At 41.8% G+C, this 105,946-nt stretch carries 87 protein-coding genes, 4 tRNA genes, 1 rRNA gene and 1 riboswitch (1 of these 93 only partly in view); of the genes, 18 read left to right on the plus strand and 74 right to left on the minus strand.

The genetic code is table 11. The features are described from left to right. Both M3234_RS04145 and M3234_RS04150 read left to right on the plus strand, forming a co-directional pair. Positions 1-583 carry the 3' portion of an ABC transporter ATP-binding protein gene (locus M3234_RS04145; RefSeq protein WP_262303455.1) on the plus strand. Its footprint begins 182 nt before the window's first position, so 583 of the gene's 765 nt are visible here — the last part of the coding sequence; its start codon lies off the left edge, out of view; the stop codon is at positions 581-583. Beyond that, positions 573-2,519, plus strand: coding sequence for an FtsX-like permease family protein (locus tag M3234_RS04150; RefSeq protein ID WP_262303456.1), 1,947 nt, complete (start codon positions 573-575; stop codon positions 2,517-2,519). Before M3234_RS04145 ends, M3234_RS04150 begins: the two co-directional genes overlap by 11 nt. 155 nt (positions 2,520-2,674) lie before the next feature. Here the strand turns inward: M3234_RS04150 and M3234_RS04155 are convergent, their stop codons facing one another. Then, positions 2,675-3,388, minus strand: a complete 714-nt coding sequence (locus tag M3234_RS04155; protein ID WP_262303457.1) for a DUF2238 domain-containing protein — start codon at positions 3,386-3,388, stop codon at positions 2,675-2,677. A gap of 292 nt (positions 3,389-3,680) precedes the next feature. On the opposite strand from M3234_RS04155, the gene M3234_RS04160 reads away from it, so the two are divergent. Then, complete coding sequence (locus tag M3234_RS04160; RefSeq protein WP_262303458.1) at positions 3,681-5,123, plus strand: L,D-transpeptidase; 1,443 nt, start codon at positions 3,681-3,683, stop codon at positions 5,121-5,123. Between the two features lie 156 nt (positions 5,124-5,279). Here the strand turns inward: M3234_RS04160 and M3234_RS04165 are convergent, their stop codons facing one another. From M3234_RS04165 to uidA, 23 genes are all read right to left on the minus strand, one after another. Continuing rightward, on the minus strand, positions 5,280-8,435 hold the full coding sequence (locus M3234_RS04165; RefSeq protein WP_262303459.1) for a fibronectin type III domain-containing protein: 3,156 nt from the start codon (positions 8,433-8,435) through the stop codon (positions 5,280-5,282). Between the two features lie 203 nt (positions 8,436-8,638). Next, positions 8,639-10,018 (minus strand): MATE family efflux transporter, encoded by a 1,380-nt coding sequence (locus M3234_RS04170; protein WP_285858258.1) that lies wholly within the window; start codon positions 10,016-10,018, stop codon positions 8,639-8,641. Positions 10,019-10,119: 101 nt separating this feature from the next. Further along, positions 10,120-11,478: a glycoside hydrolase family 28 protein gene (locus M3234_RS04175; RefSeq protein WP_262303461.1), complete on the minus strand. Its 1,359-nt coding sequence runs from the start codon at positions 11,476-11,478 to the stop codon at positions 10,120-10,122. A gap of 83 nt (positions 11,479-11,561) precedes the next feature. Next, the gene (locus M3234_RS04180; RefSeq protein WP_262303462.1) at positions 11,562-13,049 is read right to left on the minus strand and encodes a UxaA family hydrolase; all 1,488 of its coding nucleotides are present in this window, start codon (positions 13,047-13,049) and stop codon (positions 11,562-11,564) included. Positions 13,050-13,063: 14 nt separating this feature from the next. Beyond that, entirely contained in the window at positions 13,064-14,533 is a 1,470-nt protein-coding gene (locus tag M3234_RS04185) for a tagaturonate reductase (protein ID WP_262303463.1), read from the minus strand. Positions 14,534-14,604: 71 nt separating this feature from the next. Next, positions 14,605-15,612, minus strand: a complete 1,008-nt coding sequence (locus M3234_RS04190) for a LacI family DNA-binding transcriptional regulator (RefSeq protein ID WP_262303464.1) — start codon at positions 15,610-15,612, stop codon at positions 14,605-14,607. Between the two features lie 88 nt (positions 15,613-15,700). Further along, on the minus strand, positions 15,701-17,125 hold the full coding sequence (gene uxaC, locus M3234_RS04195; protein WP_262303465.1) for a glucuronate isomerase: 1,425 nt from the start codon (positions 17,123-17,125) through the stop codon (positions 15,701-15,703). Positions 17,126-17,205: 80 nt separating this feature from the next. Next, positions 17,206-18,051 carry a sugar phosphate isomerase/epimerase family protein gene (locus tag M3234_RS04200; RefSeq protein ID WP_262303466.1) on the minus strand — a complete coding sequence of 282 codons (846 nt, stop codon included), beginning with the start codon at positions 18,049-18,051 and terminating at the stop codon, positions 17,206-17,208. Between the two features lie 81 nt (positions 18,052-18,132). Further along, entirely contained in the window at positions 18,133-18,915 is a 783-nt protein-coding gene (kduD, locus tag M3234_RS04205) for a 2-dehydro-3-deoxy-D-gluconate 5-dehydrogenase KduD (protein ID WP_262303467.1), read from the minus strand. 38 nt (positions 18,916-18,953) lie between these two features. Further along, positions 18,954-19,784: a 5-dehydro-4-deoxy-D-glucuronate isomerase gene (gene kduI / locus M3234_RS04210; protein ID WP_262303468.1), complete on the minus strand. Its 831-nt coding sequence runs from the start codon at positions 19,782-19,784 to the stop codon at positions 18,954-18,956. A gap of 38 nt (positions 19,785-19,822) precedes the next feature. Next, positions 19,823-20,839, minus strand: a complete 1,017-nt coding sequence (locus tag M3234_RS04215; protein WP_311315622.1) for a sugar kinase — start codon at positions 20,837-20,839, stop codon at positions 19,823-19,825. 1 nt (position 20,840) lies between these two features. Continuing rightward, complete coding sequence (locus M3234_RS04220) at positions 20,841-21,485, minus strand: bifunctional 4-hydroxy-2-oxoglutarate aldolase/2-dehydro-3-deoxy-phosphogluconate aldolase (protein ID WP_262303469.1); 645 nt, start codon at positions 21,483-21,485, stop codon at positions 20,841-20,843. A 140-nt stretch (positions 21,486-21,625) separates the two neighbouring features. After that, positions 21,626-23,173, minus strand: coding sequence for a response regulator (locus M3234_RS04225; RefSeq protein WP_262303470.1), 1,548 nt, complete (start codon positions 23,171-23,173; stop codon positions 21,626-21,628). After that, positions 23,166-24,965 (minus strand): sensor histidine kinase, encoded by a 1,800-nt coding sequence (locus M3234_RS04230; RefSeq protein ID WP_262303471.1) that lies wholly within the window; start codon positions 24,963-24,965, stop codon positions 23,166-23,168. The genes M3234_RS04225 and M3234_RS04230 overlap by 8 nt, the downstream gene beginning before the upstream one ends. Positions 24,966-25,227: 262 nt before the next feature. Next, positions 25,228-26,334, minus strand: a complete 1,107-nt coding sequence (locus M3234_RS04235) for a glycoside hydrolase family 88/105 protein (RefSeq protein WP_262303472.1) — start codon at positions 26,332-26,334, stop codon at positions 25,228-25,230. A gap of 84 nt (positions 26,335-26,418) precedes the next feature. After that, a complete protein-coding gene (locus tag M3234_RS04240) occupies positions 26,419-27,765 on the minus strand; it encodes an ABC transporter substrate-binding protein (RefSeq protein ID WP_262303473.1) in 1,347 nt (448 codons plus the stop codon). 29 nt (positions 27,766-27,794) lie between these two features. Further along, positions 27,795-28,631 (minus strand): carbohydrate ABC transporter permease, encoded by an 837-nt coding sequence (locus M3234_RS04245; RefSeq protein ID WP_262303474.1) that lies wholly within the window; start codon positions 28,629-28,631, stop codon positions 27,795-27,797. Positions 28,632-28,639: 8 nt separating this feature from the next. Beyond that, positions 28,640-29,581, minus strand: a complete 942-nt coding sequence (locus M3234_RS04250) for a carbohydrate ABC transporter permease (RefSeq protein ID WP_262303475.1) — start codon at positions 29,579-29,581, stop codon at positions 28,640-28,642. A gap of 137 nt (positions 29,582-29,718) precedes the next feature. Continuing rightward, complete coding sequence (locus tag M3234_RS04255; protein WP_262303476.1) at positions 29,719-30,825, minus strand: type I phosphomannose isomerase catalytic subunit; 1,107 nt, start codon at positions 30,823-30,825, stop codon at positions 29,719-29,721. Between the two features lie 238 nt (positions 30,826-31,063). Next, the gene (locus tag M3234_RS04260; protein WP_262303477.1) at positions 31,064-32,248 is read right to left on the minus strand and encodes an amidohydrolase; all 1,185 of its coding nucleotides are present in this window, start codon (positions 32,246-32,248) and stop codon (positions 31,064-31,066) included. Positions 32,249-32,318: 70 nt separating this feature from the next. Continuing rightward, a complete protein-coding gene (locus tag M3234_RS04265; RefSeq protein WP_262303478.1) occupies positions 32,319-33,737 on the minus strand; it encodes an MFS transporter in 1,419 nt (472 codons plus the stop codon). A gap of 149 nt (positions 33,738-33,886) precedes the next feature. Continuing rightward, positions 33,887-35,485, minus strand: coding sequence for a glucose PTS transporter subunit IIA (locus tag M3234_RS04270; protein ID WP_262303479.1), 1,599 nt, complete (start codon positions 35,483-35,485; stop codon positions 33,887-33,889). A 157-nt stretch (positions 35,486-35,642) separates the two neighbouring features. Then, positions 35,643-37,457 carry a beta-glucuronidase gene (gene uidA, locus M3234_RS04275; protein WP_262303480.1) on the minus strand — a complete coding sequence of 605 codons (1,815 nt, stop codon included), beginning with the start codon at positions 37,455-37,457 and terminating at the stop codon, positions 35,643-35,645. 204 nt (positions 37,458-37,661) lie between these two features. On the opposite strand from uidA, the gene M3234_RS04280 reads away from it, so the two are divergent. Next, positions 37,662-38,912, plus strand: a complete 1,251-nt coding sequence (locus M3234_RS04280; RefSeq protein WP_262303481.1) for a helix-turn-helix transcriptional regulator — start codon at positions 37,662-37,664, stop codon at positions 38,910-38,912. A gap of 66 nt (positions 38,913-38,978) precedes the next feature. Here the strand turns inward: M3234_RS04280 and M3234_RS04285 are convergent, their stop codons facing one another. Continuing rightward, positions 38,979-39,872: a LysR family transcriptional regulator gene (locus M3234_RS04285; RefSeq protein WP_262303482.1), complete on the minus strand. Its 894-nt coding sequence runs from the start codon at positions 39,870-39,872 to the stop codon at positions 38,979-38,981. Positions 39,873-40,306: 434 nt separating this feature from the next. Continuing rightward, positions 40,307-41,107: an MBL fold metallo-hydrolase gene (locus tag M3234_RS04290; protein ID WP_262303483.1), complete on the minus strand. Its 801-nt coding sequence runs from the start codon at positions 41,105-41,107 to the stop codon at positions 40,307-40,309. Positions 41,108-41,226: 119 nt separating this feature from the next. Between M3234_RS04290 and M3234_RS04295 the strand changes: the two genes are divergently transcribed. Then, positions 41,227-42,336, plus strand: coding sequence for an ArsR/SmtB family transcription factor (locus tag M3234_RS04295; protein WP_262303484.1), 1,110 nt, complete (start codon positions 41,227-41,229; stop codon positions 42,334-42,336). Between the two features lie 163 nt (positions 42,337-42,499). Here M3234_RS04295 and M3234_RS04300 read toward each other — a convergent pair whose 3' ends face one another. The 8 genes from M3234_RS04300 to M3234_RS04335 form a co-directional block, all read right to left on the minus strand. Beyond that, entirely contained in the window at positions 42,500-43,732 is a 1,233-nt protein-coding gene (locus M3234_RS04300; RefSeq protein WP_262303485.1) for an MFS transporter, read from the minus strand. Positions 43,733-43,832: 100 nt separating this feature from the next. Then, the gene (locus tag M3234_RS04305; RefSeq protein ID WP_262303486.1) at positions 43,833-45,434 is read right to left on the minus strand and encodes an acyl CoA:acetate/3-ketoacid CoA transferase; all 1,602 of its coding nucleotides are present in this window, start codon (positions 45,432-45,434) and stop codon (positions 43,833-43,835) included. A gap of 39 nt (positions 45,435-45,473) precedes the next feature. After that, positions 45,474-46,697, minus strand: a complete 1,224-nt coding sequence (gene fabV / locus M3234_RS04310; protein ID WP_262303487.1) for an enoyl-ACP reductase FabV — start codon at positions 46,695-46,697, stop codon at positions 45,474-45,476. A 48-nt stretch (positions 46,698-46,745) separates the two neighbouring features. After that, complete coding sequence (locus tag M3234_RS04315; RefSeq protein ID WP_285858222.1) at positions 46,746-47,186, minus strand: MaoC family dehydratase; 441 nt, start codon at positions 47,184-47,186, stop codon at positions 46,746-46,748. Positions 47,187-47,495: 309 nt separating this feature from the next. Next, entirely contained in the window at positions 47,496-48,704 is a 1,209-nt protein-coding gene (locus M3234_RS04320) for an acetyl-CoA C-acetyltransferase (protein WP_262303488.1), read from the minus strand. Positions 48,705-48,746: 42 nt separating this feature from the next. Then, a complete protein-coding gene (locus M3234_RS04325) occupies positions 48,747-49,472 on the minus strand; it encodes a beta-ketoacyl-ACP reductase (protein WP_262303489.1) in 726 nt (241 codons plus the stop codon). 274 nt (positions 49,473-49,746) lie between these two features. Next, entirely contained in the window at positions 49,747-50,631 is an 885-nt protein-coding gene (locus M3234_RS04330) for a LysR family transcriptional regulator (RefSeq protein ID WP_262303490.1), read from the minus strand. A 97-nt stretch (positions 50,632-50,728) separates the two neighbouring features. Next, positions 50,729-51,124 (minus strand): cobalamin B12-binding domain-containing protein, encoded by a 396-nt coding sequence (locus M3234_RS04335; RefSeq protein WP_262303491.1) that lies wholly within the window; start codon positions 51,122-51,124, stop codon positions 50,729-50,731. 497 nt (positions 51,125-51,621) lie between these two features. Between M3234_RS04335 and M3234_RS04345 the strand changes: the two genes are divergently transcribed. Both M3234_RS04345 and rluF read left to right on the plus strand, forming a co-directional pair. Continuing rightward, on the plus strand, positions 51,622-52,848 hold the full coding sequence (locus tag M3234_RS04345) for an NAD(P)/FAD-dependent oxidoreductase (RefSeq protein WP_262303493.1): 1,227 nt from the start codon (positions 51,622-51,624) through the stop codon (positions 52,846-52,848). A 140-nt stretch (positions 52,849-52,988) separates the two neighbouring features. Continuing rightward, the gene (rluF, locus tag M3234_RS04350) at positions 52,989-53,705 is read left to right on the plus strand and encodes a 23S rRNA pseudouridine(2604) synthase RluF (RefSeq protein WP_262303494.1); all 717 of its coding nucleotides are present in this window, start codon (positions 52,989-52,991) and stop codon (positions 53,703-53,705) included. A 582-nt stretch (positions 53,706-54,287) separates the two neighbouring features. On the opposite strand, the gene M3234_RS04355 is transcribed toward rluF, so the two are convergent. Next, on the minus strand, positions 54,288-54,644 hold the full coding sequence (locus M3234_RS04355; RefSeq protein WP_262303495.1) for a nucleotide excision repair endonuclease: 357 nt from the start codon (positions 54,642-54,644) through the stop codon (positions 54,288-54,290). Between the two features lie 327 nt (positions 54,645-54,971). Here M3234_RS04355 and M3234_RS04360 point away from each other — a divergent pair, with 327 nt between their 5' ends. Beyond that, complete coding sequence (locus tag M3234_RS04360; RefSeq protein WP_262303496.1) at positions 54,972-55,604, plus strand: hypothetical protein; 633 nt, start codon at positions 54,972-54,974, stop codon at positions 55,602-55,604. A gap of 308 nt (positions 55,605-55,912) precedes the next feature. On the opposite strand, the gene M3234_RS04365 is transcribed toward M3234_RS04360, so the two are convergent. The 25 genes from M3234_RS04365 to ychF form a co-directional block, all read right to left on the minus strand. Then, positions 55,913-56,782: a GGDEF domain-containing protein gene (locus tag M3234_RS04365; RefSeq protein WP_262303497.1), complete on the minus strand. Its 870-nt coding sequence runs from the start codon at positions 56,780-56,782 to the stop codon at positions 55,913-55,915. Between the two features lie 211 nt (positions 56,783-56,993). Then, complete coding sequence (locus tag M3234_RS04370; protein WP_262303498.1) at positions 56,994-57,905, minus strand: HD domain-containing phosphohydrolase; 912 nt, start codon at positions 57,903-57,905, stop codon at positions 56,994-56,996. Positions 57,906-57,990: 85 nt separating this feature from the next. After that, the gene (locus M3234_RS04375) at positions 57,991-58,680 is read right to left on the minus strand and encodes a hypothetical protein (protein ID WP_262303499.1); all 690 of its coding nucleotides are present in this window, start codon (positions 58,678-58,680) and stop codon (positions 57,991-57,993) included. Between the two features lie 73 nt (positions 58,681-58,753). Next, a riboswitch (cyclic di-GMP riboswitch) is annotated at positions 58,754-58,842 on the minus strand. Between the two features lie 319 nt (positions 58,843-59,161). Then, complete coding sequence (gene rlmH, locus M3234_RS04380) at positions 59,162-59,641, minus strand: 23S rRNA (pseudouridine(1915)-N(3))-methyltransferase RlmH (protein ID WP_262303500.1); 480 nt, start codon at positions 59,639-59,641, stop codon at positions 59,162-59,164. A 101-nt stretch (positions 59,642-59,742) separates the two neighbouring features. Further along, on the minus strand, positions 59,743-59,901 hold the full coding sequence (locus M3234_RS04385) for a CxxH/CxxC protein (RefSeq protein WP_262303501.1): 159 nt from the start codon (positions 59,899-59,901) through the stop codon (positions 59,743-59,745). Between the two features lie 112 nt (positions 59,902-60,013). Next, the gene (locus M3234_RS04390; protein ID WP_262303502.1) at positions 60,014-61,249 is read right to left on the minus strand and encodes a S1C family serine protease; all 1,236 of its coding nucleotides are present in this window, start codon (positions 61,247-61,249) and stop codon (positions 60,014-60,016) included. A gap of 188 nt (positions 61,250-61,437) precedes the next feature. Beyond that, the gene (locus tag M3234_RS04395) at positions 61,438-62,232 is read right to left on the minus strand and encodes an MBL fold metallo-hydrolase (protein ID WP_262303503.1); all 795 of its coding nucleotides are present in this window, start codon (positions 62,230-62,232) and stop codon (positions 61,438-61,440) included. Between the two features lie 8 nt (positions 62,233-62,240). After that, the gene (locus M3234_RS04400; protein ID WP_262303504.1) at positions 62,241-63,041 is read right to left on the minus strand and encodes a two-component system regulatory protein YycI; all 801 of its coding nucleotides are present in this window, start codon (positions 63,039-63,041) and stop codon (positions 62,241-62,243) included. After that, complete coding sequence (locus tag M3234_RS04405; protein ID WP_262303505.1) at positions 63,028-64,353, minus strand: YycH family regulatory protein; 1,326 nt, start codon at positions 64,351-64,353, stop codon at positions 63,028-63,030. The genes M3234_RS04400 and M3234_RS04405 overlap by 14 nt, the downstream gene beginning before the upstream one ends. Further along, on the minus strand, positions 64,350-66,179 hold the full coding sequence (walK, locus tag M3234_RS04410; protein ID WP_262303506.1) for a cell wall metabolism sensor histidine kinase WalK: 1,830 nt from the start codon (positions 66,177-66,179) through the stop codon (positions 64,350-64,352). Before walK ends, M3234_RS04405 begins: the two co-directional genes overlap by 4 nt. A 6-nt stretch (positions 66,180-66,185) precedes the next feature. Further along, positions 66,186-66,896 (minus strand): response regulator YycF, encoded by a 711-nt coding sequence (yycF, locus tag M3234_RS04415; protein ID WP_066310616.1) that lies wholly within the window; start codon positions 66,894-66,896, stop codon positions 66,186-66,188. Positions 66,897-67,086: 190 nt separating this feature from the next. Then, positions 67,087-68,535 carry a peptidoglycan DD-metalloendopeptidase family protein gene (locus M3234_RS04420; protein WP_262303507.1) on the minus strand — a complete coding sequence of 483 codons (1,449 nt, stop codon included), beginning with the start codon at positions 68,533-68,535 and terminating at the stop codon, positions 67,087-67,089. A 376-nt stretch (positions 68,536-68,911) separates the two neighbouring features. Next, positions 68,912-68,984 (minus strand) — tRNA-Phe (locus M3234_RS04425). Positions 68,985-69,001: 17 nt separating this feature from the next. Then, positions 69,002-69,078: transfer RNA gene (locus tag M3234_RS04430), tRNA-Asp, on the minus strand. Between the two features lie 68 nt (positions 69,079-69,146). Continuing rightward, positions 69,147-69,218 (minus strand) — tRNA-Glu (locus M3234_RS04435). A gap of 12 nt (positions 69,219-69,230) precedes the next feature. Continuing rightward, positions 69,231-69,306: transfer RNA gene (locus tag M3234_RS04440), tRNA-Lys, on the minus strand. A gap of 413 nt (positions 69,307-69,719) precedes the next feature. Further along, positions 69,720-71,012 (minus strand): adenylosuccinate synthase, encoded by a 1,293-nt coding sequence (locus M3234_RS04445; RefSeq protein WP_262303508.1) that lies wholly within the window; start codon positions 71,010-71,012, stop codon positions 69,720-69,722. A gap of 174 nt (positions 71,013-71,186) precedes the next feature. Then, on the minus strand, positions 71,187-72,539 hold the full coding sequence (gene dnaB / locus M3234_RS04450; RefSeq protein ID WP_262303509.1) for a replicative DNA helicase: 1,353 nt from the start codon (positions 72,537-72,539) through the stop codon (positions 71,187-71,189). 138 nt (positions 72,540-72,677) lie between these two features. Then, on the minus strand, positions 72,678-73,127 hold the full coding sequence (gene rplI, locus M3234_RS04455) for a 50S ribosomal protein L9 (RefSeq protein WP_262303510.1): 450 nt from the start codon (positions 73,125-73,127) through the stop codon (positions 72,678-72,680). After that, positions 73,124-75,097 carry a DHH family phosphoesterase gene (locus M3234_RS04460; RefSeq protein ID WP_262303511.1) on the minus strand — a complete coding sequence of 658 codons (1,974 nt, stop codon included), beginning with the start codon at positions 75,095-75,097 and terminating at the stop codon, positions 73,124-73,126. The genes rplI and M3234_RS04460 overlap by 4 nt, the downstream gene beginning before the upstream one ends. A gap of 25 nt (positions 75,098-75,122) precedes the next feature. Further along, entirely contained in the window at positions 75,123-76,067 is a 945-nt protein-coding gene (locus M3234_RS04465; protein WP_262303512.1) for a YybS family protein, read from the minus strand. A gap of 115 nt (positions 76,068-76,182) precedes the next feature. Continuing rightward, positions 76,183-76,422, minus strand: coding sequence for a 30S ribosomal protein S18 (gene rpsR / locus M3234_RS04470; RefSeq protein WP_262303513.1), 240 nt, complete (start codon positions 76,420-76,422; stop codon positions 76,183-76,185). A gap of 47 nt (positions 76,423-76,469) precedes the next feature. Next, positions 76,470-76,976 carry a single-stranded DNA-binding protein gene (gene ssb, locus M3234_RS04475; protein WP_262303514.1) on the minus strand — a complete coding sequence of 169 codons (507 nt, stop codon included), beginning with the start codon at positions 76,974-76,976 and terminating at the stop codon, positions 76,470-76,472. Between the two features lie 64 nt (positions 76,977-77,040). Next, on the minus strand, positions 77,041-77,328 hold the full coding sequence (gene rpsF, locus M3234_RS04480; RefSeq protein WP_262303515.1) for a 30S ribosomal protein S6: 288 nt from the start codon (positions 77,326-77,328) through the stop codon (positions 77,041-77,043). Between the two features lie 170 nt (positions 77,329-77,498). Next, positions 77,499-78,599 carry a redox-regulated ATPase YchF gene (gene ychF / locus M3234_RS04485; protein WP_262303516.1) on the minus strand — a complete coding sequence of 367 codons (1,101 nt, stop codon included), beginning with the start codon at positions 78,597-78,599 and terminating at the stop codon, positions 77,499-77,501. A 308-nt stretch (positions 78,600-78,907) separates the two neighbouring features. Here ychF and M3234_RS04490 point away from each other — a divergent pair, with 308 nt between their 5' ends. After that, positions 78,908-81,454 carry an SH3 domain-containing protein gene (locus tag M3234_RS04490; protein ID WP_262303517.1) on the plus strand — a complete coding sequence of 849 codons (2,547 nt, stop codon included), beginning with the start codon at positions 78,908-78,910 and terminating at the stop codon, positions 81,452-81,454. Positions 81,455-81,502: 48 nt separating this feature from the next. On the opposite strand, the gene M3234_RS04495 is transcribed toward M3234_RS04490, so the two are convergent. The 3 genes from M3234_RS04495 to M3234_RS04505 all read right to left on the minus strand — a co-directional run bounded on the left by M3234_RS04495 (position 81,503) and on the right by M3234_RS04505 (position 84,677). Beyond that, complete coding sequence (locus M3234_RS04495; protein ID WP_262303518.1) at positions 81,503-83,506, minus strand: molybdopterin-dependent oxidoreductase; 2,004 nt, start codon at positions 83,504-83,506, stop codon at positions 81,503-81,505. A 71-nt stretch (positions 83,507-83,577) separates the two neighbouring features. Further along, entirely contained in the window at positions 83,578-83,778 is a 201-nt protein-coding gene (locus tag M3234_RS04500) for a DUF951 domain-containing protein (RefSeq protein WP_262303519.1), read from the minus strand. Positions 83,779-83,789: 11 nt separating this feature from the next. Further along, complete coding sequence (locus M3234_RS04505) at positions 83,790-84,677, minus strand: mechanosensitive ion channel family protein (RefSeq protein WP_262303520.1); 888 nt, start codon at positions 84,675-84,677, stop codon at positions 83,790-83,792. 163 nt (positions 84,678-84,840) lie between these two features. Between M3234_RS04505 and yyaC the strand changes: the two genes are divergently transcribed. Continuing rightward, positions 84,841-85,455, plus strand: a complete 615-nt coding sequence (gene yyaC / locus M3234_RS04510; protein ID WP_262303521.1) for a spore protease YyaC — start codon at positions 84,841-84,843, stop codon at positions 85,453-85,455. A 34-nt stretch (positions 85,456-85,489) separates the two neighbouring features. Here yyaC and M3234_RS04515 read toward each other — a convergent pair whose 3' ends face one another. The 11 genes from M3234_RS04515 to rpmH all read right to left on the minus strand — a co-directional run bounded on the left by M3234_RS04515 (position 85,490) and on the right by rpmH (position 95,608). Further along, on the minus strand, positions 85,490-86,194 hold the full coding sequence (locus M3234_RS04515) for a DUF554 domain-containing protein (protein WP_262303522.1): 705 nt from the start codon (positions 86,192-86,194) through the stop codon (positions 85,490-85,492). Positions 86,195-86,290: 96 nt separating this feature from the next. After that, on the minus strand, positions 86,291-87,142 hold the full coding sequence (locus M3234_RS04520) for a ParB/RepB/Spo0J family partition protein (protein WP_262303523.1): 852 nt from the start codon (positions 87,140-87,142) through the stop codon (positions 86,291-86,293). After that, positions 87,135-87,896, minus strand: a complete 762-nt coding sequence (locus tag M3234_RS04525) for a ParA family protein (protein ID WP_262303524.1) — start codon at positions 87,894-87,896, stop codon at positions 87,135-87,137. Before M3234_RS04525 ends, M3234_RS04520 begins: the two co-directional genes overlap by 8 nt. A gap of 264 nt (positions 87,897-88,160) precedes the next feature. Beyond that, on the minus strand, positions 88,161-89,024 hold the full coding sequence (gene noc / locus M3234_RS04530; RefSeq protein WP_262303525.1) for a nucleoid occlusion protein: 864 nt from the start codon (positions 89,022-89,024) through the stop codon (positions 88,161-88,163). 139 nt (positions 89,025-89,163) lie between these two features. Further along, entirely contained in the window at positions 89,164-89,880 is a 717-nt protein-coding gene (gene rsmG, locus M3234_RS04535; protein ID WP_262303526.1) for a 16S rRNA (guanine(527)-N(7))-methyltransferase RsmG, read from the minus strand. Between the two features lie 54 nt (positions 89,881-89,934). After that, the gene (gene mnmG / locus M3234_RS04540) at positions 89,935-91,821 is read right to left on the minus strand and encodes a tRNA uridine-5-carboxymethylaminomethyl(34) synthesis enzyme MnmG (RefSeq protein WP_262303527.1); all 1,887 of its coding nucleotides are present in this window, start codon (positions 91,819-91,821) and stop codon (positions 89,935-89,937) included. A 76-nt stretch (positions 91,822-91,897) separates the two neighbouring features. Beyond that, positions 91,898-93,283 (minus strand): tRNA uridine-5-carboxymethylaminomethyl(34) synthesis GTPase MnmE, encoded by a 1,386-nt coding sequence (gene mnmE / locus M3234_RS04545; protein ID WP_262303528.1) that lies wholly within the window; start codon positions 93,281-93,283, stop codon positions 91,898-91,900. Positions 93,284-93,500: 217 nt separating this feature from the next. Then, positions 93,501-94,124 carry an RNA-binding cell elongation regulator Jag/EloR gene (jag, locus tag M3234_RS04550; protein WP_066310694.1) on the minus strand — a complete coding sequence of 208 codons (624 nt, stop codon included), beginning with the start codon at positions 94,122-94,124 and terminating at the stop codon, positions 93,501-93,503. Continuing rightward, positions 94,121-94,894 (minus strand): YidC family membrane integrase SpoIIIJ, encoded by a 774-nt coding sequence (spoIIIJ, locus tag M3234_RS04555; RefSeq protein WP_262303529.1) that lies wholly within the window; start codon positions 94,892-94,894, stop codon positions 94,121-94,123. Before spoIIIJ ends, jag begins: the two co-directional genes overlap by 4 nt. A 139-nt stretch (positions 94,895-95,033) precedes the next feature. Continuing rightward, the gene (gene rnpA / locus M3234_RS04560; protein ID WP_262303530.1) at positions 95,034-95,381 is read right to left on the minus strand and encodes a ribonuclease P protein component; all 348 of its coding nucleotides are present in this window, start codon (positions 95,379-95,381) and stop codon (positions 95,034-95,036) included. A gap of 92 nt (positions 95,382-95,473) precedes the next feature. Then, a complete protein-coding gene (gene rpmH, locus M3234_RS04565; protein ID WP_262303531.1) occupies positions 95,474-95,608 on the minus strand; it encodes a 50S ribosomal protein L34 in 135 nt (44 codons plus the stop codon). 676 nt (positions 95,609-96,284) lie between these two features. Between rpmH and dnaA the strand changes: the two genes are divergently transcribed. From dnaA to M3234_RS04605, 8 genes are all read left to right on the plus strand, one after another. Then, complete coding sequence (gene dnaA, locus M3234_RS04570; protein WP_066310698.1) at positions 96,285-97,631, plus strand: chromosomal replication initiator protein DnaA; 1,347 nt, start codon at positions 96,285-96,287, stop codon at positions 97,629-97,631. A 196-nt stretch (positions 97,632-97,827) separates the two neighbouring features. Next, positions 97,828-98,964, plus strand: a complete 1,137-nt coding sequence (gene dnaN, locus M3234_RS04575; protein WP_066310701.1) for a DNA polymerase III subunit beta — start codon at positions 97,828-97,830, stop codon at positions 98,962-98,964. A 124-nt stretch (positions 98,965-99,088) separates the two neighbouring features. Then, positions 99,089-99,304: a S4 domain-containing protein YaaA gene (gene yaaA, locus M3234_RS04580; RefSeq protein ID WP_262303532.1), complete on the plus strand. Its 216-nt coding sequence runs from the start codon at positions 99,089-99,091 to the stop codon at positions 99,302-99,304. Positions 99,305-99,316: 12 nt separating this feature from the next. Next, positions 99,317-100,435, plus strand: a complete 1,119-nt coding sequence (gene recF, locus M3234_RS04585; protein ID WP_262303533.1) for a DNA replication/repair protein RecF — start codon at positions 99,317-99,319, stop codon at positions 100,433-100,435. Between the two features lie 8 nt (positions 100,436-100,443). After that, a complete protein-coding gene (gene remB, locus M3234_RS04590) occupies positions 100,444-100,692 on the plus strand; it encodes an extracellular matrix regulator RemB (RefSeq protein WP_262303534.1) in 249 nt (82 codons plus the stop codon). 72 nt (positions 100,693-100,764) lie between these two features. Then, complete coding sequence (gyrB, locus tag M3234_RS04595; protein WP_262303579.1) at positions 100,765-102,687, plus strand: DNA topoisomerase (ATP-hydrolyzing) subunit B; 1,923 nt, start codon at positions 100,765-100,767, stop codon at positions 102,685-102,687. A 79-nt stretch (positions 102,688-102,766) separates the two neighbouring features. After that, positions 102,767-105,379 (plus strand): DNA gyrase subunit A, encoded by a 2,613-nt coding sequence (gyrA, locus tag M3234_RS04600; protein ID WP_262303535.1) that lies wholly within the window; start codon positions 102,767-102,769, stop codon positions 105,377-105,379. Between the two features lie 243 nt (positions 105,380-105,622). Further along, positions 105,623-105,946 (plus strand): 16S ribosomal RNA (locus tag M3234_RS04605); the annotation flags it as partial.

A 105,946-nucleotide genomic window follows, 5' to 3' on the forward strand; every position in this document is an offset into this window, starting at 1 on the left:
TGGAACGATTAAAATCGATGGAAAAGAAATCACCAGGATGAGGGAAAAGCAGCTGGCGGAATTCCGCAAGCATCATTTGGGGTTTATTTTTCAAGAATATAATTTATTGGATACCTTGACCGTCAAAGAAAATATTTTACTGCCGTTATCGATTAACAACGTTTCAAAGAAGGCAGCAGAGCAAAAGTTTACCGAGGTTGCCGCCGAACTGGGTATTTTGGAGATCAAGGACAAATATCCGAATGAAATCTCCGGTGGCCAGAAACAGCGGACCTCGGCAGCACGGGCATTTATCCATGAACCGAGCATTATTTTCGCCGATGAGCCAACCGGGGCACTCGATTCCAAGTCGGCGTCCGACTTGCTGAACAAACTGAGCCAATTAAATAAAAAGCTCAACGCCACGATTGTAATGGTAACGCACGATCCAGTGGCCGCAAGCTTCAGCAGCAGAGTCATTTTCATTAAAGACGGGCAAATCTACACCCAGTTAAATAAGGGTGACCAATCACGGCAGGCGTTCTTCCAGGATGTCATGAAAACGCAAGGTGTATTGGGCGGGGTGAACCAGTATGAGCATTAATCAACTCATCCTTCGCAATCTGAAAAAGAATCTTAAAAATTACTTTCTCTATGTATTTGCGTTAATCTTCAGTGTTGCCCTGTATTTCGCCTTTGTGACACTGCAATTCGACCCGGCGATGGACGAGGCAAAAGGTTCGATCAAAGGGGCGGCAGCACTTAAGGCCGGAACGGTCATGCTGGTGGCGATCGTTTCCATTTTCCTGCTCTATGCCAACAATATTTTTATCAAGCGGCGCGGCAAGGAAATTGGTTTATTCCAGTTAATCGGCATGACAAAGTCCAAGATTTTCAGAATCTTGACGATTGAAAACTTTATTCTTTATTTTGGTTCTCTCATAATCGGGATCTTTATCGGGTTTTCCGCCTCAAAACTGTTGGTGATGATTTTATTTAAAGTCACTAAGGTTGATGCTGTTGCGACGCTGCATTTTTCTGAGCAGGCGCTGACCCAAACGCTGATTGTGTTTGGTGTCATCTACTTGCTGATTATGCTGATGAACTATGTATTTATTAAAAGGCAAAGTATTTTAGCCCTGTTCAGGGTCATCTCCTCCACGGAGGGGAAGGTAAAGAAACTGTCAGCCTTCGAGATCATTATCGGAATCGTTGGACTGATTTTAATCGTAACCGGATACTATATTTCTTCGAAGCTATTTAGCGGCGATTTTACAACGATGATTGAGCTGTTTCTGGCAATGGCGGGGATTCTGGCGTCTGTGATTATTGGAACCTATCTGTTTTATAAAGGTTCAGTCAGCTTTATTTTTCATTTGATTCGGAAAAAGAAGGACGGTTACCTGAATATTAACCAGGTCCTCTCTCTTTCGTCGATTATGTTCAGGATGAAATCAAATGCTTTATTATTAACAGTCATTACCACAGTGTCTGCACTGGCAATCGGATTATTGTCGTTAGCCTATATTTCTTACTATTCTGCTGAAAAAACAGCGCTTAATTATGTGGCGGCGGATTTCGCGTTTACCAATCCCGAAGAGGCTGAGCAATTCACCGACAAATTAACAAAAAATGGAATTGAGTATCGTGAAAAAAGAATGGATGTCGTCCAGATTGAAGCGAATCTGAAACATATCATGGATGCAAATATGGATGGGTTGATGATGGACCCAACCAAAATGCAGCTTGCAGTTGTAAGCGACCAGGTCATTAAAAATATTGATGTTGAGCCAGGCGAAACGGTTTTTACCGGCTATAACGATTTACTGCAAAAGTTTATGACGTTGAAGGATTCCGGAGACATAGAATTAAAAGGACAAACTGAAGTGATTCCGTTAACGTATTTAGGGCTGAATAAGGATTTTGTCGTATCCTGGTATTTCACCGGCGGCGGCTCGCCAACCGCCATTGTCGACCAGACGGTTTTCGAGCGATTACGAAATAATCTCAATCCCGAAATTCAGCGGGAATCCTCCCAATATATCGGAATTAATTTAAAAAATGAAGCCCAGCTGGAGAAAGCTAATACACTATTTACAGGAATGACGTTCAAAAATGAGCGTGCCAATGACTCCCGTCTGGAAATCAGCAACGTGCAGAAGCAAACTATGGGCATTGCCCTGTTTATCGTCGGATTCCTCGGACTCACGTTCCTGATTACCTCCGGCTGCATCCTTTATTTCAAGCAAATGGGGGAAGGCGAAGAGGAAAAGCCAAACTACACGATTTTACGAAAACTTGGCTTCACTCAGGGAGATTTATTAAAAGGCATTCGTGGAAAACAATTATTCAGTTTTGGCATTCCGTTAGTCGTCGGCTTATCCCACAGCTATTTTGCTGTCCAATCCGGCTGGTTCCTGTTCGGAGCCGAGGTCTGGACCCCGATGATCATCGTCATGCTGCTATATACAGCCCTGTACTCCAGCTTCGGATTCCTATCTGTCGTTTATTATAAAAAAGTAATTAAAGAAGCGTTATAGATGAACGGGTAGTGCGTGCACTACCCGTTTCCTTTGTCCCTCTTTATCTCCTGATTTTCGGTTTACCGAATAGTACGAATCATAGTTGCCGCCATTTGCTGTAGTCCCCTTATTGAAAATAAATAATTGTCCAATACTATTACAGATTCCATTCATCATGCTTGTTTTCCAACAACAGCAGTATGACTAGTTTTCCGTTGCTGATTGCGCAGCTTAAAATAGCCAAGGGTCGATACTACAATGGCCCCCAACGTATCGACAATCATATCCTCCATCGTGTCTGCAACCGCGTCCCGCCCAATTAACACCGTCCCTTCGGCAGTGATAAATTTTTGCATATTGGTGCCAAGCAGACCGTCTGCAGCAAATTCATAAATCTCCCAGACAGCCCCGCAGGCGAGGGCGAAACAAAACGCAAATAATGCCACAAAAAACGGGCTTAATTGGATTTTTATTTTTTCCGTATCATTAAAATATTGGACAATAACAAAGCCCAGTGCCCCTAACATTCCCGCGCTAAAGCAATGGAGAATCAGGTCCCAATAGGGGATTCGAAAATAAAAATTGCGGACCTCCCCAAGGTAGATGGCACAAAATAAAAAGATAAAATAAATAATTTCCATGATGTCGGGGATATCGATGCGGAACCGTTGCTCCACCTTTGACGGCAGGAAAATAATAATACTGCCGAACACACATTGTAAAATCATCAGCACATAATCGCTTTTTACCCGTTCATATTCATTTTCGGAAGGCTCTGATGGGGCATTGAAAAACATATAAATGGCATAAACAATTGAAATAATCAATAAAGCAAAGACAATTCTAAAAATCCATGTCTTTCTTTTAGGGTACTTTTTCTCTACCAAAGTTTCTCCCCCTTTTATTCTATGGGCGGTAACTGTAACTATTATTATATCTTTTACGTCTATGAATTGGAAAAAGATTCACAAACATCCCAAAATCTAAAAGCTTCATTATTTTAATAAAATTTGTAGAAAAATGAATGACATCTGTTTGTCATGATATTGTAAATTCCAGTTAAATATTCGTGATAATTTAAGAATAATAAGGTAAACTAAATCAAGAGTTTCATATAAAGATTAGATTAATCGGTGGACAATGCTACCGAGGATAGCAGGCAGTCGGGGGTAAGGATTTATGAGCAGTACAAAGAAAAAACCAGTTGAAGAAATAGGAAAATCACGGGTGAAGTCAAAGCAAAAGTACAAAGGCTGGAAGATGGCCGTAATCGGCAGTATGACAGTTCTTGCACTCATCGTTGCCGGAATCAGTTATTATCAGGCAACCCGATTCAACTCGAAGGTTACGATAAATGAAATAAAAGTGGGTGGGCTGACTGCTGATCAAACCGTTAAAAAGTTAAAAACAGCCTCATTAAAAAACAGGGTCTTTGTCGGGGAGCAGCAAATCCTGGATGAAGAAGATACAAAATTGGGCTTTACCGAAAAGGATTTGCCTGAAGTGAAGAAATTGCTGAAAAACCAGTGGACATTTTTCCCTTCTTTCAAGAAAAAAGATTATCAGCTGATTCCAGATGAGGCAAGTCAGTATCGCACTCAGACAATGAAAAAGCTTGTCGAAGAAAAGCTTCTGTCCATGAATGAAACATTGAAAGCACCAGTCGATGCTTTTGTTAAGCTCGAACAGGGCAAAATATCCATCTCCAAAAGCAAAGATGGGGAACAATTTGATGTCGCCAGCCTTTTGAAGGATTACGACAAGCAGTATTATAAAAGCGATATTCGTTTAGAGCCTGTATACCTACAGCCTGTCAGAGAAGACAGCGAAATCGTAAAGAACGAAGAGAAAAAGCTCAAAGAACTTCTTGGCCAATCGATTGAATACAAGGTACAGGATCAAGTCCATTCTTTAAAAGCCAGTGAGCTAATTAAAAGTGCCACCGTATCAAAGGATTTACAGATTGCCATAGACCCTAGTGATATTAAAAGAAAAATTACGGAAATTAATGATACCCAATGTACATTAAATAAAAATTTCACCTTTAAGACCCATTCTGGCAAAGTCATAACTGTCAAAGGTCAGGGCTATGGCTGGGCTTTGGACGTAAAAAAAGAAACGGCAATGATTCAGAAGGCTTTTGAAACGGGAGAGACATCGGTTTCTGCTGCAAACATCATCGGTAAAGGCTGGAAAGGTGAAGGCTATGGGTATGAAACAACTGCGAACAATGGAATCGGCAACACATATGCGGAAGTTTCGATTGACGAACAGCGGATTTGGATTTATAAAAATGGACAATTGGCCGTCACAACGAATGTCGTAACTGGCAAACATAGTACTGGAAAGGATACGTCACCGGGCGTGTGGTATATCCTTTATAAACGCCAACAATACACGCTTACCGGTGATACAGCGGGCACAGCTTATGCGATCAAGGTCAATTACTGGTTACCGTTCACCAACAGCGGCCAAGGCTTCCACGATGCCAGCTGGCGGACAAACTGGGCAAGCAATGCCTATCTCAATGCCGGATCAAATGGCTGCGTCAATGTACAGCCTAATGTTATGAAAGCTGTGTATGACAACCTCAGCACGTACGACCCGGTCATTGTTTACTAACGAAGAACAATAGGGATGATGGTAGCGGCACAAAAGTCGCCACTATCATCCCTGTTTTTTTGTTTCACGTGGAACCGAAAAGACCTTTCTCTTTCATGAAGCTTAAAAAATTCGCTCAGGGATGACTCTGAGCGATTCATTTTCTTCAACAAACGATTATGCCCTTTTTCTTTTACTCATGTATAAGGTAGCAGCACCAATAATCAACAGAATCGAACCAATTAGGAGAATATTGTAGGATTGTCCTGCTGTATGAGGCAATTGTTCCCCATTTGGCGATTGTTTGCCGTTGTCGATAGCATTCTTTGCCGCTGCCGCTTCCTTGATACCCCCATTATTGGCATCTGTCGGTCTTGCTTCTGGTTGTTCAGCTTCTGGTTTATTCGGAATGTCCTCTTTATTAACTAGTGAAACGGTGGCGCTTGGACCAAATCCACTCCATCTATAGGTTTTCATTTCTTCAAGGCCATTTGGAATAACATCGGAAAGTCTTTCCCTGATTGTATATTTAGTTCCTTGCCCGACTGCTTCCACTTTAAAGGTATAGTCTTTGCCTTTTTCCAATCCAGTCACAGTAAAGGTTGTATCCTTAGTTGTCATGGAATCATTTATTGGTGTAAATTTAGTGCCATCCGGCATAATCGGCTGTCCATTTACATAAATCCGGTAACCAATTACGTCTTGGTTGACTGCAGTCGCTTTAGTCCAGGAAAGAATTACACTTGTTCCATCCTTTTCAACCTTAGCTGTTAAATCACCTTTAAATGATGGTGCCCCAATAGGATAGGGGACTTGCGTCTGAATTTCTACAGAGCTGCCATAAGGTGTTTTATTGCCTGCAATGTCTACGGCTTCAACGGTAACTTGATACTTTGTACCAGGCTCAAGCTGCGTTAACGTATATTTGTTTGATGTGGCAAACCCATTTAATTTTCCGTTTGCATACACATTATATCCTGCAATGCCTGTCTCATCACTCGCCGCATCCCAGGTGACAGACCCCCAGGTAAATCCCGGATAGACAACTTCAACGCTCTTGCCACTGAAAGTATCACTGGCTGGAATCGTGGTTGTAGCTTGTTTAATTTGTGGATTCTGCGGAAGAACCGGTGCCGTCGTATCAGCTTCACCCAAAGTTGTTACTTTCATTTCCGGCCCATTGGAAGTTCGGTTGCCTGTTGCATCCGTGGCTTCAACTTTAAAGGTATATTCGGTTGCTGGCGTTAATCCGGTTACAGTAAAAGTTGTTTGTCCTGTTGTCGTATAGGCAGACCCGACCTTTTCTCCATTTTTATAGACTGTGTATCCCGTTACAGCCTTATTATCCAAGGCTGGATCCCATGTTAATGTTACACTTTTTCCATCAGCGGAGGATTGTGCCTGGACGCTGGAACCGACAGGCCAAATTGGTTTCTGGGCTGCATCCTCAGATATAACGCTAGAAGTTGTCGTTCCTTCAAACTGAATACCAGTAGAATTTGTGATTCTCCAAGGATTTCCGTTGTTATCTTTAACATTCGTAAAGACAACATGGTTAAATTTGAAATCTTTTGCGTAATCCAGGTTTGCTGAAAATACATTATCGAATTTAACATTCGTAAAAGTAATATTTTCGTGGTAGACTTCCCCTACATCACTATTGCCTTTTACCATTATTGCTTGCTTCTTGCTGCCGCCTTGATTACGAACAGTGACATTTTTTATTTCCATATCCTTAAATTGAGAAATTTCTTTTGCCGGTTCATAGGAAATGGCCGCATTTGGATCACTATAATCTGACGTAAATACAAATGGGGCATCGCCATCAATACCTTCTAAGGCATTGTCCCTAAAAAGGACATTTTTTGCTCCGCCGCCCATTGGTGTGTTTGTTTTAGCCCGTAAGCCAACGTCCGTTTTATACATGATGTTATCCTCAACAACAAAATCCTGGAACCAACTTCCCGTATGGCTTCCTGTTACAACACCACCATGGCCTTCTCGTATATAGTTGTCAAAAATCCACGCTTTTCCTGTTGGCTCCTCGCCAGCGGCAGCCTGTCCCATACCTGCTGCAAAGTTAATCGCATCATCACCAGTATCAACGAAGTTGTTGAATACCATTATATTTTGTGAGTCGCCAAATTCAAATCCGTCAGCATTATTTCCATCGTAAGTAGTAGCGACCGTACCATTTACAACAATGTTTTTACTATGAAGATTGACAATGCCGTGGAAGGCAGGATTAAGTTGCGTGATCCCTTCATAGTACATACCGTCGACACCGCGCACCGTAATCAAATTGGAACGAGTGGAATAAGCGGACTTGGCATTCATGCCTTTCTGCTGGGAGGCATAGGATTGGATTGCTGCCAAAATTCCATATGTTTTATCAGAAGCAAGGTTTAATGGGCTCATCTGCCCATTTTCAACTTTTACTCCACCTGTTACTAAAGAGTTGCTGCCTGCTAATAAACGTGGAAGTTGGTTTCCTAATTCGTCAATTGTCTTGTTTGCAGGGTCTTCTTTCCATCCGCTACCATCAATAATCCCTTTTCCAACAATCCTGATATTCTTAAGACTGCCATAATCATATGTATGGGCATTGATTAATGAATAGGAACGCTCATCGGTCGAATAATCATATACCCAAAAATTTTGGCTATAATCATTAGCATCTAATGACGCCTGCAAATGACCGTCCACTTGCAATGTTATATCCGATTTAAGCCAAATTTCTCCTGAAATAAATTTGCCTTCAGGGATTAACACTTTGGAGCCAGCTGTAGCCGCATCGATAGCTGCTTGAATTGCTTCCGTATCTTTTACATGATCATCAGCTTTTGCTCCAAAATCGACAATGTTAAACACCTCTGGCTCCATTGTCGTTTTTGCCGTTATTTTATTGGAAGGTTGAGATTCTATCCCGGCCGCGGTTACCGAGGTTACGTAAAATTCATAGGATGTATCCGGTTTCAAATTCTTGACCTTGAAATTGTGGATTAAAATTTTTGTATGGAAATTATCTTTATCAATATTTTTATAAAAATTATCAATATAGGCTTTTGCAGGACCGCTGTTATCCTTTAGTGCACTGCCAATTTTTTTGCCATCCATATAAATATTGAAATCTGCAATATTACTATACTCTTTAGGCTTTTCCCAAACTAATGTCATGCTGTTTTCATCATAAGCTAATCTCGGAACCTGCAGATTTACAGGAGCTGCAACCGATCCGGAGGATGCTGCATTCGCAAACGATACCGCTCCGAAATTGCCAGTTGCCATAAAGAAGACAAGAACTAGTGCTACAACCTTGATCCATTTCTTCAACTCTTATCCCACCTTAAGTTTTTTTAGGTCCTGCGGTCAAACCATTTTTTTATTTTGCCACATCACCTCCTTTATGATTGTTAACGTTTTCATTTCTAGAATCACTTTGCAAAATGCCGAAAGAATTGGCTGTGGGGCTTTCCAGATAATCAGGTTATTAACAGCTGGAAAGCCCTCTCTTTTAAAATTTATCCTTTTTAATATTAAACCAGTTTATGAGTATACCAAGTCTTCCCTTTAAATCTCCACGAGAAAATCAGCCCGCGGACACCCCATTCAATCGCCATCGCCGTCCAAATGCCGATGATTCCAAATCCAAGGGTAATTCCCAAAATATAACCGAGAACAACCCTCACAAGCCACATTGACAGGAGCGAGGCTACCGAGGTAAAGGTTGAATCTCCTGCAGCGCGCAACGCGGATGGCATAATGAAACTATGCGGCCACAAAATCGGCTGAGCAAATGCTGAAATTAGCACAAGTATGAACACGGTCCCGGCAATTTCATCAGGCGGGCTGAATATTTTTATCAATAATGGATACAACGGAACAATCATTGCACCAGAAACGATAAACAGGAGCGAGGAGAGCCCCGCCATTGATTTGGTGAATTTTCTGGCATCAGCGATATTTCTGTGCCCGATGCATTGGCCCACAATGGTGATCGCTGCGATGGTCAAGGCATTAGGCCCAATCTGAAATAATAGAAGGAAAGAATTGCCGATGGCATAGGACGTCAATGCGAACGTCCCCAATTGAACAATAAATGTCTGAGTTAACAGTTTCCCGCCGCTGAAAAACATCTGTTCCGCGGCAAACGGAAGGCCAATATACATGATTTTTTTTATAATCGAAAAATCAATTTGCAAAGCCTTCTTAAATTGAAAGTGGATTGTTTCATTGTACTTTATGATATAAATCAAAGAAGCCGCCATACCAACGATTCTGGAAAGAAGAATCGAAATCACCAGGCCCAGAACACCCATTTTTAAAATCAGGATGAACAATACATTTAAAGCTGTGTTCGTCAGATTCAAAATGATCGATAATTTTAAAGTAGGTTTCGTATCGCCAATTCCGCGCAGTGCGCCGCATACCGCTTGAAAGATTCCCATGAACGGGTAGGACAGGCAACTGCCAATTAGATAGAGTTTCGCATTATGGAAGACGTCCTCATCCGCTTTGCCAAACAGAATCTGTAAGGCTTGGGTGTGAAAAATAATGACAAGTGCGCCAATCAGAACTGAAAACAGCAATACCGCAGAAATAGCCTGTATTGCTGTTTTGCTCGCCATCTTCATGTTCCCGGCTCCCGTATATTGGGCCACGATCACGGTTCCGCCAGTGGCTACAGCGATAAACACATTAACGAGGAAAATATTTAATGAATCTATCATACTAACGGCACTGACTGCAGCGACACCGGCTGAACTCACCATCGCCGTGTTTAAAAAGCTCATCAGAACAAGAAAAGCCTGGTCAACGATGATGGGAATCATAATGGCAATGATTTCTTTGAAATGAATTGTTTCCCCGGATAAATATTTATCAAGCAGCGGAGCCGTCTTCCTCGTCAGTTTCATTTTAAAATTTTCCACTGAACACACTTCTTTATCATTTTTATATTCGACTATGACAGCTTACCTGCAAGTTACTAATAATCTCACAAATTGCGAAACCAGAACTATTTTGAAACAACCGCATTTTTGAAAACAACCAATGGGTCACTCGTGCGGGCATGCTTGGCCCGACAGCCAGTAATCTCAATATCCTCTCCATTTTCGACGATGAATGCAGGGCCTTCATGATTAGAAATCGTTACTTGATTAAACACGATATCCCTGACATTACTACAGAAAAATCCTCGCTGTTTCATCGGTTCAAGCTCTGCCATCATCGCTGGCAGTCCCGGTTCGGCATCATCAGCCATATGAACGGATACCCGGTCAAACGTAATATCCTCGACATACCTTTCAGCCAATCCGTATAAAAATCCGGCAGCCGCACTCACTTCACGAGCCGTAATATTGGAAAAATGAATTCGGCGGAATGCAGGTGTTTCCTCTGTAATCGGGTAAGGATTTTTATCCCAAACATATTTGTCATTTCCACGTGGTCCCCAATAATAATAGAGGTTGGCAATAAACGGGCAAATAACGCCCTTCATCACAATATTGGTTACCCGGACATCCTCAATAATCCCGCCGCGGCCGCGTCTTGACTTAAAGCGGATGCCCCGGTCGGTTCCCTCAAATACGCAATTGCTGACTGTAACATTGCGGATATCCCCGCTCATCTCACTGCCAAACACAACACCGCCATGGCCGTGGATCATTGTACAATTCGTAATCGTTATATTCTCACACGGAACCCGTTCCGCAGTATCCTCTGTACCTGCTTTGATGGCAATGCAATCATCGCCAACATCGATATGGCAGTTGGAAATTCGGATGTTTTGGCAGGATTCCGGGTCAATGCCATCCGTATTTGGAGAATCGGCTGGATTCATTATGCTGATACTATCAATTGTGACATCTTCACAGCAAATCGGATTGACCGTCCAGCTAGGCGAATTGACCATTTTCACACCAGAAATAAGAACATGTTTGCAACCGTCAAAGCTAACCAGCTTTGGTCTTGGATAGTCATTTTTCTCCCGCCAATACAAGTCCCACCAAAATTGACCGTTTCCGTCCAATGTACCGCGCCCGGTTACCGAAACATTTTCTGCATTTTCCGCATAGACACAGGAGGCATAAACCTGTCGTTTCACACCTTCCCAGCGTGATTCGACAACAGGATATTCCGTCACCTCGTTACTGAACATTAGGGTGGCACCTGCGTCCAAGTAGAGATTGATATTACTTTTTAAAATAATCGCCCCTGTAAGAAAAGTGCCTGAGGGTACATAAACAGTACCGCCGCCTTGCGCTGAGCAGGTATCAATCGCATTTGATATGGCTGAAGTATTCAAGGTTTTTCCGTCATTCATGGCTCCAAAATCCCTAATATTATAGAGGCTGGAGGCTGCAGTCAGTTCCATGGTTTTCCTCCCGGTTTATGAATTTCCTTCCTATTCGCGATCCAATGACGGGCAGCAGCATTGCTGCCCGTCAGCCTATAAGCCTATAGGGTGACTCCGGTTTTAAAAATCGCAATCTCCCTAAAGTCATTTTTCTCGTTATTGACAAGTTCACCGCTTGCAACTTGGATGATATAATCAATAAACTCTCGTAAAACGAACTCCGACTCCTTCTCAAGCAATACTCCTGCATTAAAGTCAATCCAATGCGGTTTTGTCTCATAAAGCGGCGTATTGGTTGAAATCTTCATGGTTGGCACGAAAGACCCGAATGGCGTTCCGCGGCCTGTTGTAAACAGCACCAATTGACAGCCTGCCGCTGCCAAAGCTGAAGCGGCGATCAAATCGTTACCAGGAGCACTTAGCAGGTTAAGCCCTTTTTCCTGCAGGCGGTCACCGTATTTAAGAACATCGGTTACCGTGGAGGTGCCTGCTTTTTGCGTACAGCCAAGCGATTTATCTTCTAATGTAGTAATCCCGCCGGCTTTGTTCCCTGGCGATGGATTTTCATAAACAGGCTGTTTGTTTTCAATGAAGTATTCCTTGAAGTCATTAATTAAATGAACCGTTTTTTCAAAGACTTCATTATTGGCTGCTCGTTCCATAAGAATGGTTTCAGCACCAAACATTTCCGGCACTTCCGTTAAAACAGTTGTTCCGCCTTGAGCGACAAGGAAATCAGAGAATCTGCCCAGAAGCGGGTTGGCAGTAATTCCTGAGAAGCCGTCAGAACCGCCACATTTTAAACCAACTTTTAATTGTGATAATGGCACTGTTTCACGCTTATCATGTTTTGCCGCTTCATAGATTTCTTTTAAAAGCTCGACGCCTGCTTCAATTTCATTGGTCACTTCTTGAGAAACAAGGAACTTTACGCGCTCTTCGTCATATTCACCCAAGCTTTCCTTGAACTCATAAAGATTGTTATTCTCGCAGCCAAGCCCCATTACCAGGACACCGCCGGCATTTGGATGAAGGACAGCGTCACGCAAAATTTTGCGTGTATTCTCATGGTCATCCCCTAATTGGGAGCAGCCAAGATTATGCTTCAGCACAAGAACGCTTTCAAACGGAGTGATATCGCCAACTTCCTTTTCAAACAGCTTGAGCATGCGCTCTGCCATGCCATTGACACAGCCCACTGTCGGCACAATCCAAAGCTCATTGCGGATGCCGACCTCACCGTTTTTCCGGCGATAGCCCTCGAAGGTTAAGTTTTCCAGTTTATATGGGTTGGAATTGAGCTTTTGGTTAAATTGGTACTCTTTGATTCCATCCAAGTTTGTTTTTGTATTGTGGGTATGAACGTGTTCCCCTGCGGATATTTCTGCAATGGCATGGCCGATTGGATAGCCATATTTGATGACGTATTCATTGACAGCAATTGGCCTAAGCGCTATCTTGTGGCCTTTGGCTACATCCTGCTTTAGTTCAATCGATTTCTCTTTTACCGTAATGACATGGCCAGCCGGTAAATCCTTGAGTGAAACAACGACATTGTCAGTATCATTAATTTGTGTAAAGTCCAACATGGTCCTTCTCTCCCCTAATTCGCAGTTTTTTGTCCTAAAACAGCTTTCACCGCTTGGTTCATACCCTTTGTCAAAATTTCAAAAAGATCGTTCGTAACAGCTGCCGTTAATCCCGATATTTCGTTTAAATCGGTCTCCCAATTTTTCTCGTATCCCAATACGTTCTTGACAATGGATTCAACACTGTCAAACGTTCCATCGTACTTGCCCCATTGCTCAGCAAATAATTCAAGAATATCCTGGTCATCGGCAAGTTTAATATCCTCATCGCCGCGCTTGCCTTTATAGAAGGCAATTAATGCTGCCAGCGAGAACACAAGCTTTCTTGGTAATTCTTGTTTGCGGTTGATGTACTCAAGCAGGGATGGCAAGTCTCTTGTTTTAAATTTGGACATCGAGTTTAAGGAAATGCTCATTAAAAAGTGTTGAATAAACGGATTTCTAAATCTTTCTACTACTGCATCGGCAAAGGAGTTTAATTCATCCAGCGGCAGGTCCAGCGTTGGAATAATTTCCTCGTAAACCAATCCCTTGATAAACTCTCCCACCACTTCATGGTCAACAGCTTGGGCCACAGTATCCAAACCATATAAGTAAGATACAGGCGTCATCGCGGTATGGGCACCGTTTAGGATCCGAACCTTTCTTGTCCTGTAAGGAGTCATATCATCTACAAATAAGGTGTTTAGCCCTGCTTTATGGGCCGGAAACTCTTCGCGAATCCATTGTGGACCTTCGATTACCCATAAATGAAACTGCTCGCCGACAACGACAAGATCATCTTTATAGCCAAGTTCAGCAGTGATTTCATCCATGTTATCCCGCGGGAAGCCAGGGACAATCCGGTCAACCAGGCTGCAGCAGAACGTGTTTGCTTCTTCAAGCCATTGAACAAACTCTTCACCAAGATTCCACAATTCGGCGTATTGAAGGACAATTTGCTTTAGCTTTTCACCATTGCGGTCGATCAGCTCACACGGAACGATAATAAAGCCTTTTTCTCTATCCCCGTTAAAAACTTGATACCGTTGATAGAGGAATGCTGCCAATTTTCCAGGGTAGCTGCTTTGCGGACGGTCCTCCAGACGGTCGTTTTCATCGAAGGCAATACCGGCTTCTGTTGTATTGGAAAAAATAAACCTTAGTTCTGGATTGGCGGCCAGCTCCAAATACTGGTCGTACTGAGTAAAAAGATTTAAGCCCCGGCTAATGCTGGTAATAGCGGAATGCTTGCGGACGGCTTTTCCGTCTTTCATTCCTTGCAGGAAGAGCGTGTAAAGTCCATCCTGCTCATTTAGCTTTTCAACCATGCCTTGGCCGAGCGGCTGGACAACAACAACACTGCCATTAAAATCCGCTTCCTTGTTTAATACATCAATTTGCCAATCCACAAATGCCCGCAGGAAATTTCCTTCCCCAAATTGCAACACTTTTTCCGGAAAGCGCGGGGCATCTTTGACTAAATTTCTCGTTAATTTTTTCATATCTAATCCCTCCAAAATAAATGCACACGTTAACAAAATGATGTGTGCCAGTCAATTGACCAGCAGTTTTTTTACAATAATGGTTTAACCGACTTTCGGATCACCAGTTCCGTTTCCACAAAGATTTTTTCGCCGTTCATTTCACTAGGGTTGTCTGAGCTCATCATCTGCAAAATTTTGTTGGCGCCCAAGGTACTGATTTTTTCGATTGGTCTTTTGACAGTAGTAAGTGATGGATTCGTGTAACGGGCAAATTCAATGTCGTCAAAGCCGACAATTGAAATATCGTTCGGTACATTGACGCCGCGTGCGAACGCCGCATTGATCGCGCCAATGGCCATGTCGTCATTGGAGCAAAAAACGGCTGTCGGCGGCTGATCAAGTGAAAGCAGTCGTTCTATCGCTCGATAACCGCTTTCCATATCATAATTACCTTGAATGATGTATTCAGTCTTAATCGGTATATTATAATCAATCAGTGCTTTTAAATATCCTTCTCTCCGCTCCATCGACGATTTAAATCCACTAATCCCTTCCACTAGCCCAATCGTGCGATGACCATTTTGCAGCAAATGCTTGACGGCCTGCGTCGATCCTTCCCGGTCATTGGAGAGAATATTGATGATCGACGGGTCGCCTATATCGCGGTTTAATACGACACAAGGAATCTGTTTTTCTTTCAGGTAGGCAATAAAGTCATTATCCTCTTCACTTTGACTCATTAAAATAATGCCATCGAACCGTTTGTTGTGAATCGTTGAATAATACCGAATGTCATCAATTCCTCTGACAAACAAGTTATAGTCCTGGTTAATAATTTGATTAACCCCTTTGACGGTTTCAACAAAAAAGCTTGATGATGTACCGTGGGTAATACTTGTCAGAAACAGCCCAATTGTATAAGACCGTTGGGTCACCAGGCTTTTGGCATTATAGTTCGGTGTATAGTTAAGCTGAGAGGCTATCTCAATGATTTTCTTTTTTGTCCCCGGTTTAATCAGCGGGCTGTCATTCAATGCCCGTGACACGGTTGTATGGGAAACATTTGCGATTTTGGCAATGTCTTTAATCGTAACCATGTTTTCACCCTTTATCTAGTAACTTTCCAATTATTTTACCATAATAGGAAAAATCAAACTTCATAGCCCCTCAGCCGCTCTCTGCTCGTTAATGGACAGCCAGTCCCTTTTCTTGAAACTGAAAGTACTTTTTTGCATTGTGATAGGAAATGCCCTGAACCACTTTACCCAAGAAGTCAAGATCATTCGGCACTTCTCCGTTTTCCACCCATTCGCCAATTAACGAGCAAACGAGTCTTCTGAAGTATTCATGTCTTGTATAAGACAGGAAACTCCGCGAATCTGTCAGCATTCCGATAAAGCGGGTGAACAATCCAAGGTTGGAGAGGGCTTGCATTTGCTCGAGCATGCCGGATTTATTATCGTTAAACCACCATGCCGTACCGAACTGGATTTTCCCCGGAATGCCGTTGCCCTGGAACGAACCGATCACCGCTGCGATCACAGTATTGTCACTCGGGTTTAATGAATAAATAATGGTTCTTGGCAGGCCGCTTTCCTCTTCAATACCATCCAGTAACCTGACAAGCGGTTTGGCAATTTGATCATCATTAATCGAGTCATAGCCTGTGTCCGGACCAAGCTGTTTAAACCTTCTGGTGTTGTTATTGCGCAGTGCATTTATATGCAGCTGCATCGCCCATCCCAATTCGGAATATAAGCCGCCAAGGAATTTCAGTGTATAGGTTTTGTACTTTTTCTCGTCTTCAAGGGATACCTTATTCCCCTTTAGGGCTTCAGCAAAAATAGCCGCAGCGTCTTCTTTCGTTGTTTCGGCAAACATCATCGTATCGATGGCATGGTCAGACACTCTGCCGCCCACCGAATGGAAGAAACGGACCCGTGCTTCAAGCGCTTGCAAAAACTGCTCATAAGTCGCGATTTCCATGCCTGATACCTCTTGCAGCTTCTGTACCCATTCGAGGTAGCCGTCACGATTGATTTCCAGGCCCTTATCCGGACGGAAACTCGGCAATACTTGAACATCAAAGTCTCCATCCTGCTTTAATTTCAAGTGGTATTCCAGACTGTCGACTGGATCATCGGTTGTGCAAACGACTTCCACGTTGGATTTCTTAATCAAATCTCTTGCCCCAAAGCCTTCACTGTTCAAGAGTGCATTGACTTTTTCCCAGATTTGCGGTGCGCTTTCCTCGTTCAGAATTTCATCCATTCCGAAGAAACGCTGCAATTCCAAATGTGTCCAGTTATATAAGGGGTTTCCGATTGTCATTGGCACCGTTCTTGCCCACGCCAGGAACTTATCATAGTCATCGGCATTGCCAGTTATATATTCTTCATCAATGCCATTAGCCCGCATCGCCCGCCATTTATAATGGTCGCCATATAACCAGATTTCGGTGATATTTTTGAAGGTTTTGTTTTCATAGATCTCTTTTGGACTTAAGTGGCAATGATAGTCGATAATCGGCATATCCTTTGCGTAATCGTGGTAAAGACGGATGGCCGTTTCATTGTTCAAAAGGAAATTCTCATCCATGAATTTCTTCATTATTAAAGCACCAGCTTTCGATATTTTAGGGATATATTTCATAAAATGTTCACGTTAACAATTTAGATTAAAAAAATATGTTAACGTGCCTCTTCAAACCTTTTCTGCAGGTACGCAATACTGTCATTAATATGTGGTTCCCTCGTACTTTCTAATAAAATAGTAATGTACGGCTTTTGCTGCTTGATATATTTAAAGACGGCGTGATAGTTTAACAACCCGGTGCCGACAGGGACCATTTTGATCCAATGATCGTCAATGATAAAATCTTTGGCATGAACGATGGCGATTCGATTTCCGAACAGCTCAAACGCCTCTTCGAAAACCTGTTCTTGATGCAGATAATTTTCAGGCGATAAAAAATTCGCTGGGTCAAAAATCACTTGAAGGTTATTGGACGGAATATCATCGAGCAGCCGCCTCATCCGCTGGGGTGTATGAATCGGATGGTTAATTCCGCCTTCAATTCCGACCATTACCCCAAATTTCTCCGCCTCGTTGACAAGTTCACGGACACTCTCGACCACTTCCTGATACGCCTGCTCTGTAAAATTCTCCTCAGTATAATCAATCTCTGGATAGACATTTCCGGTTTCCGTCCCGACAATGCTGCAGCCAAAATCACGGGCATAACGAATATGTTCTTTAAACCGATCCAGCACTTTCCGTCTTTCCGAAAGATCGGGATGAATCATATTAATATAGCAGCCCAATACGGCAATGTGCAGGTTCTCTTTGCGGAAGGCGTCCCCGATATGGCGGGCAAGCCCTGGAGTTAAGCTTCCCGCTCCGGTATGAAGGTCGGGAAATGACTTAGCCAATGCCAGCTGCACGCTCGTGAGACCAAAGCCTGCGATTTCCTTCGTTAATTTTTCCAATGGCAGATGAGGAATATCATGGGCCCTAATTCCAATATTCGCTTTCATACGATTCCTCCATCAAATATATGTTTGTTAAAAATAAGCCGTACCAAATCCGGATGCAGTACGGCTTATCCTTTCCACTGCTTATCTGGCCAGCCAGCCTCCGTCAACGGCAAGGATGTGTCCATTCATATAGTCGGATGCCCTGCTTGCCAGAAACACAGCTACTCCCATTAAATCTGTCGGGGTTGCCCAACGGCCTGCCGGGATGCGTGCCGTAATTTCCCGCTTCCGTTCTTGATCTTCTCGTATCGGCGCGGTGTTGGCCGTTTCCACATATCCCGGAGCAATCGCATTAATCTGAACACCGTACTGAGCCAGTTCATTGGCAAACGCTCTGGTCAATCCCGCTACCGCATGCTTGCTCGCCGTGTATGGCGGAACGAATTTCCCGCCCTGGAAAGACAGCATTGAGGCAATGTTGATGATTTTTCCGCTCTTTTGCTCCACCATGACCTTAGCCACTTCCTGACTAAGGAAATAGACGGAATTTAGATTTAAATCCATCACCGCATCCCAATCTTCCTGCTTATATTCAAGCAGCGGTGCGCGACGGATGGTCCCGGCATTGTTAACAAGAATATCAATCCGGCCATAAGCCTGTTTGCAGGCAGCCACCAAGTCGCCAATCACCTCACGCTTGGATAAATCAGCTTGGAAAAACTCGGCACGGCGGCCTTCCTTTTCAATCAGCCCGCGGGTTTCATCCCAGTCACGGCCATGAGTGACGATAAATAGGTCGGCACCTGCTTTGGCGAGCGCCACAGCTAACCCTTGGCCGATTCCTTTATTGCCTCCTGTGACAATGGCCACTTTGTCGGTTAATGCGAAGAAATCCAATGAAAAGTTGTCCAACTGTGTTGTCATCTGCTTTAGCCTCCAAATATCTATTTATCAATTTAGAATTAACGCAATTCTTCCATTTTGACATGGTCCATGTCATCGTACGTAATGTTTTCGCCGCACATGCCCCAAATGAAGGTATAGTTGCTAGTAGCAGTTCCTGTATGAATCGACCAGCTAGGGGAAATGGCAGCCTGCTCGTTTTTCATGACCAGATGTCTTGTTTCATTCGGCTGTCCCATGAAGTGGAACACGCGCGTTTCTGGTTCCATATCAAAATACAAGTACACTTCCATGCGGCGCTCATGTGTATGGCAAGGCATTGTGTTCCAGACACTTCCTGGCGCAAGCATGGTTAAGCCCATTTGCAGTTGGCAGCTTTCGCACACATTTGGATGAACATATTGGTAAATTTTCCTGACATTTAATGTTCCTGGCTCCCCGGCCTCCAGCGGTTTGATATTATTGATGTCAATTTTCACCGTTGGATAGGTGTGATGGGCCGGAGTGGAATTGATATAGAACTTGGCTGGGTTGGCAGCATCGTTGGAACGGAACAGCACCTCTTTTGTGCCTCTGCCGACATATAGCCCGTCACGGCGCTGCATGTCATATTCGACACCATCAAGAATAACGGAACCATCGCCGCCAATATTAATAATTCCTAACTCACGACGCTCAAGAAAATAAGAAACTCCCAATTGCTTATCCAGCTTGATTGTTAATTCTTCCTCGGCAGGTGTAACGCCGCCAAAGATCATCCTGTCGACATGTGTATAGGTTAAATGCACCTTTCCAGGTTCGAAAAGTGTTTCTACAAGGAAATGCTTCCTTAATTCATCTGTTGTATAACGTTTCATTTCATCGGGATGGTTTGCATAACGTGTTTCCATAATGGACATCCTCCTTGACTAATTGTTTACTAATCTAGTTATCTAATAATTTTTCCAGGCGTATTATTGGCAAACGAAAGAATTTCATTTGCTGTGAAAATATTGCAGTCGCCATAGACCGTATGCTTTAACACCGAGGCAGCGGTTGCAAAGCTGATCAGCTCATCGGGGGCCATGCCTGTCAAGATTCCATGCAGGAGACCTGCAGCAAAGGCATCCCCGCCACCGACACGGTCAACAATATTGTCAACCTGATAAACCTTCGATTGATACAGGATACCGTCTTTATAGAAATTCCCCTGCAGTGTATTTGTCGAGGCAGAAACAACACCACGGAAAGTAGAACTGATATATTGGATATTTGGATAAAGATCGGTTAATTTTTGGTAATAATAGGCCAGTTTTTCGTCAGGGCTCAAAGCTTCAGGCGCCCTCTCGATTCCCAATAGATAAATCGCATCCAGCTCACCACAGGAACAGATATCGACATATGGCAGGAATAAATGGATTGCCGCCGCCGCTTCCTGCTGGCTCCACAGCTTGGCCCGATAGTTAAAGTCAAAGCTTATGGCCACTCCATGTTCTTTCGCTTTTTGCAGGGAGTACAAGACGACTTCACGCATATTTGGCGATAGGGCTGCCGTGATACCGGTTACATGAAAGAGTGCGGCATCTTTAAAAATTTGGTCCCAGTCGAGTTCTGCCGACTCAAGCAGTGAAACACTAGAGTATTTACGGTCATAGGTGACTTGAGCACTTCTTGGACCCACTCCTGTTTCTACATAGTAGGTACCAAGGCGGTCACCGCCTCTTACTAAATAATCGGTATGAACCCCATAGGATTTCAAATGATTTTCTGCCGCCATCCCTAGCACGTTATTAGGAACTTTGCTGACAAAATGAACTTCATGGCCAAACAGCGCCAATGACATGGCGACATTTGCTTCTGCGCCACCATAGTGCATATTGATTTGACCTGCCCGGCTTAGCCGCTCGCCAATATTGGTTGATAGCCTAAGCAGGACTTCTCCGAAAGTTACTACTTTTTTCATCATCTTATTTCCCTCTGGCTGCTTGGACTTTATTTATATATTGTTGTGCTATCTCAGTAATCTTGTTGTAATCGCCTGTTTTCGCCGGCTCCACCAGATTTCCGCCAACCCCGACAGCAACGCAGCCATTTTTAATCCATTTCTCCACATTCTCAAGGTTGACACCGCCAGTAGGCATAATATTAACCTGTGGCAGCGGCGCCTTAACCGCCTTTACAAAATCAGGACCGAAAGCACTTCCAGGGAAAAGTTTTATGATGTCTACTCCTGCAGTTAATGCCTGTTTCATTTCGGTAATGGTCATGCAGCCGGGCATATAAGGAATTTGATATAGATTGCATAGTTTGGCAGTTTCCTCATCAAAGCTCGGACTGACAATATATTGGGCACCGGCCAATATCGCAAATCTTGCAGTCGCTGCATCAAGAACCGTTCCTGCACCGATGACGACATCGTTATTACCGTAATAGGAGGATAGTTCTTTGATGACTAGATCGGCATCTTTCACAGTAAACGTCACTTCAATCCCAGTGATGCCGCCTTTTACGCAGGCGTCCGAGATTTTTATTGCTTCTTCCTTGGTGTCCGCTCTAACAACGGCAACCACGCCACAATCAAGGAGTTTTGAAAGGGTTATCAATTTCTTCAATTGGATCACCAACCAGAATGAATTTCTTATATTGAAATAATTTATTATTGTATTTACAATTCAATTATATATAATGGAATATACGAATATCCACCAATCCTAAAAAGCCCTTAAAAATTTAACTATTAATCTTAAAAAAATTATCCTTTCCGGTATTCTGCAGGGGTGTAACCCGTATATTTTTTAAAGCAGATGCTGAAATACTGCGGGTTGCTATAGCCGACCTGCTCACTGACTTCACTCGTTTTCAATTTGCCTTCCCGCAATAAATCCATTGCTTTCTTCATCCGCAGTTCCAGTAAATAGTCACCAAAATTAAACCCTTTCTCCAGCTTAAACAGGTTGCTGAGGTAAGGTGTACTAACATGAATGACATCAGCCAATTTTTGCAAGGTTAGGCCTTGATCATAATAATGTTCTTTCATATATTTAATCGCTTGGTCAACATGACTGAAATGATTTTTTTCTTTTCGCTTTTTCATCGTCTGTGACCATTGTTGAATGATTCTATTGAGAATTTCTATCATTTCCGTAAGCGTTTGCATTTTCATGATGTCGTGATACATCTCGGAAGAGTTAAAGCTCCCTGTTTGTTCTTCGTTCCACTTTTCCGATTCAAAAAAGAGCATGGCCCCAAGTTTTAAAGCAAGGACCTGCAAATCAGGCAAGGAAACGGTTCTGCTTTCAAGAATGGCAGCATGCAATTGTTCAAGGGCATTTTTCACCTTCTCCGGCATACCCAATTTGATTTGGTTTTCGATTTTTATTTCCAAATCGGCTAGGTTATTTCCATGCTGTTCGGTTTCTGAAACTGTATCCTCGAAGGAAATCACTCGTCCAGTTCCCATGATATGCCGCAAATCCATGGCAAGACAGGATTCAAGGAATGCATTTCGAATTTCAAACAAATTAGCATAGGTTCTCCCATAGGAAATAGTGACAGATTGCCCGACCTTTTGATGTACAAACTCCAATAACTCCTGGGCAAGCCGTCCCTTGGCTGGGTCATCATTGCGGTCTAGTGATAAAAGGATGGCCAGCCGGTCAGGACTAGCTTCCATTGCAGCTGAATCCATGCCGCCTATTAACGATTCGATGATTGGCATGACCTGTTCTTTACAATCTAAACCATCCTCCTCTTTGACGTACTGAACGAGTATCGCTGAATAGTATGGTCCTGTCAGTTGAACGCCCAAATCGGCAAGCTCTGTCTCGATATCAATCTGCTGCTCTCTATCTCTATTTAGCTTTTGAAAAAAGGCTTGCTGAAGCAGGGGAATAGATTCGCTGATTTGCTTTTCTTTCCTTACTGATTTCTGCCATTCCTCAGCCGCTTCTTTTACCTTTTCAAGCAGTTGCTCTCCGTTTACCGGCTTTAATAGATAGTCAAATGCTTTTAATTTAATGGCTTCCTGGGCGTATTTAAAATCTTCATACCCAGTCAGGAAAATGATTTTTGTGTCCGGACTTCCCTCTTTTACATATTTGGCCATTTCCAGACCGCTCATAAACGGCATATTGATATCTGAAACCACTACATGCGGCTGTTCCTTTTTAATTAAATCAAGAGCAACCGCCCCATCCGCAGCTTCTCCTGCCACGATAAATCCATTCTCTTCCCACGGTATTGCCTGGCAAAGCCCACGGCGTATAATGCGATCATCCTCTACAATGATTATTTTATGCATCTTTCACACTCTCCCCTTTTGTTTTGGGAATCTTAATACCGACAGTTGTTCCAAAGCCGGGTTCACTTGATATAGTCAAGCCATACTCTTGTCCAAAGTGGATCTTGATTCGTTCATTGACACTTTTAATACCAATCCCGATAGAAGCCTTTTTATCTCGGTAAGCTGAGTCCATTTCTCTCATGATTTCCTGCAGCTTCTCTTTTTCAATTCCATTGCCATCATCAGCCACTTCCAAATAAATAAGATCGTCCGCTTGATCGCCCCTGATGGTGATTTTACCCTTGCCTCGCTTTTGCTTGACACCATGGTAAATGGCATTTTCAATCAGCGGCTGTAAAGAGAGTTTAATAATATTATTGGAAAGAATGTCTTCTTCGACATCTATTTCATAAACAAAGTCATCGCCATAGCGCATTTCCTGGATGTACAGGTAATGCTCAATATGTTCCAGTTCTTCCCTGATCGAGATGATTTCCTGTCCCTTGCTGATACTGATTCTGAAGAAGCTCGACAGTGCACTGATCATTTGGCTGGCATCTTTATTCAGCCCCATATCACACAGCCCTTTAATGGAATAAAGCGTATTGTATAAAAAATGGGGATTGATTTGGGCATGCATAATGGCAAATTCCAATTGCCGTTTTGCCTCTTGTTCCATTTGAACCTGTTCCATCAGCGTGTTAATCCGGGCAATTAATTCCTTAAAACCGTTATGGAGGATTTTCATTTCTTCAGGACCGGATAATTCATAATTCATGTCAAGATCCTTCTGATTAAATCCCGCCATTTGGTAGGCCATCTTTTTAAAGGGATTCGTAATAAACTTACTCATGATATTGGTTAGCACGACAGTACAAACAGCCAGAAGCAAGATCAATAATATGTTAAAATGCTTGATATAATTAACTTTGGTTAGAATTTCACTTTCAGGAACAACCGCCGCCAATTTCCATTTATTCGTCTTTATCGTGTCGTAAATGACAATCATATTTTCACCCGAAAGACTTTTGTAGGTGAATTCGCCTTTTTCCCTGTCTAACTGCTGCAGGGAATGCAATGTTTCTTGGTCAAGTCTGTACTCCTTCTTAACCGTCTTCGATTCGTAGCTTCCATCTGGACTGACTAAAGTCAGGTACCCATTTTTCCCGATTAATGATTTATTTACAACTTCTTCAAAAAAATCAGTTCGTAGGTTAAATAACACGATCCCTCTCGACTTTTCACTTTTCATTAACCTAAAGACAGAGATTACCTTATCATTTTGATTTAGACTTTCATCATTGTGGAGATTTTCCCAGTAATATCCCTCTGTATTTCCCTCATACCTGTTGAAATAATCATCATAGTTGATAGTAGGATAGGAAATATAGGGGGTCCGATAAAAAGAATGACCTTTTTGTTCATAGTCAATGATGACTGAATCCAGAATAGTGTTATATCGCGTATAGATCATTTGTACATTTCGGTCAACCTCAATTCGTGTTTCCGGTTTTATTTCGGAATCATCAAGAGCCAGCATATATTTCACCTTTGGGTCGTTTGCCAGCGAAACGAACTGCTGAAACACATCCAATAACATGTAATCCAAATAATTCTTTGTTTGAAAAATGGTATCATTGACATTTTTATATGCATTTTCTTCAATCTGCGATGTCGCCAAAGCCGATGAAATCCATCCAGAAATGAATATAAAAATAATAATGATTGGAAGGAAAAGCGAGTTAATTGTTGATTTAAAAGAATAAAAGAAATACCGACGAAACAGGTTTTTTAGCTTAACAGCCATCATTACCAGACTCCCTATTAGCAGATAAAGAAAACGTTTCCACACCTAAACAATAAACAATATTTATTGCTTGGTAAACAGGTATATTTTATCTAAAATTCTAGGAAGATGAAGTGACTTTTCTCGTACCGAGGAAAATATTATGCCAGAATAATATATCTCCGACTTTCACATAAGTATAAACCTTTTCCTATGCCGACATTCGCAGCATAGAAAAAGGTTTTTATGCTCTAGTCACATGACTGCAGACGATTAAAGCAGTGGTTTACACTTTATTAATCAGGTCATAATACGCCATGCTTCCTAAAAGAAACGCGCCCATTCCATGCAAATCATTTTTGGATGTAGGTCGAGAAACATAATAATCATATACCCCGGCAGAAGTGCCGATGCAGATGCCCTTAAGGTCCGCAGTTTCTTCGTATTCCTCAACCATGTGCTCCAACAGCCCCTTATAAGCCTTTTCCACTACTGCACGGTAGGTTTCATCGACATAGCCATGTTGAATCGCTTTGGAAATAAAATAAATAAACAATGCCGAGCAGGAAGATTCAAGCCAATTATCAGCAAGCTCTCCTTTATCAACAATTTGATACCATAAACCCGTCTGATCGTCCTGGAACTTTACGATAGCCGGAATAAAGTTTTGCAGCGCTTGAATTAATTCCTCTTGGCCGCGTTTCCGCTCTCCTAGGATTTCTAGTAAATCGATAAGTGCAGTGCCATACCAGCCTACAGAACGGCCCCAAAATTCAGGTGAGCACCCTGTTTCAGGACTTGCCCATGGCTGTACCCTTTTTTCGTCCCACGCATGGTAAAGCAGGCCGGTTTTTTCGTCTGTCATATGTTTTCTCATCAGCTTTTCCTGTAGAAGAACCATCTGAATCAATTCCTCTTCATGAAATTGCTGGCTGTAAAGAAGCATGAACGGCCCGCCCATAAACAAGCCGTCAAGCCACATTTGGTATGGGTATTTTTCCTTGTGCCAGAAACCATTCTCGGAAGTTCTATTGATGGTATCTAAAGCACTTCTTAGGCGTTTTGCCGCAATCATATATCTCGGGTCTTTTGTTTTTTCATAAAGCGGGAACAAAAGAATCCCTGTCATCGTAGAATCGAGTTGGTCACGCTCAAAGCGTACATTTCCATATTCATCAATTAAGTGGTCGTAATAGGCTTTAATATAATTGAAATATTCTTCCTTGCCTGTGGCCTGATATACCCGATACATGCCAAAAAGAAAAACTCCTTGATGGTAATGGAATTCGCCCACAGGCGGAAGCTCTTCTGGACGGAACGTTCTCATAAGCGCTTGGCAAGCTTTTTCCGCCATCCGTAATGGAGTTTCTGTTGTCATCTGTTTTGTTTGCATCTTTGATTCTCCTATCTCCTTTATTCATCCACTCTAATAGAGAAACTGGGTGTTAAAGTATCAACACCCAGTAAGACAGCTTTTTTATTTTTTGAAAGTGGCATCATATTTTGCTTTAGAGTCCTCGATTGCTTTTGCCCATTGATCAAGGAATTCCTTAGCAGTCATCTTTCCACTCATTACCGATTGAACGCCTGGGTCTACAATTGTGTCAAGGATGGTACGGTAGTCTGGTAAATAGAATGGCGGCATATAAATCTTTGTTTTGGAATTATTGTACACTTCAAAGGCAACCTTAATATGCTGCGCATCTTGTACCCATTGATCATCTAATACATCTTTGTTGGTCGGAATTTGACCAGTTTGTTGGTTCCAGTAGCTTTGCGCATCTTCAGAGTTGACAAATTCGATAAATTTCCAAGCTGCATCAGGGTTTTTACTAGCTTTAAACATGGCTAGGTTAACTGCGTTTCCACCTTCGGCAACATATTGGCCATCTTTCGTTGTTGGAAGCGGGATCATCTTGAATGAACCTGCTGGCAATGCTTTGCTGTGCTCACCAAAAGAACCTGGATTGTGGTGTACCATTCCAACTACACCAGTATCAAAAGCGGCAATCATTTCTTTATAGCCATTTGTAATATCGCTCTTAGGAGTAGATTTGTCATAGAAGGAGTAATATTTTTCGACAAACTCTACATGTTTTGGATCATTGATGTTCGACTTGCCGTTTTTATCAAAGTAATCCAAGCCGCTGTATGCAAACATTGCTCTTTGGATCGTGAATGATGCTCCTGCACCGCCGCGGATGGTAAAGCCATAACGGTTTTGTGCCGGATCTTTCATTTTTTCGATTACAGTAAAGAACTCGTCCCAAGTTTTTGGCTCTTTAACGCCTGCTTGCTCAAACCAGTCTGTGCGAATCCATAAGGCATCCAAATTTTGTGCGTAAGGAATGCCATAAAGCTTTTTGTCTCTGGTAATTTCCTTGTTAACATCAACTGCTGCTTTGTTAAGTTTCTTGCTGATATCGGACTTGTCATAATACGAATCAAGAGGCTTTAGTGCACCGCGAATTGAGAATTCCGGAAGCCAGGTTGTTTGAACAGAGCCAATATCAGGCGTATCCTCGGCCGCAATGGCTGCATCATATTTCGATTTTGCGGAACTGTTCGGAATACCAACATACTCTACAGTAATGTTAGGATACTTAGCTTCAAATCGCTTAATGACTTCCTCCCAAACAGGGGTACGGGCAGGACCAGCGTTTTCATCCCAGAATGTAATCGTAACTGGTTCTTCGGGTTTTGCTGCTGTTTTTTTGTTATTTTCCACTTTTTTCTCATCGCCGCCACCGCCACAGGCAGTCAGGAACATGCTTGATGCCACGGTTAAAGCCAGAGCAGAAGTTGCCAATTTTCTCTTTAACATACGAAACTTTCCTCCTTGATATTTTTATATCAACCTTTCACAGCTCCACCCATACCATTTACAAGGTGCTTCTGTGCATAGGCAAATAACAGAATTGCTGGAATTAAAGCGATTACACTTCCCGCCGCCAAGGCCCCGTAGTTTACGTTAAACTCACCCATCATGGAGGCTAATCCAACAGGGAGCGTAAACTTGTTTTGCTGGTTGGTCAGCATCAATGCGATTAAGAATTCATTCCATGTATAAATGAAGGTAAATACTCCTGTTGCTACAATACCCGGCAGCAACAAAGGAAAGACTACATACCTTAATGATTGCAGTTTCGTACAGCCATCCATCATCGCTGCTTCTTCCAACTCTTTTGGAACGCCTGAAATAAACCCGCTCATCAAAATCGTGGTAAATGGAATTTCAACTGCTGAATACGTAATAATCAACGATAACGGATTACTGATCAATCCAAGATTTTTAAAAATGATGAACAGCGGGATAATCATCATAGCCCTTGGTATAAACTGGGTACACAAAAGCATAAGCATGAATCCACGTTTTCCTTTAAACTGGTATCTAGCCAATGCATAGCCCGACAGTGTCGAGCAGATTAGAACAACGATTACAGTGGCAACCCCTACGATTAAGCTATTTTTAAAGAAGGTGGCAAATCCGATATTGGTCCAAGCATTGACAAAGTTATCAATTGTCGGGTTAGCAGGAAGATACTGCAAAGGGCGCTTGATAATATCTCCCTCCGGCTTAAACGCTGTATTAATCGTCCAGTATAACGGAAAGATGGTGAAACATAGCATCATCGATAATGGAAGATATAAAGTTATCAATTTATCAGCTTTTTTATTATTGAATATCATCCCAAACGTCACTCCTTTTCATAACGGGATAGCTTCAGATAAACGATCGCGAATAGTAACAGAATCGCAAAGGTAATGACTGTTAATGCTGAACCATATCCGAAGTTGCTTCCATGGACAGCCAAGTCGGCGATGTACATGGTCAGTGTGGTTGTGGAATGAGCCGGACCTCCGCCCGTTAGGTTAAACAATAGATCGACGTTGTTAAATTCCCAAACTACCCTTAATAATGTTGTTAATACAATCGTGTTTTTTAATTGTGGCAGGATGACATAAATAAATGTCTTCCATCTGCTTGCACCATCAACCTTGGCCGCTTCATATAAATCAACCGGAATACTTTGTAAAGAAGCTAACAGGGTAATCGCAAAAAATGGAATCCCTCTCCATAATTCAGCGAGAATGACTGATGTAAACGCTGTTGTAGTACTTGCCAAGAAAGCCTGGGGTTCATTAATCAAACCCAATTTCATTAACAAGTCGTTAAGCACACCCATATGTTCGTTAAAAATTAATGACCACATCGAGGAGGCAAGTACGCCGGAGATTGCCCATGGGATAAAGGCAACCGCGCGAGCCATTCCTCTAAGCTTAAATGTTTGATTTAACAATAAAGCTAAAATCATACCAAAGATCAATTGAAGTCCTACTTCTGTTACAACCCATTTCAAGCTGTTTAGCAAACTCGGCAGAAACATTTTATCTTGTGTAAAGATCGTAACAAAGTTATCCAAACCGGCAAAACCATTATAAAACGGCGCTGCCACATCATAATGTTGGAGGCTGTAATAAAAAACGGTTCCTATCGGGTAAAAGAGAAATCCTACTATTAAGATAAAAGAGGGTAATATAAAAAGATAAGGAGTCATATTTCCCTTTGTTATTTTCTGTTTTTTCACCGTCTTTTTGCTTTTAATCGTTGTTTCTGTAACTCCACTTGAAATATCCATCTTGTATCCTCCTTTCTTGATTTCATTCTAAATGAAAACGGTTTCTTCAATAAATTAAAGATTTTAATATGTTTTATAAAAATTTTAAGATATAATTGGAGAATTTTTGTCGTTCTTGTCGAATTTTCATAAATTATCTAAACTTCTGGTCCGAAAAATCTGAGTGCTTTAACAGGTTCTGTACCATTGTTGGTAATGATACAGCTTCCTACCTGGGCAGGTATAAACAACTGATCGCCTCGCTTAACTTCCTGGCGGCTATCGCCAGTACTGATAATCGCACTGCCGGACAGAAGATAAAGCCCCGAAAACACCCCGTTCCCGTAAAGTTCCATTTGTTGCTGAACCTCCACTTGCGTCATCCGAAAATAAGGAGTCCTCATGTAGCCGATTAGTTCCGATTCTCGATTTCCGCCCCAATCTGTTAACAAACGGGGGGGTGTCTGCCATTTTTTTAGCGTTTCTTCCCAAGAAAAGGATTCATATTTAAAAACATCAAACATTTTCTCGAATCCAATCCCTTGATGGATTAAGTAATCTTCAATATGTAACCCTGAAGGCGATGTCCGTTCCATTCGAATGGTGTAGTCCGTCGGCTCCTGAATCTCAACCAAAAGGCAGCCCGGTCCAATGGCGTGGGGTACACCCGCCTCAATTAAGAACGTATCTCCGGGGGAAATATAGTATTTATGCAGGCAGGCGAGCATACCTTCGATATCCTGTTCATAAAACAACGCTTCCCACTGCTGTTTGGTTACACCGGATTTAAAGCCGACATACACATGCGGGGGTTCGCCATTCATGTTCCTCCCGCCAACAAAATGCCAGCATTCTGTTTTTCCGTATTTCGAGCCAAAGAATTGCTGTGCTTTTTCCTTATCAGGATGAACCTGTACAATCAACCGTTCAGCCGAGTCAATCAGTTTGACGAGAACCCCCGTCTGGTCTCCAAATCGTTCGACATGTTTTTTCCCAAGGAATTCGCTCGGATTCTCTTGGATGATCTCTTTCAATGTAATATCCGCATTGGGGATATCCAGCTTGCTCAAACCGTCATCTTCACGGCCAATCGTCCTGCTCGAAACGACAGAAATCATCCATTCCTCGGGGAAATGGCTATCTAGCGGATTTTCGGCGCCATGGAGTTCATCAATGAGTTTCCCTCCCAAGTAGGTTCGCCAAGACTTGGCAGGCGTTAACTTTATCGGTCTTGACGCATCAATTTTTGTTTGACTGCCATTCAAAGAACTCTACCTCCTACATTAATCCTTCTTCCTTCTTGATATTAATTGAAAACGATTTCAGATATAATTGAAGATTTTTGGGACTTTGTTTAAAATTTTTAGATAATTTATAGGTTCATCTTTAATAAATAAAAAGAAAAAAGCCCGGACCCTGTAATAATTAGGTCTGAGCATTTTAATTAGAAAAAGAATAATGTAAATGCTTTCTATAAAAAGCAGATAATGATTCTTATCGATCTTACATTCCATAATACCCGCACACTACACACCCAACTGCTTTGGCCGCTACTATCAAGGCATCTTCATCAATATCAAATTTCGGATGATGATTGAAGTATGGTTGTTCAACGCCTTTTGGCGTACAGCCAATATAAAAATAACAGCCCGGTATTTTTTCTAAATAGTAGGCAAAGTCATCAGAAGGCGACATCATCGGGTACTCGGTCACTTTTTTAATATCGGGGTCATCTGCGCCTTCAAGACTTTTTCTTACTAATTCCGTCATTTCCGGGTCATTATAAAGCGGCGGATAATCAGGGGTAAAGGTTAACTCGCACTGAACCCCAAACTCTGCTTCCATCCCGCCAGCAATCCGGCGCAGTTCCTTCCCAATAATCTCCTTTGTTTCATCCGACATATAGCGGATATCCCCTTCAAGCTCAACATGATCCCTAATCACATTAAAGGTTCCCTTTCCATCAAAAGAGCCAATCGTAATGACGCCCATATCAAATGGATTCAACCGGCGGCTAATAATCGTCTGGACAGCCGTGACAAAATAAGCGCCGGCCACAATGGCATCGTTTGCCTTATGGGGAGAGGAGCCGTGACCGCCGACCCCCTGAATCCTTAGCTTTAAATAAGACCTGCCAGCCATGGAATAACCGCTGTGATAGCCTACGAAACCGGCCGGATCCGTCGGCAGCAAATGAATACCAAATATATTTTCAACATCATCAAGCGTTCCGGATTCGACAATACTTTTTGCTCCGCCCGGCGGTACTTCTTCAGCATGCTGATGAATAATTTTGATGGTGCCCGGAATTTCGTCTTTTAATTGAATAAGACAATCGGCCAGAACGAGCAAATAAGCCGTATGTCCATCATGTGCGCATGCATGCATGACACCTTCATTCTTTGATTTGAACGGTAATTCTGTTTCTTCAAAAATGGGGAGAGCATCGAAATCGGCGCGAAGGGCAATTGTTTTCCCTGGTTTTCCTCCCTTAATGGTGACGACAATCCCATAACCGTTCCCCACATTGGATTGAACTTCCACACCCTTGCCTTTATAAAAATCTAAAATATATTGGGCTGTTTTTTCTTCTTTAAAGGAAAGCTCTGGATTTTCATGTAGATGACGGCGAATTTGAATTATCTCATCTTTACGTTCTGCCAACATTTCCATTAACTGTTGCTTCATGTTTTATTCCTCCTTGGATTTTTCTAATCCATCGAAATTGTCTGTCATTGCTGTAGGTTCAAGTACCTTCCTATTCCGTGATAGGTGTTGGCGTTGGTGATGATCTTTTTGTTCCTTTGCTTCCGGCACTCCCCGGGACCATCATCATGATTGAAAGTAATGAAAGGATACCAAAAACTACATTTGTGATGATTCCTCCAGCTGCAGCTGCATTAATATTTCCTGTCGCTTCAATCGCCCCATAAACAGCGGCAGAAATGGCCACACCAAATGAACCACCGAGGGAGCTTGCCATTTTATACAGTCCCGATGCTTCCCCGACTTTGTTTGAAGGCGCATTTGATACTGCTGTATCCGTTGAAGGTGTCGCATAAATGCCAAGCCCAAGCCCGAATAAGGCAAACCCAATAAATACGCCAACGGTATAAGCTAAGCCTGGCAAAAAGGTCAAGCCCATGATTCCGACTCCAACCGTTGTAATGATTGTCCCCCAAATCATCGGAGCTTTTGCCCCTACTTTTTGCAGGATCTTCTCACCGACACGAATCATCGCCAATACAGCAACTAAATAACCAATTGACAACATTCCCGACTGAAAAGAGGTAAATCCTCTGCCTACCTGAACATACGTATTCGCAACGACGAGCGTTCCGGCAATGGCATTTAATAAGAAGTTGGAAATGGTTGCCCCTGTGTATGGCATATTTTTAAAAAGGGAGAAATCAATCAGGGCATGTTCCTTTTTCCTTTCCACCTTTATGAAAACCAGTAAGCCAATTAGCGTAAGTGCAGCAAGACCTAAAGATAACGGGCTTGTCCAGCCAAAATCTTTTCCGCGTGTGATGACAAGGTTTAAAGCTAGCATAGATATGGCGAAAATAGCCAGCCCTGTAAAATCAAACTTGAAAGCACCTGATTGCTCCGCTTTGCTTTCCGGTGTATCTTTGATTAGCCACATGGCCAAAAGGGCAAAAATAATCGAAAAAATAAAGATCCATTTCCAACCCATGTAAGTGGCAATGGCCCCCCCTGCGAAAGAACAGACACCTGAACCGCCCCACGAGCCAATGGACCAATAACTTAAGGCCCGTTGCCGCTCAGCGCCTTCAAAATACTCCTTCATTAACGCAATCGTTGCTGGCATAATACACGCGCCTGAAAGACCTTGAATGACACGACCGATGATTAATAAAACAGACCCGGTTGCAAGAACTAAACAAAGAGAACCAATGATACTTAAAATTAAACCAAGATAGGTAATCTTCTTACGCCCAATCTTATCGGCGAATCCACCGGCAGCCACAATAAACATCCCTGAAAATAAAGCGGTTAAACTAATCCCAACATTTAATGTGCCCAATGAAATGCCCAAATCCTTTTGAACGGCCGGGACAATGTTCACCATCGCCTGCGCGAACAGCCAAAATGTAAGAACGCCAAACACAATCCCTGTAATTAATTTATTTGTACCTTTATAGCCTGCTTCCATATTCTAGCCCCCAAATAAGTTTCGTTTAATAAAAAGCTTGTTTTTATTATTCCTCTCGCTATATATTTTTTATTTACAAGTTTTGTCACTCCCCGATTAAAATTAAAATTAATGGATTAAAACTCAGGTGGTGACCCCAGGCACGTTACCTATACGGAAAGCTTGAGTAATTCAGCTTTTGCTTCGACTTTCCCTTCTATGACTGGGACAACATCAACATATTGATTGGTATTAGTGACCACTACAGGCGTTTTTACATCAAAGCCGGCGGCTTTAATTTTTTCAATATTAAATTCAATGAGAGAGTCTCCCGCCTTCACTTGATCCCATTGTTTCACATGAGTGGTGAAACATTGACCGTTTAATTTAATCGTATCAACCCCAATATAAATTAAAATTTCCGCTCCATTCACAGATGTAATGCCAATGGCATGTCCGGTCGGAAATAGAGTGGTAACCGTTCCGTCAACGGGAGATATCACTTCACCGTTTGTCGGTTCAATCGCAATTCCTTTACCTACCGTTTCAGTAGAAAACAATGGATCACAAATTTCGCTTAAGGGAACAGTTTCACCTCTTAAAGGACTGAAAATGGTTTCTCCCTTTACAATGGCCAGGCCAAACTCCTTCACTGTTTTGGCCGAAACTACGTCATTTTTTCCTTCATATCCAAAGACGAGTGTCAAAACCATTCCGATCACTAACGCGGTTAAAGTGCCTATTAAATATTGACCGATTGGTGTGAATACTGGAATAGATAAAAAACTTGGAAGAGCAAATGCCGTCCCTTCTATGCCAAACGCCCCATTAATCGCTCCGCCAATGGCTCCGGCTAATGCCACATACACCATTGTCCGTTTGAAACGTACCAGGATTCCATATGTGATGATTTCTGTCGTACCTGCCAAGGCACCGGGGACAAGCCCGGACCCGGCCAGAGTTTTCAAATCTTTATCCCTCGTTTTAAAGAAAACCCCCAATCCCATCCCAATTTGGGCAAACGGGGCAGCAGCTACCATCGGGCTTATTGGATCACCGCCAGTTGCCAGGTTGGCAATCATGATGGGAACAACCGCCCAGTGGAGACCCAATATTGTCAGGAATGACCATGCCGCTCCCAGAACCGCTCCTGTTAAAATACCGCTTTTTGCACTTAAAAATTTGATGATGACGGCTAAGCCCCCGCCAACGTATGTACCGAATGGACCAAAGATCAGTACAGTCAAAGGAACAATAATAGCTAATGAAATAAGGGGATTCACGAACATTTGCAATTCTTTATAAATAACTTTTTTCAGATATTTATCCAATAGTGAATAAATCGTAACGGCAATCAAAATAGGAAAGACGGTCGAAGAATAATTTGCCAATATAACCGGAATCCCTAAAAATTCTACGTTTTGCGCTTTTGATGTCACTAAATCCGTATAATGCGGCTCTAAAAGCGCAGCACCGATTGCACCGCCAACATAGCCGTTGGCCCCCAGTTTTATTGCTAAAGTGATCCCGAGGAAAACTGGAAAGAAGTAGAAAATAGCATGTCCAGCTGCAGCTAAAATCGCATAGGTGGCACTTTTAGGAGATAACCATCCTACTGTCGTCAAAATCGATAATAAAGCTGAAATCAATCCTGACCCGGCAAGTACCCCTAAAATAGGCGCAAAACTTCCACTGATTACCCCCAAAATTTTATTCATGACCGTTTCTTTTTGTTCTATTGAAGCATCGCTTGTATTAATCGTATTCACTTTTTTGTTCTCCTTGGTTGAAATTTTTTAAAATGCAGAAACTTGCTTTTATGATTTCCATTTTCTTGTTCCGATATTTGATAACTTAAAAAATCAATGAAAAAAGCCCTATCCGATTTTTAGATAGGGCCAAGTTATATATTAGGATTCAAATCCTTTATTTTTTGTATCCTAGGTTTGGAATGTCATTCCAGCGCTGGCTTAGATAGCGCACGACCATTTTTGGTTCTCTTGCACGGGTAAATACACCTTTTTTGTTGCCTTGAACGCGCATGATGCCAAATTTGGTTTGGAAATCGGCGAAGTTCCATAATTGTTCGCCTACAAAGTTAGGAATCTCATCGAATACCTTGCTGTTCATGCGGTAGTAATCTTCTTGGTATTCTTCACTGAACGGCTCGCCAAGTGCACTATGGAATCCGGCAACCGTATCGGCACCATATTCGGTGTACATAATTGGTTTATCCGGGTATTTTTCCTGCCATTCTAACAGCTCTTGGCGTGTCTTTTCTTCAGCCGTCTTCAAGTCGCCATGTTGTACATACCAGCCATAGTAACGATTTAAGGCAATCACATCAACCAGGTCTGTACATTTGTCAGCCTTTGGCGTTGCCATCATGATGCCGACATACGTACATGGACGCTTTTGTGGATCTAATTCGCGAGCCAGATTAAATAACGGTTCAAAATACTCGTGGGCACCTTTTGAATAAGTGGCTGCCTCGTTGGCAATCGACCACATCACCACACAAGCATGATTTTTATCGCGGTCAATCAGCTCGCGAATCACCTGTTGATGAGCCTCGGCTGTCTTCAACTTTTCCCAAGTATCGTCTTCAAACTCTCCGCCTTTTTCCAAAATCGATACGTCAAAAGTGAAGGATAACATCAATCCAACTGCCGGTGTTTCGTCAATCACGACAATTCCTTCACGGTCGCAAAGGCGCATCATTTCTTCGGAATATGGATAATGCGACGTCCGGAATGAGTTGGCACCCATTGCTTTCATCAAGTTAATATCATGCACATTGTAGACTTCGTCAAGTCCACGGCCGCGGACATGCGTATCTTCATGCTTCCCAAAGCCTTTGAAATAGAAAGGTTCGCCATTGATTAAGAACTTGCCGCCCTTTACTTCTATCTTACGGACGCCAAACGGTTCTTCATACACATCTTCCACTTCGCCATTCGTGATTCCTTCGACCTTTGCTGTATAAAGATAAGCATTAAGCGGCTGCCATAAATGAACGTTCTCAAGCGTAACATTTACATCTGTTCCCCTAGTTTGAGCGACTGTATTGCCTTGTTCATCAAGAATGGTTACCCGCACTTCTTCAAAATGTCCGCCAGTTTTAACGGAAACTTGGACATCTGCTTGCTGATTGGCCAAATCGACATTTGGTACAATCACAATATCGTCAATATAATTCTTTGGTGTTGAATAAATTTTGACAGGGCGATGCAATCCCGCATAGTTAAAGAAGTCAAAGTTCTCATCAACTTTACGGATGACTTTACCGTTTTCATCATTCGTTTCGCTATAATTTCCAACTGGCAATGTCGTATAATCCAAAAGATTGCTCACACGAACCGTTAAACGGTTTGCCCCAGGAACTAAGAATTCATTGATTTCCGCTTCAAATGGCATAAATCCGCCCTTATGATGAACAACAAACTCGCCGTTCACATACACCCATGCTTCGTGAGTCGCAGAACCAAAGCGCAATACCAATCTTTCATCACGCAAGGCTTTGGCAATGGTAAATTCTCTTTCATACCATACATAGCCGCAGTGCTGGCGAATTTCTTGCGATACCGCTTGATCATTAAACGATGCCGGAACTGCCATCGACTCACCCGTTGGCAGGGGTTGGTTCACATCTATTTCTTTCACTTCATCATCAATCATAAATTTCCAAACACCATTTAGGTCCAATACAACACGGCTATCCGTTGCAATAGGATATAACATTTGCTTTCTCCTCCAGTCATGTACAGAAAATACTAAGGTCTACCCATAGGCTTTGAGGAAATCATTTTGCCTATTCGCTATTATGTAAAGGCTTTAATTTTATTATAGGGAATCCGCTCTGGTAATAATCGTAATATTTTTACTAGATTCGTAATTATTTGCTATTTTTTATTTTTCTATGTACATTAAAACGAGAGGAGTGATATGTTGGAAGGAAATTTTAACTATCAAGATTTTGTGAAAATCTGCAAAATGGTCCATTCGATTACAAAAATTGATATACGCCTGCATAATCAGGATGGAGATACCCTATTCCAACGGATTAACCATTATATCCCGGCAATTTTACATCAGCCAGACAAAAAGGCTGCAAAAATTAATGAAATTCATCGTAGCCTCCAACCAAATCATTATTATCACTATATAAACACATTCGGTCTTGAGTATTTGGCGATTGGCATTTGGCGGGGCCCATCTTTTTATGGCAGCATTCTTGCCGGTCCTTTGATTTCGCATCTATCGGTTATTGATCTGATAAAAGACATTATTTCAAAAAACAATCTCCCGATCGGCGAACGCAAGCAATTGGAACAATTCTATCAATCCGTGCCGACTTTAAGTGAAACAGAGTCTAACAATATCGGGGAAATGCTGGTTAATCTTTGTGGTCATGATTTCATATATTCGGAAGCCATTTCCTCTGGTACACCGCTTCCACCACTCAAACCGGATCTGCAAAACACAACTATCGAAGGAAGTAAGCATTTAATCGAATATAGATACGAGCACCAGAATAAATTGATGGATGCCATTACTAAAGGGGACAAGGCTGAGGTTCATCACTTAATCCATTCGATGACAGATTTTGTGGCGTTTTCCGACAGAGTGCCTGGAAGTCCGATTCGGTCCTCCAAGAATATTTCCTTTGTTTTCAATACCATGTGCCGGGTCGCAGCTGAAAAAAGCGGCGTACACCCTGTGTACCTCGATAATATTTCCGAACGGTTCGCCATTTTGATTGAGCGTGCGACCACGCTTTCCCAGTTAAAGAAGCTATTTGCGGTCATGGCCAATGAATATTGCGATCTTGTCGACACTTTTGCCACGGGCCATTACAGCCCAATGGTGAAAAACGCCGTTGATTATATTTTGCTCCATTTAGGCGGTCCATTGACCCTACAGTTGATTGCGGACAAAATTCACGTCAATCCTTCACACCTGTCTCGGAAATTTAAAAGCGATACAGGGATCACCGTGACCGAATTCATTAATCGCAAACGGGTGGAGGAGGCGAAATTATACTTACAACGAAGCAATAGTTCCATCACAGACGTTGCCTTTATGGTCGGATTTAATGACTTAAATTATTTTACTAAAGTATTCAAAAAAATCACCTCAGTGACTCCATCTCATTACGTCAAAAGAAAATCCATTAACCTAAAAAACAACTCCTGACTGGATGGAGTTGTTTTTCATCATAATATACCTTATCACACGTACAGGAATGAAGAGCCCCCTTCTCTATTTTTCAAGTTGCTTCTGCAAACCTAATGATTCAATAAAATTTACAAAGACCTTCACGACATTCCATTCCATAGATTCCTTGTGGTAATACATCCACGTTCTGCGTAATATTGGATTTCCATTTTTGTCAGTCAAATCGTATTTCTTTAATTCCTTTATATCCTTAAGCATTCTGCTGGACATAATCCCATAGCCCAGTCCATTAATAACCATTTCCTTACAAGTATCAACCTGATCCACTTCTATACTGATTAGCGGCGGCTGTGTATAGTTTTCGGCCCACCAATTGTCAATTAATGAATTTAATAAGTAATCGCCGCTATAGTCAATTCTGGGGAGATTAGGCAAATCCGATATATCAATTGCCTCCTTCGACGTAACAGATACTGTTTCTTCAAATAATAAATGTTTCTGCAGTCCCCTATCACTATAGTCGCCTCGAATAAAACCGATATGAACATCCTTATTGTGTATAAAATGAGATACATCTTTACTCCAGCCGGTAATCACTTTAAATTCCACATGAGGATATTGGTCTTTAAATAATTTTAAAATATAGGGAAGTTCATGATTCGCGAAAAAGTTAGATACACCTAATTTCAATGTTCCCGCAACTTTATTACCGGACATCTGACTCATATTCCGAACATGCTCTTTTATATCGTTAAATTGAGCAAGGATATCGTCGGCACAATGAACAAGATATTCTCCTTGCGGGGTAAAATGGACCCCTCTGCTTTCACGGGTTACAATTTTGACACCCAATTCCTCCTGCATGTTCTTTAAACGGTTCGTTAGTGCCGGCTGGGTAATAAACAAAAGTCGGGCTGCTTTCGATATGTTCTTCTGACTATAGAGGACCTTCAGTATTTCCCAATCACGGTAATCCACAATTAAATTAACCCCCAAAATATCCCATATAAAAGTTTTTTATATCATATTATATTTTTTTTGCATTTTATTTATTTCCATTATTGCATTATGATTGGTCTGTAGCAATTGATAATTACTTCCTTAAACCTTCGATTGAGACTTATCAAGGCAAGGTTTTACAGGAAAAATTAATAGAAGTCTCTGTCTGCAGGACAGAATTAACCAAAAAAGGAAGATGAATTTTTATGTGGGTCATAACTCGTTATTTAGATTCAACTATTTCTATGTTTGAATTTAACACCGAACAAGAAGCAAGAGAGTCTCTCAAAGACATGAAGGGCTATAAAATTCTTTCAGAAGTTGTATACTTCAATGATCCTTGTTTTCAGCAAGAATTAAATTAGAACGGTTACTAAAAGCCAATGTTTTTTTGAACATTGGCTTTTTCTGTTTTAAAGGGTTTCTTCCATATAATCAATTAATTTCAAAACATCTGTTTTTGTTCCGACAGGCCCATGGCCAGGAACAGCCTTTTCAAATTCAAGTTCTATGACTTTTCTTAAAATATCTTCCCACCCCTCGGGGTTAGACTCCTCAAAAAACGTTGGCGGGCTGCCGACAAAAAGCAAATCCCCCATAAATAATACCCTCTCTTCCGGAATATAAAGCATGGCATCACAATAGGAATGCCCCCCTCCCAAGGTAAACAGTTTGGCGCTCCTTTTCGTGCCGTAAAAGGATAGTTCCTCTTTAAATGTTACCTGTGGCAAGGTTAACTGGAGCGTTGGCAAGGAACGTTCTACTTCCGTTAAGAAGCTGATTTTCTGTTCAATCTCCAAATTTCTATTCCTACTAAACTCTTCTTTTAATGAGACAATATAATCAGCAAGCTCCTTTATCCCCTGTTTTTGCTTCTCTATTCGGTCCGGATGAATATCCCGCATTTTTTCATAGGTTATTTGACTGGAGATCATCGTGCTCCCCTTAAAAACCTGGTTACCCCGGATATGATCGCCGTGAAAATGGCTATTCACGACCCATGTGATAGGCGAAGCCGTTACCGTTTCCACTGCCCTTTTCAAGTCTTCTGCGGCCTGGGGTGTATTAAATGTATCAAATACAATCGTTTGATTGCCCAAATCAACAAAGCCCGCATTCGCGACTGCACCGCCGCCCTCATTAGCAATTGCCGCATAAACTCCCTGACTTACTTTTTCTAATTTAAAATGCTTGCTGGAAAATTCACCGTTCATCGGAATCTCTCCTCCTTTTACTGAAAACCCACTTGGTTTGTTATATATTCCCATTATATAATAGCCATAGTAACCAGAATACTTATTGAGCAAAGAGTAAATCAGTTGGAGGAAGAACCATGTCTTTTTCCTTGTATGTTTCGAATCTGTCGTCCGAACAGGTAGCTTTTAGTTATTCTGCCGCCCATGAAACCATGATGGCCCTTCATGTGTTTCATGATTGTACACACCATCCTCTCCATATCCCATGGGTCATTAGCGCCAGAAAGAAAATCAATTACACCTTGAAACAAGAAATAGAAGCCTTTAGCTTTTTATATCAAAGGCCTTTGGTGACATTCTGGACCATGCAGGGTCATTCTGCATTTCAATCATTTGAACAGGGTATAACAGAACTCAGTTCCAGCCCTGTCGATTTTTTCTGCCATACCATTGTTGCAACGATTTTACGTCGAAAAGGAATACCCACCGAACTAATGAATGACGGGCAGTTGCAACAGGATTTTATTGGCGTGGCCCGTCATCGTTATCCGGAATCCGAGGAAGTGATTCTTGCCTTGGTGGAAAATCCAGAGCCCATTCGGCAACGATTTATCAATATGCTGGAGGATTTCTGGCGTATTTGTGTAAAAAGTGACTGGAATAAGATTGAAGAGCTTTTTTTAAAAGATATTGCCATACGTGGCAGAAAGCTGATCAATGAGGGGATATTACAGCTGCTGGACAGCCTTTCGCAGGAAATTGACATTGATCCGCTGAAGAACAAGGCGGTCATCAGAAGAATGTCAAAACAGGATATTTATTTTGATCAGGAGGGTCAATTGCTGTTAACGCCTTCCTATTTCGCATGGCCCCATCTATTTGTTAATCTGTATCCTATTATCGGAATTAATTACTCCATTATGGAAAACCGGCATGCTGCAGCAAGACCCATGCCGCCGGAAGATTTATTAAAGTTTCTCAGCGCATTGGGGGATTTTAGCCGGCTCCAGATCGTCAAATATTTAGCGCAAAAGCCACGATCAACCAGGGAATTGGCGGGGTTAATGGGTATGACAGAGGGTGCCATATCAAAACACATAAAACTGCTTAAGGATGCTGGTCTAGTAGCTTCCAAACGTGAAAGCTACTATGTATTTTATCATTTGCTCGATAAACCATTTCGTGAGTTTCCTGAAGGATTGTTTGAATATATAGGGAACGATCATTTCAGCAATAATGATAAATAGACTCAGGCTCATAATAAGAGCCTTCTTTTATAAAACCGCCACTATTTATGGTAAGGTTTACATTGATCTATTTAAATGAGGTTTATCCGTTCAAATAAAAGAACCTTATAGAGTAACAACTACTTATAAGGTTCTTTGCATACAATCATCTTCTAATGGGCATTTAGGCAACCTTACTGCTCTCCTTAAGTTGCTGTCCTTTTTGTTTTGTTTCAGGTAAAAATGAAGTAAATAACACATACAAGGAAGATGCGGCTAGGAAGAAGATCATCGCTGGAACATAACCCGCTGAACCTAATATTGCACTCCAAGTGATAGTAATGATTGTTTGTGAAGCGTAGGCAATCGCCCAAAATAAACCAAAGATAACTGTGAGTTTTTGTGGCGACATACCTCCAAGCTCATGAGGCAGATTCATAAAAATTGGATACTGAATGAACATCGCAAACCCAGAAATAAAAGCAAAGCTGTAAGAAGCTACTGGTGAAGTATTTCCTAAGGCAATCGTCAATCCAAACGAGGCAATCATGATTGCTCCTGACGTTAACAAAATAGGCTTTCTCGGAGTTCCCTTATTTCCCATTTTCGCCCCAACAAATGTACCGATAATCCCTGCCCCTGAAACGAGAAGATTAATTAGTGATCCACTTAATTGCGTATATTGCTCAAAAACAGGCTTCAAGCTAACTAGCGAAAGGATATACAGGGTTAAAAATCCACTAAAGGCAAGTGCATATTTCCAAATAAAAGGATCTTTGAAAGCCTCTTTATAGCTGTAGTTTACCACTATTCCTTCATTTGAAGATTGCGTTTCGAAGTTTTCAGCTAATAATAACCATGCAATAAATGTAACAGCTGTTAAAGCTGCAAAGACTGTGAGCGTTAGCTGCCAATCCTGTGTTAGTTGGTGGGCAAAGAAAGTAAATAAGATTGAAACGATAAAAGCTCCAACATTATATGATACAGTGTTCATAGAATTGATTCTTAGCTTTTCTTTACCATTTGTAATATACCGGCTTACAACAGGGTTCATGTATACAATTACCATTGAACCGCCAAGCCCCATCGCCATACGTGCTGCCGTATAAGCCCAGTAATTTGGAAGATAGATAGCTACAAGCGACATCATTAGTAATCCAATCGCAAGGCTTGCCGCTTTTCTAGGTCCTATTCTCATTAAGATTACTGCCGCCAAAATATTGGCAAAAACACGTGCTGTCGTAATCGAGTAGTTTACAACTTGTGAAATGACCGGATCCACTGGCCCTCCGAAAAATGTCATTGTGATTTGAGGTGTCAAAGAAGAGCCAGCCACCCAATTCATGGCAAAAGTAACATAGGCAAACCAGAGAACAATAATCATAAAATAACCATTTCGTTTGTTAACCTGATTCATGGTTTCACCTTCTCCTATAGGTTGAGGGAGGAAATCCTCCCATTATTAATCAATTATTTGAATTACTCCCGAATATAACATCTAAGAGCCAGCAATATTTTTAAGCAAGTTGCATTGCCCAAACTTCCGTCTTTTCTTGCTCTTTGAAATTAAGCCCCATCGGTTGATCCATGAAGATCCGTTCCTCCATCACCTTTAAATCCGCTGCAATTAGAGGGATGAACTCCATCTGATCAAGAATATCCCTGCCGAGGTCTATTCCCGGAGCAATTTCTGTTAGAGTTAGACCTTCAGGAAGAAGTTCAAAAACAGCTCGCTCCGTAATATAGATAACCTTTTTAAGGTTCTGGCGCGCTACATTACCACTGAATGTAATTTGCTCTACCGCATTAATGAACTTCTTCGCCTTACCTTCTTGGATAATTTCAAGCTTGCCTTCGGCTGCCTTTACCTTTAATCCTCCGGCAGTGAAAGTACCACAGAATGCGAGCTCTCCTGCATTTTGTGTGATATTAATAAATCCTCCACAGCCTGCAATTTTCGGCCCAAATTTGGAAACATTGATATTTCCTTCCTTATCGCATTGGGCTAACCCGAGGAATGCTGCATCAATACCGCCACCATCATAAAAGTCAAACATGTAAGGCTGGTCAATTATCGCCTCTGGGACAGCTGAGCATCCAAAATCGAGTCCCCCTGCTGGTGTTCCACCAACAGCCCCCGGTTCAACAGTAGGAGTAAACCCTTGTTCTTGCCCTTCTTCTCTCAGAACTGCTGCAATTACCTCCGGAACACCAATCCCATAATTTAGAACTTTCTTATTAGAATTCAAGAGCATAGCTGCACGGCGTGCGATTACTTTTCGCTCATTTAAGGGGTATACCTTTGTTTCCTTATTTTCAATTACATCGCTTCGGACGAACTTATCATTGTACTGGGTTCCAAATGTCTGCATATGATTTTCGATATTATTCACGACAACCACATAATCGACTAGGATACCAGGGATTTTAACTTGCTTAGGATCAATTGACCCATTTTTCACTATTTTTTCTACCTGAACAATGACGATCCCGCCGTTATTTTTTGCATTCATCGCTATAGACATAACCTCAAGGGTCAAAGGCTCTTTTCCAAACGATATATTTCCGTTTTCATCAGCCTCTGTTCCTTTTACAATAGCAATATCGATTTTTTGAGTTCTGTAAGCTAAATATTCACGACCATCAAAGCTGAGCTTTTCTACCAGATCTTCTTTTGTTACTTTATTAAGCTTGCCCCCTTCAATATCAGGGTCAACAAATGTTCCAAGGCCAACATGGGTAATGGTCCTAGGTTTACCTGCGGCACTATCACGGAACATTTGAGAAATGACGCCTTGTGGCAGGTTGTATGCTTCAACCTTATTAGAGGCGACAAGCGGTTGCAATTTAGGTGCCAACCCCCAATGACCGCCTATAATTCTCTTCAGTAGTCCTTCATGAGCATAGTGATTAAGCCCTTTTTCCCCACCGTCACCAATGCCAGCTGCATAAACTAAGGTAAGGTTCTCTGGTTTTCCGGTAGACATAAAACGGTTTTCTACTTCAAGATGGATTTCCTCTGCAACACCTGTCCCGATAAAACCGCCAATTCCTAAAATTGCCCCATCAAAAATTAATTCGGATGCTTCTTTTGAACTAATAAGCTTTGATTTTGCCATGATTGTCAATCTCCCTTCATTTAGTTATGTTTTTTATCATTAAGGTCGTAATTGGCTTAATGCCTCTAAATCAATTTCTTCCTCATAATTCACACCATCAAATAAAAACCCATTTAACTGCATGAATTCCTTGGTAAACACGTCTACTGCCGTAAGCTCTCTAAAGTTATCGGGTGTTACCTGATCAATAATCGCTTTTACTTCCGCTTGAACATCCTCCCGTAATTCCCAGGAATCTGGACGAAGATATCCGTTTTCGTCATACTCTCGTTTATCGCCATAGAGCATCTCTTTGAAGAAGCGGTGTTTATGCATAATTGGGGTCTCATGCAGACCTTTTTCGATCATGACCTTATATAAAGCACTTGCATATACCGGTAAAATAGGAATAACTGCACTCGCTTTCGTTGTCACTGCCTTACTTACACAGATGACGGATTCCCCGTTCACCTTTTCTTTTAGCATTTGATTCATCCTATCGGAGGTTTGGGCCGCATGTGCCTTTGCTTGTCCAAGCGTTCCTCCACTATAGAATGGTCTAGTGATTTCAGGGCCTAGATAAGAATATAAAACGGTTTTGAAACCTTCTGCTAATACTCCCGCTTCCATTAGAGCCTGAATCCACAGTTCCCAGTCTTCTCCTCCCATTACTTTCACCGTATCAGCAATTTCCTTTTCTGTTGCCGGCTCTACCACTTGCTCAAAGATCTCCTGTTTCTCAAGATTAATACTAAAATCCCTTACTTCTTCCCCAATCGATTTAATGCAAGAAGTATAAACAGTACCTGTCTGTGGATCTATCCGTTTAGGAGACGCAAGGCTATAGACAAGGATATCGATTTTCCCGCCAAACTCCTCTTTAATGTACTGAACCACTTGTTCCTTCATTTCAGTTGAAAAAGCATCACCTATAAAGTTTTTTGCTAACAAACCTGCCTTTTCTGCTTCTTTCTTAAAAAAGATATTATTCCACCAACCGGCTGTCCCTGTCTGTTCTGGTGATGTAATTCCTCTCTCGAAGGAAACACCAATCGTGTCTGCATTTGAACCAAAGGCAAGAGAAATCCGTGAAGCTAGTCCATAGCTGGAAGATGCCCCAAGAATCACAGCCTTCTTTGGTCCGTTATAATGGCCATTTGCTTTTACAAATCCAATTTGTTCTTCCACCGATGCCTCACATCCAATTGGATGGGCTGCACGCGCTATATTTCCTTTTAACACCGGTTTAATTGCTATTTTTGGGAGTGCTGCCACTATTGTCATAACTTGAATACCTCCATCTTTTTAATAAGTTTTCAATTCCTTGTTCGGTTATTTCGGCGGGATCACCTTTGCCATACCTTCCATTACGATCTCTTCATGCTGGTTATAGCAGATTGTTTTGATTTCGCAGATAACGATTTTTCCCTTATCAATGATGTTCACTACTTCAGCCTTAGCCGTAATGGTATCGCCAATTAAAACAGGTTTTCTGAAGGATAACTCTTGACCGAGATAAATCGTTCCCGGCCCAGGCAGCTTCATGCCCAGCACTGCTGAAATCAGGCCTGCGCCAAGCATTCCATGGGCAATTCTAGTCTTAAATGGAGTATTCTTCGCATATTCTTCATTTACATGAGCAGGGTTCAAATCCCCGGTAATCCCAGCAAACAAATAGACGTCACTTTCCGAAATGGTTTTAGTCATAAAGGCCACATCGCCAATCGCTAATTCAGCAGCCCTTTTTCCAACTAACCCTTGTTCTAATGTCATTTAAATCGCCTCTTCATTGTGTATTTATATATTGCTCACCATTTCACATATTCTCTAGAAAAACGAGCAAGTCCATGGCTCAATGTAACGCTTTAGGTAAGATAGGGCCCTTTCAATCAGAGTCTACGGCTATTCCAAACACAGTCCACAGCTACAAGGAAATAGATTGAAAGAAGGCTTATACCAGCTATTATCGGCTTCTATCTTGAGGGAGATAAACCGGCTCCTGGTTATGATTTTGTCTCACATTACAACGTTTAAGTCCACGGCTTGCTATTCGTTTAAGGAGTAAAATTCTTCTAGACAGAGCTAAATAGCTTTTACTATAATGGCTGTTCCCATTCCCCCACCAATACATAGTGAAGCTAGACCAAAAACAGCACTTTGTTTTTTCATTTCATGAAGGAGGGTAGTCGTGATTCTTGCACCAGATGCACCAAGCGGATGTCCAAGTGCAATAGCCCCGCCATTCACATTTGTACGCTCCTCGAACCATTTACGGTCCACCTTAAACTCTTGTTCTAGTTCATGAATCACACCTAGAGATTGTCCAGCAAAAGCTTCATTTAATTCAATTAAGTCAATATCTGTGAAGGAAATATCAACTTTTGACATTGCTTTTTTTATAGCTGGAACAGGTCCTAGTCCCATTAAGGAGGGGTCTACCCCTCCTTGTCCAACTGCGATAATTTCACACATTGGAACAAGTCCATATTTTTCAACTGCTGCTTCAGAGGCAACCATAAGTACCGCCGCCCCATCATTTATCCCCGAAGCATTCCCGGCAGTTACGGTTCCATCCTTCTTGAAGGCCGGCTTTAATTTGGCTAATTTTTCAAGAGATGTCGTGCGGTTTGGATGTTCATCAGTATCAACAATGATTGTTTCCTTCCTTGTTTTCACTTCAATTGGCACAATTTCTGCTGTAAAGCGTCCACTATCCACTGCCTTAATCGCCTTTTGTTGTGATTCTAAGGAAAACTTATCTTGCATCTCGCGACTGATAGCGAACTGATCTACAATGTTTTCTGTGGTAATTCCCATATGGTATTGATGAAACGCATCGGTTAACGCATCACTAATGATTGTATCAGTCAGTTTCATCTCTCCTAATTTATTTCCATTTCTGCCTTGAAGGCCATTCATTATAAAAGGCGCTTGAGACATCATTTCGATCCCGCCGGTCAACATTACATGAGCTGAACCAGCTTTAATACTTTCGTAAGCGCTCATAATTGTTTTCATGCCACTTCCGCAAATCATATTGATAGAATAAGCTGGCACTTCAACCGGCAGCCCAGCATATATTGCTGCTTGTCGTGCCACACCTTGGCCATGCCCTGCCGTTAAAACATGGCCCATTACTACTTCATCAATAGATGAAGGGTCCATTTTTGTTTCTTCCATCACGGCTTTCATAACCTGTCCAAGCAGCTCACCTGCTGGTACACTTGAAAGTCCCCCTAGCATTCTGCCAATCGGACTACGTTTGGCGGAGACGATAAATACCTTATTCATTATTCCGCTCCTTTCTGTAAATCTATTTAATCGTTACTATTGTTATAGTCTAAGACCACCATTTACTGATAACACATGACCATTTACATAGCTTGATTCATCACTGGCAAGAAATAAAATCGCATTGGCAATTTCCTGCGGGTCACCTAAACGACCAAGCGGGGTTTTCTGCCTAATCGGATCCAATACTTTGTCCGGAACCGTTGCCATCATTTCGGTCATTACATACCCTGGAGCTACCGCATTGGTCCTAACCGCTGCACCTTTTCTTGTAAATTCCTTGGCCCATGTGTACGTCATACCAATCACACCAGCTTTTGTAGCTGCATAATTCGTTTGGCCAATATTTCCGTATTCACCTACAACGGAAGCAATATTAACAATGGATCCCTTACCATTTTCCATCATCAGCGGCGCCACCGCTTGAGTAAGATTAAATACACCTTTTAAATTGACATTAATAACGGCATCCCACATGCTCTCATCCATTTTTTGCAGAAGAGCATCTCTTGTAATACCTGCATTATTAATTAGTACGTCTACTCTGCCAAACTCTGTTTGAACCTGTTCAACAAATGTAGCAACCTGTTCCCTATTTATTACATTTAGTTCGATATGTTTAATGTTTTCTGCTGAATATTCCCCAGGGATCATATCAAGTGCAAATACCATCTTTGCGCCTTCTCTAGCAAATGTTTCACATACTGTACGGCCAATGCCTCTAGCGCCGCCGGTAACGATAGCAATTTTTCCATCCATGCGATTCATACTGTGTTGCCTCCTTATTTGATTTAGGATTTATCAGTAAGCTGCTTACATGTTTAGAATATAGCTGAAATATTTATAAATAAAATACATACAAATTATAAGAGGTATAACTTTTAGTTATATATTTCACAAACTAAAAACACCTCTTTTCAAACTCATTGATACCACTAGATTAAACACTAATTCAAGTTTGCTAGTGGAAATGATTTTAAGAAGGTGTTTTTCATAAGGTCACAGGATTGTCAATTTTTAGGGCAATATTAGACATTTTTTTCTAACTAGAAATATTTTGTTTTACATATTCAATAAACCGTCTAAGCGCATAAGAGGTATAACGGCCTTTTTTTAAAATAATTGCAATGTCCCATCTTACCGAGGGATGATTAATGGGTATCTGGAGAATCATCCCACTATTAAATTTGTCCAAAATCGGACGAGGCAGAATGGAAATTCCTTGATTCATAGCCACGAGTTCGGCAATAAAGTCCCACTGGCTGCTTTTGATTGTGATATTTGGCTCAAATCCTGATTGTCTACAGGACGCAATAATATGGTGATGCAGCTTAAACGTTTCATTCAGCAATACAAAGCTTTCATCTTTTAGATCTTCATAATCAATGACTTCTTTACTTGCAAGGGGATGGCTCCTGTGAACAATTAACTTATTTTCATCGGAAAAAATTGGGATAAAATCAAATTTAGTCTCATCAACAGGAAGTATTATCACGCCTGCATCAATTGAACCATCCTCGACCCGGTCCGATATATTCATTGCACCTTCTTCCAGAATCGATAGAATTACCCCCGGATAAAGCTGACGAAATCCAGCAATCAATTTTGGAAAATACGAGGTTCCAATTACTGGAGGGATGCCAACCTTTATATGTCCTTTCTTCAACTGTTCCGTGTCACGGATAGATTCACTCAATGACTCAAACTCAAACAACAGTTTTTGGGCACGCTCATATAACTGTTCACCTGCGTCTGTCAAATGAAGAAATTTTTCTGAGCGATCAAATAATTGAACGCCTAGTTCATCTTCTAGATTTTTAACCATCTTACTTAAAGCTGGTTGAGAGATATGCAAATTTCTTGCGGCAATTGTAAAACTCTTTTCCTTTGCGACTTCAGTAAAATACGTCAATTGGCGGATCTCCATCTTTTACTTTCCTTTCTACTTTCCAACATTCGACATAGTTTCTATAATCCTTTTCCGCTACCGTTACTAAAAAGATGCCAAGCACTTTTCATGATTTTTATTTTAAAATATCCTCAATGGAATTTGTCACACGAATGGCCCTTAGTTTATAGTTAGGGAGATAAGTAATCCCTCCTTGGCCGCCAAGGTAGAAAGTTATATCCGTTTGTTTTTCAGCAAATTGATCCAATCTCTGCAACAATTGAGGGTCTGTTTCAAACGGTATGGTGGTTGTAGCTGACAACAAAACCACATCTGGCTTTAATTTTTCTTCCAATGATTCAATCGCTCCTGGGGCAGGAGAAGCTCCAATTAACTGGGTTTTCCAGCCCTTCATCATGAATTGCAATAGGACCAGATGCATTGCTACTTCATGATGTTCATATGGTAAGCATGCCCCGACAACGAATGGGGCATTTTCTCGATATTGATAATTTCGTCGGATTTGAACCAATAGGTCCCTTACAACCAGACTCGAAACCGATTCCTGGTATTCATCCCACTCATGATTCTCCCACTTTACGTTCTTCCCATTTTCTAATCACTTGTTTTGATAATCCAGTTATATCTGCAACTTGTTGTATCGTAAATAATCCATTCTTATCCGATTCCATCATCTATCTCATCTCCTCAATCCTCTGTCCAATCTCTGCAGATACATTCAGTATAATAATCATCATGATTTTGTACAACATTACCCTGCAAACATTGTACATAGATTAATATTGTATGATTACTTTACGATTTGAAGCGGAAAAAACAGCAGTCATTGGTCAGCTCAACGCCATTGCGAGCAACGAGGACAACAAACAAAATATTTCTCTCTTTGGTCTTAACAAAGACGAATTTCTAATGCCTACTGTGTAGCCAGTCCCGATACGATTTTTTTGGATGTACTAGATACGGTTGGACATATTAACATTATACTTTTTGAAAACTGGGGGGATCTAAGTGAATTTACAATCCGGTACCTATTATTGGCCGACTACTTTTCCTGATGCGCCAACATACCCGTTATTGGCAGAAGACCTATCTTGTGATGTATTAATCATTGGGGGCGGAAGTTCCGGGGCACAGTGTGCCTATTATCTTGCTGATGCTGATTTAGATGTCATTGTCATTGAAAAAACAACTATTGGCAGCGGCAGTACTAGTACCAATACAGCTCTCATTCAATACTCCGGTGAAAAAATGTTTACAGATCTGATCAATACCTTTGGAGAAAATTACATAAAAAGGCATTTACAACTACTACAGGAAGCCATTAATGAAATGGAAACAGCCTCAAAGAACGTCACAATTGATTGTGAATTTATCAGAAGAGATACCCTATATTCTGCTAGCTGTGCAGAAGACGTTGAAAGTCTTAAAAAGGAATATGAATTTTTAAAGCAGCATCACTGTGAACTTGCTTTTTTAACAAAGGAAGATATTGAAGCCAAATATCCTTTTAGCAGGGATGCCGCTATTTATTCATATAATGATGCTGAAATCAACCCTTTTCGATTCACCCATGCACTATTGGATTACGCCGCAAAAAAAGGAATCCGTGTATATGAAAATACGGAAATGAACGGTCACTTCTATGATAAACAAAAAGGAATGATGACCGTTTCTACAAAAAATGGGTGTTCTATCCAAGCACGCTATATTATTTTTGCAGCAGGTTATGAAGGAATGGAAATCAAAAAAGAGAAAAAGGCTTCCTTTGTAAGTACCTATACGGTAACAACCAATCCAGTCAAAGACCTCTCCAAATGGTATAACAGGACTCTCATCTGGGAAACAGCCCGTCCCTATTTATTTATGCGGACAACGAGAGATAACCGGATTATCATAGGCGGACTCGATGATAACACGACATATCCTGAAGATCGCGATAGTAAATTGATTCACAAAAAGAATAAACTAATTGAAGAATTTAATAACATGTTTCCCACCATTAAAGTACAACCAGAATACTACCTAGCTGCCTTTTATGGGGGCACAGTAGATGGCATTCCGATTATTGGTAAATATGAAGAATATCCTAATAGCTATTTTCTATTTGCCTTTGGTGACAACGGGACGGTATACAGCCAATTACTCTCGAAGCTTATTGTAAAGGAGATTGTAGAAGGGAACTGTCCAGATTTAGCTCTATACTTGCAGGAACGCCCTTTGCTAAACAAGAGATGAAACATGCAAGGGCAATAATTGGACCTGGAGAAATTTGGCTCTTTTGAAAAAATTTATCCGTCATATCTAAATAAGAGGTTGTGATTCATCCTTATCATAAAGTATAGTTAAGTATCTAAAAAACAATCCTCTGATTAAGGATGGTCAACATGCGTATTAATAAATATATAAGCGAATCTGGAAAAGCATCTCGACGAGGTGCGGATAAATTAATTACCGATGGTAGAGTTACGATAAATGGGAAACGAGCAACAATCGGCAGCCAAGTGGAACCTGGGGATGATGTTCGTGTTGATGGAAATCCAATCCGAGTAGCAAGGAATAATGTCTATATTGCCTTAAATAAACCTGTAGGCATTACTAGTACGACAGAAAAAGGTGTAAAAGGCAATATTGTTGATTTGGTCAACCATCCATTAAGAATATTTAATATTGGGCGCCTGGATAAAGATTCAGAGGGCTTAATACTTCTTACGAACGATGGCGACATTGTTAACGAAATTCTCCGTTCCGAAGGTAAACACGAGAAGGAATACATTGTCTCCGTAGACAAGCCCATTACTCCTGAATTCTTGAAGAAGATGTCTGAGGGTGTCAAAATATTAGGGACAAAAACACTTCCTTGTAAAGTAACACAATTATCAAAATTTGATTTCCAGATTATTTTAACCCAGGGACTTAATCGCCAAATTCGCCGCATGTGCGCTGAATTAGGATACGAGGTTTACAGACTGCAACGAGTCCGAATCATGAATATTCATTTAGGCAGCCTTCCTCCTGGACAATGGAGAGATTTATCCAAGAAAGAGCGAACTCAATTATTTAGAGAATTGAACTATGAGCCAAAAGAATGGTAAAAACTTATCCTTAATCAAGTAACCAACGAAATTAAAATAAACGGAGAATTTCCGGTTAGATGCTGAATAGCGCTCTTTTCGGGGTAAATAAGGGGAAGTTTACCGATTAAGACAAGCAAAGTCCCCCATTTTTACGTTTTTTCAGTCAATAGGCGGAATCTCTCCGCCTATTTAGGCTATTTTTTATTCTTTTTACTAAATAAGCGAAAGTTTTCCGTCTATTTATCAGACAGGATGCTTAACCTAATCCCCCAACCAATATGAGCGGACCAGTTCAGAAAGTACATGGAAACATTATGCTGGTCCAAACCAACCGAAGCGATTGCCCTTGCTCCTAAAGCTATTCAAATTAATGAGGAGCAGCAGGCAAAATTGAATTAGGAAGAATCTATGCAGCATTAGCCATCGCGCATGTTCTCCATGATAAAAATCTGCTGGCAGCCAAAGAATATATCCATTCAGCAAAGAACATACAAGGCGAAACTGGGTATGCATCTGGAGTCCTCTTTGCCCACGTTGCAATTAATAAAGGCAATAGGTAAGGCCATATTTACCAGTACCCATTGCCTTTATAATGTAATTTTATTTAAAAAATACTTTATCTATATTGTACTTTGACTTCAGTTCATTAATAATATACGTTTCATAAATTTCTCTATGTACAGGGTCTTCAATCACACAAACATCAATTTTAGCGACTTCATCTCTATGCATTTTTATTGGAGAAACAGTATCTTCAAAATGCTTCTTAATCCTTTGCCGTAATTTCCTCGCCTTACCAACAAATAATAGCTCTTGGTTATGGTTATAGAACATAAAAATGCCGCCCTTATCTCTAGGAATAAGATGAAATTCTGTAAATCCATAAATATTACTTGATTCAGCGTTCTTCTGTTTGGTAATTGTAACACTTGGTTTTGGAATGGTTATGTTTATCACTATCGTTCACTTCTCCTTCGTATTAATTTAGCTTTGATTCCAATGATGGACATGCTACTGCAAGTACAATTTTCCCCATTACAAAACGGGGCGGCATCTATAGGTAAAATATAAAAGTGATCCAAAGCCGAGGGTCTCCCATAACATTAGCGTCCATTATGTCGCCTTTGTGCAATAAAGCAGAATTATGTCCCCCATTCCACCTTGGATATTATTCGGGAGTTTCATAAATCCTGGCGGGTTTGAATACAATTTTATAGAACTACGGACCCAGTATCAAAGGCTTAAAGAATATTTAAATTAATTATAATAATGGGGGGAAAACCAATGTCAACTGCAAGTCTGTATCGTTTTTCAGGCATTATATTATTGTTAAGTGTTGGACTAAACCTTATTGCATCAATTTGGCCATTTCTCGTTGACACCAGCCTCAATGCCCCAATGAGCGAACTTCAAAGCCCACAGTGGGCGACCTTTTACAGTTTGTGCTTCATTATATTCATGCTGCTTCTAATCGGGCTCCCTGCGATGTATTTGCGTCTATCGGGAGAACGTGGGGGCAAAATGGGGCTAATTGGTTTGTTTCTTTATATAGTTGGTATCTTTTTAAAAATGGCAACGATTGCGTTCTTCGTTTCAGTTATTCCTCTACTGGCGAAACAGGCACCGGAGGTTATTGCCCCAATCTATGATTCGAACTTTGCAATTTTTCCGCTCGGTGGAATGCTGCTTTGCCTCATCGGGTTCATTCTTCTAGGAAGCGCGGTTATTCGGGCAAAAGTATATCCAAGATTTGTTGGCGTGCTGATTATCGTATCGGCTCTTCTCGATGTTGCTCAGGTCGCCTTCCAAGACGGAAGGTCCTTTGCCATTGTCAACTTGTTGTTCGCCATTTCAATTTCACTAGCACTCGGCTCAGTCGGCAAAAGTTTGGCGACCGGGCAGAAATCAGCCGGTTAAAGAACCATAACTCCCTGACAAGCATTCACGTACTTAAAATTTCGTTCCACTGATAAAACAGTGTCTGTCACTCCCCGAATAATGTCGAGGGTATCGCTACAAAGGGGGTGGTGACAGGCATTTATTTTATAAAAAAAACAGCTTCTATTTATGGTAAGGTTCACCGCACCTGCTTAAGCAGCAGTTTTTCTGGTAAAAATAAGATCTCATCAATGCCTGTAAATTCGAAAAAAGGTGGGTGATGACAGGCACTGCTTTCTTGGACGTTCGTTCCGTTTAAAGTAGATGCTTGTTTAGCGCCTTATGTTTTATTGAAAAGAGATTTGGTTTCTTCCACTATCTTTCGCCTCATAAAGAAGTTTATCAGCTTTTTCTACTAATTGGTCTGAAGTTTCACCAGTATGTTTACAACATCCAAAACTCATTGTTACAGAAAATGCTTCTCCATTACAGTAAAATATGTGGTTGGCAACTGATTGTTTGATTTCAACTAAAAGCTTGCTCACCTCGTTTTGTTCGTTATGATAAAAAATAATGACAAACTCTTCTCCTCCGTACCTAAAAACCTCCCCTTGTTTTCCAGTGATAATAGAAGTAATAATTAACGCAATTTGACGTAATACTTTATCTCCCATTACATGTCCATATTTATCATTAATTGATTTAAACTTATCGATATCCGAAATTGCAAGGTAAAAACCTACACCTCTGTGTAGATCTTTTTGTAAATATTCCTGAAATGAACGATGATTTAATAAGTTGGTAAGATAATCACGATTTGCAGCTTCGGCTAACAAATTTTTTTCTGAATGATGTTTTCTTTCTCTTGAAACAATAATTCCTCCTAAACCACCAACCAGCAACAAAAACAAAACTTGACAGAGATAATTGATTAAACTATTTAAAGAATAGGCATCTTGGGCTTGCATGAAAAAAGTGATAGAGTATTCCATAATAAATAGAATGGAAGCCATGATTCCACCTGTATATCCCCAATAAACAACAATATGTAAAATAATTAAATAGGCTATTGGAAATAGCGGGCTATCCATTCCTCCAGTTAAGGGAATTAGGGCAGAAAAAGCAACAAAGTCAAAAGCTGGTCCGCCTTTAGTCCATATTGTGTACTTCTTTGACCCTCGAGGTGACTTATGTAAGTAATAATCTGAAATACCCATATAGAGCTTCCAAAAACAACTAAAACTAAAAAAAGGCTAAGTCTTAAATGTACTGGATTTTTAAGATATTGCACGGAGAAGACAATAATTGACACGACCGTAAACAACCAGCGCAAAGAAGAAAAAATTATTTCAAGTGCGTGGTCTGAATGATAAGCATCCTTAAATAATAATTTCATGTTGAACACATCCTATATATCTGTCTAACAGATTAGGTAACTCGCCCTTCTTTTTTTAATATTTGTTCAAATGCGCACACCACCTCTTTATCATAATGGGAGCCAGCTAGTCTCTTAAGTTCATCTATGGCAATCTGTTCTTTAAACGCTTTTCTATAAGCCCGATCTTCTGTCATTGCATCAAATGTATCACTTACAGCTATAATTCTTGCTTCTAAAAGGATATCATCTCCACTTAATCCATACGGGTAGCCTTTCCCATTCATCCTTTCATGATGTTGTTCAATAATAGGGGCAAGTTCCTTATAAAATGAATTCTTCAACATTTCTGCTCCGTCTGCAGGGTGTTTCTTAATTATTTCAAATTCTTCATCTGTTAAACGTCCAGGTTTATTTAAAATCCCAATTGGGACATTAATTTTACCTATGTCATGAAGCACTGCTGCCACTGTTAAATTCTCTAATTGTTCTTTACTTAGTTTTAATTTTTTTGCTATTTTCACGGAATATTTTGCCACTCGATCACTATGCTTATGGGTATATCTATCTTTTATTTCTACTTGTTTCATAATTTCCATAAGCGAGGATATGTCTCTACTTATATGAACAAAGGTTTGTTCCGTAAACACGCATAGTAAGGTTACGGGCAAAAGGGCGGTAAAGTGAATTGGATTTTTAATACCCCTTGCAGAAAAATAATCCCCAGGCTCTAATGTAAACTTTTTATGATCAAGTTCACAAACGACTTGTCCAGATAATAGATAATAAAATTCCAGAGCATTAGCGTTCTCGCTTGGATAAATATAGAACATTCTACCTTCTTCTATTACTTGGTGGATAACTTCAACTCCATCTCCCCGAGTTAGCAGACTAAATACTCCATTATTTTCGAAATCTACTTTTTCGACAAAAGACCCTTTTTTTCCAATCATAAAGCCTTCCATGCTATCCCGCCTTAATACTAATAAAACGAGCTCAATAAGAACTCGTTTCTATTTACTAAATATTTTTCGGAAATGTGGAATAAGTTCAGCATCCGACTATTCTAATAGGATCAATCCACACCCACTTATCAGCAAAACGAACTAGCTGCCAGCTGCATTCAGCTTGAACGCCCTTTTTAGCAGCCTTTTTAATCGTTTCATTCGACATTATAAGTGTTTCTTCAAAGACACCGGTAATAACTTTATCTAATTCCTTTGTAAATCGTTTTGTTTTTTCTTCAGATTTAGCTGATTTTTCATCCAAATTCTGATTAAGCTTATTGATTTTTTCTTCTAACTTTTGAACGTCTTTACCATCCCCAGACAATAGCTGTCCTGTAATCTTATCAATTTCCTGATTGATCTCAGTTATTTTGCTATTAATTTTTGCTTGTTGTTCGTCTAACTTGGCATTAATTTCTGCTAGCTTCTTATGTAATTCATTTTGTTTTTTTATATCGTTTTTAGCAACTTCTAAATCAGATAATGCCTTTTCTTTTTCACCCTTTAACTTTACGATTTTATCTCCTTCTTCGATTTTGCGAATGTCAAGAAGATAGTCCGCTTGCAATCGATCAGCTTTACCTACCGCTTCTTCTATCTTTTTATCAATTTCCTTGTTTGTCTTTTCAATTAGTTCAATTCCTTTTTGATAATCATCTTCAGCAGCAAAAGCTGGAGATGCAATTCCTAAAAATACTGCAGCTGAAAATAAAATCGCCAATACCTTTTTCATACTGTTGCTTCACACCCCATTTTTCTATTTAGACGACAAAAAGACCCGATGGATGAAATAGGGCCTTTCTTCTTTTCGCAACTGGCCTGGCATAGTAAATACCTACTTTAGCCCCTATAGTTTTGCGTTTGTATTCTTTTAGATAGGTTGCCCTCTGGGTCTATTTTATTATCTACCCTTATTATACAGGGTATAAATACCCAATTCCATGACTGATTTTGTCATATTTTGTATTTTTTTAAATTATATTGGTGTATTTGTAAAATATTGCAAAAATAGTTAGGTGTTTTGAGAATACGCAAGCAATAGTATTATCCTAAAATAGGTAAAAAACTACCTCTATCCTCTAGAAGGGAATCAATTGACTTTAACATTAGGGTCAGTCCCCCGCTATGATATCACTTTAAAGCAGCGGGGGAATGACTCCAAAATTACAACTATATCAATGCAGTATACTGAATATTAATGTAAAAAACTGCCTCTATTTATGATATGGTTCATTCCTGTTAATCCGAAACGCTCGATAAATTTGCTCAACCAATATCAACCGCATCAGCTGGTGGGGAAAGGTCATCCGGGAAAATGATAATTTCTCATCCGATCTTGCCAATACCTCATCGCTTAGACCCAATGAACCGCCAATCACAAAGGCAATCTTGCTTTTGCCGTAGGTGGCCAGCTTATCTAGTGATTCTGCCAACTCTTCCGACGATTGCATCTTTCCTTGGATCGCCAAGACAATCACATATGTATCCTGGCTGATTTTTGCTAATATCCGCTCGCCCTCTTTTTGCTTCACCTGAATCATTTCTAGTTCACTTAATTGCTCCGGCGCCTTTTCATCCGCGACTTCAATAACCTCGACCTTAGCATAGGCCGACAAACGCTTCAAATATTCCTCGATTCCTTGCTTCAAATACTTTTCTTTTAATTTGCCAACCGTCACAATCGAGATATTCACAATCCACAGCCCTTTTCAACTTGATTATAAACAGCATACGAACAAGATATCCACAGAAGTTATCCACATATTCACATTTTTTGTCCACATTTTGTATGGAATCATTTGTTCGCCACAACATATACAGCCTGTTTTTCGCAAAATCCACAGGTTGTTGATAACTTATCCACAGAAATTTTATCTAAAACGGGAAAAGTTTCATATTCAATCACAATTGACTCTAATGCGATATCCACATGTTCTTCACAGCTATAAATCATTTTTTCTTCACCTTTCCAAAGAAAATCTTCTTATCCACCATTTTTTACTTAAACCTCATACATCATACCAAAATCAAACAGGGAAGTGAATCACTCACTTCCCTGTTTCAACTTATTGTGTTTTTTCTCCGGCCAACGTTAATCTTGTTTCCTTTAAATCGCCGCCACGATAATACTTTATCGTCATTTGCTCGCCAATTTTCTTTTCCTGATATAAATGCTTCCGTAAATCAATTACGTCATTGATCTTTTTTCCATCCATTTCAACAATGACATCCAATTCTTTTAACCCGGCCACCGCTGCTGGTGAGCCTGGAACGACCTGGCGTATCGCTACTCCATGGGTCACATCACGTGGCAGCTTTAAAGCTTCAGCCTGGTAATAAGCAGGAATTTCTTCAACGGATTTTAAATCAATACCCATATATGGCCGCTTGACCGAACCAAACTGCTCAAGGTCGTTAATTACCGGCTTCGCTGAATTAATTGGAATCGACAACCCAATTCCCTCAACGGCTGACTGGGCAATTTTCATTGAGTTGATCCCAATGACCTGCCCGGCCATATTAATAAGCGCCCCACCGCTGTTTCCAGGGTTAATGGCGGCATCCGTCTGCAATACTTCCGATTGCCAATCGACGACCCCGTCCTGGTTGATATCTGTCGGGATTGCCCGATTCAACCCCGAAATGATCCCTTGGGTGACAGAACCGGAGAAGGTCGGGCCAAGCGGGTTACCGATGGCAATGACTGGCTCACCCATTTTTAATGAATCTGAATCGCCAAACTCTGCAACCTTTTTAATTTGTGCTGCATCAATCTCCAGTACGGCCAAATCGGTCCAAATATCGCTTCCAAGTAGGGTTGCGGGAATCTTCGTCCCATCCGACAGGCTGACCTCCAATCTGGAAGCCCCTTCGACAACGTGATGGTTTGTCACCACATAGGCTTTATTGCCGGCCTTCTTGTAAATGACGCCTGAGCCGGTTCCTGCCGGATCTTCCCTGTTGTTTCCTTCATCGAACCAAAAGCTCGACGATTGGAGATTATTGATTCCGACAACTGCCTCTGCCGTTTTATCAATGGCCTTGGTCGTGTCGGTATTCACGTCATAAGAAATTTGCCGAACGACCTTTTGATTATTATTTCCATTGTTGGTGGCAGTTGGGGCAGTCTGGCCCGGTTCCACTGTATAAGGAAGAACACCTCGTTCAGACAAGGCAGGAATCGAAATAATTACGAGCAGGGCACCCAGTACCGCGCCCACTAAACTAGCAATCAAAATTCCGCCTCTGTTTCCTTTCTGCTCCCGATATCGATTTGGAGAATGATCATCATAATACCCCATGTTACACCATTCCTCTCTTTCGAAACAATTGCTAAACTATATTTTGGCTTATAATAACAATTATACTCTTTCAGAGAAAATTTACTTAAAAATTGCATATATTTACATAAAACTTACGACTTTGTTCATAAATTTTTAATAAAAAAAGCGAGGCCCCTGAAAGACGGCCCCACTTAATAAAAGAACTGCTACACTGCTGTTAAAATCGTCGGTATTTTCGGGTCGGTGTCATACAATTCAAACTGTTCGCCTACAATGATGCCACGGCTTTGCAACGTTTGGGTCACCGACATCCTGGCCAAGTCCTTCATGTTATTATCAAGGCTTAAATGGGCAAGATAGACTCGCTTCGTTTGGTCTCCAATACAATCGCTCATCGCCAAGGCGGCATCCTCATTGGAGACATGGCCAACATCACTCAAGATCCGGCGCTTGATATTCCATGGGTAACGCCCCATTCGAAGCATCTGGACATCATGGTTGGATTCGAATATATAAACATCGGCATTGGAGATAATCCCCTTCATCCGGTCACTCACATAGCCTGTGTCAGTAATTTGCACAAGCTTCTTCCCGCCATGATGAAAGACATAGAACATCGGCTCCGCAGCGTCATGGGAAACACCGAACGATTCAATCTCAACTGAACCGAAGCTCTTTACCGATTCCATATCAAACACAAACTTCTGTTCAGTTGGAATCACCCCGACTGAACTTTCCATCGCCTGCCACGTTTTTTCGTTGGCGTAGACGGGCAATTTATATTTACGGGCGAGAACCCCGATTCCTTTAATATGGTCACTGTGCTCATGCGTGACAAAAATGGCGGACAGCTTGCTAATATCGCGGTCAATATGCTCAAACAGCTGCTCCATTTGCTTGCCGCTGTGTCCGGCATCCACCAGGAAGGAGTGTTCATCGGACTCTACATATAGAGCGTTCCCGGTACTGCCGCTAGACAGAATGCTATAACGTAAAGACATACTATTGTTCACTCCACATTTGTTTTTTCATCGCTATTAAATTGAATAATCTGCCCCTCAAAGGCGTTGACATACAGGCTGTCCTTATCATTCACGACAATGCGCCAGGTTGGGGCGAGTACCTGGGAGGCCGCCAGCTGAATCCTCGTTGAATAACCCAGCTCAACATTGGTAATCTTGGATTTCGGCTTCAATTCACCCTTTTGGTGCAGGGTTTCGATTGCCTTCAAGGGCGTCAGGATTTCTTCTTTTGCGGCTAACCTTTCGATTTCCTCGAGATAGGTTTGCTGATAGGCTACAATCTGGTTATCGGAATTAACCGTAAAAACGATCATGCCATTAATATTTTTATATAATCGGAAGTTCTCAAATTGTTGAAAATAGGTTATCGTATTTTTCTTGTCATCTTTTTCCCCAAATTGATATTGATCTCCGTTTAGGATATTTTCCTTTATAAAAGAAGCAAGCTCGGATGGCTCAAATTTATTGCCTAACTGAAATGGCTTTTCCAACTCTGCTATGAGCGTGGTTCCAGGGTCTTTCAAAACAGGAATCTGCCCTTTAAGCTTCATTAGATCACTTTTAGTAAAAGATTTTGGCTGGGCGCTCAAATACTGTGCCTTAATTTGCGTTTTGGGGAGTTCAACCTCAATCTTGATTTCTTGCCCCTTAAGCTTATCTTCAAATGAAGTCTCTGTCACCACTTCAAAATTATTAGCATCCCGGATTTTCATAAATTGAAATAACAAATACACATCCAAAATCAAAAAAGTAATGATAAAAATTGTTTTAATTTTACTCCAATCCACGATTAAATCCCCCCAGTTCTTCCATCGTAATCTCGCCCCACGTTCCGTGATAGCGATAGAACCAGGCTGGTTCTAGGAGGATTAGCCGATTTTCTTCCTTATCCCTTTCCATCCGATAGCCCAACACCAATTCTTCCAAAAGCTCCGGTTTAAAATTCTGCTTGCTCTGTAAAAACTCAAGGGCTGTATGCCCGGAAGGTCGGGTGACCCGCTGCATTTCCGTTGTTAACGGAAGCTCAAGCGCTATGTTCGGCCGGATATATTGATTAATTTCATTGCGGCCCCAGGTCTGATAAATTTCCGAAAGTCCCCTGTCATTAAACACAGGGTATCCTTCAGTTGTATATAACCGAAAAGTGACAGAGGCTTGGTATTCATTTTTGTAAACATATCGATAGGTGTCTGTCCACCCGCCATGCTCGTTAACAAAATCAATACTGCGCTTGACCAGATCATAGGAGGTTTCCACATAATCGTCCTCCGCTGTCGGATTAACATAGGAGAGGATATTTGTATCATTATTGACCGTCATTTTGCTCGTATCACTGCTATACTCTTCATTCTGCCTTACGGAATTTCTCTGGACAAAGCTTGGGTCCCTAAACAGGGCTTCTTTAAATTCATCGGAATTAAGGGTGACTGGCAAATATTTGTAGACAAACATTTCTGTTTCGCCGTCTGGCAAGAATAGCGTCCTATTTTCACCTGCATCAAAGACAAAATATCGCGGCAGCTTTGCAGCATTTTTGAAAAAATCCCTGTTAAAGGTGTTTAAATTGGCGGGGGAGATGTTGCTGATGTACACCTGCCCAGTTGCTGTTGAGACAAAATAAACAATTCCATTTTCACTGCCGGTGTTTTCAACATTGATGATGATACGGTTAAAGTTGAACGTCGGTACCTTCTTGCCTTCAATATTTAGGACACTTCGGTATAATTCGATTGGAACCTCACCGGGAAAGATAATTTCTGCATTCCCGGCCCCATGAGTTAACTCCTTTAAATTGCCAACCTTTTCGGTGTAATTCTTCACATCAAAAAACGACCAGCCGCTTAATTCTTTAATGAGTTTATCAAGTTCGGCCGCATTGTTCGTCCCAAAATGGTCCCCTTTATAATGGTATAAAATCCGGTCGGGCCGAATAATTTTTGGAATTTCCTGTTTCTCGCTTAAACTAACTTCGGAAATGGTATTGTCGCCATTTTCCATTGTTTCCAAATTCGGCTGGTAGGTCCATAGATTCCAGGTGAAAAAAATACTGACTAAAACGAGAATCACTAGTATGATTGACTTGATACTTTCATATTTCATGACCAATCATCCTCTTCCGTATACTCGAACGGCAATGAAAACGAAATCGTCGTGCCCTTGCCTTCCTGACTTGTCGCCCAAATGCTGCCGCCATGAGCACTGATTATTTCTTTGGCAATGGCAAGACCCAATCCTGTTCCGCCCATTTTGCGCGTCCTTGCTTTATCAACGCGATAAAACCGGTCAAATATTTTTCCAATACTCTCTTTTGGAATGCCTACTCCTTGGTCTGAGATGCTTACCACAATGGTATCCTGTCTTTCCTTAATCGAAAATGTAACCCGGCCGCCTTCCGGAGAATATTTCAGGGCATTCGAAATAATGTTGTATAACACCTGTGTCATTTTATCTTCATCGGCTTCGACAAAAATGGCGTGATCCGGTAGTTTTCTTTTTAACGTAACATTCTGTTCCTTCGCCACTTCAAACCGGTCAATAATCCGGTTAAAGAAGTCAACAAAGTTCACCCATTCCATCTTCATTCGATAATCGGTGCTGTCCATCTTCGACAGCGTCAGCAGGTCATTGACAAGGCGGATCATCCGCTCGGTCTCGTTCCTGGTCACTTCCAAAAAGTTCGGCGCGATTTCCTCATCCTGCCACGCCCCGTCCGCCAAGGCCTCCAGATAACTCCGCATCGTTGTAAGCGGCGTTCTCAATTCATGAGATACATTGGCGACAAACTCCCGCCTCTCCGCATCAATTTTCTCCTGCTCGGTAATATCATGGAGCACACAAATCAACCCGTTCACAAAGCCTGTTTCTTTTTGAATCACGGAAAAATTGGCCCGAAGGATAAATCGTTCCGATGTGGTACTATAATCAAGGATTAACGAATCCTTTTCCTCTAGCAGATCTTCAAATGTATTCGTATCGTCCAAATCCAATAACGACACGATTGGCTGGGATAGAACTGTTTCACGTGAAACATTCAACATCTCGGCTGCAGGCTCATTGATTAAAATGACCCGTCCTCTTCGGTCGGTTGCTATGACCCCATCGGTCATATAAGACAGGACAGAGGATAGCTTGCGGCGTTCCCCTTCGGTCATCGCTTGGGCTTCTTGTAGCTTCTTCGTTAGATGGTTAAACGTCATCGCCAGTGTCCCGATTTCATCGTGCCCGTACACTTTAACCTTACGTGAGAAATTCCCCTTTGCCATCGCCTGTGCCTGCTTTTTCATATCCGTTATCGGCCTGGTAATGGTCTGTGCCAATAAGATTCCCAATATAGCCGTTACCGCCATGGCAATCCCTGTACCAGTCGCAAAAATCTTATTAATGGTTTTCATTTGTGCAAACACATTTTCAATTTTTGCCACAAGATAAATTGCACCAATTACTTTCTTCCCCGACTTAATGGGGGTGGAGAGGACCCAGATTCGATGCCCGGTTGGCCGGTCCAATAGCACAGCGCTCTGATCTTCCTCCAACACCATTGATTGCTTAACCCTTAGTTCTGTCGTTCGCTGGCCAACGACCCCCTGATTGCCGGGGTGGGAAGTGCCCAAAATTTTCAGCGACCGGCTTTCTATTACCCTTACTTCGGAAATGTCACCGGCATTATCAAAATCCCTAAGAATTTTCTTGATATCCTCCTCGAGTGAAGGATCTTCCGGCGTCCGCTGCTTTCCCATCTCCTCGCGAACATTATAGGCAAGCAAATTTACACGTTCTTTTATTGATGTCTGAAAATTTGTCCGCAGTGTTTCCTCCAGCTGCCTGACAAAATAAACACCAATAATCTGCATCGCCACTAAGATCAGCAGGACATAGATAAGGACGAATTTAACGTGTATTGAGCGAAAGAAACCAACTTTTTTCACAAGTCATTACTCCTGTTCAGGATTGCGCAAATAATAACCGACCCCACGGCGCGTCACAATCCAGGCCGGGTGGCTCGGACTGTCTTCGATTTTTTCCCGCAGGCGTCTGACCGTTACGTCAACGGTTCGGACATCGCCGTAATAATCGTATCCCCATACCGTTTGCAATAGATGCTCCCTGGTCATTACCTGACCGATATGCTGAGCCAGGTAATAGAGCAATTCAAATTCCCGGTGGGTCAGTTCAATCGTCTCACCGCGTTTAGAAACGACATAAGCATCCGGATGAATCACAAGTGAACCCACCTCAATTTCATTCGTTTCATTTCCCGCCTCCGGCTGCGAAAGTACATGCTGATGCCGGCGCAGGTTAGCTTTGACACGGGCGATTAATTCCCTCGTGCTAAACGGCTTCGTTACATAATCATCAGCACCAAGCTCAAGGCCAAGCACTTTATCAATCTCAGAGTCCTTTGCCGTCAGCATAATAATCGGCATTTCATATTTTTTACGCACCTCGCGGCAAACTTCCATGCCGTCTCTTTGCGGCAGCATGATATCCAATAAGATTAAATCAGGCTGAATTTGTTCCACTAATTGAAGTGCTTCATTCCCATCATAGGCGCAATAGACATCATAACCTTCTTTTTTGAGGTTAAACTGAAGAATATCAGCAATCGGTTTTTCATCATCGACAACAAGAATTTTCTTTTCCATACCATTGCTCCTTTTTCATAAATTTATCTATTCTATCCAGGCTATTTAAAGTCATACCTACTCTATTTTACTTTACCACTGTTTTCGCTGGAATTCACCTATTACTAGTATTTACATTTAGAGGAAAAGAAAAAAACGCTGCTCTAGGAGCCTGACAAATAGAAAAGTCTCTAGTGAAAACTAGAGACTTTTAATGGTTTAAATAATCCACTGGATTGACATGGCTGCCATTTTTAAATACTTCGAAATGAAGGTGTACGCCGGTAACATTCCCGGTTGCTCCCATTATTCCGATTGCCTGCCCTTTTGAAACTGTCTGGCCTGCTGTTACATTTAGCGATGACATGTGGGCATATAAGGTACGCAGCCCATTTTGGTGGTCGACAATCACTTTATTTCCATAGCCGCCGCTATCCCAGCCTGCTGAAACAACCACGCCGTTATCGGCCGCTTTAATCGTTTTGTCACTTGGTCTAGCGATATCGATTCCTTTATGCATTCTACCCCAGCGCGGGCCCATGTGACTGGAAATATATCCGCCTACTGCCGGCCATGCCAGGCTTCCATCACCTCGGGACGGAATAGCTTTCGTTCCTTTGATTACAATGTTATTTACTGGCTGTTGCAGGATTTGTTCACTTGTTTGATCCTTCTTAACGATTACGCCGTTTTGTTCAGAAATCAGATAAGTGACCGAGCGGGAACCATTTTGCCCCTGCTGCTTTTCAATTGTCTGGCCCTTTGGAATCGAAGCATCCTCGGTAACCTCTTTGCTATAAGGAATAGCTTCGACCTGATTGGCTTCTTTTTCAACAATGACCTCAACAAACGGCTGGATTGCCGTAATATTGAGCTCCTGTCCAATTTGCAGCAGGCTGTCTGCTGTCAATCCAGGATTTAATCCGATAATATCAGCCAGGTTCATGCCATTTCGATGGGCAATGGTCTCCAGCACATCTCCTGCTTGAACAACATATTTCTTTTCTTCAATACTGCCATTTCGTAAAAATGTGACCGCTTGTTCCGGTGACATTAATTTTTCTATTTCAACATTTTGCTCTTCGATTGAAACATTTTTGGATAAACGAACGTCTAATAGACGAGTCTCATTTTCTTTTAATGGCGGCAATTCAGGTACTGCTTGTCGGGCTTCAAGTGCCTGTAGTTGATCTTCTGGCACATATTGAAGCTTCAACTGACGAATGACTTGCTCAGCATCAGCCTTGGTTTCTAAAAAGGCAACTGGCTTCCCGTCAATGAAGATGGCTGCTGCTTCCGCGTGAATTTGAAAGGTATTTTTGAAATTTTGAATGGTTTCGTTGTTATTGCCTGTGGAGCGAAAAACCTGTTCAGGTATGTATTGAACTTGTGAGCCAAGTTTAAGATTCCTATGTTTAAGCAATTCTTTCATTGTACCTATTTTTTCGGCCACGACTTTATCGACAACTTCCTTGTCGTTCACATTACCGATATATGTTCCATTCACATATACGTGATAAATGGTGGTAAGTTTTGATGAGTCAGCTAGTGCAACAGGCCCGCTGCTAAACGCGATCACGGATGCAGCAACAGCTGCGGCAACTGTCGTTTTTAACATTAACAACCGTTTTGTATTGGAATTTCTATTTAAGAAAAACATTTTTCCTCCTAAACCACGGTAAACCCCTTCAATCTAGCAGCAAAGAGTTATCCAGAATTTTAGACCTCCTTTAATTTAACATAGTTTTATATAAAAAGATTAATAGTCTTTATAATGTAACAAAAATGTATAATTGCTGACATTTTCCTACTTTTATTTGAAATATGCTAGGCAGTTTTTCCTGTTTTCTTGTAAGTGTATGGGTATAAATCTCTATTAAATCAAGGTTTTTGCTAGTTCTGGGGTCTGAAGGGCAAGTGTTACAAATTTGGACAACCCAAAGGGAGATTTTGTAAGAAAAAGGTAGTTTTTTTACGAGTCTATTACAGGTTTATTGCAAAAAAAGAAGCTTGCGGATGCGCAAACTTCTTTGGGATGGCTCAGGACGGAATCGAACCGCCGACACATGGATTTTCAGTCCATTGCTCTACCGACTGAGCTACTGAGCCAACTTGTTATGTACAAGTGGCGGTCTGGACGGGACTCGAACCCGCGACCTCCTGCGTGACAGGCAGGCATTCTAACCAACTGAACTACCAGACCAATAATATATAAGGCAGTCGGCAAGGTGACCGTCCTTGCCAGCCTTTTGCCGACCAACCTAATGCCGATGACCCCTACGGGATTCGAACCCGTGTTACCGCCGTGAAAGGGCGGTGTCTTAACCGCTTGACCAAGGGGCCATTCTTAGAGAATGGTGAGCCATGAAGGACTCGAACCTTCGACCCTCTGATTAAAAGTCAGATGCTCTACCGACTGAGCTAATGGCTCGTATAAAGATGATTTCCTAAAGCTATTCTGCCGTCAGATGTCCCCGCCTCAGAATGCTTATTCAAGCAGCGGCTCGGCGTGTACAACTCGCAGCCTATTCATGGAAGCATTGCTCGTTGCTCTACCGACTGAGCTAATGGCTCGTACTAAAAATGCTCGTTTGTGACGACGCTTTTTATAATATCATGGCAGAGTTTAATAGGCAACCCTTTTTTAAAAGTTTTTATAAGGCGAAATTTTGATGTTACCCAAACCGTGTAAGATTATGATAACATTTAAATCTATTTTTTCTTCGTTCCTTCCTCAAGACTATTCATTGAGGACTTTGACCCTATTTTCCACCTGTTTTGTCATTCTTAATTTAAACGACCCTCTTTCCTAAGAAAGAGAGCCGCAAATTTTAATATAAAAAATTAGATCTGTCTCCATGGGCTGCGGACGACATTTGTTTGGTTACGGTCCGGTCCGACAGAAAACGTAGATAGTGGAATGCCTGTCAGCTGTGTTACACGCTCAACATAGTGACGCGCATTCACTGGGAGTTCATCCAATGATTTTACTCCAGTGATATCCTCTGTCCAGCCTGGCAGTTCCTCATAAATCGGCTCGCATTGAGATAATATCTTTAGGTTAGCCGGGTACTCGGTAATCACTTCGTCCTTGTAGCGATAAGCCGTACAAATTTTTAGCGTTTCGATCCCTGTTAACACATCGATGGAATTAAGCGATAGATCGGTTAACCCACTGACACGGCGCGCATGGCGAACAACCACACTGTCAAACCAGCCTATCCGGCGCGGACGTCCTGTCGTTGTGCCATACTCCCGTCCGACTTCCCGAATTTGATGCCCAATTTCATCATGTAACTCAGTAGGGAAGGGGCCGTCACCAACACGGGAAGTATAGGCTTTGCAGACTCCCACAACATGCGTGATTTTAGAAGGGCCCACTCCTGAACCGATTGTTACACCGCCGGCAACCGGATTGGAGGAAGTGACAAACGGGTACGTACCCTGGTCAATATCAAGCATGACCCCTTGTGCACCTTCAAACAACACACGCTTCCCCTCATCAAGGGCATCGTTTAACACAACAGAAGTATCACAAACGTATTTTTCAATTTGCTGGCCATATTCATAATATTCATCTAGAATATCTTCTAGCTTAAAGCCCTCAGTTTCGTAAATGCGCTCAAATAAGCGATTCTTTTCTTCAAGATTATGAGCTAATTTTTCTTCAAAAATTTCTCGGTCCAGCAGGTCGGCAATCCGGATTCCGACACGTGCAGCTTTATCCATATAGGCAGGCCCGATTCCCTTTTTTGTCGTTCCGATTTTATTGGCACCCTTCCGCAATTCTTCGACTTCATCCAACTTTAAGTGGTAAGGAAGAATAACATGGGCACGATTACTTATTCGAAGATTTTCCGTTGAGATGCCCTTTTCATGCAAATACGCCAATTCAGCAACCAACGCTTTTGGATCTACCACCATACCATTGCCGATAACACTGATTTTTTCTTTATTAAAAATCCCTGATGGAATCAGATGCAGCTTATAGGTTTCGCCGTTAAATTTAATTGTGTGACCGGCATTGTTTCCACCTTGATAACGGGCAATAACCTCTGCATTTTCTGACAGAAAATCAGTTATTTTTCCCTTACCTTCGTCTCCCCATTGCGTACCAACGACAACTACTGATGACATGAAAGGCACCTCCGAAATTTTCATATATAAATTCAATTAATAACCCTTCATAGTTTATCAATTTTACGACCAATAAGTCAACAAAACACGAACGTTTTATATAAAAATAGTAAAATATGTTCGGATTAATAGTAAACTATAAAAAAGGAGTCAGCCAATCTTTGGCCAACTCCTTTATGCACCTGGAGCATCAAAGCGTGTTTCCAGGTTAACGAACTTATTATATTCTTTAACAAACGCCAGCGATACTGTGCCGGTAGGGCCGTTACGCTGCTTGGCAATGATGATTTCAATGATATTTTTATTCTCGGATTCTTTGTCATAGTAATCATCACGATATAAGAAGGCAACAATATCGGCGTCCTGCTCGATACTTCCTGATTCACGAATATCGGACATCATCGGACGCTTATCTTGACGCTGCTCGACACCACGAGAAAGCTGGGACAAGGCAATAACAGGAACTTTCAATTCACGGGCTAGCTGCTTCAAAGAACGGGAAATTTCTGATACTTCCTGCTGACGATTTTCGCCAGACCTGCCACTTCCCAAAATAAGCTGCAAGTAGTCGATCATAATCATCCCCAAGCCATGTTCCTGCTTCAATTTGCGGCATTTGGAGCGGATATCATTTACCCGGACACCCGGCGTATCATCAATATAGATCCCCGCATTCGCCAGGCTCCCCATTGCCATCGTTAGTTTTCCCCAGTCTTCATCGGTTAATGACCCAGTACGAAGCCGTTGGGCATCGATATTTCCTTCAGCACAGAGCATACGCATGACGAGCTGCTCAGCACCCATCTCGAGACTAAAGATCGCGACATTTTCACCCGCCTTAGTCGCAACATTCTGGGCAATATTTAAGGCAAATGCCGTTTTACCAACAGAAGGACGGGCACCAACAATAATTAAATCATTGCGCTGAAAACCTGCAGTCATTCGGTCAAGTTCAGCAAACCCGGTCGGAATTCCGGTAATATCACCGACACGGTTATTCATCAATTCAATATTGTCATACGTACGGACAAGAACATCTTTAATATGATGGAATGCCCCGGCATTTTTACGCTGGGCCACTTCCATGATACTTTTTTCCGCTTCACCTAAGAGAGTTTCAACCTCATCCTCACGTGTATATCCATCAGTGGCAATATTCGTCGCTGTTCGGATTAATCTTCTGAGTAATGACTTTTCCTCTACGATTTTAGCATAATATTCAATATTGGCAGCTGTCGGAACAGACCCTGCCAGATCATTTAAATAACTGATTCCGCCCGTATCTTCCAATAGCTTTGAAGCCGCAAGTTCTTCGGTAACGGTAATCAAGTCTACCGCTTTGCCCTCGTCGCTCAGCTTCAGCATCACATTAAAGATTTTTTGGTGGGCGGCACGATAGAAATCCTCAGGAATTAATATTTCAGAGGCCGCTGTCAGGGAGGACGGCTCTAGAAAGATCGCACCTAAAACCGCTTGTTCCGCTTCAATATTTTGCGGTGGCATGCGGTCTGCAAACAGTTCACTCATTCTATTAAAAACCTCCTTACCCATTAAAGAGCATAAAAACAAACGTTCAAAGAAAAAAGTGACCAGCCAAAACCGATCACATCCCTTTCTTGCTTATTTCTATTCTATCACGTTTATACTTACTATTAAAACTGGCAATTATTTGACTTCCTTGACATGTACTGTTAAAGTTGCCATTACTTCATGATGAAGCTTGACAGGAACCTTGGTATGACCGAGTGTGCGGATGGCATCGCCTAATTCCATTTTTCGTTTATCAATTTTTATTCCGTGTTTCTTCTGCAGCTCTTCGGCGACTTGCTTAGTCGTGATCGAGCCGAACAGCCGGCCGCCTTCACCTGCTTTCGCCGTCAACTCAACTGTAATTTTCTCCAATTGTTCCTTCAGCTTTTTCGCTTCAGCAAGTTCCTCGGCTGCAGCTTTTTCCTGCTTTTTCTTTTGGGCATCCAATGAGCTCATATTGGCGTTTGTCGCTTCGACGGCCAAACCTTGTTTAATTAAAAAATTATGTGCATAGCCGTCGGCCACATTTTTGATTTCGCCTTTTTTCCCTTTGCCTTTAACATCTTTTAGAAAAATTACCTTCATTCCTTTTTGCTCCCTTCAAAATAATCATCTATTGCCTGTTTCAACTGCAGTTTCGCTTCATCGATGGTAATTCCTGACAGCTGGGTTGCAGCATTTGTAAGATGGCCTCCGCCTTGAAGGCTTTCCATGATTACCTGTACATTGACATTCCCTAATGAACGGGCGCTAATCCCAATCATGCCTTCAGCCCGTCTGGAGATGACAAACGACGCAAGCACGCCATTCATCGTTAGCAGCGTATCGGCTGCCTGTGCAATCAGCACTTGGTCATTCATTTCATCTTCTGTGCCGGCTGCAATGGCAATGCCTTCCCGGTAAAATTGTACCGATTCAATCAGCTTTGAACGCCTAATATATGTATCCACATCTTCCTTCAGGAACTTTTGCACCAAAATGGTATCTGCACCATGGGCGCGAAGGTAAGAGGCAGCATCAAAGGTTCGTGAACCTGTTCTAAGCGTAAAGCTCTTTGTATCGACAATAATGCCAGCCAACAGCGCAGTAGCCTCAACTACTTCAATTTTACCCCGTTTTGGCTGATATTCAAGAAATTCAGTTACCAATTCCGAAGTGGAGGAGGCATATGGCTCCATATAAACCAGCAGCGGATTAGCAATAAAGTCTTCTCCGCGGCGATGGTGGTCAATAACAATTTTATGATCAATTTTATTTAAAAGCCGTTCCTCCATGACCAGTGACGGTTTATGCGTATCAACAATGACAAGCAAGGTTTTGTCGGTGGAAATTTCCAATGCTTCCTCCGGACCGATAAAGCGGGAGAATAATTTCTCCTGGCTTCGGATTTCGTCCATCAGCCGTTTTACGCCGCTGTCCATTTCCTGCATGTTAACGACAATATAGGCATCCTTTTGATTCATTTCGGCCACTTTATAAATTCCGATGCCCGAACCAATTGAATCCATATCAGGATTTTTATGTCCCATGATAATGACTTTATCACTTGCCACAATTAGGTCCCGTATGGCATGAGAAATAACCCTGGCCCTTACCCTTGTGCGTTTTTCAATCGGATTGGTCTTTCCGCCGTAAAATCTCACCTTGCCATTCGGCTGTTTAATGGCCACCTGATCGCCGCCGCGGCCCAGTGCCAAATCCAAGCTTGATTGGGCATAGAATCCCAGTTCAGGCAATGACGAGACTCCCGTTCCTATGCCAATACTCAACGTAAACGAAACATTTTGTTTGGCGGTCATTTCCCTGACTTCATCCAAAATGGCAAATTTCCCTTTTTCAAGACTGTGAAGTATTCCTTCGTTAAAAACGGCAATAAAGCGTTCCGATGATATCCGCTTTATGAAGATGCCATTTTCATTTGCCCATTTATTCAATATCGAAGTCACCATATTATTGACGCTTCCACGCATTTGATCATCCATGCCCTGCGTTAAGTCATCATAATTGTCCAAGAAGATAATCGCAATAGCAGTCCGTTCTTCCTGGTACATTTTCTCAATCTCAGCTTGTTCAGTAACATCAAAAAAGTACAGCAGGCGTTCTTCAGGTTTATGAATCACACGAAATTTCCGGTCGTGAAGCGTGATAATTTCCGTTTCTACCTCTTGCTTGATTAACGGCAGCAGATGATCGGCAACATCATAAAGCGAACTGCCTACCAGCGTCTCTTTATCGAAATACGATGAAAGAAACGGATTGGTCCATTCGATTGTAAATTCGTCATTGATTAGCATAATCCCAATCGGCATTCCCAGGAGAGCTTCCTCGCCTACTTTTTTAACCCGGTAAGAAAGTGTCGAGATATATTCTTCCATTTCCTTGCGTTGCCTGTTTTCGATTAGAAACATGTAATAGAGCGGAAAAACCATTAACAATAGGCCTGCCAAACTTAATATCCAATTATATAATGACAGGCAAATGAGCAATACAACTGTTACGCCTATTAACCCATAAAAGGGATAACGGATGGACCGTTTTTCTAAAAATGCAGGCATTGTTTCAGCTCCCAAAACCAAGTAATCATGACTGTTTTTTTATCAGATATCTTCTTAAATCAAAACCTAAATCAATTATACCTAATATCCCTACAATATAAAGTAAAATTGGAATAATGAACGAAACAACAGCCAAAGTAATCGATAATGCTTTCGACATTCCTTTTACATCAAAATAATAAAATAAAAACGTATATCCCTGGAACACCATCAGCATTTGCAAGACATATGTAAGATTGAGCAAAGCGGCATACCAGTATGTGCCTTCCTGCGGGTTTAACAGCATGCTGGCCAACAATGTGAACATCAGGATCCAAAGCAAACTTTTTGGCAGACGAATGTCCTTAAAGGGCTTCCATTTTTTCATTTCAATCCCAAATCGTTTGATAATTGGGTAATTCACAAGTTGAATCATAAACACAATGATGAAGGATGAGGCTACCAATAAGGTTGGCAGTAATGTTCTGAACAAATCCAACCCTTTCTTGAATTGCTCGATGGTACGTTCCGCTTCTTTCTCCTGGCCAAAGCTTTTCAACATATCGGCAGACATATTTAGCGATTGCTTCATCGTATTAACCATTTCAGTGATGAAGTCGATTTTAAAGAAAATAACACTAACCCCATACATAATAATCAGGTTTATTAAAAATACAAATGAGCCCGCAAGCAGGACATTGAATCTGTCCTTTTGCTTCCGAATTAGGATTCCCATTACAACACCCGTTGTTCCGAACCCAATTGCTGCCGGGACAGACAGAATGGATCCTGTAATTAACGAAAGCCCGATGGCAGCCGCTAAAAATACCAAGGTCCATTTCCATTCATATTTAGCGGCAAAAAGGATAAAAGGCAATGGTAAAAATAAATTTAAAAATCCTAATAACGGGATATAAAACGTTATTAACATAATAATAGTAAAGACTGCCAAAAGCATGGCGCCTTCTGTCAGTTTCCGGACATTTTTCACATCTTCACCTCAAATCATTCGATGCACTACATTTAATTTTAGCCAGAAAACCTCTAGTATTCAAATAAAAAAAGAAAAGGCAGCGGAGATGCGACACCCCGACTGCCTCTTAGTTTTATTCTCCTGCTACGAATGGTAGCAATGCCATTTGACGAGCACGTTTGATTGCAACTGTCAATTTGCGTTGATATTTAGCACTTGTGCCAGTTACACGGCGTGGTAAAATCTTTCCACGCTCAGAGATGAATTTCTTCAGTAAATCAACATCTTTATAATCGATGTGAGTGATTCCGTTTGATGTGAAATAGCACACTTTACGACGTTTAGCACGTCCGCCTTTACGTCCACCTGCCATGAAAATTCCCTCCTTTATTTATTGTATCCGTTCGAAGTTGGTTAGCATCAGAATGGAAGATCATCGTCGGAAATGTCGATTTGACCGCTTCCGGCAAATGGATCATCATTCACTTTTGTATAACCCTGGTTGGAGTTTTGTCGTTGATTCTGATTGCCGCCATATGGATTTCCTTGCGGTTCCATTGGAGGAGCCCCATAGTCGTTGCTTCTGCCACCGCCACCGGCATTGGATGCATTTCTTGGTTCTAAGAATTGAACAGAATCAGCAACAATTTCAGTGAAATACTGACGTTTTCCGTCCTGTTCATATGTGCGAACTTGGATTCTGCCATCTACACCTGCCAAACTCCCCTTTTTTAGGAAATTCGCCACATTTTCAGCGGCCTTTCTCCACACAACAATGTTAAGAAAGTCTGCTTCACGTTCACCTTGCGGATTAGAAAATGTACGATTGACTGCAAGGGTAAAAGTGGCCACTGCAATTCCGTTTGGCGTATACTTCAAGTCAGGGTCTTTTGTTAAACGGCCGACAAGCACAACACGATTTATCATCAGAATCAACTCCTTTTCCCCAATAAAATGTTTCACGTGAAACATTTTTATCCAGAAATTTATCTTAGTTTTCTTCTTTAATTACGATATGGCGAATGATATCTTCGTTGATCTTCGCAAGACGAGCAAATTCTTGAACTGCTGCAGACGAAGATGTCGTTTTTACGATTTGATAGTATCCGTCACGGAAATCATTGATTTCGTAAGCAAGGCGGCGTTTGCCCCAATCCTTCGTATCAACGGCTTCAGCGCCATTTTCAGTAAGGATGTTGTTAAAACGCTCTACAAGAGCCTTTTTCGCTTCATCTTCAATGTTTGGACGGATGATGTACATGATTTCGTACTTGTTCATCACTGTCACCTCCTTTTGGTCTAAACGGCCCTTATGTGGGCAAGGAGCAATTATTCATTACTCACAAGTTAAAATTATAGCACAGGTAATGATGAAATGCAACGACCTTCACAACAAAGTCGTTTTATTAGCCAAAAAGAAGCTGACATATTCGGTCAGCTCCAAAATGATTATACGTTAAAACGGAAATGCATGACATCGCCGTCTTTTACTTCATAGTCTTTACCTTCTAGGCGGACTTTTCCCGCTTCTTTGGCGGCATTATGGCTCCCCGCAGCCAGCAGGTCATCAAAGGAAACCGTTTCTGCCCGAATAAAGCCGCGTTCAAAATCAGAGTGAATAATCCCGGCACATTGCGGTGCTTTCATGCCCTTTTTAAACGTCCAAGCTCGAACTTCCTGGACACCTGCAGTAAAGTAGGTCGCCAAACCGAGCAGGCTGTAGGCAGTCCGGATTAATTGATCAAGGCCGGATTCTTCAATTCCAAGTTCTTCAAGGAACATCGCCTTTTCTTCTCCTTCAAGCTCAGCAATTTCCTCTTCAATTTTCGCGCAGACAATGATCACTTCCGCATTTTCATTTGCTGCATAATCACGTACCTTTTGCACATATTCATTTTCCGATGGGTTAGCGACATCGTCTTCGCCGACGTTGGCCACATAAAGTACCGGCTTAATGGTTAACAAATGCAGGTTTCTTGCGATTTTCATCTGCTCATCGGTAAACTCGATCGAACGAGCCGGTTTTTCCGCCTCAAAAGCTTCACGTAGCATCGATAGGACTTCAAATTCCGCAACGGATTCTTTATCCTTTTGTTTGGCTAATTTTTCAACCCGGGTAATTCGTTTTTCGACCGACTCCATATCGGCAAGGATTAATTCAAGATTAATGGTTTCAATATCAGAAATCGGGTCGACTTTACCAGCCACATGGGTGATGTTATCATCAGCAAAGCAGCGCACTACTTGGCAGATGGCATCTACTTCACGGATATGAGAAAGGAATTTATTCCCTAAACCTTCACCCTTACTTGCCCCTTTAACGATTCCCGCAATATCGGTAAATTCAAATGTTGTTGGAACTGTCTTTTTCGGCTGTACCAATTCGGTCAGCTTTTGCAGACGATGATCCGGCACTTCAACGATTCCGACGTTTGGATCAATCGTACAGAAAGGGTAGTTGGCTGATTCCGCTCCTGCTTGGGTAATTGCATTAAACAATGTAGACTTGCCGACGTTTGGCAGCCCTACAATACCAGCTGTTAAAGCCATTTACTTCACTCCTCAAGAAATTGATATCTATTTAAACTTACGTGTCAGTTACATACACAAGCCTTTCACAATTATAGGCATTTCCTGTTGAAAAAACAAGAAAGAATGATGTTTCCTGCCTACAGAATAAAAAAGAAGCCAATTTAAATAAATACCAGAAAAATATTCCATAATAGCAACAATTTTCTACAAAATTCTCTACTTTTCTAGTAATTATGGTAAAATTTAATATAAATCTATTATTTTCTCCTCACTTTTTGGGGAATTTTACATATTAATAGGAAATTGTGTTTATTGGGGGAGGAGAAATGGAAACAATTCAATTGCCAAGCCGATTGAGAAAGTATAAAGAGTTGCGAACATCTTCCAGCGTTATGAAAAAGGCCATATTGCCTACCATTTGTTTTGCTGCCCTCTCGACGGTTGCTTTTAAAGATGATGTTTTTGCAGAAACCAATACAGCTCAAGTAAGTACAACAATCAAATATGTCAATACAGCAAATGGGTCTCTAAATTTGAGAAATGGCGCTTCCACTCAATCAACTGTCATTTCATCTCTTACAAAAGGAACTGCAGTAACTGTATATTCCGAAAATAATGGCTGGGCTAAGGTAAATGCGAACGGAAAGACTGGATATGTTAGTACTAGCTATTTATCTGCCGGCCCCCCTGTCACTTCAGCTGCGAAGCCACCCTCTGAAGTGACCACTAAATATGTGGATGTAAACAAGGGGACACTTAACCTAAGAAATGCAGCCTCTACAAGTTCAGCAGTCATAGCTGCTTTAACGAAAGGAACAACTGTTACAGTGTATTGGGAAGCGAATGGCTGGGCTAAGGTAAATGCCAATGGAAAAGATGGGTTTGTCAGTTCACAATATTTAGCGGCTCAAAAACAAGGCACTTCATCTTTACCTGAAACGCCAGCATCACCAGCGCCTGCCCCGCAAGCTGCTGCACCAATCACTAAATATGTAAAGTTAATAAGCGGCTCTCTAAATATGAGGAATGGCGCTTCTACCAGTTCTTCTGTGATTGTTAAACTGGCAAAAGGAACCGAAGTGAAGGTTTTATCGGAATCTGCCGGGTGGGCAAAGATAGAGGTTTATGGACAAACCGGTTATGTCAGCTCAACCTATTTATCCAAAGAAAACCCAAATACAGTTATCAAACCAACCGAGACACCAACTCCGACAACTACTAAATATGTGAATGTAAGTCCCGGCTCAAATTTGAATGTCAGAAAAAGCCCTTCTGTTACATCTGGCATTCTTACAAAGCTTCAAGCCGGTACCGAAGTGACATTTTATTGGGAAGAGAATGGCTGGGCGAAAATTAAAGTAAATGGGCAGGATGGATACGTTAGTACCGAATATCTCTCCCCCGCTAAAGGAAACTCTAGTTCGATGCCAAAGGAAGAGCCAAAAACAGTTACAAAGTATGTAAATGTAAGTCTCGACTCCCCATTAAACATGCGCACAAGCCCTTCAACGGATGCATCGATTCTTACCAAGCTAGCACGCGGCGTTGAAATCACTGTTGTTTCAGAATCGGAGGGCTGGGCCAAAATTGAAGCTTACGGACAAAATGGATACGTGGATGCCCGTTACCTATCTGAAACAAAACCTGCTGCGGGTTCAGAACCAACACGGTCGGAAAATAATGGGGAAGATTCCACTCCAGACAGTGGCTCAGAGCAAGTTAATGATTTATCGAACAAAAAATTTGTAAATGTAATTTACGGATCAAGCTTAAACATGCGCTCGGAACCTTCCACAAAGTCAGGCATCATCACAAAGCTGGCAAGAGGGACAATTGTTGTTGTGGAGTCAGAATTAAACGGCTGGTCAAAGGTGACCGCAAACGGTAAAACAGGCTATATCAGTTCACAATATTTATCAAATACTGCACCATTTAATCCAAACATGGCTGGCAATAACGTCGAAATGGTTTATGAAAACTATGATATCAGCTTAGATGATATGGTAAAAATCGAAATGAAAGTCAGTCAGCAAACAGATAAAAAATATGACACTTACATTCGAGCGGATGCCATAACCCTAAACAGTCCTACAATCGGTACTGTTACCGGCTCAGTCTGGAATTTAAGAGGCGGCGCCGGTACAGAGCATTGGGTAGTCGGACAAGTCAAGGGGAATGAAAATCTTCAAATCCTTGATAAAATAACAGGTTCGGACGGATATGAATGGTATAAAGTTGCCTATAACAAAACATGGGTAAATGCAAATCACGAAGATGTTGCCTATTATATTAATCCCAATAATTTTTTAAGCAACACGGTTGATTCCCTGCAATTCCTTAAACTATCGGTCTCTGCCAACCTAAATCCAGATGAAATCAATCAAAGAATCCTTTCTGGAAAAGGTATTTTACAAGGAATGGCTTCCTCTTTTGTTACGGCAGGAAGCATGTATGGAATTAATGAGATTTATTTAATTTCCCATGCCCTGCTGGAAACAAGCAATGGTAGATCCCCGCTTGCCACCGGTGTAGAGGTGAATGGAAAAAAAGTCTATAATATGTTTGGGATTGGAGCATATGACAATTCCGCGCTTGAAAGCGGGGCCCAATTTGCCTATAATGCAGGATGGTTTACACCAGAGGAGGCCATTATTGGTGGAGCTCAATTTATTGCCAATGGGTACATTAATGCGGGGCAAGATACTCTTTATAAAATGAGATGGAATCCCGCTTCCGCTTCAACAAAAGGCTATGCTTCCCACCAGTATGCGACAGACATTGGCTGGGCAGCTAAGCAAGTCTATCAAATCAATAATTTATATAGTTTGCTAGATTCATATAAACTATACCTTGAAATTCCGCAATATAAGTAGTTTAAAAGAGGGCCTTTCCGTTAACGGAAAGGCCTTCTTTTTAATCTTTTAAAGCTTTTCTAGATTGACAAGGCAATCATATAAAGTGCTCCCGAGTCCGTTATCAGATTCATTGCTAGAAGTCAGATTATTGACCGGACCGCCAAACCTCTTCCAGATTCCTTCATCAATATTAATCGTGTTGGGGTGGGCAGCAGGCAGAACGGAGACAAAGCCTTTTACTTCTCCGCGATTGTTCCAGACACGAACATAATCCCCATTTTCTAATCCTAATTGATCAGCTATGTTTTGGGCAACCTCAACTTTAAGTTTCACACTGCCAGTTAACAGATGATAGTTTTGCGAGTGATTGGAACGCATTGGATGAATGGTTAACAAACTATATGGGTATCGGGCAGCAAGGGAAGGATTGGCCCACTTGGATTCTTCAGGGACTGCCAATTTAAGCAAGCCTGAATCCCCTTTTTGCTGCCCGAGAATTGAAGTAAATTCAAACTTTCCGGTAGTAGTCGCAAACCTTCGGTCCTGCCACGGAATTTTGGCAACCGGCAACTCCAAGTTTTGTTGCCTTTTTAACCCTTCTAGTGTCAAGCCGTGCTCACGCAATGGCTCCAACGTCATTTTCAGCCACTCGTCCCTGGAATAATCAAAATCCTGACCAAATCCCAGCCGGTGTGCGAGCTCAGTCCAAATCCATAAATCGGATTTTGCCTCTCCAGGAGCATCCACCAGCTTTGGTCCATAATTGATAAAGTGATGATACATAGAGGAATAATAAAAATCCTCTTCCTCAAACGAGGTTGCTGCCGGCAGTACATAATCCGCCTCTTTTGCCGTATCAGTCATAAACTGGTCAATTACAACAAGAGTTTCAACTGATGAAAATGCCTTTTGGACAATATTCGAATCAGGCACTTGGGTTAACGGATTGCCGCAGGTTACAATAATCATTTTAATTTCCGGATTTTTTGCCTCCAAAATTCCCTCTGCCTGTTTCATGATAGAAAACCGCCGATGGTTCTTCCGTCGTTTGGACAATGTCAATTCGTCAAAAGAGAAGCTTTGCCCGACCTGCAGATTGGCATAATTGGCCCCGCCGCCAGGAATTCCAATATTTCCGCTTACGGCAACTAACGCGTCAATCAACCGGATCGTATTCCCACCATTATGGTAGCGCTGCAGCCCCAAACCTATATAGGTTGAAGTAGGTTTATCAGCATAAACATAGGCTAGTTTAGTAATTACATTCAAAGGAACTTCCGTCATTTCACTAATCCGGTCTAACGATATTCCTTCAAGAAGTCCCATCAAATCATCAAATCCGTATGTTGATTGTTCAATAAATCCTGTATCCTCCAGACCCAACCGGAGCATTTCCTTCATCACTCCAGCAGCAAGGAGACCATCCATTCCTGGTTTAATGGTAATATGCTGATCGGCAATTTTGGCCGTAGCATTAAACAGCGGGTCAATGACAATCAGCTTGGCGCCAAGTTTTTTCGCCTCAACCAGCTTCTCATAAAAGTGCATGTTTGTCCGGGCGACATTTCTGCCCCAAATGATGATATTTTTACTATTGTAGATATCGTTTGGTTCATGGCTCCAGGCATTGCCAAAATCCCATTTTTGCGCTTCTATTCCCGCCCCCCAGCAAAGTGAGCCGTAAAGTTCCGTCACACCGCCATAGCAATTAAAAAACCGCTGATCCACGTTTTTTAAAATGCCGTTATTGGCATAATCATGACTGTGAAGCACAGCCGTAGTACCGTATTTTTCCCTGATTACTGATAGTTTCTCAGCAATCTCACTTAGTGCTTGTTCCCAAGTAATTTGTTCAAAGTGTCCATTTATTTTTTTCAACGGGTACAAGAGCCGCTGTGATGAATTCGTCCTAGTTTCCAGCATTCGCCCGCGCCCGCAAATTTTACCCTTTGTAATGGGATGGTCCGGGTCGCCCTCAACTTTTACTACTCTGCCATTATCAATGGTTACGTTAAACCCGCAGCTATCCCAGCAATTTAATGGACAGGCCGCTTTTACCACAGTCGTCATCTCTCCACCCCCAGATATCTCTAATTATCCTATAGAATAATATAGTTCACAAAAAAAAAGAAGCATGAAGATTATTCCTCCTGATGCTTCAAAAGAATCTTTTTCATTTTTCGGGAAAACTCTTTTCTTGGGATCATGACGCTGTGGCCGCAACCCTCGCATTTAATCCTGATATCCATGCCCATACGGATAACTTTCCAGCGATTTGTGCCGCACGGATGCTGTTTTTTCATCTCGACCACGTCGTTTAATCCAAACTCTTTTTCTTCCATTACTATCCCCCCTAAACGCCTTTTCCTGGTTCTTTTGAAAACATAACAAGCCGTGGATACGGAATTTCAATTCCGTGCTTATCCAATTGTTGTTTAACATCGCTGCGAATTTTACGGGCCAAGCCAAAATGTTTCATTGGGGCCGTTTCAGCTACAATCCGTAGTACCACTTCATGCGGCCCAAAATTTTGAATACCCAGTAAATCTGGTCGTTTAACCAATTCTTCATACCGCCCGGGCATTGTATCCAGCAATTCTTCAATTACCCTTTGTGCTTCATCGATATTTTCTTCATAAGCAATGCTGATATCGACAACTGCCACACTATTGTTAATCGAGAAATTTGTCACCTCGACAATGCTCCCATTTGGAATGACATGGACCTCGCCTGTCCAATTTTTTATTTTTGTCGTTCGTAAGCCAATGGCTTCAACATCACCCTCAAACTGACCGAGTCGCACATGGTCTCCTACGGAAAATTGGTCTTCAAAAATAATAAAGAAGCCGGTAATTACATCCTTTACCAAACTTTGCGCTCCAAAACCTACCGCCAGTCCGACAATTCCCGCTCCTGCAAGCAGTGCCTTCACATCAATATTAAAAACCGAAAGGATTGTCATAAAGGCGATAAAGTAGACTACATACGAAAGGATATTGTCAAGAAGCTTGGATAGCGTTTCTTCCCTCCTGGCATTTGTTCTGAGTGGAGAGAGATTTCTAATCTTAAATATGTTATGAATCGCAGCTTTGCCGATTCGAATCAATATATTTGCAATAACTAGGATAATAATAATTTTTAAAATGCCTTCGCCAATATTTAACCATGTATCTTCATTTTGGAATTTATCTACTAATTTCTGAATACCTTTTTGAGTAAGAGTCTTATTATCAAGAACCATTTATGCACCATCCTTTGTCTTGCCTACCACATTTATTTTATCAATTTTTCATTGGAGAGAATAGCATTGTGAATTTTTCTTTTTCTCCCTTACAGCATGTATAGACTTCCTGAATTTTCCGTATACTGTTAAGGCAAATCACCGAGTTAAGGGAGTGGACTTAATGAATCTGAAGGCAAAGCTGTTTAATCGGATTGCCAAAACAAATATTATGCATGACGAGTTTCAAGCTACTGAAACATTGGCTGAAGAATTGCTTGCTAATATCCCGGCGGTAACAACTCGTCCGATTGTATTTGTCTGCATAGGCACCGATCGTTCTACTGGAGATTCATTAGGGCCGCTTGTCGGAACTCTATTGGAGGAAAAGGATCCTTCGCCCTTTTATGTTTATGGAACCTTGGACCAGCCGATACATGCTGTCAATCTTGAAGAGAGACTGAAAGAAATCAACGCTAAGCACAGGAATCCATATTTGATCGGCATTGATGCCTGCCTTGGCCGGATCAAAAATGTAGGCGTTATTCAACTGGGACACGGGCCTGTCAAACCCGGAGCCGGAGTAAATAAAGAGTTGCCAGCCGTAGGCGAAATTCATATAACCGGTATTGTCAATGTCAGTGGCTTTATGGAATTTTTCGTTTTACAGAACACCCGATTGAATCTGGTGATGAAGATGGCAAAAACCATTGCGAATGGAATCTACCAGGCAAGCTTGCAATATCCCAGACAAAGCTGGTCTGAACTGGAATGGATGGAAGAGGAAAAAACGAATTGAAAAGAGCATCGCTTGTCACAGCGGTGCTCTTAAATTAGTTCATTGCATAAAGTATGGCCACAACAACTCCGACCACCACGATGCCAGGGAGGAGGTTGCCCACCTTGATTTTTGTCAGGCCGATCATATTTAGCCCAATGGCAAAAATCATGATTCCGCCTGTTGCAGTCATTTCAACAATAAACTGATCCATCAATGCCTTGGGCACAAATAAATCAATTTGGGTAGCAAATAAGGCAATAAGACCTTGATAAAGCACGACCGGGATGGCTGAAAAAATTACCCCTATCCCGAGGGTGGTTGTCAGAATTAACGAGGTAAATCCGTCAAGCAGCGATTTTGTGTACAGAACATCATGATCGCCGCGAATTCCGCTATCGAGCGCACCAATAATGGCCATTGCACCGATGACAAAAATTAATGTAGCGGTGACAAAGCCCTCAGAAATACTGCCCTTCCCATTCGAGCCAAGCTTGCTTTCCAGCCAATTTCCTAATTCATTTAACTTATCTTCCAACCTAAGCATTTCACCTAAGACGGCACCAGCAACTAGACTGATAATAACAATAAGAAAATTCTCACTTTTGAAGCCCATTTGCAGCCCTAATACCATGACTGCCAGTCCAATGGCCTTCATGACTGTATCCTTCATGGTCTCAGGGATCCGATTTAACAGCTTCCCCAGCAAAGTGCCAATCACAATCAATAATCCATTTACAAGTGTTCCCAATAAAAACATAGCTGTTCCCCTTTTTTCGCTTTACGAAATGATAATAGTATTAAACTATCATTTTTTTTTGCCATTGAAAAGAAAAAAAAACCATCAAACCGATGGTTAAAGTTCTTCATTTTGACCCAATAATTCCAGAATCCGCTCCAGATCCTCTTCGGTGAAGAATTCTATTTCAATTTTGCCTTTATGTTTGTTCTTTTTAATGTGAACAGCCGTTCCAAACCGTTCACGCAGTGAATGTTCGCGTTCGATGAGGAAAACATCCTTTTTCTGGTCCGGCTTTTTTGTTTCACGTGGAACATTTTCATTTAATTGCTGAATCCACTTTTCTAATTGGCGGACGTTTAAGGACTCCTGGATCACTTTTTCCACTATCGCGGCAAGCTTGTTCTTTTGGCGTAAGCCTAATAATGCACGGCCATGCCCCATCGTAATCTTCCCATCAGATATCAACTCTTGAATTTTCGGCGGGAGGGAGAGGAGGCGGATATGGTTTGCCACATGCGGTCTACTTTTTCCTAACCGCTTGGCGACTTCTTCCTGCGTCAGCTTTAGCTTGTCCATCAAAGTTTGATAGGCAATCGCCTCTTCAATCGGATTTAAGTCTTCTCGCTGCAGGTTTTCAAGCACCGCCAATTCCATCATCTGCTGCTCCGTTAACTCACGGACAACAGCAGGAACAGTTTCCAGCTTTGCTTCCTTGGCTGCGCGGAATCGCCGTTCCCCGACAACAATTTCATACCCCTTAATACTTTTTCTGACGATGATGGGCTGGAGGATTCCGTGCTCCAATATCGAAGCCTTTAAATCCTCAATCGCCTCTTTCTGGAAGTGTTTGCGGGGCTGATACGGATTTGGGCGCAGTTCATTGACCTTGATTTCTTGAACCGTCTCTTCCTTGCCGGCCTCCATACTAAAAAATGCATTTAGGCCTTTCCCCAAGCCTTTAGCCATTTGCGACCACTTCCTTTGCCAATTCTAAATATACTTCTGCACCACGGGATTTCGAATCATAGGTAATGATTGGTTCCCCATGGCTTGGAGCTTCACTTAGACGAACATTTCTTGGAATGATGGTTTTATAGACTTTATCCTGAAAGTACTTCTTTACTTCCTCAATAACCTGAATGCCCAGATTGGTTCTGGCATCAAGCATCGTTAATAGCACGCCTTCAATTTTTAAATCTGAGTTTAAATGCTTTTGTACAAGCCTGACCGTATTTAGCAGTTGGCTTAAGCCTTCCAGTGCATAATACTCGCACTGAACTGGAATTAAGACCGCATCGGAAGCGGTTAGCGCATTGATAGTCAAAAGCCCCAAAGAAGGAGGGCAATCGATAATAACATAATCAAATTGATCCTTCACTTCTTCAAGTGCACGTTTTAGGCGAACCTCTCTTGAGATGGTCGGAACGAGTTCAATTTCCGCACCAGCCAATTGAATCGTTGCCGGGATGGCATATAAATTTTCGACCGGTGACGGCTTAATAACATCCTTCGCTTCGACATCATCGACTAAAACATCATATATGCACTGTTCTACTTCTGCCTTTTCAATTCCAATCCCGCTTGTTGCATTTCCCTGCGGGTCAATGTCGACTAACAAGACACGCTTTCCTATATGTGCTAAGCAGGCGCCCAGGTTGACAGAGGTAGTGGTTTTCCCGACTCCGCCTTTTTGGTTCGCGATTGCAAGGATTTTACCCACGATGCCACCTACCCTTTTATTCTTTAAAAATTTCATTCTGTGAATCTACTGATTTACCGGAAATCCTTATGGGGTTATTATCCGCCAAAAGGGAGGTAAAGTAAAATTTCATTCCTCTATTTTATCATGAAATAGGACATATGTTATTTTTTTTCAAAAAATATTCCAACACTTAGGTTTATACCATATTTTTCCTATTTATTGATTTTACGATAAAAAAATAAGAACCAAACATATTTTGTCTGGTTCTGTCCTATTTGCCTATTATTTTTTTTTAGGAATCCGAATGGTGAATTGGTAGTATTCCTCAAATTCTTCCTCTTCGGAGTCAAGCTTGATGCCGCTATCGGAAACCATGGAGAGCGATTGCCTAATTGTATTGACGGCAATTCGCATATCTTTGCTGAAGGCCTTTCGCTTTGGTTTTGGCTTGGCATTTTTTTGTTCAAGAATCTTCGTGACTCGATCTTCGGTTTGCTTGACATTCAAATTTTTTTCAATCACCTCTGCCAGCAATTCCACCTGTTTTTCGGGATTTTTTAGCGGAATTAGCGCGCGGGCATGGCGCTCGGTAATCACTTTATTTAACAGCGCCTCCTGAACAGGCTGCGGCAATTTTAGCAGGCGTAGTTTGTTGGCTACAGTCGATTGCCCCTTGCCAAGACGCTGAGCTAATGCTTCTTGAGTTAAGTTGTGAAGCTCAAGCAATTTTCCATAGGCCATTGCTTCTTCAATCGGGGACAATTCTTCACGCTGTAGGTTCTCAATTAGCGCAACAGAGGCTGTTTGGGTGTCGTTCATATTTTTGACAATGGCCGGCACTTCTGTCCAGCCAAGTTTTTTCATTGCCCGCCAGCGCCGTTCCCCGGCGATGATTTCGTATTTATCAGCAGCAAACTCTCTTACGACAATCGGCTGGATAATCCCGTGTATGTGAATCGTTCTTGATAATTCTTCAATTTTATCTTCATCAAAAACGGTCCGTGGTTGAAACCGATTAGGAATAATTTGATTGATCGGTATTTTTTTTATCTCTTCGTTTCGTTCTATATTCAGGTCTTCATCAAGCTCAATCGTTTGTTCGCCCTTGTCCCCAAAACCAAAGAAGCGTGTAAACGAATTCTTCATCCCCCACACCACCTTCATGAAATCCCTATTATTAATTCTCTACGCAACTTTAATCCTCCTGCCTAGAATAACATTTTTGCAGTAAAAATGTTAGCCCTGCGGTACAGGATTGCTGCTGGCGTGAGCCCAAAAAGAAAAGCTACTCAATCGGTGCTTTCCCTGGTGTGCCGGGCTTGCGCGGGTATTTCTTCGGTGTTTGTTTTTCCTTTTTGATTACAATAATGGTCCGTTCAAATTCTTCAATCGGCAGCGTAAACGTAAATTGATTTTCCAGTTTGCCTCCAAGTGTGGTAATTGCCTTTTGCCCTGCCTTTAGTTCTTCTTCTGCATGTATTGCCTTAAGGGCAATAAAATGCCCCCCTACCTTCACAAGCGGCAGGCATAGTTCACTTAGAACCGACATTCTTGCCACCGCTCTAGCGGTAACCACATCAAATTGCTCCCGGTAGTTCGGATTAACCCCAAAAGTTTCTGCACGGTCATGGACAAATTGCACATTTTCCAAATTTAATGTGTTGGCTAGATGCGTTAGAAATGAAATACGTTTATTTAGTGAATCGACGATTGTCAATTGGATATGCGGGAAAGCAATTTTTAACGGTATGCTGGGAAAGCCGGCACCTGCCCCGACATCACAAAGATGAAAGGGCTTTGTAAAATCATAATAAAATGCAGCGGCAATCGAATCGTAAAAATGCTTTAAATACACATCACTTTTTTCGGTAATGGCCGTTAAATTGATTTTTTCGTTCCATTCAACCAGCGTCTCGTAGTATTTCTCATATTGATCCAACTGGGTACTGGTTAAAGCAATTCCTTTTTCCTGAAGGCTTTTTGTAAATTGTTCAATATTCATATGAAGTTCCTCACTAATTTTTGTCTAGCTGCAGGCCTAGGGGCTTCCGCTTTTCTAATTAGAAACCCTAGCAATTTTACCTTGCTCCAAATAAACAAGCAAAATGGATATGTCAGCAGGATTTACCCCGGAAATTCTTGATGCCTGGGCTAGGGTAAGCGGCCTGACTTTCTTCAGCTTTTGCTTTGCTTCTGTTGCCAGTCCTGAGATGGCATCGTAATCTATATTTTCTGGGATCTTTTTGTCTTCCATTTTTCTTAATCGCTCCACCTGCTGCAGCGACTTATCAATATAACCCTCATATTTAATTTGAATTTCTACTTGTTCCTTCACATCGTCAGTTAACGGTACAGCTGATTTCGTCAGAGTTTCCAATAGTTCATAGGACATTTCCGGCCGTTTTAACAAATCGGAAGCGCGGATGCCGTCCTTTAATTCGCTGCCGCCGATGCTTCTGATCAGTGCCTGCACGTCTGCCGATGGTTTTAGAATAATTGACCGCAGACGGTCGATTTCGGCTTCAATTGCTGCCTTTTTTGCTAAGAACGACTGGTAGCGTTCTTCTTTGATTAAACCAATTCGGTTGCCTAGCTCCGTTAACCGCAAATCGCAATTATCATGTCTTAACAGCAGACGGTATTCCGCTCTTGATGTTAATAGACGATATGGTTCATTAACCCCTTTGGTTATCAGGTCATCAATTAATACCCCAATGTAGGCATCGGAACGGCTTAACACGACTTCCTCACGGCCAAGCGCATTCATCCCGGCATTGATACCGGCCATCAACCCCTGACCCGCAGCTTCCTCATAACCGGATGTGCCATTAATTTGCCCGGCTGTATATAAATTTTTAACAACCTTTGTTTCTAATGTTGGCCATAACTGAGTCGGCACAATGGCATCATATTCGATGGCATAACCAGCCCGCATCATTTGCGCGTTTTCGAGGCCAGGCACGGTTTTGATGATTTGCTGCTGTACATCTTCAGGCAAGCTGGTCGACAGGCCTTGGACATAGACTTCCCTTGTATTTCTTCCTTCTGGCTCGAGGAAAATTTGATGGCGCGGTTTATCGTTAAAACGAACAACCTTATCCTCAATCGACGGGCAATAGCGCGGCCCGGTACCTTTGATCATGCCAGAGAACATCGGTGAGCGATGCAGGTTTTGGTCAATTAAGCTATGGGTTTTATCGTTCGTATAGGTCAGCCAGCATGGCAGCTGGTCCGTAATAAATTCAGTTGTTTCATAGGAAAATGCCCGCGGTTCTTCATCACCAGGTTGAATTTCTGTTTTGCTGTAATCAATCGTGTTACTGTTCACGCGAGGCGGTGTCCCGGTTTTAAAGCGGACAAGTTCAAACCCAAGCTGTTCCAAATGCTCCGACAGTTTGATTGATGGCTGTTGATTATTCGGACCGCTGGAATATTTCAATTCCCCAATGATAATTTCACCGCGCAGGAATGTACCGGTAGTTATAACGACTGTTTTCGCACGATAGACCGCACCTGTTTTGGTAATTACTCCTTTGCAGATGCCATCCTCGACAATCAATTCCTCAACCATGCCTTGAATTAAGGTAAGGTTTGGTTCTTCCTCAAGAGTCTTTTTCATTTCATGCTGGTAGGCAAATTTATCAGCCTGCGCCCTTAGCGCACGGACAGCAGGGCCTTTACCGGTATTCAGCATCCTGATTTGGATAAGTGTCTTATCAATATTTTTTGCCATTTCACCGCCGAGAGCATCTATTTCCCGGACAACAATCCCTTTTGCCGGACCGCCGACGGAAGGATTGCAGGGCATAAAGGCAACCATATCCAAATTGATGGTAATCATTAATGTTTTCGCGCCCAGCCTTGCCGCCGCGAGGCCAGCCTCACAGCCAGCATGGCCAGCGCCGACGACGATGACGTCGTAACTTCCTGCTTCGTACTGCATATTTTTCCTCCTTTTCCGCGTTAAGCGGAAACATCTATCTTTCACAGCGTACGGTCAGCCGCACGCCACCCACAGATTATTTACCAAGGCAGAACTGCGAAAATAATTGGTCAATCAGGCTTTCGTGAACACTGTCGCCGATAATTTCGCCAAGCAGTTCCCACGTTCTCGTCAAGTCGATTTGGACCATATCAATCGGAGTTCCGAGCTCTACTGCACCTATCGCTTCCTCAATTGCTTGTAAGCTTTGATTTAACAAGGCAATATGGCGGCTGTTCGAAACGTAGGTTACATCCTTTGCTTCAATCGATCCGGCAAAGAATAATGATGCAATCGCTTCTTCAAGCTCATCGACACCGCTGTCCTCGAGCAGCGACGTCGTCACCAATTTATAATCCTTTGCCAATTCTTTGACCCGATTCAAATCTATTTGCTGCGGCAGGTCAGTTTTATTGACAATGACGATGACATCCATTCCTTTTACCGCTTCGAACAGGTTTTCATCCTCTTTTGTCAGCTGGTCCGAATAATTCAACACAAGGAGGATCAAATCGGCCTCTTTCAATACCTGACGTGAGCGTTCAACCCCAATCCGCTCTACGATATCCTCGGTTTCCCGGATTCCCGCTGTATCCAATAGCCGAAGCGGAACGCCGCGGACATTGACATACTCTTCAATCACATCGCGAGTTGTCCCGGGAATATCAGTAACAATTGCCTTATTCTCATGGACAAGGCTGTTTAATAATGATGACTTGCCGACATTCGGCCTTCCGATAATAACAGTTGAAAGTCCTTCCCGCAATATTTTGCCCTGCTCCGATGTTTGCAGCAGCTTATTTATTTCTTCTCTGACATAATGCGCTTTCGGCAGCAGCATCGTATGGGTCATTTCCTCGACATCATCATATTCGGGATAATCGATATTCACTTCAATATGGGCGAGTATTTCAAGAATTTCCTGCCTCAATCTTTTAATCAGCTTGGACAAGCGGCCTTCCATTTGGCCTAGCGCCACATTCATCGCTCGGTCCGTTTTCGCCCGGATTAAATCCATGACCGCCTCAGCCTGGGATAAATCAATCCGGCCATTTAAAAATGCCCGCTTCGTAAATTCCCCTGGTTCCGCCAGTCTTGCTCCGTTGTTCAGAACGAGCTGGAGCACACGATTGACTGAAACAATTCCGCCGTGGCAATTTATTTCAATTACATCCTCTTTTGTAAACGTCTTTGGCCCCTTCATGATTGAGACCATAACCTCTTCAACCACTTGGCCGTCTTTCGGATTTTGCAAATGACCATAGTGAATCGTATGGGTCGCCATTTCCGAAAGTTTTTTTCCATTTATGCTTTTAAACAGTTTATCAGCAATCGTGATCGCTTCATCCCCGCTAAGGCGGACAATCGCAATCGCTCCCTCCCCCATCGGAGTGGAAATTGCCGCAATTGTATCAAACTCCACTTTGTACACCTCACAACTAAAAAAGTCAGCCTTTTAACAAACTGACCTGAATTATCCACAAATGATAATTATCTTGTATTATTTTAACTTATCCACATGTGAATAACAATAAAACACTTTTGATGACTAAAAAGTTATTCACATTGTTTTTTTTATTAAAATCTTTCTTTTAACGCAAAAAAAACACCCCTATCCTAAGGACGGGGTGTTTTACTGCTTATTTTCTAACTGGTGAGATTACCACATGGCGATGGGGTTCGGTTCCATCGGAAAGGGTTTTTACCCTCTTGTTTTCGGCCAAAGCGGTATGAATCACCTTGCGCTCATATGAAGGCATCGGCTCAAGCGCCACATCTTTACCAGTCTTGATTGCCTTTTGGGCGAGGCGCTGGGCCAGTTGAATCAGGGTGTCGCTCCGACGGTTACGATAATCCTCCGCATCGAGGATCACAGTCAAGTATTGCTCGGAATGGCGATTGATCACAAGCTGAGTCAAATACTGAAGCGAATTCAAAGTTTGGCCGCGCTTACCGATTAATAAGGCGATTTTCTCACCGGACAACACAAATTGAACCTGCTTGCCATCACGCTTTGCCTCGATTTCAACCTCGGCGCCCATTTGTGCACTTACTTGGTTCAAGAATTTCTTTGCCTCTTCAATCGGGTCAATAATGACAGTTACCTTCACTACTGCCGGGCGTGAGCCAAAAATGCCAAAAATCCCTTTTTTACCTTCATCGATAATGTCTACATCTGTGCGGTCTTTGGTCGTCTTTAATTGAGCTAAAGCTGATTCTACTGCTTCTTCGACAGTTTGTCCTGTAGCAGTTACCTGTTTCACTTTTTTGCTCCTCCCGCTTTACCGGTGGCTGTTGCCTTAAGATCCGGTCCTTTAATGAAATAAGTTTGAACAATCATGAAAATATTACCTACAACCCAGTACAATGAAAGGGCTGCTGGGAAGCTGATCGCAAACACAACAATCATAATCGGCATCATCCAGAGCATCATTGCCATTTGCGGGTTATGCTCCTGGCCGGCCATCATGATTTTTTGCTGAATAAACGTAGTTATTCCGGCAACAATCGGCAAAATGTAGTAAGGATCCTTTTCCCCCAAATCAAACCACAGGAAGTTATCCTGGGCAATTTCCCTTGTTCGCATAATCGCATGATAAAACCCGATCAAAATCGGCATTTGGACCAGCAATGGGAAACATCCGGCCATTGGGTTAACCCCGTGCTTTTGGAACAGGGCCATGGTTTCCTGCTGCAGCTTTTGCTGGGTCTTTTGGTCTTTAGAGCTGTATTTTTCGCGTAAAGCTTTCATTTCAGGCTGCAATGCCTGCATGGCTTTTGAGCTTTTTGTCTGTTTGATCATTAATGGCAGTATCACCAAGCGGATTAAGATGGTGACCACAATAATCGACAGTCCAAAGTTACCGCCAAGCAGGTGTGCCATTTCCTTAATCAGCCATGATAACGGATAAACAATATATTCATTCCAGAATCCTGTGCTTTCCTCGGTAATCGGTTTATTTACTTCACTGCATCCTGTCAGCAGCAAGAACACGAAAAGCATGCCGAATACCAGTAATATTCGTTTTTTCAACCAGTTTTTCCTCCTTGCAACAAAGTATCCTCTATGTAAATTTCACATTTAAGCGATTTCATAGGATATTTTAACATTTTTAAATGATGCTTGTCTTTATCACTCTTAAGAAATTTGAATAAATTATCACAATTATCGCCTAAAGATTTTTCTTTAAAACCTTGCCGACCTTCAGTACATGGGCCAAACTGTTTTTCACTTCAAAAAAGTCCATATCCGCGGCAGGTTTCCTGGCGATGATGACATAGTCGTTGCCAAGGGCAAGTTGTTCCTTTAACTCAAAAATGGCTTGTCTTATGTACCGTTTTATTTGGTTGCGCGTTACCGCATTGCCGAGTTTTTTGCTAACCGACAGCCCGATTCGGAAGTCCGCTTGTCCTTCTTTTTCAAGACAATAGACAACGAATTGCCGATTGGCAAACGAACGCCCTTTTTGAAAAACGGTTTGAAAGTCCTGATTCTTTTTAATTCGGAGCTCTTTTTTCATCTTAGCCGAGCTTTCCTCCTTAAATTTGAGGCAAGAGAACTCTCCCCTGCCTCACCTAATTGAAAAAAAGACCACTGAGACGTTTCAGTGGTCTATGCTGATAATACTTTTCTTCCTTTGCGACGACGACGAGCAAGAACCTTACGTCCGTTTGGTGAGCTCATACGGCTACGGAAACCGTGAACCTTGCTGTGCTTGCGCTTATTTGGTTGATATGTTCTTTTCATATATGACACCTCCCTGGAAGGATCGCCTTCAAATTCAAGTCAAATGACAGTCTTACTTATTATAAAGATGTCTACTTTATATTGTCAACCACTGTCTATTACCAAATTCACCCGTGACTAAAATGGTGATTCCAAACTCATAGCTAAAAATAGCAGCAAAAAGTTTTCCAGCGCCCTAAAAAAATATTGTGGATAAAAAATCGACAAATTTCTCGCTATCCACACAAGATATTGACAGGATTTTCACAAATTATCAACCTGTGGACAATTATTGTGCACAGGTTACAGCAGATGTGGATAAACTTTGAAAAACCATTGCACACCTAGCTATTATTTGATATTATATTTGTGTTTTCACCCTGAATAACTTTATCCCCAATTAGTTTTATCCACAGATTGTGGATAACATGTGGACAGGTTATTCAACGGTTCTGTAAAAACTTGTCCACAAGAGGTGGATATTGTCGAAACTCCACTTTATTTCCTTATTATACGTTTTCCACAATCACCGTTTCGTATATTTATAAATTAATAGGTTGTTCTCCATGGATTAAACATTATTCCACTAAAATATTAGTCGAATTTGATACCTGGACAGGAAACAATATTCCAAAGGAGTTAGACTCTTTTTGCACAGAAACATACATTTCAAAAATTATAAAGGGAGGGAAACCAGTTGGAAAATATTGCGGATCTTTGGCATGCAGCGCTTGCGAACATCGAGAAGAAAATCAGCAAACCCAGCTTTGATACCTGGCTTAAAGCCACCAAAGCGCATTCGCTTCAAGGCAATCTGCTTGTCGTAACGGCTCCAAATGAGTTTGCCCGCGATTGGCTCGAGGAGCGCTACTCTCAGCTGATTTCAGGAATTCTTTATGATATTACGGGGGAAGAACTGTCGGTAAAGTTTATCATTCCGCAAAATCAAAAAGAGGAAGAGCTTGAGATTCCGACGCCCCGTAAAAAGGCCAAAAAGGATGAAGAGCAAACAGATTTTCCTTCAAATATTTTAAACCCTAAATACACCTTTGATACCTTTGTCATCGGATCTGGCAACCGTTTCGCCCATGCTGCGTCGCTTGCTGTTGCCGAAGCGCCAGCCAAAGCCTATAACCCCCTATTTATCTACGGGGGTGTCGGTCTCGGAAAAACCCACTTGATGCATGCGATTGGCCATTATGTCCTGGACCATAACCCGTCCGCGAAAGTGGTTTATTTATCATCAGAAAAATTCACCAACGAATTTATTAACTCGATACGGGACAATCGCGCAGAGAGTTTCCGCAATAAATATCGAAATGTCGATGTCCTGCTTATTGATGATATTCAATTTTTGGCCGGAAAAGAATCAACCCAGGAAGAGTTTTTCCATACTTTTAACGCCTTGCACGAGGAGAGCAAACAAATTGTCATCTCAAGTGATCGGCCGCCCCGTGAAATTCCGACCCTGGAGGACCGTCTCCGCTCTAGGTTCGAGTGGGGCTTGATTACCGACATCACACCTCCTGACTTGGAAACAAGGATTGCTATTTTGCGCAAAAAGGCAAAAGCGGAAGGTCTGGATATTCCAAATGAAGTTATGCTTTATATCGCCAATCAGATTGATTCCAACATCCGAGAGCTCGAGGGTGCCTTGATCCGCGTTGTTGCCTATTCGTCTTTAATTAATAAAGACATAAATGCCGACCTTGCCGCCGAAGCGCTGAAGGATATTATTCCAAGCTCAAAGCCGAAGGTCATTACGATTTTGGAGATCCAAAAGGTAGTCGGCGAGCATTATAATATCAAGCTTGAGGACTTTAAGGCCAAAAAGCGGACTAAATCAATTGCCTTTCCAAGACAGATTGCCATGTATTTGTCGCGTGAATTAACCGATTATTCTTTGCCGAAAATAGGAGAAGAATTTGGCGGCCGCGACCATACCACCGTCATCCATGCTCATGAAAAGATTTCAAAGCTTCTTCAGACAGATTCGCAGTTGCAAAAACAAATGAAAGAATTGAATGAGCAGCTTAAAATATAAGACAGTGAATGATGTGAATAACTTCTTAGAGTCTATACACAGTCTGTCCACATGTGGATAGGCTGTCTTTCCGTTGAAAATTGGAGTTATCCACATGTTAACAAGCCCTACTAGTACTTCTACTAATTTTTTTATAAAAAATAATATATATATGCTATCGCTTTTAAAAATATGCCTAAACGGAGGATTTTAAAAAATGAAATTTATTATCCAGCGTGACCGCCTAGTCCAAAGTGTTCAAGATGTTATGAAAGCAGTCACCTCGAGGACAACAATTCCTATTTTGACGGGGATTAAAATTACGACTACCAATGAGGGAGTAACCTTAACCGGAAGTGATTCGGATGTCTCGATTGAATCATTTATTCCGAAAGAAGAAGCTGGCGATGAAATTGTTGAAATTAAACAAACTGGCGCGATTGTCCTACAAGCAAAGTTTTTCAGTGAAATTGTAAAAAAGCTACCTACCGACACTGTTGAAATTGAAGTGCATAGCTCGCTTCAAACCGTTATACGTTCCGGCAAATCTGAGTTTAATTTAATTGGCCTTGATGCGGAGGAGTACCCTCACCTGCCGCAAATCGAAGAAAATAATAAATTCCATATTGCCACTGACCTGTTAAAGGCGATGATCCGCCAAACTCATTTTGCTGTATCCACTTCGGAAACACGGCCAATCTTGACAGGTGTAAACTGGCGAATTGAGAATGGTGAGCTGACCTGTATTGCAACAGATAGCCACAGGCTGGCGTTAAGAAAAGCCAAAATCGAAACAGAAAATACTGAAAGCTATAATGTTGTCATTCCTGGTAAAAGCCTAAACGAATTAAGCAAGATTATTGATGATTCCAATGAATTAATCGATATCGTCATTACCGAGAATCAAATTTTATTTAAAGCGAAGCATTTATTGTTTTTCTCACGATTATTAGAAGGCAATTATCCTGATACGTCGAGATTGATTCCTTCAGAAAGCAAAACCGATATAACGGTAAATACGAAAGAATTCCTGCAAGCAATTGATCGTGCTTCCCTTCTCGCCCGCGAAGGAAGAAACAATGTGGTCAAGTTTTCAACAATTGGGGGCGGTGTGATTGAAATTTCCTCCAATACACCGGAAATCGGAAAAGTTGTGGAGGAAATTCAAGCTGAAGCTATTGAAGGTGAAGAGTTAAAAATATCCTTTAGCGCAAAATATATGATGGATGCCCTAAAAGCGCTCGAAGGGACCGATATCAGAGTCAGCTTCACTGGTGCGATGCGCCCATTCGTGATTCGCCCAATGCATGATGAATCGATTTTGCAGCTCATTTTGCCGGTCAGAACCTATTAAACGACCTATTGCAACCATATGCCGCCATGCCGTTGGCGGCTTTTTTTAGGGTTTCCTTTGTTTTTGATGGAGTTTTTTAGTAAAATAAAGTATTGGGACCATTTTAGAAGGTGAGGGTGAAAACGTGCCTGAAAAAGTAAAACTGGATACGGAATTTATCACTTTAGGCCAATTTTTAAAGCTTGCCGATGTGATTCAAACCGGCGGCATGGCCAAATGGTTTTTGAGTGAACATGATGTGTTTATTAATGGCGAGCAAGATCAAAGACGAGGAAGAAAGCTTCGATCTGGAGATGAAATTAGAATCCCGGGCTTTGGGGAGTTCGTCATAACGGAGTAAGGATGACTTTACATGTATATTCAACAATTAGCCTTAAAAAATTATCGGAATTACGAGGAAATGTTTATTGAGTTCGAAAATAAAGTAAATGTCATCTTAGGTGAAAACGCCCAAGGCAAAACAAATGTCATGGAATCCATTTACGTTTTAGCAATGGCTAAATCCCACCGAACCTCAAACGATAAAGATTTAATTCGCTGGGACCAGGATTATGCTAAAATAGAGGGAAGGGTTCAAAAATACCACAGCTCTGTCCCTATGCAATTAGTGATTTCAAAAAAAGGGAAAAAAGCAAAGCTTAACCATATTGAACAGCAAAAACTCAGCCAGTATGTCGGAAATATGAATGTGGTTATGTTTGCGCCTGAGGACCTAAACCTGGTGAAAGGAAGCCCCCAGGTTCGCAGACGGTTTATTGATATGGAAATTGGCCAAATCTCTCCAATTTATTTGCATGATATGAGCCAATATCAAAAAATACTTCAGCAGCGCAATCATTATTTAAAAATGCTGCAAATCAAAAAACAGACTGACCAAACCATGCTTGAAATATTGACGGAACAGTTTATTGGAATGGCTGTAAAAATAGTTGCCAAACGATTTGAGTTCCTCCATTTACTCGAAAACTGGGCGAAACCGATTCATCATGGAATTTCCCGCGGGCTGGAGGCACTTGAAATTCACTATAAACCCTCCGTGGAGGTATTAGAAGAACAAGACTTGTCGAAAATGATAACAAGTTTTGAAGAGAAGTTTGCAAAAGTGAGGTTAAGGGAAATCGAACGGGGCACTACCCTGTTTGGCCCGCATCGCGATGATTTGCTGTTTTTAGTTAATGGCCGCGATGTGCAAACATTTGGCTCACAGGGACAGCAGCGGACAACGGCGCTGTCGGTCAAACTGGCGGAAATTGAATTAATTCACGCTGAAATTGGCGAGTATCCAATTTTACTGTTAGACGATGTTTTGTCGGAACTGGATGATTATAGGCAGTCACATTTATTGAATACGATTCAAGGCAAGGTGCAAACCTTTGTTACTACTACTAGTGTGGACGGAATTGATCACCAGACATTGAAGGAAGCTTCAACGTATGAAGTGAACTCCGGGGTCATAAAGAAAGTTCATTGAGGTGCTCTATGTATATCCATATCGGGGAAGACCACAGCATTAGGGTCAATGATATTATCGCCATTTTAGATAAAGCAAGTGTCAAAAATTCGGAGCTGCTGACAGAATTTTTGGAGCATCATCAAGACAAGTTGATGAATCTTTCCAAAAATCCCTTTAAATCGGTTGTAGTGACGTTTGACAAGGTGTACCTTTCCCCGATTGCGTCCGGTACTTTAAGAAAGCGTTCCAATCAAGTTACGATACAGGAAATTTAACAAATAGATTAGCTCCTTTAGTAAAAATGAAAATAGTTTTATTGGCAGAAAGTGCAGGTGAATCAAGTGACAATGGATCAAAAAGCAATGCAGGAGCAAACATATGATGCGCATCAAATTCAAGTTTTAGAAGGACTTGAGGCTGTACGAAAAAGACCAGGCATGTACATCGGTTCAACAAGCGGCAGAGGCCTTCACCATCTTGTTTGGGAAATTGTTGATAACAGCATAGACGAGGCGCTCGCAGGCTTCTGTAACGAAATCAATGTCACGATTGAAGAAGATAACAGCATTACCGTCAAGGATAATGGCCGCGGCATTCCTGTTGACATTCAAGAGAAAATGGGACGGCCGGCAGTGGAAGTCATTATGACCGTTCTTCATGCAGGCGGTAAATTTGGCGGTGGAGGCTATAAGGTTTCCGGCGGACTGCACGGTGTAGGTGCCTCAGTTGTTAATGCCCTTTCGACTGAACTCGAAGTCTACGTCCATCGCGACGGCAAAATTCACGAGATTAAATTTGAACGCGGCAACGTTGTTTCTGAACTAAAGGTAATCGGAACAACAGACAAAACCGGAACAATAACCCATTTTAAGCCAGATGGGGAAATTTTTACCGAAACACTAGAATATGAGTATGACATACTCGCCACCCGTCTTCGCGAACTTGCCTTTTTGAATCGTGGCATAAAAATTACGATTGAAGACAAGCGAGTGGAAAATAAACAAAATGAATATTATTACGAGGGCGGAATTAAGTCATATGTTGAGCATTTAAACCGTACAAAAGAGGTCATCCACGAAGAGCCAATCTATATGGAGGGTGAACGTGATGGCATCAGTGTCGAGGTTGCCCTGCAATACAATGATGGTTATACGGAGAGCATTTATTCCTTCGCCAATAATATCCATACTTATGAGGGCGGAACGCATGAAGCCGGCTTCAAAACGGCCCTTACCAGGGTTATAAACGACTATGCCCGCAAAAACGGACTGATTAAAGAGAATGAGACAAATCTCTCCGGGGAGGATGTGCGGGAAGGGTTGACGGCGATTGTGTCGATTAAGCACCCGGACCCGCAGTTTGAGGGCCAAACAAAAACCAAACTCGGAAATTCTGAAGTCAGAACGATTACGGATACAGTTTTTTCTAGCACTTTTGAAAAATTCCTATTGGAGAATCCAAGTGTTGGCCGGAAAATTGTCGACAAAGGACTTATGGCGGCACGGGCTCGACTTGCGGCTAAGAAGGCCCGGGAATTAACGCGCCGTAAAAGTGCATTGGAAGTCTCCAGTTTGCCAGGTAAATTAGCTGACTGTTCTTCAAGAGACCCAGGAGAAAGTGAATTGTATATCGTTGAGGGTGACTCCGCAGGCGGTTCCGCAAAACAGGGGCGTGACCGTCATTTTCAGGCGATTCTACCGCTCAGAGGTAAAATTCTAAATGTTGAGAAGGCCCGTCTCGATCGGATTCTGTCAAACAATGAGGTTAGAGCGATGATTACCGCGATAGGGACTGGGATTGGCGAAGATTTTGATATTTCTAAAGCCCGCTATCATAAAATCGTGATCATGACTGATGCAGATGTTGACGGTGCCCATATCCGGACACTCCTATTAACCTTCTTTTATCGGTTTATGAGAAAAATTATTGAAGCAGGATACATTTATATTGCCCAGCCTCCGCTTTATAAGGTGCAGCAGGGTAAAAGAGTCGAATATGCCTACAATGACAAAGAACTTGACCGGATTTTTGCTGAGCTGCCTAGTCAGCCAAGGCCGAATATCCAGCGCTATAAAGGTTTGGGAGAGATGAATCCCGAGCAATTATGGGAAACAACGATGGATCCTAGTGTCAGAACCATGCTTCAAGTCAGCCTTGAAGATGCGATTGAAGCGGATGAAACCTTCGATATGTTAATGGGGGAAAAGGTTGAACCACGCCGTAACTTCATTGAGGAAAATGCACAATATGTAAAGAATCTAGATATATAACAAACAAAGGGAAAAAGGGTAGAGGTGTGCGCTATCCTCCTTTTTTCTTTTAGGTGATCCCTAATAGGAGGTACCAAGTATGAGTGAAACGCCAAATTCGCAAATTAAAGAGATTAACATTAGCCAGGAAATGAGATCATCCTTTCTTGACTATGCGATGAGTGTTATTGTATCACGTGCCCTTCCGGATGTACGTGACGGATTAAAGCCAGTCCATCGCCGTATTCTTTATGCTATGCATGATCTTGGAATTCATGCGGACAAACCATATAAAAAGTCTGCACGTATCGTTGGTGATGTAATTGGTAAATATCATCCACATGGTGATTCTGCCGTTTATGAAACAATGGTGCGAATGGCTCAAGACTTTAACTATCGCTACATGCTAGTTGATGGCCATGGAAACTTTGGTTCTGTTGACGGCGACTCTGCGGCGGCGATGCGTTATACAGAATCAAGAATGTCAAAAATCTCAATGGAATTATTAAGGGACCTTAATAAAGACACCATTGATTATCAAGATAACTATGACGGTGAAGAAAAGGAGCCGGTCGTATTGCCGGCAAGATTCCCTAACCTTCTGGTCAACGGTACAACGGGCATTGCAGTCGGGATGGCTACAAACATTCCTCCTCACCAGCTTGGTGAGGTCATCGATGGTGTCTTGGCGGTCAGTCATGACCCAGGCATCACCAACCAAGAGTTAATGGAAATCATTCCGGGTCCGGACTTCCCTACAGGCGGGATTATTCTTGGCCGCAGCGGCATCCGCAAAGCTTACGAAACAGGCAGAGGCTCGATTACATTGCGGGCCAAGGTGGAGATTGAACAAAAATCAAACGGCAAAGAAACGATTATTGTCAATGAAATTCCATATCAAGTCAACAAAGCAAAATTGATTGAAAAAATTGCTGAGCTTGCCCGCGATAAAAAACTTGAAGGCATTACAGACCTGCGGGACGAATCAGACCGCAGAGGGATGCGGATTGTTATTGAACTTCGCAAGGACGCAAATGCCAATGTACTGTTAAATAACTTATATAAGTTAACGGCGATGCAAACAAGCTATGGCATTAACATGCTTGCATTAGTGAATGGCCATCCGAAGGTATTAACGTTAAAGCAATGTTTAGTCCATTATTTGGATCACCAAAAAGTTGTTATCCGCCGGAGAACAGAATTTGAACTGCGTAAAGCAGAAGCACGCGCTCATATTTTGGAAGGTTTGCGTGTGGCACTTGACCATATTGATGCGATTATTGCGTTGATTCGCGGTTCGCAAACGACAGATATTGCCCGTCAAGGGTTAATGACCCAATTCAACCTTTCTGAAAAACAAGCACAGGCGATTCTCGATATGCGCCTGCAGCGTTTAACAGGACTGGAAAGAGAGAAAATTGAAGAAGAATACCAAAACCTGGTCAAGCTGATTGCTGAATTAAAGGCGATTTTGGCAGACGAGGAAAAGGTTCTTGAGATTATTCGTGAAGAACTGCTTGAAATTAAAGAGCGTTTTAATGATAAACGTCGTACTGATATTGCTGTTGGCGGTATTGAATTTTTCGAGGATGAGGATTTAATTCCACGTGAAAGCATCGTCATCACCCTGACACATAATGGTTATATCAAGCGGCTTCCAGTATCGACCTACCGTGCCCAAAAACGGGGCGGCCGCGGCATCCAAGGAATGGGGACCAATGAAGATGATTTTGTCGAGCATTTAATTACCACCTCGACGCACGATACCATTTTATTCTTTTCGAATAAAGGGAAGGTTTATCGTACCAAAGGCTATGAAATTCCGGAATATAGCCGCACTGCAAAAGGAATTCCAATCATTAACCTTCTCAGTGTAGAAAAAGGAGAATGGATTAATGCCATTATCCCGGTAGAAGAATTTGTTGATGATTGGTACTTATTCTTTACAACAAAAGAAGGAATATCCAAACGTTCCCCATTGTCATCATTTGCGCATATTCGTAATAACGGATTAATAGCCTTAAGCCTGCGCGATGGCGATGAATTGATTTCGGCTCGTTTAACCGACGGAAGTAAGGAAATTATTATCGGCACAAAAAATGGGATGTTAATTCGCTTCCCGGAAACAGATGTCCGGTCAATGGGCCGAACTGCAACAGGTGTGAAAGGGATTACCCTCGACAGTGGCGATGAGGTTATCGGCATGGAAGTGCTGGAAGAGGATAACGATATTCTGATTGTAACGAAAAATGGCTATGGCAAACGCACTCCTGCTGCCGAATACCGAATTCAAGGCCGGGGCGGAAAAGGTATTAAAACCTGCCACGTCACAGAGAAAAATGGGCATCTTGTGTCGGTTAGAACGGTCACCGGTGAAGAAGATTTAATGTTAATTACCACCGGAGGTGTGCTCATCCGTATAGATGTAGCCGGCATCTCCCAATTAGGCCGAAACACTCAGGGCGTCAAATTAATCAGCATCAAGGAAAATGATGAATTTGTCGCTACTGTAGCCAAGGTCGAAAAGGAAGAAGTAGATGAAGAAGATCATCTCGAAGGTGAAGAAGTCGAACTAGGCGAAGCACCAGATTCAAACGAAGAAGCTAAACCAGTTGAAACACCAGATTCAAACGAAGAAGCTGGATCGGATGAAACACCAGATTCAAACGAAGAAGCTGGATCGGATGAAACACCAGATTCAAACGAAGAATAATTACTGGGAAGGGGCACTCGTATGTAGTGTTCCTTCTTTTATATAGCTTTTTATTATCGTCATAGTAAAAAATATAATAAAAAGTGTTGACTTCCCTTTATTGTGATGGTATATTAATAAAGTCGCCTCGGGCGATAACAAATTCGATCTTTGAAAACTAAACAAACAAAAACGTCAACAATAAAACATTCATTTCTTTCGAAATGAAGCCAACGTAACTTTTATGAGCTAATCAACTCAACTTTATTGGAGAGTTTGATCCTGGCTCAGGACGAACGCTGGCGGCGTGCCTAATACATGCAAGTCGAGCGAATCACTGGGAGCTTGCTCCCGGTGGTTAGCGGCGGACGGGTGAGTAACACGTGGGCAACCTGCCTGTAAGACTGGGATAACACCGGGAAACCGGTGCTAATACCGGATCATTCTTATCGACACATGTCGGTAAGCTGAAAGTCGGTTTCGGCTGACACTTACAGATGGGCCCGCGGCGCATTAGCTAGTTGGTGAGGTAACGGCTCACCAAGGCGACGATGCGTAGCCGACCTGAGAGGGTGATCGGCCACACTG

Origin of the sequence: Neobacillus niacini (assembly GCF_023715785.1) — a bacterium.
GTDB classification, from domain to species: domain Bacteria; phylum Bacillota; class Bacilli; order Bacillales; family Cytobacillaceae; genus Neobacillus; species Neobacillus niacini_E.

Bases quoted from the DNA above. Each gene is read 5' to 3' on its own strand.
- M3234_RS04150 (WP_262303456.1), top strand. From the start codon at position 573: ATGAGCATTAATCAACTCATCCTTCGCAATCTGAAAAAGAATCTTAAA.
- M3234_RS04160 (WP_262303458.1), top strand. From the start codon at position 3,681: ATGAGCAGTACAAAGAAAAAACCAGTTGAAGAAATAGGAAAATCACGG.
- M3234_RS04170 (WP_285858258.1), bottom strand. From the start codon at position 10,018: ATGAAACTGACGAGGAAGACGGCTCCGCTGCTTGATAAATATTTATCC.
- M3234_RS04175 (WP_262303461.1), bottom strand. From the start codon at position 11,478: ATGGAACTGACTGCAGCCTCCAGCCTCTATAATATTAGGGATTTTGGA.
- M3234_RS04180 (WP_262303462.1), bottom strand. From the start codon at position 13,049: ATGTTGGACTTTACACAAATTAATGATACTGACAATGTCGTTGTTTCA.
- M3234_RS04185 (WP_262303463.1), bottom strand. From the start codon at position 14,533: ATGAAAAAATTAACGAGAAATTTAGTCAAAGATGCCCCGCGCTTTCCG.
- M3234_RS04190 (WP_262303464.1), bottom strand. From the start codon at position 15,612: ATGGTTACGATTAAAGACATTGCCAAAATCGCAAATGTTTCCCATACA.
- uxaC (WP_262303465.1), bottom strand. From the start codon at position 17,125: ATGAAGAAATTCATGGATGAGAATTTCCTTTTGAACAATGAAACGGCC.
- M3234_RS04200 (WP_262303466.1), bottom strand. From the start codon at position 18,051: ATGAAAGCGAATATTGGAATTAGGGCCCATGATATTCCTCATCTGCCA.
- kduD (WP_262303467.1), bottom strand. From the start codon at position 18,915: ATGACAACACAGTTGGACAACTTTTCATTGGATTTCTTCGCATTAACC.
- kduI (WP_262303468.1), bottom strand. From the start codon at position 19,784: ATGGAAACACGTTATGCAAACCATCCCGATGAAATGAAACGTTATACA.
- M3234_RS04215 (WP_311315622.1), bottom strand. From the start codon at position 20,839: ATGATGAAAAAAGTAGTAACTTTCGGAGAAGTCCTGCTTAGGCTATCA.
- M3234_RS04225 (WP_262303470.1), bottom strand. From the start codon at position 23,173: ATGCATAAAATAATCATTGTAGAGGATGATCGCATTATACGCCGTGGG.
- M3234_RS04230 (WP_262303471.1), bottom strand. From the start codon at position 24,965: ATGATGGCTGTTAAGCTAAAAAACCTGTTTCGTCGGTATTTCTTTTAT.
- M3234_RS04235 (WP_262303472.1), bottom strand. From the start codon at position 26,334: ATGCAAACAAAACAGATGACAACAGAAACTCCATTACGGATGGCGGAA.
- M3234_RS04240 (WP_262303473.1), bottom strand. From the start codon at position 27,765: ATGTTAAAGAGAAAATTGGCAACTTCTGCTCTGGCTTTAACCGTGGCA.
- M3234_RS04245 (WP_262303474.1), bottom strand. From the start codon at position 28,631: ATGATATTCAATAATAAAAAAGCTGATAAATTGATAACTTTATATCTT.
- M3234_RS04250 (WP_262303475.1), bottom strand. From the start codon at position 29,581: ATGGATATTTCAAGTGGAGTTACAGAAACAACGATTAAAAGCAAAAAG.
- M3234_RS04260 (WP_262303477.1), bottom strand. From the start codon at position 32,248: ATGAAGCAACAGTTAATGGAAATGTTGGCAGAACGTAAAGATGAGATA.
- M3234_RS04265 (WP_262303478.1), bottom strand. From the start codon at position 33,737: ATGGAAGCAGGCTATAAAGGTACAAATAAATTAATTACAGGGATTGTG.
- uidA (WP_262303480.1), bottom strand. From the start codon at position 37,457: ATGTTATATCCTATTGCAACGGATAGCCGTGTTGTATTGGACCTAAAT.
- M3234_RS04280 (WP_262303481.1), top strand. From the start codon at position 37,662: ATGTTGGAAGGAAATTTTAACTATCAAGATTTTGTGAAAATCTGCAAA.
- M3234_RS04290 (WP_262303483.1), bottom strand. From the start codon at position 41,107: ATGAACGGTGAATTTTCCAGCAAGCATTTTAAATTAGAAAAAGTAAGT.
- M3234_RS04295 (WP_262303484.1), top strand. From the start codon at position 41,227: ATGTCTTTTTCCTTGTATGTTTCGAATCTGTCGTCCGAACAGGTAGCT.
- M3234_RS04300 (WP_262303485.1), bottom strand. From the start codon at position 43,732: ATGAATCAGGTTAACAAACGAAATGGTTATTTTATGATTATTGTTCTC.
- M3234_RS04305 (WP_262303486.1), bottom strand. From the start codon at position 45,434: ATGGCAAAATCAAAGCTTATTAGTTCAAAAGAAGCATCCGAATTAATT.
- fabV (WP_262303487.1), bottom strand. From the start codon at position 46,697: ATGACAATAGTGGCAGCACTCCCAAAAATAGCAATTAAACCGGTGTTA.
- M3234_RS04315 (WP_285858222.1), bottom strand. From the start codon at position 47,186: ATGACATTAGAACAAGGGTTAGTTGGAAAAAGGGCTGCTGAATTAGCG.
- M3234_RS04320 (WP_262303488.1), bottom strand. From the start codon at position 48,704: ATGAATAAGGTATTTATCGTCTCCGCCAAACGTAGTCCGATTGGCAGA.
- M3234_RS04325 (WP_262303489.1), bottom strand. From the start codon at position 49,472: ATGAATCGCATGGATGGAAAAATTGCTATCGTTACCGGCGGCGCTAGA.
- M3234_RS04330 (WP_262303490.1), bottom strand. From the start codon at position 50,631: ATGGAGATCCGCCAATTGACGTATTTTACTGAAGTCGCAAAGGAAAAG.
- rluF (WP_262303494.1), top strand. From the start codon at position 52,989: ATGGTCAACATGCGTATTAATAAATATATAAGCGAATCTGGAAAAGCA.
- M3234_RS04360 (WP_262303496.1), top strand. From the start codon at position 54,972: ATGTCAACTGCAAGTCTGTATCGTTTTTCAGGCATTATATTATTGTTA.
- M3234_RS04365 (WP_262303497.1), bottom strand. From the start codon at position 56,782: ATGGGTATTTCAGATTATTACTTACATAAGTCACCTCGAGGGTCAAAG.
- M3234_RS04370 (WP_262303498.1), bottom strand. From the start codon at position 57,905: ATGGAAGGCTTTATGATTGGAAAAAAAGGGTCTTTTGTCGAAAAAGTA.
- M3234_RS04375 (WP_262303499.1), bottom strand. From the start codon at position 58,680: ATGAAAAAGGTATTGGCGATTTTATTTTCAGCTGCAGTATTTTTAGGA.
- M3234_RS04385 (WP_262303501.1), bottom strand. From the start codon at position 59,901: ATGATTTATAGCTGTGAAGAACATGTGGATATCGCATTAGAGTCAATT.
- M3234_RS04390 (WP_262303502.1), bottom strand. From the start codon at position 61,249: ATGGGGTATTATGATGATCATTCTCCAAATCGATATCGGGAGCAGAAA.
- M3234_RS04395 (WP_262303503.1), bottom strand. From the start codon at position 62,232: ATGTCTTTACGTTATAGCATTCTGTCTAGCGGCAGTACCGGGAACGCT.
- M3234_RS04405 (WP_262303505.1), bottom strand. From the start codon at position 64,353: ATGAAATATGAAAGTATCAAGTCAATCATACTAGTGATTCTCGTTTTA.
- yycF (WP_066310616.1), bottom strand. From the start codon at position 66,896: ATGGAAAAGAAAATTCTTGTTGTCGATGATGAAAAACCGATTGCTGAT.
- M3234_RS04420 (WP_262303507.1), bottom strand. From the start codon at position 68,535: ATGTTTTTCTTAAATAGAAATTCCAATACAAAACGGTTGTTAATGTTA.
- M3234_RS04445 (WP_262303508.1), bottom strand. From the start codon at position 71,012: ATGTCATCAGTAGTTGTCGTTGGTACGCAATGGGGAGACGAAGGTAAG.
- dnaB (WP_262303509.1), bottom strand. From the start codon at position 72,539: ATGAGTGAACTGTTTGCAGACCGCATGCCACCGCAAAATATTGAAGCG.
- rplI (WP_262303510.1), bottom strand. From the start codon at position 73,127: ATGAAGGTAATTTTTCTAAAAGATGTTAAAGGCAAAGGGAAAAAAGGC.
- M3234_RS04460 (WP_262303511.1), bottom strand. From the start codon at position 75,097: ATGCCTGCATTTTTAGAAAAACGGTCCATCCGTTATCCCTTTTATGGG.
- rpsR (WP_262303513.1), bottom strand. From the start codon at position 76,422: ATGGCAGGTGGACGTAAAGGCGGACGTGCTAAACGTCGTAAAGTGTGC.
- ssb (WP_262303514.1), bottom strand. From the start codon at position 76,976: ATGATAAATCGTGTTGTGCTTGTCGGCCGTTTAACAAAAGACCCTGAC.
- rpsF (WP_262303515.1), bottom strand. From the start codon at position 77,328: ATGAACAAGTACGAAATCATGTACATCATCCGTCCAAACATTGAAGAT.
- ychF (WP_262303516.1), bottom strand. From the start codon at position 78,599: ATGGCTTTAACAGCTGGTATTGTAGGGCTGCCAAACGTCGGCAAGTCT.
- M3234_RS04490 (WP_262303517.1), top strand. From the start codon at position 78,908: ATGGAAACAATTCAATTGCCAAGCCGATTGAGAAAGTATAAAGAGTTG.
- M3234_RS04495 (WP_262303518.1), bottom strand. From the start codon at position 83,506: ATGACGACTGTGGTAAAAGCGGCCTGTCCATTAAATTGCTGGGATAGC.
- M3234_RS04500 (WP_262303519.1), bottom strand. From the start codon at position 83,778: ATGGAAGAAAAAGAGTTTGGATTAAACGACGTGGTCGAGATGAAAAAA.
- M3234_RS04505 (WP_262303520.1), bottom strand. From the start codon at position 84,677: ATGGTTCTTGATAATAAGACTCTTACTCAAAAAGGTATTCAGAAATTA.
- yyaC (WP_262303521.1), top strand. From the start codon at position 84,841: ATGAATCTGAAGGCAAAGCTGTTTAATCGGATTGCCAAAACAAATATT.
- M3234_RS04515 (WP_262303522.1), bottom strand. From the start codon at position 86,194: ATGTTTTTATTGGGAACACTTGTAAATGGATTATTGATTGTGATTGGC.
- M3234_RS04520 (WP_262303523.1), bottom strand. From the start codon at position 87,142: ATGGCTAAAGGCTTGGGGAAAGGCCTAAATGCATTTTTTAGTATGGAG.
- noc (WP_262303525.1), bottom strand. From the start codon at position 89,024: ATGAAGAATTCGTTTACACGCTTCTTTGGTTTTGGGGACAAGGGCGAA.
- rsmG (WP_262303526.1), bottom strand. From the start codon at position 89,880: ATGAATATTGAACAATTTACAAAAAGCCTTCAGGAAAAAGGAATTGCT.
- mnmG (WP_262303527.1), bottom strand. From the start codon at position 91,821: ATGCAGTACGAAGCAGGAAGTTACGACGTCATCGTCGTCGGCGCTGGC.
- rnpA (WP_262303530.1), bottom strand. From the start codon at position 95,381: ATGAAAAAAGAGCTCCGAATTAAAAAGAATCAGGACTTTCAAACCGTT.
- rpmH (WP_262303531.1), bottom strand. From the start codon at position 95,608: ATGAAAAGAACATATCAACCAAATAAGCGCAAGCACAGCAAGGTTCAC.
- dnaN (WP_066310701.1), top strand. From the start codon at position 97,828: ATGAAATTTATTATCCAGCGTGACCGCCTAGTCCAAAGTGTTCAAGAT.
- recF (WP_262303533.1), top strand. From the start codon at position 99,317: ATGTATATTCAACAATTAGCCTTAAAAAATTATCGGAATTACGAGGAA.
- remB (WP_262303534.1), top strand. From the start codon at position 100,444: ATGTATATCCATATCGGGGAAGACCACAGCATTAGGGTCAATGATATT.
- gyrB (WP_262303579.1), top strand. From the start codon at position 100,765: ATGGATCAAAAAGCAATGCAGGAGCAAACATATGATGCGCATCAAATT.
- gyrA (WP_262303535.1), top strand. From the start codon at position 102,767: ATGAGTGAAACGCCAAATTCGCAAATTAAAGAGATTAACATTAGCCAG.